At 45.5% G+C, this 114,530-nt stretch carries 119 protein-coding genes, 5 pseudogenes and 2 riboswitches (1 of these 126 running past the window's edge); of the genes and pseudogenes, 85 read left to right on the forward strand and 39 right to left on the reverse strand.

Annotated elements, in window-relative coordinates:
* Positions 1 to 154 precede the first annotated feature (154 nt).
* The 3 genes from Q3W56_RS06585 to Q3W56_RS06595 form a co-directional block, all read right to left on the reverse strand.
* The gene (locus Q3W56_RS06585) at positions 155 to 565 is read right to left on the reverse strand and encodes a regulatory YrvL family protein (RefSeq protein WP_302894906.1); all 411 of its coding nucleotides are present in this window, start codon (positions 563 to 565) and stop codon (positions 155 to 157) included.
* A gap of 60 nt (positions 566 to 625) precedes the next feature.
* Positions 626 to 1,783 (reverse strand): oxalate decarboxylase, encoded by a 1,158-nt coding sequence (gene oxdC, locus Q3W56_RS06590; RefSeq protein ID WP_302894907.1) that lies wholly within the window; start codon positions 1,781 to 1,783, stop codon positions 626 to 628.
* A 119-nt stretch (positions 1,784 to 1,902) separates the two neighbouring features.
* On the reverse strand, positions 1,903 to 2,058 hold the full coding sequence (locus Q3W56_RS06595; RefSeq protein WP_003221632.1) for a YvrJ family protein: 156 nt from the start codon (positions 2,056 to 2,058) through the stop codon (positions 1,903 to 1,905).
* Positions 2,059 to 2,259: 201 nt separating this feature from the next.
* On the opposite strand from Q3W56_RS06595, the gene sigO reads away from it, so the two are divergent.
* The 5 genes from sigO to Q3W56_RS06620 all read left to right on the forward strand — a co-directional run bounded on the left by sigO (position 2,260) and on the right by Q3W56_RS06620 (position 6,577).
* Positions 2,260 to 2,796 carry an RNA polymerase sigma factor SigO gene (gene sigO, locus Q3W56_RS06600; protein ID WP_268398495.1) on the forward strand — a complete coding sequence of 179 codons (537 nt, stop codon included), beginning with the start codon at positions 2,260 to 2,262 and terminating at the stop codon, positions 2,794 to 2,796.
* Entirely contained in the window at positions 2,793 to 3,029 is a 237-nt protein-coding gene (gene rsoA, locus Q3W56_RS06605) for a sigma-O factor regulator RsoA (RefSeq protein ID WP_268398417.1), read from the forward strand. The genes sigO and rsoA overlap by 4 nt, the downstream gene beginning before the upstream one ends.
* 148 nt (positions 3,030 to 3,177) lie before the next feature.
* A complete protein-coding gene (gene yvrH / locus Q3W56_RS06610; RefSeq protein ID WP_041521068.1) occupies positions 3,178 to 3,891 on the forward strand; it encodes a two-component system response regulator YvrH in 714 nt (237 codons plus the stop codon).
* Positions 3,888 to 5,630, forward strand: coding sequence for a two-component system sensor histidine kinase YvrG (gene yvrG, locus Q3W56_RS06615; protein ID WP_302894908.1), 1,743 nt, complete (start codon positions 3,888 to 3,890; stop codon positions 5,628 to 5,630). Before yvrH ends, yvrG begins: the two co-directional genes overlap by 4 nt.
* Before the next feature lie 68 nt (positions 5,631 to 5,698).
* The gene (locus tag Q3W56_RS06620) at positions 5,699 to 6,577 is read left to right on the forward strand and encodes an SMP-30/gluconolactonase/LRE family protein (RefSeq protein WP_302894909.1); all 879 of its coding nucleotides are present in this window, start codon (positions 5,699 to 5,701) and stop codon (positions 6,575 to 6,577) included.
* A 36-nt stretch (positions 6,578 to 6,613) separates the two neighbouring features.
* On the opposite strand, the gene Q3W56_RS06625 is transcribed toward Q3W56_RS06620, so the two are convergent.
* Complete coding sequence (locus Q3W56_RS06625; RefSeq protein WP_268398422.1) at positions 6,614 to 7,405, reverse strand: SDR family NAD(P)-dependent oxidoreductase; 792 nt, start codon at positions 7,403 to 7,405, stop codon at positions 6,614 to 6,616.
* 155 nt (positions 7,406 to 7,560) lie between these two features.
* Positions 7,561 to 7,700, forward strand: a riboswitch (cobalamin riboswitch).
* Between the two features lie 105 nt (positions 7,701 to 7,805).
* Here Q3W56_RS06625 and Q3W56_RS06630 point away from each other — a divergent pair.
* The 10 genes from Q3W56_RS06630 (at position 7,806) to pdxA (ending at position 20,267) form a co-directional block, all read left to right on the forward strand.
* Positions 7,806 to 8,762, forward strand: coding sequence for an ABC transporter substrate-binding protein (locus Q3W56_RS06630; RefSeq protein WP_302894910.1), 957 nt, complete (start codon positions 7,806 to 7,808; stop codon positions 8,760 to 8,762).
* Positions 8,725 to 9,789: a FecCD family ABC transporter permease gene (locus Q3W56_RS06635; protein WP_302894912.1), complete on the forward strand. Its 1,065-nt coding sequence runs from the start codon at positions 8,725 to 8,727 to the stop codon at positions 9,787 to 9,789. Before Q3W56_RS06630 ends, Q3W56_RS06635 begins: the two co-directional genes overlap by 38 nt.
* Positions 9,782 to 11,065 carry an ABC transporter ATP-binding protein gene (locus Q3W56_RS06640; RefSeq protein ID WP_302894913.1) on the forward strand — a complete coding sequence of 428 codons (1,284 nt, stop codon included), beginning with the start codon at positions 9,782 to 9,784 and terminating at the stop codon, positions 11,063 to 11,065. The genes Q3W56_RS06635 and Q3W56_RS06640 overlap by 8 nt, the downstream gene beginning before the upstream one ends.
* 188 nt (positions 11,066 to 11,253) lie before the next feature.
* On the forward strand, positions 11,254 to 12,156 hold the full coding sequence (dapA, locus tag Q3W56_RS06645) for a 4-hydroxy-tetrahydrodipicolinate synthase (protein ID WP_019715693.1): 903 nt from the start codon (positions 11,254 to 11,256) through the stop codon (positions 12,154 to 12,156).
* Positions 12,157 to 12,160: 4 nt separating this feature from the next.
* Positions 12,161 to 13,333 carry an iron-containing alcohol dehydrogenase gene (locus Q3W56_RS06650; RefSeq protein WP_302894914.1) on the forward strand — a complete coding sequence of 391 codons (1,173 nt, stop codon included), beginning with the start codon at positions 12,161 to 12,163 and terminating at the stop codon, positions 13,331 to 13,333.
* 68 nt (positions 13,334 to 13,401) lie between these two features.
* Positions 13,402 to 14,805, forward strand: coding sequence for a sodium:solute symporter family protein (locus Q3W56_RS06655; protein ID WP_302894915.1), 1,404 nt, complete (start codon positions 13,402 to 13,404; stop codon positions 14,803 to 14,805).
* Complete coding sequence (locus tag Q3W56_RS06660; RefSeq protein ID WP_302894916.1) at positions 14,805 to 15,983, forward strand: sialidase family protein; 1,179 nt, start codon at positions 14,805 to 14,807, stop codon at positions 15,981 to 15,983. Before Q3W56_RS06655 ends, Q3W56_RS06660 begins: the two co-directional genes overlap by 1 nt.
* 155 nt (positions 15,984 to 16,138) lie before the next feature.
* Positions 16,139 to 17,923, forward strand: a complete 1,785-nt coding sequence (locus tag Q3W56_RS06665; RefSeq protein WP_019715689.1) for a sigma-54-dependent Fis family transcriptional regulator — start codon at positions 16,139 to 16,141, stop codon at positions 17,921 to 17,923.
* Positions 17,924 to 17,943: 20 nt separating this feature from the next.
* Positions 17,944 to 19,284, forward strand: coding sequence for a four-carbon acid sugar kinase family protein (locus Q3W56_RS06670; RefSeq protein ID WP_302894917.1), 1,341 nt, complete (start codon positions 17,944 to 17,946; stop codon positions 19,282 to 19,284).
* Entirely contained in the window at positions 19,260 to 20,267 is a 1,008-nt protein-coding gene (gene pdxA, locus Q3W56_RS06675) for a 4-hydroxythreonine-4-phosphate dehydrogenase PdxA (RefSeq protein WP_302894918.1), read from the forward strand. The genes Q3W56_RS06670 and pdxA overlap by 25 nt, the downstream gene beginning before the upstream one ends.
* A gap of 242 nt (positions 20,268 to 20,509) precedes the next feature.
* Here the strand turns inward: pdxA and Q3W56_RS06680 are convergent, their stop codons facing one another.
* Positions 20,510 to 21,256 (reverse strand): SDR family NAD(P)-dependent oxidoreductase, encoded by a 747-nt coding sequence (locus tag Q3W56_RS06680; RefSeq protein WP_302894919.1) that lies wholly within the window; start codon positions 21,254 to 21,256, stop codon positions 20,510 to 20,512.
* Between the two features lie 192 nt (positions 21,257 to 21,448).
* Here Q3W56_RS06680 and Q3W56_RS06685 point away from each other — a divergent pair, with 192 nt between their 5' ends.
* The 4 genes and pseudogenes from Q3W56_RS06685 to liaR all read left to right on the forward strand — a co-directional run.
* Positions 21,449 to 22,012 carry a cob(I)yrinic acid a,c-diamide adenosyltransferase gene (locus Q3W56_RS06685; protein WP_019715685.1) on the forward strand — a complete coding sequence of 188 codons (564 nt, stop codon included), beginning with the start codon at positions 21,449 to 21,451 and terminating at the stop codon, positions 22,010 to 22,012.
* A gap of 193 nt (positions 22,013 to 22,205) precedes the next feature.
* The gene (locus tag Q3W56_RS06690; RefSeq protein WP_302894921.1) at positions 22,206 to 23,474 is read left to right on the forward strand and encodes an MFS transporter; all 1,269 of its coding nucleotides are present in this window, start codon (positions 22,206 to 22,208) and stop codon (positions 23,472 to 23,474) included.
* Between the two features lie 142 nt (positions 23,475 to 23,616).
* Positions 23,617 to 23,921, forward strand: a pseudogene (liaI, locus tag Q3W56_RS06695) (cell envelope stress-induced membrane anchor protein LiaI); the annotation flags it as partial.
* Positions 23,911 to 24,075 (forward strand): annotated as a pseudogene (liaR, locus tag Q3W56_RS06700) (two-component system response regulator LiaR); the annotation flags it as partial. The pseudogenes liaI and liaR, both read left to right, overlap by 11 nt.
* A 6-nt stretch (positions 24,076 to 24,081) precedes the next feature.
* Here liaR and gerAC read toward each other — a convergent pair.
* The 3 genes from gerAC to gerAA are packed head-to-tail and all read right to left on the reverse strand — an operon-like array spanning position 24,082 to position 27,714.
* A complete protein-coding gene (gene gerAC, locus Q3W56_RS06705; RefSeq protein WP_302894922.1) occupies positions 24,082 to 25,203 on the reverse strand; it encodes a spore germination receptor protein GerAC in 1,122 nt (373 codons plus the stop codon).
* Entirely contained in the window at positions 25,200 to 26,297 is a 1,098-nt protein-coding gene (gene gerAB / locus Q3W56_RS06710; RefSeq protein ID WP_302894923.1) for a spore germination receptor protein GerAB, read from the reverse strand. The genes gerAC and gerAB overlap by 4 nt, the downstream gene beginning before the upstream one ends.
* Complete coding sequence (gene gerAA, locus Q3W56_RS06715; RefSeq protein ID WP_302894924.1) at positions 26,266 to 27,714, reverse strand: spore germination receptor protein GerAA; 1,449 nt, start codon at positions 27,712 to 27,714, stop codon at positions 26,266 to 26,268. Before gerAA ends, gerAB begins: the two co-directional genes overlap by 32 nt.
* A 117-nt stretch (positions 27,715 to 27,831) precedes the next feature.
* On the opposite strand from gerAA, the gene Q3W56_RS06720 reads away from it, so the two are divergent.
* Both Q3W56_RS06720 and fumC read left to right on the forward strand, forming a co-directional pair.
* Positions 27,832 to 28,017, forward strand: coding sequence for a YvzF family protein (locus tag Q3W56_RS06720; RefSeq protein ID WP_268398445.1), 186 nt, complete (start codon positions 27,832 to 27,834; stop codon positions 28,015 to 28,017).
* Between the two features lie 66 nt (positions 28,018 to 28,083).
* On the forward strand, positions 28,084 to 29,472 hold the full coding sequence (gene fumC, locus Q3W56_RS06725; RefSeq protein ID WP_302894925.1) for a class II fumarate hydratase: 1,389 nt from the start codon (positions 28,084 to 28,086) through the stop codon (positions 29,470 to 29,472).
* Between the two features lie 38 nt (positions 29,473 to 29,510).
* Here fumC and Q3W56_RS06730 read toward each other — a convergent pair whose 3' ends face one another.
* The gene (locus tag Q3W56_RS06730) at positions 29,511 to 30,386 is read right to left on the reverse strand and encodes a TetR/AcrR family transcriptional regulator (protein WP_302894926.1); all 876 of its coding nucleotides are present in this window, start codon (positions 30,384 to 30,386) and stop codon (positions 29,511 to 29,513) included.
* A 168-nt stretch (positions 30,387 to 30,554) separates the two neighbouring features.
* On the opposite strand from Q3W56_RS06730, the gene spxO reads away from it, so the two are divergent.
* On the forward strand, positions 30,555 to 30,719 hold the full coding sequence (spxO, locus tag Q3W56_RS06735; protein ID WP_019715675.1) for an anti-adapter protein SpxO: 165 nt from the start codon (positions 30,555 to 30,557) through the stop codon (positions 30,717 to 30,719).
* Between the two features lie 27 nt (positions 30,720 to 30,746).
* Here the strand turns inward: spxO and cssS are convergent, their stop codons facing one another.
* Complete coding sequence (gene cssS, locus Q3W56_RS06740) at positions 30,747 to 32,102, reverse strand: two-component system sensor histidine kinase CssS (RefSeq protein ID WP_302894927.1); 1,356 nt, start codon at positions 32,100 to 32,102, stop codon at positions 30,747 to 30,749.
* A complete protein-coding gene (gene cssR / locus Q3W56_RS06745) occupies positions 32,099 to 32,776 on the reverse strand; it encodes a two-component system response regulator CssR (protein ID WP_302894928.1) in 678 nt (225 codons plus the stop codon). Before cssR ends, cssS begins: the two co-directional genes overlap by 4 nt.
* 276 nt (positions 32,777 to 33,052) lie before the next feature.
* Here cssR and Q3W56_RS06750 point away from each other — a divergent pair, with 276 nt between their 5' ends.
* Complete coding sequence (locus Q3W56_RS06750; RefSeq protein WP_302894929.1) at positions 33,053 to 34,426, forward strand: S1C family serine protease; 1,374 nt, start codon at positions 33,053 to 33,055, stop codon at positions 34,424 to 34,426.
* A 43-nt stretch (positions 34,427 to 34,469) separates the two neighbouring features.
* On the opposite strand, the gene mrgA is transcribed toward Q3W56_RS06750, so the two are convergent.
* Complete coding sequence (mrgA, locus tag Q3W56_RS06755; protein WP_302894930.1) at positions 34,470 to 34,931, reverse strand: metalloregulation DNA-binding stress protein MgrA; 462 nt, start codon at positions 34,929 to 34,931, stop codon at positions 34,470 to 34,472.
* Positions 34,932 to 35,007: 76 nt separating this feature from the next.
* A complete protein-coding gene (locus Q3W56_RS06760) occupies positions 35,008 to 35,862 on the reverse strand; it encodes an oxidoreductase (RefSeq protein WP_302894934.1) in 855 nt (284 codons plus the stop codon).
* A 132-nt stretch (positions 35,863 to 35,994) separates the two neighbouring features.
* Between Q3W56_RS06760 and Q3W56_RS06765 the strand changes: the two genes are divergently transcribed.
* From Q3W56_RS06765 to Q3W56_RS06780, 4 genes are all read left to right on the forward strand, one after another.
* Positions 35,995 to 37,788 carry a M3 family oligoendopeptidase gene (locus Q3W56_RS06765; protein ID WP_302894935.1) on the forward strand — a complete coding sequence of 598 codons (1,794 nt, stop codon included), beginning with the start codon at positions 35,995 to 35,997 and terminating at the stop codon, positions 37,786 to 37,788.
* Positions 37,789 to 37,941: 153 nt separating this feature from the next.
* A complete protein-coding gene (locus tag Q3W56_RS06770) occupies positions 37,942 to 38,379 on the forward strand; it encodes a YusW family protein (protein WP_302894936.1) in 438 nt (145 codons plus the stop codon).
* Between the two features lie 215 nt (positions 38,380 to 38,594).
* Positions 38,595 to 39,422 carry an ABC transporter ATP-binding protein gene (locus Q3W56_RS06775; protein WP_080010349.1) on the forward strand — a complete coding sequence of 276 codons (828 nt, stop codon included), beginning with the start codon at positions 38,595 to 38,597 and terminating at the stop codon, positions 39,420 to 39,422.
* Positions 39,423 to 39,448: 26 nt separating this feature from the next.
* Positions 39,449 to 39,736: a YusU family protein gene (locus Q3W56_RS06780; RefSeq protein WP_019715666.1), complete on the forward strand. Its 288-nt coding sequence runs from the start codon at positions 39,449 to 39,451 to the stop codon at positions 39,734 to 39,736.
* Between the two features lie 20 nt (positions 39,737 to 39,756).
* On the opposite strand, the gene Q3W56_RS06785 is transcribed toward Q3W56_RS06780, so the two are convergent.
* Positions 39,757 to 40,644 (reverse strand): LysR family transcriptional regulator, encoded by an 888-nt coding sequence (locus Q3W56_RS06785; protein WP_302894937.1) that lies wholly within the window; start codon positions 40,642 to 40,644, stop codon positions 39,757 to 39,759.
* A 132-nt stretch (positions 40,645 to 40,776) separates the two neighbouring features.
* On the opposite strand from Q3W56_RS06785, the gene Q3W56_RS06790 reads away from it, so the two are divergent.
* Together Q3W56_RS06790 and Q3W56_RS06795 are read left to right on the forward strand one after the other, a co-directional pair.
* On the forward strand, positions 40,777 to 41,517 hold the full coding sequence (locus Q3W56_RS06790; protein ID WP_302894939.1) for an SDR family NAD(P)-dependent oxidoreductase: 741 nt from the start codon (positions 40,777 to 40,779) through the stop codon (positions 41,515 to 41,517).
* Positions 41,518 to 41,535: 18 nt separating this feature from the next.
* Positions 41,536 to 41,919, forward strand: a complete 384-nt coding sequence (locus Q3W56_RS06795; protein ID WP_302894941.1) for a tautomerase family protein — start codon at positions 41,536 to 41,538, stop codon at positions 41,917 to 41,919.
* Positions 41,920 to 41,955: 36 nt separating this feature from the next.
* Here the strand turns inward: Q3W56_RS06795 and mdtP are convergent, their stop codons facing one another.
* The 4 genes from mdtP to Q3W56_RS06815 form a co-directional block, all read right to left on the reverse strand.
* Positions 41,956 to 43,572, reverse strand: a complete 1,617-nt coding sequence (mdtP, locus tag Q3W56_RS06800) for a multidrug efflux MFS transporter MdtP (protein ID WP_302894942.1) — start codon at positions 43,570 to 43,572, stop codon at positions 41,956 to 41,958.
* A 1-nt stretch (position 43,573) separates the two neighbouring features.
* Positions 43,574 to 44,044: a MarR family transcriptional regulator MdtR gene (mdtR, locus tag Q3W56_RS06805; protein ID WP_302894943.1), complete on the reverse strand. Its 471-nt coding sequence runs from the start codon at positions 44,042 to 44,044 to the stop codon at positions 43,574 to 43,576.
* A 156-nt stretch (positions 44,045 to 44,200) separates the two neighbouring features.
* Positions 44,201 to 44,533, reverse strand: coding sequence for a spore coat protein (locus tag Q3W56_RS06810; protein ID WP_302894946.1), 333 nt, complete (start codon positions 44,531 to 44,533; stop codon positions 44,201 to 44,203).
* Positions 44,534 to 44,545: 12 nt separating this feature from the next.
* Positions 44,546 to 44,791, reverse strand: a complete 246-nt coding sequence (locus tag Q3W56_RS06815; protein ID WP_019715660.1) for a hypothetical protein — start codon at positions 44,789 to 44,791, stop codon at positions 44,546 to 44,548.
* A 94-nt stretch (positions 44,792 to 44,885) separates the two neighbouring features.
* Here Q3W56_RS06815 and Q3W56_RS06820 point away from each other — a divergent pair, with 94 nt between their 5' ends.
* Positions 44,886 to 45,794, forward strand: a complete 909-nt coding sequence (locus Q3W56_RS06820) for a proline dehydrogenase (protein ID WP_302894949.1) — start codon at positions 44,886 to 44,888, stop codon at positions 45,792 to 45,794.
* 24 nt (positions 45,795 to 45,818) lie between these two features.
* Here Q3W56_RS06820 and Q3W56_RS06825 read toward each other — a convergent pair whose 3' ends face one another.
* Positions 45,819 to 45,965: a YuzL family protein gene (locus tag Q3W56_RS06825; protein ID WP_003222772.1), complete on the reverse strand. Its 147-nt coding sequence runs from the start codon at positions 45,963 to 45,965 to the stop codon at positions 45,819 to 45,821.
* A gap of 174 nt (positions 45,966 to 46,139) precedes the next feature.
* On the opposite strand from Q3W56_RS06825, the gene Q3W56_RS06830 reads away from it, so the two are divergent.
* From Q3W56_RS06830 to sufB, 19 genes are all read left to right on the forward strand, one after another.
* Positions 46,140 to 48,509, forward strand: coding sequence for a 3-hydroxyacyl-CoA dehydrogenase/enoyl-CoA hydratase family protein (locus Q3W56_RS06830; protein ID WP_302894952.1), 2,370 nt, complete (start codon positions 46,140 to 46,142; stop codon positions 48,507 to 48,509).
* A gap of 10 nt (positions 48,510 to 48,519) precedes the next feature.
* Positions 48,520 to 49,695 carry an acetyl-CoA C-acetyltransferase gene (locus tag Q3W56_RS06835; RefSeq protein WP_302894954.1) on the forward strand — a complete coding sequence of 392 codons (1,176 nt, stop codon included), beginning with the start codon at positions 48,520 to 48,522 and terminating at the stop codon, positions 49,693 to 49,695.
* Between the two features lie 14 nt (positions 49,696 to 49,709).
* Entirely contained in the window at positions 49,710 to 51,494 is a 1,785-nt protein-coding gene (gene fadE / locus Q3W56_RS06840) for an acyl-CoA dehydrogenase FadE (RefSeq protein ID WP_302894956.1), read from the forward strand.
* A gap of 109 nt (positions 51,495 to 51,603) precedes the next feature.
* Positions 51,604 to 51,960 carry an arsenate reductase family protein gene (locus Q3W56_RS06845; protein ID WP_302894957.1) on the forward strand — a complete coding sequence of 119 codons (357 nt, stop codon included), beginning with the start codon at positions 51,604 to 51,606 and terminating at the stop codon, positions 51,958 to 51,960.
* A 66-nt stretch (positions 51,961 to 52,026) separates the two neighbouring features.
* Positions 52,027 to 52,410 carry a glycine cleavage system protein GcvH gene (gene gcvH / locus Q3W56_RS06850; RefSeq protein ID WP_019715655.1) on the forward strand — a complete coding sequence of 128 codons (384 nt, stop codon included), beginning with the start codon at positions 52,027 to 52,029 and terminating at the stop codon, positions 52,408 to 52,410.
* A 55-nt stretch (positions 52,411 to 52,465) separates the two neighbouring features.
* On the forward strand, positions 52,466 to 52,702 hold the full coding sequence (locus Q3W56_RS06855; protein WP_019715654.1) for a YusG family protein: 237 nt from the start codon (positions 52,466 to 52,468) through the stop codon (positions 52,700 to 52,702).
* Positions 52,703 to 52,780: 78 nt separating this feature from the next.
* A complete protein-coding gene (locus Q3W56_RS06860) occupies positions 52,781 to 53,143 on the forward strand; it encodes a toprim domain-containing protein (RefSeq protein WP_368045761.1) in 363 nt (120 codons plus the stop codon).
* Position 53,144: 1 nt separating this feature from the next.
* A complete protein-coding gene (locus Q3W56_RS06865) occupies positions 53,145 to 53,465 on the forward strand; it encodes a thioredoxin family protein (RefSeq protein ID WP_003222787.1) in 321 nt (106 codons plus the stop codon).
* A 107-nt stretch (positions 53,466 to 53,572) separates the two neighbouring features.
* The gene (locus Q3W56_RS06870) at positions 53,573 to 53,917 is read left to right on the forward strand and encodes an SCP2 sterol-binding domain-containing protein (protein WP_019715653.1); all 345 of its coding nucleotides are present in this window, start codon (positions 53,573 to 53,575) and stop codon (positions 53,915 to 53,917) included.
* A 114-nt stretch (positions 53,918 to 54,031) separates the two neighbouring features.
* Positions 54,032 to 54,138: riboswitch (SAM riboswitch) on the forward strand.
* Positions 54,139 to 54,243: 105 nt separating this feature from the next.
* The gene (gene metN / locus Q3W56_RS06875; RefSeq protein WP_302894962.1) at positions 54,244 to 55,269 is read left to right on the forward strand and encodes a methionine ABC transporter ATP-binding protein MetN; all 1,026 of its coding nucleotides are present in this window, start codon (positions 54,244 to 54,246) and stop codon (positions 55,267 to 55,269) included.
* Positions 55,262 to 55,930 carry a methionine ABC transporter permease MetP gene (metP, locus tag Q3W56_RS06880; RefSeq protein ID WP_302894963.1) on the forward strand — a complete coding sequence of 223 codons (669 nt, stop codon included), beginning with the start codon at positions 55,262 to 55,264 and terminating at the stop codon, positions 55,928 to 55,930. The genes metN and metP overlap by 8 nt, the downstream gene beginning before the upstream one ends.
* Before the next feature lie 13 nt (positions 55,931 to 55,943).
* Positions 55,944 to 56,768 (forward strand): methionine ABC transporter substrate-binding lipoprotein MetQ, encoded by an 825-nt coding sequence (metQ, locus tag Q3W56_RS06885; RefSeq protein ID WP_302894964.1) that lies wholly within the window; start codon positions 55,944 to 55,946, stop codon positions 56,766 to 56,768.
* 84 nt (positions 56,769 to 56,852) lie between these two features.
* Positions 56,853 to 57,230 carry a carboxymuconolactone decarboxylase family protein gene (locus tag Q3W56_RS06890; RefSeq protein WP_019715649.1) on the forward strand — a complete coding sequence of 126 codons (378 nt, stop codon included), beginning with the start codon at positions 56,853 to 56,855 and terminating at the stop codon, positions 57,228 to 57,230.
* 192 nt (positions 57,231 to 57,422) lie between these two features.
* Positions 57,423 to 57,560, forward strand: a complete 138-nt coding sequence (locus Q3W56_RS06895) for a YuzK family famiily protein (protein ID WP_003228600.1) — start codon at positions 57,423 to 57,425, stop codon at positions 57,558 to 57,560.
* A 193-nt stretch (positions 57,561 to 57,753) separates the two neighbouring features.
* A complete protein-coding gene (gene sufC, locus Q3W56_RS06900; protein WP_019715648.1) occupies positions 57,754 to 58,539 on the forward strand; it encodes a Fe-S cluster assembly ATPase SufC in 786 nt (261 codons plus the stop codon).
* 17 nt (positions 58,540 to 58,556) lie between these two features.
* Entirely contained in the window at positions 58,557 to 59,870 is a 1,314-nt protein-coding gene (sufD, locus tag Q3W56_RS06905) for a Fe-S cluster assembly protein SufD (protein WP_019715647.1), read from the forward strand.
* Positions 59,870 to 61,090, forward strand: coding sequence for a cysteine desulfurase SufS (gene sufS, locus Q3W56_RS06910; RefSeq protein ID WP_019715646.1), 1,221 nt, complete (start codon positions 59,870 to 59,872; stop codon positions 61,088 to 61,090). Before sufD ends, sufS begins: the two co-directional genes overlap by 1 nt.
* Positions 61,080 to 61,523 carry a Fe-S cluster assembly sulfur transfer protein SufU gene (sufU, locus tag Q3W56_RS06915; RefSeq protein ID WP_302894965.1) on the forward strand — a complete coding sequence of 148 codons (444 nt, stop codon included), beginning with the start codon at positions 61,080 to 61,082 and terminating at the stop codon, positions 61,521 to 61,523. Before sufS ends, sufU begins: the two co-directional genes overlap by 11 nt.
* Before the next feature lie 20 nt (positions 61,524 to 61,543).
* Positions 61,544 to 62,941 carry a Fe-S cluster assembly protein SufB gene (sufB, locus tag Q3W56_RS06920; RefSeq protein WP_003228608.1) on the forward strand — a complete coding sequence of 466 codons (1,398 nt, stop codon included), beginning with the start codon at positions 61,544 to 61,546 and terminating at the stop codon, positions 62,939 to 62,941.
* An 85-nt stretch (positions 62,942 to 63,026) separates the two neighbouring features.
* On the opposite strand, the gene Q3W56_RS06925 is transcribed toward sufB, so the two are convergent.
* Complete coding sequence (locus Q3W56_RS06925; RefSeq protein ID WP_302894966.1) at positions 63,027 to 63,299, reverse strand: hypothetical protein; 273 nt, start codon at positions 63,297 to 63,299, stop codon at positions 63,027 to 63,029.
* The gene (locus Q3W56_RS06930) at positions 63,299 to 63,448 is read right to left on the reverse strand and encodes a spore protein (RefSeq protein ID WP_302894967.1); all 150 of its coding nucleotides are present in this window, start codon (positions 63,446 to 63,448) and stop codon (positions 63,299 to 63,301) included. Before Q3W56_RS06930 ends, Q3W56_RS06925 begins: the two co-directional genes overlap by 1 nt.
* Positions 63,449 to 63,606: 158 nt before the next feature.
* On the opposite strand from Q3W56_RS06930, the gene Q3W56_RS06935 reads away from it, so the two are divergent.
* From Q3W56_RS06935 to Q3W56_RS06965, 7 genes are all read left to right on the forward strand, one after another.
* Positions 63,607 to 64,731 (forward strand): NAD(P)/FAD-dependent oxidoreductase, encoded by a 1,125-nt coding sequence (locus Q3W56_RS06935; RefSeq protein ID WP_302894968.1) that lies wholly within the window; start codon positions 63,607 to 63,609, stop codon positions 64,729 to 64,731.
* A 95-nt stretch (positions 64,732 to 64,826) separates the two neighbouring features.
* Positions 64,827 to 65,201 carry a nucleotide excision repair endonuclease gene (locus tag Q3W56_RS06940; protein WP_019715641.1) on the forward strand — a complete coding sequence of 125 codons (375 nt, stop codon included), beginning with the start codon at positions 64,827 to 64,829 and terminating at the stop codon, positions 65,199 to 65,201.
* A 201-nt stretch (positions 65,202 to 65,402) separates the two neighbouring features.
* The gene (gene frlB / locus Q3W56_RS06945; RefSeq protein ID WP_302894969.1) at positions 65,403 to 66,389 is read left to right on the forward strand and encodes a fructosamine deglycase FrlB; all 987 of its coding nucleotides are present in this window, start codon (positions 65,403 to 65,405) and stop codon (positions 66,387 to 66,389) included.
* Positions 66,390 to 66,469: 80 nt separating this feature from the next.
* The gene (locus Q3W56_RS06950) at positions 66,470 to 67,738 is read left to right on the forward strand and encodes an ABC transporter substrate-binding protein (RefSeq protein ID WP_302894970.1); all 1,269 of its coding nucleotides are present in this window, start codon (positions 66,470 to 66,472) and stop codon (positions 67,736 to 67,738) included.
* Between the two features lie 58 nt (positions 67,739 to 67,796).
* Entirely contained in the window at positions 67,797 to 68,675 is an 879-nt protein-coding gene (locus Q3W56_RS06955; protein WP_302894971.1) for a carbohydrate ABC transporter permease, read from the forward strand.
* A gap of 3 nt (positions 68,676 to 68,678) precedes the next feature.
* Entirely contained in the window at positions 68,679 to 69,581 is a 903-nt protein-coding gene (locus Q3W56_RS06960; RefSeq protein WP_302894972.1) for a carbohydrate ABC transporter permease, read from the forward strand.
* 13 nt (positions 69,582 to 69,594) lie between these two features.
* Positions 69,595 to 70,449 carry a fructoselysine 6-kinase gene (locus Q3W56_RS06965; RefSeq protein ID WP_302894973.1) on the forward strand — a complete coding sequence of 285 codons (855 nt, stop codon included), beginning with the start codon at positions 69,595 to 69,597 and terminating at the stop codon, positions 70,447 to 70,449.
* A gap of 24 nt (positions 70,450 to 70,473) precedes the next feature.
* On the opposite strand, the gene frlR is transcribed toward Q3W56_RS06965, so the two are convergent.
* Positions 70,474 to 71,202 carry a transcriptional regulator FrlR gene (gene frlR, locus Q3W56_RS06970; protein ID WP_302894974.1) on the reverse strand — a complete coding sequence of 243 codons (729 nt, stop codon included), beginning with the start codon at positions 71,200 to 71,202 and terminating at the stop codon, positions 70,474 to 70,476.
* Between the two features lie 180 nt (positions 71,203 to 71,382).
* Here frlR and Q3W56_RS06975 point away from each other — a divergent pair, with 180 nt between their 5' ends.
* Positions 71,383 to 72,486 (forward strand): ABC transporter ATP-binding protein, encoded by a 1,104-nt coding sequence (locus tag Q3W56_RS06975; protein ID WP_302894975.1) that lies wholly within the window; start codon positions 71,383 to 71,385, stop codon positions 72,484 to 72,486.
* A gap of 32 nt (positions 72,487 to 72,518) precedes the next feature.
* On the opposite strand, the gene Q3W56_RS06980 is transcribed toward Q3W56_RS06975, so the two are convergent.
* Positions 72,519 to 73,388, reverse strand: a complete 870-nt coding sequence (locus Q3W56_RS06980; protein ID WP_302894976.1) for an endonuclease I family protein — start codon at positions 73,386 to 73,388, stop codon at positions 72,519 to 72,521.
* 229 nt (positions 73,389 to 73,617) lie between these two features.
* Between Q3W56_RS06980 and allC the strand changes: the two genes are divergently transcribed.
* The 7 genes from allC (at position 73,618) to pucE (ending at position 81,540) form a co-directional block, all read left to right on the forward strand.
* A complete protein-coding gene (allC, locus tag Q3W56_RS06985; protein ID WP_302894977.1) occupies positions 73,618 to 74,856 on the forward strand; it encodes an allantoate deiminase in 1,239 nt (412 codons plus the stop codon).
* Between the two features lie 21 nt (positions 74,857 to 74,877).
* Entirely contained in the window at positions 74,878 to 76,128 is a 1,251-nt protein-coding gene (gene pucG / locus Q3W56_RS06990) for a (S)-ureidoglycine--glyoxylate transaminase (protein ID WP_019715632.1), read from the forward strand.
* Positions 76,129 to 76,353: 225 nt separating this feature from the next.
* Positions 76,354 to 77,346: an XdhC family protein gene (locus tag Q3W56_RS06995; protein WP_302894978.1), complete on the forward strand. Its 993-nt coding sequence runs from the start codon at positions 76,354 to 76,356 to the stop codon at positions 77,344 to 77,346.
* A complete protein-coding gene (gene pucB, locus Q3W56_RS07000) occupies positions 77,343 to 77,960 on the forward strand; it encodes a xanthine dehydrogenase accessory protein PucB (protein WP_302894979.1) in 618 nt (205 codons plus the stop codon). Before Q3W56_RS06995 ends, pucB begins: the two co-directional genes overlap by 4 nt.
* Positions 77,957 to 78,790, forward strand: coding sequence for a xanthine dehydrogenase subunit C (pucC, locus tag Q3W56_RS07005; protein WP_302894980.1), 834 nt, complete (start codon positions 77,957 to 77,959; stop codon positions 78,788 to 78,790). The genes pucB and pucC overlap by 4 nt, the downstream gene beginning before the upstream one ends.
* A complete protein-coding gene (pucD, locus tag Q3W56_RS07010; protein WP_302894981.1) occupies positions 78,791 to 81,028 on the forward strand; it encodes a xanthine dehydrogenase subunit D in 2,238 nt (745 codons plus the stop codon).
* A complete protein-coding gene (pucE, locus tag Q3W56_RS07015) occupies positions 81,019 to 81,540 on the forward strand; it encodes a xanthine dehydrogenase subunit E (protein WP_302894982.1) in 522 nt (173 codons plus the stop codon). Before pucD ends, pucE begins: the two co-directional genes overlap by 10 nt.
* Before the next feature lie 484 nt (positions 81,541 to 82,024).
* On the opposite strand, the gene Q3W56_RS07020 is transcribed toward pucE, so the two are convergent.
* Positions 82,025 to 82,519 carry a serine hydrolase domain-containing protein gene (locus Q3W56_RS07020; protein WP_302894983.1) on the reverse strand — a complete coding sequence of 165 codons (495 nt, stop codon included), beginning with the start codon at positions 82,517 to 82,519 and terminating at the stop codon, positions 82,025 to 82,027.
* Positions 82,486 to 83,229, reverse strand: coding sequence for a serine hydrolase domain-containing protein (locus Q3W56_RS07025; RefSeq protein WP_302894984.1), 744 nt, complete (start codon positions 83,227 to 83,229; stop codon positions 82,486 to 82,488). Before Q3W56_RS07025 ends, Q3W56_RS07020 begins: the two co-directional genes overlap by 34 nt.
* 148 nt (positions 83,230 to 83,377) lie before the next feature.
* Here Q3W56_RS07025 and Q3W56_RS07030 point away from each other — a divergent pair, with 148 nt between their 5' ends.
* Positions 83,378 to 83,968: a TetR/AcrR family transcriptional regulator gene (locus tag Q3W56_RS07030; RefSeq protein ID WP_302894985.1), complete on the forward strand. Its 591-nt coding sequence runs from the start codon at positions 83,378 to 83,380 to the stop codon at positions 83,966 to 83,968.
* Between the two features lie 28 nt (positions 83,969 to 83,996).
* Positions 83,997 to 84,107: pseudogene (locus tag Q3W56_RS07035) on the forward strand (xanthine dehydrogenase subunit E); the annotation flags it as partial.
* 225 nt (positions 84,108 to 84,332) lie between these two features.
* Here the strand turns inward: Q3W56_RS07035 and Q3W56_RS07045 are convergent.
* The 8 genes and pseudogenes from Q3W56_RS07045 to pucR form a co-directional block, all read right to left on the reverse strand.
* A complete protein-coding gene (locus Q3W56_RS07045) occupies positions 84,333 to 84,968 on the reverse strand; it encodes a hypothetical protein (RefSeq protein WP_302894986.1) in 636 nt (211 codons plus the stop codon).
* Between the two features lie 4 nt (positions 84,969 to 84,972).
* Positions 84,973 to 85,263 carry a hypothetical protein gene (locus Q3W56_RS07050; RefSeq protein WP_302894987.1) on the reverse strand — a complete coding sequence of 97 codons (291 nt, stop codon included), beginning with the start codon at positions 85,261 to 85,263 and terminating at the stop codon, positions 84,973 to 84,975.
* On the reverse strand, positions 85,260 to 85,808 hold the full coding sequence (locus Q3W56_RS07055; protein WP_302894988.1) for an RNA polymerase sigma factor: 549 nt from the start codon (positions 85,806 to 85,808) through the stop codon (positions 85,260 to 85,262). Before Q3W56_RS07055 ends, Q3W56_RS07050 begins: the two co-directional genes overlap by 4 nt.
* 100 nt (positions 85,809 to 85,908) lie before the next feature.
* The gene (gene uraH, locus Q3W56_RS07060; protein WP_019715621.1) at positions 85,909 to 86,259 is read right to left on the reverse strand and encodes a hydroxyisourate hydrolase; all 351 of its coding nucleotides are present in this window, start codon (positions 86,257 to 86,259) and stop codon (positions 85,909 to 85,911) included.
* The gene (pucL, locus tag Q3W56_RS07065; RefSeq protein ID WP_302894989.1) at positions 86,259 to 87,743 is read right to left on the reverse strand and encodes a factor-independent urate hydroxylase; all 1,485 of its coding nucleotides are present in this window, start codon (positions 87,741 to 87,743) and stop codon (positions 86,259 to 86,261) included. The genes uraH and pucL overlap by 1 nt, the downstream gene beginning before the upstream one ends.
* A 20-nt stretch (positions 87,744 to 87,763) precedes the next feature.
* A complete protein-coding gene (gene pucK / locus Q3W56_RS07070; RefSeq protein WP_302894990.1) occupies positions 87,764 to 89,047 on the reverse strand; it encodes a uric acid permease PucK in 1,284 nt (427 codons plus the stop codon).
* Between the two features lie 5 nt (positions 89,048 to 89,052).
* A pseudogene (locus Q3W56_RS07075) lies at positions 89,053 to 90,401 on the reverse strand (nucleobase:cation symporter-2 family protein).
* A gap of 146 nt (positions 90,402 to 90,547) precedes the next feature.
* Entirely contained in the window at positions 90,548 to 92,143 is a 1,596-nt protein-coding gene (gene pucR / locus Q3W56_RS07080) for a purine catabolism transcriptional regulator PucR (protein WP_302894991.1), read from the reverse strand.
* A 174-nt stretch (positions 92,144 to 92,317) separates the two neighbouring features.
* On the opposite strand from pucR, the gene Q3W56_RS07085 reads away from it, so the two are divergent.
* Positions 92,318 to 93,643: an allantoinase gene (locus Q3W56_RS07085; protein ID WP_268398366.1), complete on the forward strand. Its 1,326-nt coding sequence runs from the start codon at positions 92,318 to 92,320 to the stop codon at positions 93,641 to 93,643.
* Between the two features lie 29 nt (positions 93,644 to 93,672).
* Here the strand turns inward: Q3W56_RS07085 and Q3W56_RS07090 are convergent, their stop codons facing one another.
* Positions 93,673 to 94,941 (reverse strand): glycosyltransferase, encoded by a 1,269-nt coding sequence (locus Q3W56_RS07090; RefSeq protein ID WP_302894992.1) that lies wholly within the window; start codon positions 94,939 to 94,941, stop codon positions 93,673 to 93,675.
* Between the two features lie 109 nt (positions 94,942 to 95,050).
* Between Q3W56_RS07090 and Q3W56_RS07095 the strand changes: the two are divergent.
* The 6 genes and pseudogenes from Q3W56_RS07095 (at position 95,051) to yunB (ending at position 99,739) form a co-directional block, all read left to right on the forward strand.
* Positions 95,051 to 95,397: pseudogene (locus Q3W56_RS07095) on the forward strand (YunG family protein).
* Between the two features lie 37 nt (positions 95,398 to 95,434).
* Positions 95,435 to 96,283, forward strand: coding sequence for a DUF72 domain-containing protein (locus Q3W56_RS07100; protein ID WP_302895045.1), 849 nt, complete (start codon positions 95,435 to 95,437; stop codon positions 96,281 to 96,283).
* Positions 96,284 to 96,300: 17 nt separating this feature from the next.
* Entirely contained in the window at positions 96,301 to 97,122 is an 822-nt protein-coding gene (locus tag Q3W56_RS07105; protein WP_302894993.1) for a sulfite exporter TauE/SafE family protein, read from the forward strand.
* Positions 97,123 to 97,141: 19 nt separating this feature from the next.
* A complete protein-coding gene (locus Q3W56_RS07110; protein WP_302894994.1) occupies positions 97,142 to 98,530 on the forward strand; it encodes a bifunctional metallophosphatase/5'-nucleotidase in 1,389 nt (462 codons plus the stop codon).
* A 64-nt stretch (positions 98,531 to 98,594) separates the two neighbouring features.
* Positions 98,595 to 98,900, forward strand: a complete 306-nt coding sequence (locus Q3W56_RS07115; RefSeq protein WP_019715611.1) for a YunC family protein — start codon at positions 98,595 to 98,597, stop codon at positions 98,898 to 98,900.
* A gap of 71 nt (positions 98,901 to 98,971) precedes the next feature.
* Positions 98,972 to 99,739 (forward strand): sporulation protein YunB, encoded by a 768-nt coding sequence (gene yunB, locus Q3W56_RS07120; protein WP_019715610.1) that lies wholly within the window; start codon positions 98,972 to 98,974, stop codon positions 99,737 to 99,739.
* A gap of 27 nt (positions 99,740 to 99,766) precedes the next feature.
* Here the strand turns inward: yunB and lytH are convergent, their stop codons facing one another.
* Positions 99,767 to 100,747, reverse strand: coding sequence for an L-Ala--D-Glu endopeptidase (gene lytH / locus Q3W56_RS07125; protein WP_268398356.1), 981 nt, complete (start codon positions 100,745 to 100,747; stop codon positions 99,767 to 99,769).
* Positions 100,748 to 100,981: 234 nt separating this feature from the next.
* Here lytH and lipA point away from each other — a divergent pair, with 234 nt between their 5' ends.
* Entirely contained in the window at positions 100,982 to 101,878 is an 897-nt protein-coding gene (lipA, locus tag Q3W56_RS07130) for a lipoyl synthase (RefSeq protein WP_302894995.1), read from the forward strand.
* 15 nt (positions 101,879 to 101,893) lie between these two features.
* Here lipA and Q3W56_RS07135 read toward each other — a convergent pair whose 3' ends face one another.
* Entirely contained in the window at positions 101,894 to 102,529 is a 636-nt protein-coding gene (locus Q3W56_RS07135; RefSeq protein ID WP_019715608.1) for a YhcN/YlaJ family sporulation lipoprotein, read from the reverse strand.
* 113 nt (positions 102,530 to 102,642) lie between these two features.
* Between Q3W56_RS07135 and Q3W56_RS07140 the strand changes: the two genes are divergently transcribed.
* From Q3W56_RS07140 to nucF, 3 genes are read left to right on the forward strand one after another with little or no spacing between them, the layout of a single operon-like run.
* Positions 102,643 to 102,918, forward strand: coding sequence for a YutD family protein (locus Q3W56_RS07140; RefSeq protein ID WP_302894996.1), 276 nt, complete (start codon positions 102,643 to 102,645; stop codon positions 102,916 to 102,918).
* A gap of 23 nt (positions 102,919 to 102,941) precedes the next feature.
* Complete coding sequence (locus Q3W56_RS07145) at positions 102,942 to 103,376, forward strand: DUF86 domain-containing protein (RefSeq protein WP_019715607.1); 435 nt, start codon at positions 102,942 to 102,944, stop codon at positions 103,374 to 103,376.
* Between the two features lie 28 nt (positions 103,377 to 103,404).
* Entirely contained in the window at positions 103,405 to 104,175 is a 771-nt protein-coding gene (nucF, locus tag Q3W56_RS07150; RefSeq protein ID WP_019715606.1) for a 5' nucleotidase NucF, read from the forward strand.
* Between the two features lie 25 nt (positions 104,176 to 104,200).
* Here the strand turns inward: nucF and Q3W56_RS07155 are convergent, their stop codons facing one another.
* On the reverse strand, positions 104,201 to 104,701 hold the full coding sequence (locus Q3W56_RS07155; protein ID WP_019715605.1) for a phosphatidylglycerophosphatase A family protein: 501 nt from the start codon (positions 104,699 to 104,701) through the stop codon (positions 104,201 to 104,203).
* Between the two features lie 152 nt (positions 104,702 to 104,853).
* Between Q3W56_RS07155 and cotNH the strand changes: the two genes are divergently transcribed.
* The 5 genes from cotNH (at position 104,854) to Q3W56_RS07180 (ending at position 111,416) form a co-directional block, all read left to right on the forward strand.
* A complete protein-coding gene (gene cotNH / locus Q3W56_RS07160) occupies positions 104,854 to 105,882 on the forward strand; it encodes a spore coat-associated protein CotNH (RefSeq protein ID WP_302895046.1) in 1,029 nt (342 codons plus the stop codon).
* Between the two features lie 167 nt (positions 105,883 to 106,049).
* Positions 106,050 to 107,351, forward strand: coding sequence for a homoserine dehydrogenase (locus tag Q3W56_RS07165; protein ID WP_019715603.1), 1,302 nt, complete (start codon positions 106,050 to 106,052; stop codon positions 107,349 to 107,351).
* Positions 107,351 to 108,409 carry a threonine synthase gene (gene thrC, locus Q3W56_RS07170; RefSeq protein ID WP_302895047.1) on the forward strand — a complete coding sequence of 353 codons (1,059 nt, stop codon included), beginning with the start codon at positions 107,351 to 107,353 and terminating at the stop codon, positions 108,407 to 108,409. The genes Q3W56_RS07165 and thrC overlap by 1 nt, the downstream gene beginning before the upstream one ends.
* Positions 108,406 to 109,335 carry a homoserine kinase gene (gene thrB, locus Q3W56_RS07175; protein ID WP_019715601.1) on the forward strand — a complete coding sequence of 310 codons (930 nt, stop codon included), beginning with the start codon at positions 108,406 to 108,408 and terminating at the stop codon, positions 109,333 to 109,335. The genes thrC and thrB overlap by 4 nt, the downstream gene beginning before the upstream one ends.
* Positions 109,336 to 109,442: 107 nt before the next feature.
* The gene (locus Q3W56_RS07180) at positions 109,443 to 111,416 is read left to right on the forward strand and encodes a S9 family peptidase (RefSeq protein ID WP_302894997.1); all 1,974 of its coding nucleotides are present in this window, start codon (positions 109,443 to 109,445) and stop codon (positions 111,414 to 111,416) included.
* 41 nt (positions 111,417 to 111,457) lie between these two features.
* On the opposite strand, the gene Q3W56_RS07185 is transcribed toward Q3W56_RS07180, so the two are convergent.
* Positions 111,458 to 111,793 (reverse strand): NifU family protein, encoded by a 336-nt coding sequence (locus Q3W56_RS07185; RefSeq protein ID WP_171017000.1) that lies wholly within the window; start codon positions 111,791 to 111,793, stop codon positions 111,458 to 111,460.
* Positions 111,794 to 111,891: 98 nt separating this feature from the next.
* Between Q3W56_RS07185 and Q3W56_RS07190 the strand changes: the two genes are divergently transcribed.
* On the forward strand, positions 111,892 to 112,218 hold the full coding sequence (locus Q3W56_RS07190) for a YuzD family protein (protein WP_302894998.1): 327 nt from the start codon (positions 111,892 to 111,894) through the stop codon (positions 112,216 to 112,218).
* 25 nt (positions 112,219 to 112,243) lie between these two features.
* Here the strand turns inward: Q3W56_RS07190 and Q3W56_RS07195 are convergent, their stop codons facing one another.
* Complete coding sequence (locus Q3W56_RS07195; RefSeq protein WP_268398348.1) at positions 112,244 to 113,311, reverse strand: NAD(P)/FAD-dependent oxidoreductase; 1,068 nt, start codon at positions 113,309 to 113,311, stop codon at positions 112,244 to 112,246.
* 262 nt (positions 113,312 to 113,573) lie between these two features.
* On the opposite strand from Q3W56_RS07195, the gene Q3W56_RS07200 reads away from it, so the two are divergent.
* Positions 113,574 to 113,810, forward strand: coding sequence for a YuzB family protein (locus Q3W56_RS07200; RefSeq protein WP_003222913.1), 237 nt, complete (start codon positions 113,574 to 113,576; stop codon positions 113,808 to 113,810).
* Between the two features lie 138 nt (positions 113,811 to 113,948).
* Positions 113,949 to 114,530, forward strand: the start of a protein-coding gene (locus Q3W56_RS07205; RefSeq protein ID WP_268398347.1) for a NupC/NupG family nucleoside CNT transporter. Its footprint extends 633 nt past the window's final position; the window shows 582 of its 1,215 coding nt (coding positions 1-582); its start codon is at positions 113,949 to 113,951; its stop codon lies off the right edge, out of view.

Raw genomic sequence — 114,530 nt, forward strand, 5'->3', positions numbered from 1 at the left:
ATACCTAGCCAAACGGAGCTAGGTATGCGGGAGCTCTTTTTCTGTTTTTGAAATCAGCTGAATATCCAAAAAAACAGCGTAAAACAAAAAAAGCTTGTAGAAAAACATCGTTTTCTCTACAAGCTGAACGCATTCATTTGGAATGCGTTCTTTTTTAGCTGGGAAGGGCCGAATTGCATTTGTCTAAAATAAGAAAAACGGCTGCGACGATCATTTCTTCTGTGGTGGACAGCCAGATGTCGCTGATCATTTCGTCTGTTGTATGAGCAGTCATCCACAAAAACAGCAGCTGTACGATGCCAGCAAGGAGAATGAATAAGCGTTTGTCTGTCTTGAAAAAAGTAAAACTATGTATCATCAGGCGTTCAAATGGTTCTAAACATAGCCCAAGGACAAGAAATAACACAGCAAAAAGCAGGACATGAGCTACTGAACGGTAGCTCGTTCCTGCTAAAGAAAACAATATAAACATGACGGCAAAATAGGTCAACATTACTGCTGGCGCGGCCAGTAAGTACTTTATAAAGAGCCGCAATAAGCGTTTGCGAGAAATTTGATGTTTCACAGGTACATCTCCTTATAAAGGCTTGCAGAGAACGATTGCTCTCTGCAAGCTGGTCTTTTTTTATTTACTGCATTTCTTTTTTACTACCGGATGCTTTTCTTTCGAAAGAATATCAGTAAAGCCTTTACCTAAATCAAGATGCTGTTGAACTAATGTTTCAGGAAGCATAGCAAGCCATTGGTTTAAAGATACATCGGCATAATGATCGTCTTTAAAGATTTCTAAAAAGACAAGCGGTTCGTCCCCGATGTTTTCAACGTAATGACCCATTGCAAATGGAACATATCCAACATCACCGGCCTGGTAGTTGAACGTTCTCGCATGGCCGTCAGATGCAAAAACAGTCATTCTTGCTTTGCCGGAGATGTAGTATTGCCACTCATGAGTATTCGGATGCCAATGCAGTTCTCTCATGGCACCGGGTTCTACCGTCACGAGCGCGGATGCGATTGTTTTAGACACTTTGAAGTTTGTTGAATCTGCAATGTATACTTTTCCTCCTTCTGATTCAATTGGTTCCTGTTCAAGAAGGCGGTAGGTAAATGGATAAGGTGCTTCACCGTTCGGCCCTTTTACAATGTCATCTTTCAAACTTCCTGGGACAGGTTTTTCAAATATATATTTCTCTTTGCCTGGCAAATTAGCAATATCCTCTTGTGTGACGCCAAAGTTCGCAGCAATGACTTCTTTAGGCGTGTGAGCAAGCCAATCTGTCAGCTGGAACGTGCTGTTTTCAGAGAATGAGCCATCGTCAAACACGAGCAGGAACTCGGCTCCCTCATCCAGCGCTTGAATGGAGTGCGGCAGGCCTGACGGGAAGTACCAAAGATCTCCTTCGCCTACATCATCAATAAAACTGCGCCCTTGTTCATCCACAATAGTGACTCTAGCACGTCCGTAAATCATATAAGCCCACTCTGCTTCTTTATGCCAATGCAGCTCGCGAATGGCACCCGGCTTTAGCCGCATATTTACGGATGCAAGGTTTTCTGAAATCGGCAGCTCCCGTACTGTCACTTCACGAGCATATCCGCCTTTTTCTAAGCGGTTATGAGTATCAGAGAACGAAAACTTCATATTGCTCACGGTACCATTATCAGTCTCCGGCGGAACAAGCATGTCCGGATTTTGGCGGTCTCTTTCAATATTGCGCGGGATTTTTACTGTTGCTCCTTCGTCTCCTCTAATTGGCTGTGGAATGTCATTTTGTTTTTTCATGAAATGTTTCCTCCTTTTATTTAAATGTGCTAGCAGAAAGAGAAGGTGAAAGGCCTTTCGTTTTCCCTTCTGTCTTGTTAAGTGAAAAAAAACAGTAAAAAGTCAACTTCGATCGAAAATTAATTTTTTGCTTTCTGATCTTTCAGCTCTGTCATCAGTTCGATAAGCTGATCAAACTTTTTTTCAAATCGAGTCAGCAGGTACATTGCAATTAACGCAGGAAACCCCAGATTGCCGATCTGTTTCACGACTTCCTCTATAAAAACCTGATCCATAGGAAAATACCTCCCTTCTTTTTTTGCAGTCATGTATGTAAGTGAAGGACATCCAAGAAAACGTAAACTGCCCTGGAGTATTTAAGACAAGCCTAGTTAGAAAGTAGTAGTTTACTTTTTTTTGCTTTCCTTCATTTAATTTAGTAGGGAGGCGGTTTGATGGACTATCAAGGTCTTTTACAGTCAAAATGTAAGGAGATAATGAAGCATCCCATCGTGAAGCATTTTTTGAGCAATCCTCAGCATTACCGTTTGTTCAAAAACGTAATGGAAAGCCCGAACGAAAAAGATGCAAAATCATTGGACGAGCAATTTAAGCAATTCTATAAGGAAATCCGCATCGTCAAGTATATGAATTCAATGATTCGGATCTTTTCTATTGATTTTGATAAGCGGGTTCGCAAAAACCAAAAACGGTATCCGCTGACGGTCGATCATCCGGAAGCAGGAGAACGACTTCCTTCCGAAACTGGAAGCGATGCGTTTGAAGCATTTTTAGATATGCAGGATGACTTGAGCCAGCATGTTCAGGATTATTACCTTTACCAAGCGATCCAGAACCTGACTGACAAACAAAAAAGCGTGCTGACGAAAGTCTATCTTCATGGTGCCACGATGCAAGAGATTGCCGATTCACTAGGAGAGTCCCGGCAAAACATCTCCAACATTCATAAAAAAGGGCTTGAGAATATCAGAAAACAGCTCGCGGCGCAAAAAAAGGGGGAGAGTAAGCTGTGAACGGCCAGTATGAACAAAAGAACCAAAAAGACGATAAATTTGACATTGAACATCTGATTGAATGCTTTTCACCTATGATTAGAAAAAAGCTCTGCAATACATCCTATCAAGAAAGAGAAGATTTAGAGCAAGAGCTGAAGATCAAAATGTTTGAAAAGGCTGATATGCTTTTGTGCCAGGACGTACCGGGGTTTTGGGAGTTTATTTTGTATATGGTAGACGAGAACTCATAACATTTATCTTTTGAAAATATGAAAAGCGGGAACTGCTACGTTCCCGTTTTCTATTTGTTCTGCCAAGACTCTTCCTATTCAAAAATGTACCAAAAATAAACGATATAATGATAAGATGAAAAAAACAGTGACAGAAAGGAACATAAAAGTGGAAAATGCGTCAATTTTAATTGTAGACGATGAGAAAGCGATTGTGGACATGATCAAACGCGTTCTCGAAAAAGAAGGTTATCGAAATTTACTGGATGCGGCAAGCGCAGAAGAAGCGATTCCGGTTGTGAAGGCCAATAAGGTTGATTTGATCGTGCTTGATGTCATGATGGGCGGAATGTCCGGTTTTGAAGCCTGCACGCTGATCAGAGAGTATTCAGACGCTCCGATTTTTTTCCTCACGGCGAGATCATCCGATGCGGATAAATTGTCCGGATTTGCGGTTGGGGCTGATGACTATATCACAAAACCATTTAATCCACTGGAATTAGCGGCGCGGATCAGGGCGCACCTCAAGCGGACTTATCAATCGAAAGAAACGAATTCAAATCAAACCTATACATATGATTATTTTACATTTTCTCCGCAAAATGCCGAGCTGATTGTAGGCGGGGAAGCCGTCGCTTGTTCAGCTCAGCTTTTGCAGCTTTTGCAGTATTTTTGTGAACACCCAAATGTGGTGCTTTCCAAAGATCAAATTTATGAAAAAGTTTGGGGCTATCCTTCTTACGGCGACAACAACACCGTTATGGTTCATATCCGCAAGCTCAGGGAAAAAATTGAGCGTGATCCAAGCAACCCGGAGTATATTGTAACCGTTCGCGGTCTCGGCTACCGTTTTATTCCGAATCCTGAAGGCAAGCGGTCATGAGATTAAGATGGAAGTTTTTGTTTCACTTTTTTGGGCAGATGCTGATTGTGATTCTGCTGCTCACAGTTATGCTTGTCGCTTCCTTTTTCTATTTAGACGCTCGATTTAGCGATGCGGAATCGAATTCTGGGCTGACAAAGGCAACCACCGACACACTTGAGGCATATCTCGATGTAAACGAAGACGGGACATGGGAAGTCGATAATTTTCTGAAGAAGTCTGTCGATAAACAGCACGGGTGGATGCAAATCATTGACTCTAATGGGAAAACCGATTATTCCTACAGCGTGCCGAAAGACGTGCCGGGCACCTATACCAAGAAAGAGCTCTTGTCTATTTATAAAACCAAAAAACTTCATAACTATAAGCTGAATTATTGGGCCATCAATATTGAAGATAAGTCGTACCTTCTATTGTCCGGCTGGAAATTAAAGAGCGAACAGCTGCTGACTTCCGTTGAAAAGCGCGAGCAAAAGATAGATTCTCTATCAGATTATCAGTCCAGCACCATCGACTATATTAAGCGGGAAAAAGGCGCCATTTACCTATTAGACAGCAATGGAAACATTCTCGACAGCATTAACAGCACAAAAAGTGAAAGAAAAACGATGAATCAGCTGGAGCTGCTTAAATACAACTCCAAACCTTGGAACTATAAACGGGAAATTTCCGTTAAGATTCTCAACAAAGACAGATGGATGGTCGCTACGGTGCCGAACCCTGTCTATGTAACCGATCAGGAGTTTAACAAATCGTTCCTGAAGGTTGTGCTAAAGGCGATGTTCCTGATTATGGGTGTTCTGTTTCTGTATATCATTTGGATGACCATTTGGTATATGTTTCGATTTGGGTTGCCGATTTTTCACACGATTAAATGGCTGGTCAATCTATCAAAAGGGAAGCTTGAGGAACCGAAAAACCGGAAAGGCCGTCCTGTCAGCAAAAACAAAAAGGGGAAAATCAAACAGCCGTACCGCTTCTTCGGTGAGATATTTGAATCAATGGATCAGCTGACTGAAACGCTGAGACGGGATAAAAGAAATAGAGAAAAAATCCAGGCGACAAGAGAAGAATGGATTGCCGGTTTATCGCATGACTTAAAAACACCGCTCAGCAGCATTTACGGCTACAGCATGATGCTTGAGTCGAAGCAGTATGACTGGTCGCCGGAAGAAGTAAAAGAAATGGGACAGGTTGTCAGAGAAAAATCTGAATACATGTCCAAGCTGATTGAAGACTTAAATTTAACGTATCGGCTGAAAAATGATGCTCTTCCAATTGAGAGAAAACTCACAAACCTGATCCCGTTTTTTAAAAATGTCATTGAGGATTTCAAGAAAAATCCGTTTTCTGAAGGATATGATATCTCCTTTGTATCCATAGAAGAGCATATTGAATTTGCGCTTGATGAAGCATGGTTCAGGCGAATATTGGAAAATCTGCTTGGTAATGCCGTAAAGCATAACGACAAAGGAACGGAAATTCAGGTCATTCTAGAACAGACAAAGAATCATATTTCCTTGAAGGTTAAGGACAATGGGAAAGGGATGGATGAAGAAACGATTACCCATTTATTTAACCGTTACTACAGAGGGACGAACACAAAAGATTCATCTGCCGGAACGGGCCTCGGGCTCGCCATTGCCAAGGAGCTTGTCCATTTGCATAACGGGACAATTCATGTAAACAGCAGAATGAACATAGGGACGGTCATTACTATCCTTTTCAAAAAACGATAAACATGTGGTTTCGACACCTTTTTGCCGGGAATAACAATATATAGACTGAAGCTAAAGAGGTGTAACACATGGATGCAGTATTGGAAGCAGACACTCGGGCAGTGCTTGGAGAAGGCCCGTTATGGGATGAAGAAAATGGCCGCTTATATTGGGTGGATATCTTAGGGAGCGAGCTCCACATCTTCGACCCTGAAGAAAAAATAAACCGATCTATCAAATTCAAGTCCTTTGTGACCGCGCTTGCGAAATATACAAAGGATGAGCTGATGATGACGATGAAGGACGGGTTTTACCTGTATCATCTTCAGGATGACAGCTTGGAAAAGATCAAACAGCCGAAGGATATGGATGAGAGCCTGCGTTTTAATGACGCGAAATGTGACCCGTACGGAAGGCTCTGGGCGGGGACAATGAGCATGGAAGGCGAACAAAAACAGGCTTCCCTGTACCGTTTGGATCCAGACGGCAGACTTATCAAAATGAAAGATCAAGTCTCCACCTCGAACGGTTTGGATTGGGATCGCGAGAGGAATTTGATGTATTACATTGACACGCCCACACAGGAAATTGTGCGCTACAGGTATGATCCTGAAAGCGGCAATGTCTCAAATCCAGAACCCGTCTATCGTTTTGATCAATCAGAAGGACTGCCGGACGGCATGACAATCGACCAAAATGGCATGTTGTGGGTGGCTCTGTTTGGGGGCAGCCGCGTGGTTCATATTGACCCGTTTCAGAAAAAAGTAAACGATTCAATCAGCGTGCCGGCTAAATATGTGACATGCTGCGCATTCGGCGGCAGAGACTTAAAAACCCTTTACATCACAACGGCAACGGAACAATTGACAGAAACAGAAAGATACGAGCAGCCTCACGCGGGAGGATTGTTTTCAGCAAAATTGGAAACAGGCGGCTATCAGCCGGTTCCATACGCTGGAGATGTATAAAAAAACGCATCCGAAATACGGATGCGTTTCTGCATATTACAGAGAACGGATAATACCGCCTTCCACGCGCTGTGCCGTGCCGTTGATGGCGGATGCGGCGTCAGATGCGAGGAATACAATCGTGTTGGCCACTTCTTCTGCTGTCGCGTATCGCTGAATAAGAGAAGTCGGCTCATTAACTTTAAAATAGTCTTTGATGAATGTATCTGTATCCTGGCCGGCTGCTTTTGCGGCACCTTCCATATAGGATGCCACGCCCTCTGTCCAAGTAGGTCCCGGAAGCACTGAGTTGACTGTCACATTCGTGCCTTTTGTCATTTCAGCCATTCCTCTAGAAAGGCTGATCAGCGCCGTTTTGGTCATGGAGTACGGAATCATGGTTGGTAGCGGTTTGACGCCTGCTTCACTTGCGATATTTAAAATGCGGCCGCTGTTTTTGGTAAGCATCTTTGGAAGGAAGTGACGGCTTGTCCGAACCGCGCTCATCACGTTCACTTCAAAATATTGATTCCACTCTTCATCTGTCACATCGGCAAAGTCTTTGACCTCGAAGAATCCAAGGTTGTTGACAAGAATATCGATATCACCGATTTCATTTACTTTTTCAATAAAAGCCGCTGCTTCATCTGCTTTTGACAAATCGGCAGCCACACCGTGCACCGTTCCGTATCCAGAAAGCTCCTCAATCGTGCGATCAACAGTCGCTTGTTTGCGTCCGTTGACAATCACTGCCGCTCCCTCTTGCAGAAAGCTTTTTGCTGCCGCTTTTCCGATGCCGGAAGTCGAGCCAGTGATTAGAACGAGTTTGTCTTTTAGCTTTAAATCCATAAGAATCATTCCTTTTTATAGATGATGGTATTAAGTATACAAGAACAAAATTAGTGTTTACGAGGATTTTGCTTCCATACATGTAACTGGGGAAAAAGTCATTCAAGGCGCATATACAAGCCTGTCAGTCATATAGTATAATTACTCCGAAAAAAGGATACGAATGTCAAATAGGTGCCGGTCCGCCAACAACAGCCGGCTTAATAGGGAAACCGGTAAAAGCCGGTGCGGTCCCGCCACTGTAATTGGCCATAGCTCCAAGAGCCAGGATACCTGCCTATTTGGTCAGCACGAAGTCTGCGAGGACAGATGATGTGTAAACAATAGGGTTTTTTGTGTTGTTTACAGCATCTTTACCATCGTAGAGATGCTTTTTTTAGTTCACTTAGGAGGAAAGGTTATGAAGAAACTAGCCGGAATATGGACTGCCCTTCTGCTGGCCGCTGTTATGATAGCAGGCTGCGGAAATGCGGCAGATCAAAAGGATTCCAAGGCAAACCAAAAGACAGAAGCATCTCAAGCGTTCCCTGTCACCATTGGTGATGCGTCAAACCAAGATGTCACAATCAAAAAGGAGCCGAAAACGATTGTTTCATTAATGCCGAGCAACACAGAAATCACGTACGCTCTCGGCCTTGGTGACAATGTGGTCGGCGTCACCACAAACGATACATATCCAAAGGAAGTCAAAAAGGTTGAAAAAGTTGGGGATATGAATATAAACGTTGAGAAAGTCATTTCTCTAAAGCCAGACCTCGTTCTTGCCTATGAGTCTTCCATGTCAGCGTCAGCCGATGCCATTAAACAACTAAAGGACGCGGGCATTACCGTGCTGACTGTCAACGATGCACAATCATTTTCCGAGGTATACAAATCAATTGAAATGATCGGTGAAGCTGCCGGGGCAGAGAAAAAAGCCGATCAGCTTGTGAAAAGAATGAAAACAGACTTGGCTGCTATAAAAGAAAAGGCCGCCGGCATATCTAAAGCCGATCAAAAGAAAGTATTTGTCGAAGTGTCTCCGGCTCCGGACATTTATACGACCGGGAAAGACACCTTTATGGATGAAATGCTTGAAGCGATCCATGCGGAAAATGCCGCTTCCGCTCAGAAAGGCTGGGCTAAGATGACCGAAGAAGCGATCGTCAAGCTGAATCCCGATGCGATCGTGACGACAAACGGTGAATCTGCTGTCAGTGAAATAAAAAAACGAAGCGGCTGGAGCGGTGTAAAAGCCATCAGACATCACGAAGTATACGACGTGGACCCTGACCTCGTGACCCGTCCGGGACCGCGATTGATTAAAGGGGTCGAAGAGCTTGCTGAACATATTTACCCTGATGTTTTTAAAAAATAAACGCTTTGTGGCATATGCCCTCAGCCTGATGTTTTTGTCGGTATCTGTTCTTTTGGGAATCTCTATCGGGTCTTTGGAGATTCCCATTCCTGCTATTATCAAGGTTTTTTTGGGAGAATCGTTTGGCATTCAAGGACTGAATCTTGATCCGATAGAGGGGAACATCATCATGAAAATTAGGCTGCCGAGGGTGATATTGGCCGCTCTTGTCGGCGCGGGGTTGGCTGCTGCGGGAGCCGGTTTTCAGGGGCTCTTGAAGAACCCGCTCGCAGATCCGTATACGCTCGGCATATCGTCAGGCGCTGCTGTCGGTGCAGTGGTCACATTGTTTTTCGGGATTGAGTTGCCGGTGATCGGAAGTTTTACACTGCCGTTTTTAAGCGTTGGAGCGGCTATTGTCGTGATTTTTTTGGTTTTGTTCTTTGCGCGGCTTGTTCACCCTTCATTGACCCTGTCTGCATTGATTTTAACAGGGATCATCTTCAGTTCGTTTTTGGGTGCGCTTACTTCTCTCATGATCGCATTGTCCGGCGATGATTTAAAACCGATCGTCCACTGGCTGCTCGGCAGCGTATCAATGAGGGGCTGGGGCTATGTTGCACTGTTTCTGCCCTTTTTTGCTGCGGGCGCTGCCGCGCTTTTGATCAGCGGCAGAGAACTGAATGTGATGACTTATGGCGAGGAAAAAGCGAGGCTGCTCGGTGTAAATGTGAAGCGGAGTAAATATGTCGTTCTGTTGGCGGGAGCTATTTTAACTGGCAGTGCGGTTGCGGTATCTGGAACCATTGGCTTTGTTGGTCTCGTCATTCCGCATTTTATCCGTCTCCTGTCTATTACGGATCACCGGCATCTTCTGCCGCTCTCGATGCTGAATGGCGCTTCGTTCCTTGTGCTGTCAGATCTTTTGTCCAGAACCATCATTGAGCCGTCGGAGCTGCCGATCGGCATTATTACCGCACTGGTAGGAGCACCAGTTTTCGGGTTTATATTGATTCGGCGTTACCGGGGAGGGCGAGTTCATGATTGATGTCATCAGAGTGTCCGGCGGCTATGGAAGAAAGGATGTCTTACAGGACATCAGCTTTGCAGTAAAACCGGGTGAATTTTTAGGAATCCTTGGTCCGAACGGCAGCGGAAAAACCACCTTGTTGAAAATGCTGTCGGGAAGCATCACGCCTCGAAGCGGCGAAGTGCTGCTTGAATGCCGTTCAGTCGGGTCGTACCAAACGAAGGAGCTCGCCCGCAAAGTAGCGGCCCTTCCTCAGAAAACGGAGCAGGCCTTTTCCTTTACGGTGGAGGAAACGGTACAGTTTGGCCGCTATGCTTATCAATCAGGTCTTTTTCGGCAGCTCACAGGGGAAGACCACGATATCGTAAAAAGGGTGATGGAGCAGACAGACATCCTCCGCTTTGCCAAAAAATCCATTCATGAGCTGAGCGGCGGAGAGCAGCAGCGGGTGTATGTGGCGCAGGCACTTGCCCAGGAACCCCGATATTTGTTGCTTGATGAACCGACAAGTTTTCTCGATTTGTCATTTCAAAAAAGTCTGCTAGATCTAATGAAACAAGAAACGGTCGCGTCAAAACTCGCAGTCATTGGGGTGTTTCATGATGTGAATATTGCGAGTTTATACTGTGATCGTTTGCTGTTATTAAAAGATGGAAAAGCAGAAGTGCTTGACCGCCCGGAAGCTGCCCTCTCTGCCGACCGTATTAAGCGGGTGTATCATACTGACATCACAGCGCTGGACCATCCACAACGTGCAAATCCGCAATTTACGATTAAGGCGAAAACCTTCCCGGAGAAAGCCGAGCCCCTCTTTCTAAAAGAACGAATTGAACAATACTTGCCGCGTGGCATCACATTTTCAGCAGACCGCCCGCTGCGCGTTCTGTCCTCTGAAGAGGGCTTTGCTTGGAGACGAAAACTTGTTTTCGACAGCGGAAACAACTCTGGATGGCCGCAAGACATGTCAACCGTTGAACAAGAAACGCTGTTTATCCAACATGATTGTAAATTGGCTGACTGTCATATTGTGTCGGAAAGCAATGATCTTTGCATCATCGGAATGAAAGATGCGAAGGGGCGTTTCATCATATGGGTGGTAGTCGGCGGCTGTTTGCACGATGGTCAATTTGTGAAGGTGATAAGCGCTACAGCAAAAGCTGCAGCTGAGCATCGTGTTTTCTGCAGTGATGTGCTCATCGCGTCCACTCACTCCGGCCGGTTACCGGATCAAAGCATTTTATTGACACAAATACAGAATCAAACAGCGGCTTGTGTGAAAGCTTTAAAAAATTAATCCGACCTGTCTTTGGACAGGTTTTTTTATTGTTTTAAAACGCATCAGATGAGGGTGAGACGTCATTTTTTTATCCTAAATACGAAAAATATGTTGCTTAATGAATCAATATAGATTTATAATTATTTTATGAAAGCGTTTTATTATATATGGTTGTTTAAAATTGCAACAGATGGGAGCGGAATCATTTGAAAGTAGAGGGAATTATTCCAGCCATACTGACACCGATTACAAAAGAACAGGATTTTCATCCGGGTGTAGCCGAAAAGCTGGTGAATCATTTAATTGATTCAGGTGTCCATGGCATCTTTGCTTTAGGGACAAATGGCGAATTTCATTTATTCTCGCAAGAGGAAAAGCTTCAAATTGCGGAAACTGTCGTGAAAGCGGTTAATAAACGTGTGCCTGTTTTTATCGGAGCAGGAGAAAACAGTACTGAGGCAACCATTTCCTTATCTAACCAAATGGCGGATATTGGAGCTGATGTTCTTTCGATCATTACGCCATACTTTGTCGCACCTTCGCAGGAGGAATTGTATCAGCATTTCCGCACGATATCTGAAAATGTCGCGCTTCCTGTCCTGCTCTATAACATTCCGTCGAGAACAGGTGTATCACTTGAGCCTGAAACCGTTGAAAGGCTGGCGGCATTGCCGAACATCATCGGCATTAAAGACAGCAGCGGCAGCTTCGACAATATTAAGGCGTATCTTGAGCGTACAAAAGACCAGTCCTTTTCCGTTCTGGCAGGAACCGATTCATTGATTTTAGACACATTGAAGGCGGGAGGAACAGGGGCTGTGGCTGCAACAGCAAATGTGCTTCCGCAGACCGTTGTTTCAATCTATGAATCTTATAAACAAGGAAACATTGAAGAGAGCGAGCAGTATCAAAAGCAGCTAGACCCGCTTCGTGCCACGTTTTCACTCGGTTCACTGCCGGCGCCGCTAAAAAAAGCAACGGAGCTTGCCGGAATCGACGTCGGACCGCCTAAACATCCGATTGCAGAGCTGTCAGGAGAGGGGTTGCAAAAAGTGAAAAAGATGCTGGAAGGCTACGGAATTGAAACAAAACTGGCAAAGGAGCAGTGAGGATATGAAGACGCTTTATCATTTTCAAACGGCCGCCCGAATTGAAGCTGGCGCACATTCACTCAATTTCCTTGGTGATCATTTGGATCAGACAAGCGGATGGAATCAGATCCGTTCGGTGTTTATTTTAACTCAGCCGTCGATCGTCTCTCTCGGTTATGCAGACCAAATTAAAGAGGTGCTGGCTGAAAAAGGCATCTCAAGTGAAATCAATACTGACATACAGCCGGAGCCGACGGAACAAAATATCGAAGAGGTTTTTCAGCTTTTTTCTGCAGGAAGCCATGACGCAATTCTAGGAATTGGAGGAGGCAGTGTGCTTGATGCGGCTAAAATCCTCTCTGTTCTGAAAACAAATAAAAAACCGATTTCCGAGTTGGTTGGCACGAATCTCGTTGAAAAGCCCGGTGTTCCGCTTGTGCTGATTCCGACAACATCTGGAACAGGGTCAGAGGTGACGCCGAATGCGATTGTGACATTCCCTGAGAAAGAATTAAAGATTGGTATGGTCAGTCCCTATCTGTTGCCATCACTTGTGATTTTAGATCCGGTTTTGACGACTGGTCTTCCAAAGGCGATCACGGCCGCAACCGGAATGGATGCTTTTACACACGCGCTCGAATCCTATATTTCCAACAAAGCAAATCCATTCAGTGACATGTTTGCGCTTGAATCTATGAGACTGATTTCCTCCAGTATTCAGGAGGCCTATCACCATGGAGATAAACTAGAAGCGAGAGAAAAAATGCTTATTGGCGCCATGTATGGCGGAATGGCTTTGACAAGCGCAGGGACAGCGGCGGTTCATGCGATGGCTTACCCGCTTGGGGGGAAATACAAAATGTCTCACGGTGTGGCCAATTCCATGTTGCTTCCGCATGTAACGGCCTTTAATGCGGATCATGTGACTGACCGCCTTTCAGATGTCGCTGGTGTAATTGGAATCGAGCAAAAATGTTCGAAGGCCAGCCAAGCAGAGCGGGTTATACAGAAGATTGAAGAGTGGACCGCCGATTTAAATATTCCGCAAAATTTAAAGGCATTCGGAGTATCAAAAGAGGATGTGCCAACGCTTGCTGAGGCGGCAGCCGACGTCAAACGGCTCATGGACAACAATCCAAAGCCGATGTCCGTTGCGGAAATTGAAGCTGTCTATTTGAAATTGCTTGAGGTGTAGGTCATTGGGATCTGTACTTGTTTTCACCATGAGCCTGTAGGAGGCTTGCAAACAAAGGGGGAGTTTGGGTGGATGTCTTAAGCGGTTCGGTCATAACATTTATTTTGGCAGTGATTGTGGTTTACATTCTTTTTACGACGTGGCTGACGATGCGCTTTCGCAGTAAATCCAGTGCGGAATTCAACAATGCCGCCAAAACACTGCCGGCCATTGTTGTCGGCATTCTGCTAATGAGTGAATTTATCGGCACCAAATCGACAATCGGGACCGCTGAATCAGCTTATACACATGGTTTGGCAGCTTCATGGTCGATTGTAACGGTCTCTATTGCGTTTTTTGTTTTTTCCTACTTCTTAGTAGGGAAATTTTATAAAACAGGCCAATATACGATTTCCGGTATTATTAGTGACAAGTTTGGCCGATCGACCAAACTTGTCGTTTCTACTATTATGATTGTGGCTCTTTTACTAGTGAATCTAGGGAACTATTTAAGCGGATCGGCGGCGATTTCGTCTATTTTAGGTCTTCCGCTCATGACGTGTGCCATCATTACAGCGATTGTCAGCACCTTTTATTTTACATTCGGAGGAATGAAGGGCGTTGCCTGGGTGACGATTCTGCATTCTCTTGTTAAATATGTGGGGGTTCTAATTACATTAGGGGTTGCACTTTATTTGACAAAAGGCTGGGAGCCGATGACGCAGCAATTGCCCAAGCATTTCTTCACATGGGACGGCAGTATCGGATGGGGGACAATCGGTGCTTGGTTTATCGGCAATATGGGGGCGATTTTTGCGACTCAGTTTATTATTCAGGCCATTACCTCATCGAAAAGTGAGAAAGAGGCAAAGAGATCGACGCTGTATGCGGCACTGCTTTGTCTGCCGCTTGCGATTGCCATTGGAGTCATCGGCGTTGCCGCACGGTATTTGTACCCGGACATTGATGCCATCTATGCATTCCCGGTATTTATGCAGCAAATGAATCCCGTGCTGAGCGCCATTGTGGCAACATCGCTTGTGGCGTCCATTTTCGTCGGCGTCTCGACTGTTGCGCTTGCCACAACAACTTTGATTATGGATGACTTTTATGTGCCTAAAGCAAAACCGACACCTGAACAGCGCATGAAAGTTACGAGATATGCATCCATTATCATCGGTTTTATACCGTTGCTCGGTGTTGCATTGGCGCCAGAATTGTTAACGCTTTCTTTCTTTACGAGGGCGCTTCGCACATCAATTGCCGTTGTGGCGGCGATGGGCTTTTATTTGCCATACTTTAATTCAAACCGGGGGGCAACCATAGGCCTGGTGCTTTCCGGAATGGCGACAACGGTCTGGTATTTGTTAGACAATCCGTTTGGCATTGATAACATGTACATTGCCATCATTGTTCCGTTTGTTGTGCTCGTATTAGACCGTCTGATCAGCTCGCCTGCGAAAAAAGAGTCAAATGTAAAGGAGGAATTGTAATGAAACAAAGTGAAGTTCCCTTGCTGATAGATGGGCGCATTAGAAAAAATGAAACAGATGAGGCCAGAAAGGATGCTTTTTTGCCGACAGACTGTCCGCAAAACCACGCAGCCAACTTGCTGGAGCTGGACAATGGTGATCTATTGTGTGTCTGGTTTGGGGGTACGCAGGAAGGCATTGCGGATATATCGATTTACATGTCAAGGCTTGCAAAAGGGAGCAGTGAGTGGACACAGGCAGAAAAGCTGTCGGATGATTCTTCCCGATCCGAACAAAACCCTGTGCTTTTCCAAGAGCCGTCCGGCCGGCTCTGGCTCATGTATACGGCACAGGTGTCCGGTAATCAGGATACAGCCATTGTCAGATACCGGACATCGGATGACAGAGGCCATACATGGAGCGGCATTGACACATTGTTTGGCGAAGCCGGCACCTTTATCCGCCAGCCGCTCGTTGTCCTGGATAACGGCGATTGGCTGCTTCCCGTCTTTTACTGCATCACCTTGGCTGATGTGAAATGGACTGGAAACCGTGACATCAGCGCGGTGAAAATTTCATCTGATAAAGGCAAGACGTGGGAGGAAGTGAAGGTGCCGGGCAGCATGGGCTGTGTTCATATGAATATTGAAAAACTGCATGACGGGACATTGCTTGCGCTGTTTAGGAGCCGTTTGGCAGACTCGATTTATGCGAGCCGCTCTATTGATAACGGCCGCACCTGGTCAGAGCCTGAGCCGACGGAGCTGCCGAACAACAACTCTTCCATTCAATTTACAGCGCTTCAAGATGGGACGCTCGCTCTCGTATACAATCATATGAATGCGAATGAAACGACCGAAAGAAGAGCATCTCTATACGATGAAATTGAGGATGAGGATGATACGAGAACAGGTGTAGACACAGAAGCCCGTCCAGCCTTCTGGGGAGCGCCGAGGGCGCCGATGACACTGGCGCTTTCACATGACGGCGGTGTCACATGGCCTGTCAAAAGAAATATTGAAGTCGGCGACGGGTATGCGATGACGAACAACTCAAAAGACAAGCTCAACCGCGAGTTTTCTTATCCATCGATCAAGCAGGGGAAAGACGGCGACCTGCATATTGCCTTTACGTATTACCGTCAGGCAATTAAATATGTACGCGTCCCGCGAATGTGGGCCTCGGCCGATCAAGAATAAAGCCGTTTGAACGGGCGCACCGCACTGGACAGAATGAATTGTATCCCCATATCGCATCATTTATAATTTAAGTTCGAGGGGCTGTCCCAATGTTTGAACGGACTCCCTCACTGTCTCATTGACCTGAGGGAGAATGAAAGAGGGGGTCCATTTTTATGAAAATTAAAGTGCTTGGCATTGCGCCATATAAAGGTTTAGGGGATTTATTGACAGAGCTCGCGAAGGAAGAACAAGATATTCAATTTCAGTTGGAGGTCGGCGATTTGCGCTCCGGCGTCGCGATTGCAGAGCAAGCGGTATCACAGGGGATCGATATCATGATGAGCCGCGGCGGTACAGCCTCGCTCATTCAAAAACACGTGCGCATCCCTGTCGTAGATATCCCTGTTTCCGGGTATGATCTGCTGCGGGCGTTGACACTCATTAAAGATTATCAAGGGAAAGCAGCCGTCGTTGGCTTTGAAAATATTACCCAAGGGGTTCGCACCATCAGCGAGCTTTTCGGAATAGAAGTTGATTTATATACGATAAAAGAAGAAATGGAAGTATGGGATCTGCTGAGGGACATTCAAGAGCAGGGGACACAAATCGTATTAGGAGATGTGATTACTGATAAAGCGGCAAAGGAGCTAGGCATGCAAAGCATGCTGATCACGTCCGGCCGTGAATCGGTTAAGGAAGCGTTTCACACTGCAAAGCAAATGTACCGGCTCTTTAAGGAGGCATCCGAGGAGCAGCGGATGTTTAGAGACATGATTGATCAGGAAGAAAAAGGGATGCTCGTCATTGATGATAACAGCCGGATCCGCTTTGTAAACAAAATGATGAAAAAATGGATGGAAGAAGGTCTTCTTGAGCCTATAGCACCCGCCGCCGCTGTCAATGAATGGTGGGAAGAACTGGCTTTTGCCGTACAGTCAATAAGAGAAGGCAAACTAAGCGGGTATTTTCAATTAGAAACAGGAGAAGTTATCTGGCATATGAAAGGTTCCCTTCTTTCAAAAGGAGAGTTGTTGATTGCCATTGAACAATCGTCGTCATCACGCGATGATCGTAACCATCCTGTATGGTCGTTTGCGGCGCCCGTCCATTCATTGCACCCATTCTCATCATTTACACAACAAAGCAGTTCTATGAGGGACACCGTTCAGCAAGCGCAGGCATTCAGCCAGACGCATAAACCTATTTTGCTGTACGGAGAGGAAGGGACGGGGAAATCAGACCTCGCCTTAGCGATTCATCAAATGAGCCCTCGGCGGCAGCATACGTTTATGACCATTCATTGCAGCAAGGTGAAAGAGACCTCATTGCTGAAAGCCCTTCCGGCTGTTCAAAACGGGACGATTTTTCTTCGGCATGTCGAGCATCTGCCGCTTGAAGTCCAGCATGATCTCGCCTTGCAATGGATGAAGCCGGATCAGCAAATACGCTGGCTCGCCTCTTCCTCTGCTGATTTATGTGAAGAAATGAAAGCAGGGCGATTTGACCCTGATTTATACAGTTGTTTACAAGGATTGACGCTTTATGTCCCGTCGTTGTCAGAGCGGGTGGAAGACATGGAGGACATGAGCAGACTGTTTATTGCTGAATTTAATTCAGCTTATGGCACACAAGTGGTCGGACTTGCGCCTGAGGTGATGGACGCGTTTCGCAATCGGACATTTAGGGAGAATGTTCGGCAGTTTAAGCGAGTACTTGAGGAACTTGCGCTGACGGTGAAAAGCGGATATATCACATTGGCTGAAGCCGCGCCGCAGCTTGATCGTTTGTCCAATGAGAAAAAGGAAGAGAGCTTAAAGGGCTATTTTGAAGGGACGCTTGAGGACATCGAACGGCGCATCATTCAGGCGGTGCTGAAAGAGGAGAATATGAACCAATCCAAAGCAGCGAAGCGATTGAATATCAACCGCACCACCTTGTGGAGAAAACTAAAAGAATAGCATGAGACCGAGGTGTCGATATGACAAACATACGATGCAAAAAAGGAGCGGACATCAGCCAAAAGATAGTGATTGTCGCCGACGATTTAACGGGAGCTAATGACACAGGCGTTCAGTTTGTTAAAGCAGGAATGAGCGCCGCTGTTCTTTTTGACCGGTCTGGTGCAAATCCAGGGGATATAAAAGAAGATGTCATGATTTTAGATACGGACACGCGCAGTGTGTCGCCGAGCGAGGCTTACAAAGAAGTCAGTTCAGCATCGCATCCGTTCGCCCGCCTTGAATCACACCTTTTTTTAAAGAAAATTGACTCCACATTAAGGGGAAACATCGGGATTGAAATCAAGGCGCTGATGGATCTGGGGCGTTTTGATGCAGCAGTCATCGCCCCTGCTTTTCCTGATGCGAGGCGGATTACTGTGGATGGCATGCATTATGTCAATGGCCGGCCTGTTCATGAAACTGAAGCAGCCGTTGATCCGAAAACACCGGTTGCCGAATCTCGGATCGCTGATTTGCTTTTCGGGCAGACGAATATACAGCCAAAAACGATAGGCACCAAACAGCTTCACAAACCTGATGAGCAAATACAACAAGACCTTAAAGCGTGGAAAACCCAAGGACATGAATGGTTTGTCTGCGATGCAGAAACAAATGAGGATCTGCGCCGCATCGTGCAAGTGTTTATGAACAGCGGGCAGTCCGTTTTATGGGTCGGCGCTGCCGGACTGGCCTGTGCACTTGCCCAGCATGTCAGAAAGAGGGCATTGCAGACAGGCAAGAGGAATGAACCGGTAATGATCGTATCTGGCAGTGCATCGAACATAACAAATAGACAGCTAGCATATGTAAGAGAGCAGCGTGACCTCCTTGACGTGCGCATCAATCCGCTGAACGTATTGAATGGATGTGAAGCATGGGAGCATAAGCGCGCGCTCGATCAAGTGGTGGTTCATCAAGGGAAAGATGTTCTGCTTTATACTGATGCAAAGCCGGAAACCGTACAGCGCATCATCGCTTTTGGGAGAAAACAAGGGCTTGACCGGCAGGCTGTAGGCGAAAAGCTCTCACGATTTCTTGGTGAAGTCACGAGTGAAATCGTCAAGTTGACAGGATTAAAACGCCTTGTGTTGACAGGAGGGGACACTGCGCGCGCGATTTGCAACGAGCTTGGCGCAGACGGCATTCAACTGCTGGGTGAAATTGAAGCGGGGATACCGCTCGGCAAGCTTCTCAACGCAGATATATATGCGGTGACAAAGGCGGGCGCATATGGTCAAACCGATTCTGTTCTAAGAGCCGTTGAGGTGCTGAGAAATGTAGAGGAGGAAGACAGATGGCAAAACCAATCATTGCGTTGACGATGGGGGATGCGGCCGGTGTCGGCCCGGAAATTATCATCAAGGCATTTGAGCAAACCAATTTGCATGAAAACGGGACATTGTTTGTCATTGGGGATTACAGCATTTTAAGCAGAGCAAAGACGTTCATTGGCTCAGATGCAGACATTGTAAAAATCGACGAACCGGAAGAGGCGGCAGATGTAAAGCCCGGTGTCATTCCTTGCCTGGACCTTCAGTTGCTAACCGAGGAACTGAGAGTGGGAGAAGTATCGGCTGAAGCGGGAAACGCAGCGTTCCGCTATCTTGAAAAGGCGATTGCCCTTGCCAACGAGAATCGGATTGACGGCATTTGCACAGCGCCTTTAAATAAAGAAGCCCTCCATAAGGCGGGGCACATGTACCCGGGCCATACCGAAATTTTAGCGGAATTGACGCAAACAAAGGACTATGCGATGATGCTGGCTGCACCGAACCTGAAGGTGGTGCATGTCACAACCCATGTCGGTCTGCTTGACGCCATTCATCTCATTGATGCGAATCGGGTATACACGACAATACAATTGGCGCATGATACACTCATTCGCGCAGGTATACCGCAGCCTAAAATCGCGGTATGCGGCATTAACCCTCACGCCGGTGAGAATGGTTTGTTTGGACATGGAGAAGAAGAAGAGAAAATTGTCCCTGCCGTTGAACGCGCGCAAAGTGAAGGTATACAGGCATTCGGCCCGCTGCCTGCTGACACGCTATTCTTTAGAGCAGTGAGAGGCGATTTTGATATGGTGGTGGCGATGTATCATGATCAGGGACACGGACCGATTAAGGTGCTCGGTCTTGAAGCCGGGGTGAACATTACAGTCGGCCTGCCAATTATCCGTACGAGTGTTGACCACGGAACAGCTTTTGATATTGCGGGAACAGGCAAAGCCGATCCCGCGAGTTTAGAAGAAGCGGTGAGACAGGCCATCATGCTGTCTGGAACGCGTAATCGGCATGCATAAAAAGAAGAGCCTTCTATCATAAACGAGCACCTCCAAATGTCAAATTTGGAGGTGCTTTTCTTTTGGCGCATTTTTAAGTGCGGATCAGAATCAAGGCGATCTTATCTGCATAAATGAAAGTGAGACTACAATCAAAAACGAATAAGACAAAACGGCATGAGTCCGATTCCATACCTGACTCATGCTTCAGCCTCATGAGAATCCTCAAGTTTAAGGGTCGTCTCATAAAATGGCACTTTTCTTTAGTTCATGTAGGTGCCGCCGTTAATATTAATCGTTTCGCCCGTCATAAAGTCAGATTTGTCAGATGCTAGGAAGGCGACAACGTTTGCGACATGCTCGGGTGAGCCGATCATTTTCAGCGGAATCCGTTCGACGACTGCTGCACGATACTCCTCGCTCCACTGCTTGCTCATATCCGTTTCTATCGGTCCCGGGCAGACAGCGTTGACATGAATGCGGTGTGCAGCAAGCTCCTTTGCCAAATGCATCGTTAAATAGTTGATGCCTGCTTTCGATGCACCATAAGCAGGAGAGGCGTTGTGATGCGGTGTTTTGCTGGTCGTTGAGCTCATGTTTACGATTTTTCCGCCACCCTGCGCGGTCATTTCTGGGATGACGGCCTGACACATGAGGAAAGTGCCGGTTAAATTCAAATCTATCACTCTTTTCCACTCTTCAAGCGACGTATCAACAGTTGTTTTGCGCAAATTAATGCCGGCATTGTTGACCAAAATATCGATCTGCCCAAACTGCTGTTTTGCCTCAGCTATGAGAAGCGAGGCTGTTTCTGGCAAACTTGCATCACCAGCAACATAAGAAGCGCACTTTCTCTCATTATTCAATTCTGCGCACATGGACTTGAGTAATTCTTCTTTTGTCCCATTGATGACGACATTTGCTCCTTTATCCGCAAGCGTCTCCGCAATGGCTCTGCCGATGCCGCGGCTTGCACCGGTGATAATGGCCGTTTTTTTGTAAAATTCCATCCCCATCCCACCTTCTTTAAATAAAGCGTTTACATTTATACTATAAAAGCTATTGTTTCTTTATTCAACAATACTTTTTTGTGATGATGATGCAAGGACTTTATGCTTCAAAATGAAACAGATGTAACAGCTCTATGCCGCTGTTAAAACAGGGTATACTATAGGGACAAGTGATAAAGGGAGGAGAACGAAATGAGACTATACACAAAAACAGGCGATAAGGGACAAACGAGCTTAGTCGGAGGCAGAACGGACAAGGACAGCCTCCGCGTCGAAAGCTACGGCACGATTGACGAGCTGAATAGCTTTGTCGGGCTTGCTTTAGCAGAGCTTTCCGGCAAGCCCGGATTTGAAGATTTGACAGCCGAGCTGCTGATGATCCAGCATGAGCTGTTTGACTGCGGAGGCGATCTGGCAATCGTCACAGAAAGAAAAGGCTATAAACTAACGGAAGAATCTGTTTCCTTTTTGGAAACGCGCATTGATGCCTACACAGCAGAAGCGCCGGAACTGAAGAAATTTATACTTCCAGGCGGATCGAAGGGTGCTTCGCTTCTCCATGCGGCGCGCACCATTGCAAGGCGGGCGGAACGCCGAGTGGTGGCGCTTATGAAATCGGAGGAGATTCATGAAACAGTGCTGCGTTATCTCAATCGACTATCCGATTATTTCTTTGCCGCCGCACGGGTTGTGAATGTGAGAAGCGGCATTGACGATGTGGAATATGAAAGAAGTGCTATTGTGTTTCGGGACTAAAACTGCAGCGGATCATAAAAAAAGAAAATGAAAGCCGGCTTGTTCTCTACATGCCGGTTTTTTGTTTTTCATTCTGTCAATCTCCCATTTTACGACAAAAAATGAACCTTATGCATTATTGACTGAAAAGTGGGAAAATGAGATATTGTAATAAAAAAAGATGTAAAAAATAGGCAGTGGGGGGCTCTGATGGATGGTGAATTTAATTGAAAGTGATAGCATCTGGAAGAGAAATTTTAATTATCTTTTTCTCTCAAGAATAGTAAAGATATCAGGCGATATGTTCGCATTTAATTCGATATTATGGTTTTTAATTTATGACGGCAAAGGTGCGATCGGCACTGCTTTATTGATTGCTGTTACTTTTTTGCCGGAAGCTGTGCTGGCCCCTGTGACGGGTCCTTTCATGAAACAAAATACGCTGAAATTTTGGATGTACTTTTCAGATTTGACAAGGGCTGCGATCGTCTTGATTATTCCTCTTTGTCATTTTGCGGGTTTCTCTCCGCTGTGGTTTGTCATGACACTTATGATTGTGCATTCTGCTACAGGGGCTGCATACAATCCCGCATCCATAACTTTAATACCCCATATCGTAAACGAACAGGGCATTCAAAAAGCAAACGCCGTGCTGCAATCCTCCGCTCAAATTGTCCGGCTCGGAGCTGTCACGTTATGCGGCGCTTTACTTACATTTATCAGCCCTTCTTATACAATGCTTATCGCACTTGTTCTCTATTTGGTTTCTGGTTTTCTCGTCCTTTTTATTAAGTATACTGCGGTTGAATCCCAATCAGATTCTGCTATCGTTACGCAGAGAGGCACATATATCGGCAGACTGAAGCGCGGCTTTACGCTTGTGAGAAGACATCAGATTTTATATCCGCTCGCCATTTATTGTATCTTCATGAATTTCGCGGCTGCCCCTTGGGAAGCGCTCTCAGCCGTTTACGTTGCGGAAGATTTAAACGGCCAGCCGATCGTTTACTCGCTTTTAAAGGCCACTACCGCCGCAGGCGCGTTTTTATTGGGGTTTGTGCTGGCGAAAGTCAAAGTAAACAGATATGGGCTGTTATTCGTAACTGCCGGCATTATTGAAGGATTCGCTTTCTTTATTACCGGTATGAACACCTTTTTGCCGCTCGTCTTTCTCGCAGCGTTTACCTTTGGCGCCGCAGTCAGTGCTGTTAATGTTCCTGAGTACACGATTATCCAGACCTCTGTGGATAGTGAGGATCAGCCGCAGGTCTACGCTGTCATACATATGATCTCTAATATTTCCATACCTGCCGGAGCTGTCATTTGCGGGTATGCTGCAAACGCTTTTGGTTCAGGAACTGTGATCGCTGTCGGAGGGGTTGTCGAAATTATTGCGGGTATTGGCATTTTACTTTTCACAAAGCTGGCTAAAGCAGAGCGGTCCGACCTGATCAAAGAAAGGGAAGCAAGTGTTCATTTATAAAGGGTTTTGACGCCATGCCTCGTGCATGGCGTTTTTTTGTGTCCATAGGTCCGGCACAAGATACGACTCCGGTCTTATATCAAAATCAATCTCTGATTCGTTTTGCGCAAATGCTTATTTGTTTAAGATGAAGAGAATCTGCATAATGATAAACAAGAAAACAATAGGCGGATTCTTATTAATTGTATTTGGGATCTCCGTCTTTTTTGGAAGCTTCGGCTTTATTATCCCGCTCGCCATAGGGAGCTTGATGACATACGCAGGAATGAAAAGGTTTGCCGCAGTAAAACGATTACAGGAATCTTCTTGGGCGGTATCGGAGCGATCATGCTCATCTGTTCACTTCCGTTTGTCGTCGGAATGGCGCTGGCAGCCGCTATGGTGTATTACGGCTGGAAGCTCATGAAAAACGGATCAGCTGACAATGGTGTGTCATCTTTTCACCCTGGCAGAAGGTAAAACAAACAAAGAAATAGGCCAGGAACTGTTTATCACCATTAAAACAGTCAAAACCCATATCACCAATATTTTATCAAAACTGAATGTCAGTGACCGGACGCAGGCCGCGGTGTACGCACACCGAAATCACCTCGTAAAATAGGCTCTTCTATTTATTTGCACCTTTCGTCCCGAAGTCTCTGACAACCACATTGACCCGGTAGTCTATTTCCGCATTGCTGAAATAATCATCATCCCATTTTCTTGCAATCTTTTTCCACTGTTGAGGATAATGAATTCTGACTTCGTTTCCCAGCCCGGTTACATCTGCCTTGATATCTTTCTGCAGCGTGCCTGTAATAAATGCTGTTACTGTTTTGTGTAATCGTTTTTCGACTGTCTTTTCAATCCCCTTGATATATGAATCCTTAAATGAATCTTCATTCGGATTCCAGTCCTCTGATAAACGCCCTTCAATATTCCGTGTGACGGTGAATTTGAATTTTCCGTCCTTGTAGTCTGTCTTGATCTTGCGATTGCTGGAGTACACTTCATAAGAAAAAAGGTTCCCATTGTGCCTCATTTCAATGACGCCTCCTTCGACAGTGCCTGTAAATAAGTTGATATTTTGAATTTCACCAGGTGTTAAATTCCGGTTCCATAATTTATCTTTGATGATAGTAGCCCCGTTTATCGCAAGTTTGCCGTTTTCCTCTCCGACATGAGGGATGAGGAATGAATCATCAGAGGTCAAATGTTCTGAGATCTCACCCAGTGTAACAGGCTCCATCATTCTGATCGTCACCGTATTATTCTCTGTCAGGTCATAAATCACATTGGATGCGGGCTCGCCTTGAACATTTATTTTAAATATATCCTTAGTTGTGCCATCGGTGACAAAGACGTACGAACTCCTCCTTGTCCCGTTGTCTCTGACAAACTGGTTAATGATCGCGTCCAATCCAATATGATCCGCAATCACGCTCTTCGAAAGCAGAATAAGACGCAAATGCTGTGAAAACGTAGGGTTATGCTTTAATGCAGATGTTCGCATCATTTGATGGACAGTTTCACCCTTTGTGATAGAAAGCTGTGTCGGGTCAGATGAAGAGCCCTCTTTGGAGCTGATACTTTTCGGGATAAGAATCTGCTGTGTCAGTTCTAAATTTTTATCATCCGGCTTGTCTAGCCCTACACCGATTACCAAGCTTAATTCCTCAATATTTTGGCTGTCCCAGCATCCGGACAGCAACAGGGTGCATATGAACATAATTAAGATCCGAGTTTTCATTTTGCTGTAATCCTCCTTTTGAGAGCGACAATGAAAAAGAGAATGAAGGGAAGCAGAAACAGGCAGACAAAAATGTACCCGAGATAATCGCTGTACATCATGACTTGATTGGCGTCATCCGGCCATAGTGAAAAATAATAGACAGCCGCGCCGATGAGCACCATGCTTTTTTTAGTGGATAATCCGAACGTCTTCTTCAGCCCGTTAGCGGCAAAATATCCGTAAATGACAAACGTTGTGAAAAATTGAATGATCCAGACGATCAGTAAAAACGACTCAAACCTTTCAATGAATATCCCTTTAAGCTCAAAGGACTGAAAGAGAGAAATTGTCGGCCAGATCAGCGTTTTCACCTCAGGTGCGGTCAAAGCCCCGACAACGATGACATACGTCAGGATATATAAAATAATCGGAATCAAAAAGCCGATAGCCGCGTATCTAAATGTATATTTCTTTTTCTTCATATGTTCAGGAAGAAACAGCATCACTTCCATTCCTAAAAAAGAGATGGAAACGACGGTAAGGGAGTTTGCAATGGGTCCAAGGCCTTCACCTAAGACGGGTCGCAAATTATTGATGTCAAAAATTTTAAAACTGATCCCAAACACAATCAGCAAAATAATAATTGTTACCGTTAAATAAAAGGGGAACAGCCGCGACATATCACTTAATCCCCCTACAATTAAATAGATGCCACAGCAGATAAACGTGAAAATAATGATCTGAATTGGGGTCTTCTCCAGCAGGAAAAACTTCACCATTTCGGCCATCGCCCGGGTTTCAAAGCTGGCCACTCCGATAAAATAGCAGCTGATCAAAAGGCCGATAATGCTTCCGATCCATTTTCCGAGCCCTTCCTGCAAATACTCAAATAGAGAAGGGTAATGATGTTTTTTCTGAATAAGCGTATTTAAATAAATGAACAAAATGAATATAACGCCTTCTAATGTGAGCGTAATCCAGCCGTCAGGGGTGTTGGCCTTAGTGGTCAGCGCTCTCGGCAATGTTAACAGACCGGCGCCGAGCATCGTATTCGCAATAATCGAAATCCCTTGGAAGGTATTAAGTTTGTTTGGAGTCTGTTTTTGGCTCATTTGGATTATTCGCCTCTTTTGGTTTGTTTTTTATTGGGAGACGGATAATGGAATCATCCGTATTTTTCAGGCTGAAGAATCCGTTTGGCGAAAAATACGGAAATCCAAAGCTCGATTGTCTCGTTAAGTGCGTATAAATAACAAGCATAAATAAAATAATCCCATACAGCCCGAGAATAGCGGCGGAAAACATCGAAATAAAACGCAGCACCCGGAAAGACAGCCCCATTCCGTATTGGGGAACGGTAAAGGATGCAAGGGCAATGACGCTGACAACGATAACCATAATCGAGCTGACGAGATTCGCCTCTACAGCCGCCTGTCCGATGACAACGCCCCCAACGAGCCCTATTGTCTGGCCGAGCGGGTTGGGGAGGCGCAGCCCGGCTTCCCTTAGCAACTCGATGGTTACTTCCATCAGCAGGGCTTCAAATATCGGCGGAAAGGGCACGTTTTCCCTGTTTGCCGATATCGTAACGGCGAGCGCGGTCGGCAGGAGTCCTTGATGGAAGGAAACGAGTGCGATATAAATCGAAGACAAAAATAAGGTAATGAAGATAGATCCAAAACGCAGCGACCGGATAAGAGATGCTGAAATCCAGCGTTCATAGTAGTCATCCGGGGACTGCATCAGGATGCCGAGAGAAACCGGTACTAGCAGCACAAATGGTGAATTGTCGACCAAAATGGCCACACGGCCGTTAAACAGGGCCGACGATACCTTATCGGGTCTTTCCGTATTTTGAATCTGCGGAAACGGCGAATATTTATTATCTTCAATGAGCTCCTCAAGTGTTCCGCTATCCTGGATATCCTCCAGCTGAACATTGTTAAGCCGCGCTTTAACTTCTTTTATGACGGACTTTTTTGCTTTGCCCTCAATGTACATAATGGCCGCCGACTTCAGCTTGTTTTTGCCGATCATGATTTTTTTTGTAATGAGTTTTGGATGGTTAGTCCTTTGCCTAATGAGAGCCATATTTGTATCGATATCCTCTACAAACGCAACTTTTGGTCCGCGCACCACTTTTTCAGTTGTCGGCTCTGCCAGGCTTCTTGTTTTTTTCTTTCCTGTCGACAAAATAAAGACTTTATCCAATCCGTTGATAAACACAGCACACTTGCCGCTGAGAATGGCCTCAGTCGTTTTTTCGGCAGTTTCAACAGGCCTTGCGTCAAGCTGGTCAAGGCGTTTTTTGACTTGGTCAAGCGTAAGGGTCTCTTCATCTTTGATTAAGGTTTTAATCGATTCTGCAACCTGTTTCTGATCATTCAGTTCACTAAAATAGAGATAGTAAAAAACAAGACCGTTGGAGAGCATTTTTTTGTTTTTCACCAAATCATCGTTTTCTTTTAATTTTGGAAGCACTAATGCTAAATTATCGTGTATATATTCCTTAAACTCTGTTTGTTCCAACGAGGTCACCTCTTATCCAAAACCTTAGTAGAGGTTATCTTTTCCTGTTAAAAAAATGATATACTGTGTTAGAGTATTTCATGGTGTAAGTTTTTTTATGAAAGCGGAGGATACGAAGTGGCACAGGTAAGGCTTGCTGGAAAACAAGAAGAAATAGAACAGCTCATTAAATCATTTGAAAAGCATTATGATGTCTCCTATACATCAAAGGAGTACGGCAGGACGAATCCGAAGTACAAATATTCAAAGGATTCCCGCGTATATTTAGAATTAAAATTAAAATCATCCAAGCTCGAAAAATAAAGAGGACTTTCTGTATCACTGGCGAATTATGATCTATTGAAGCAACCGTTATGGAGGGATACATAAATGAAATACAGAATTGAACGAGACACCATGGGAGAAGTGAAAGTTCCTGCTGATAAATTTTGGGGCGCCCAAACACAGCGAAGCAAGGAGAACTTTAAGATCGGTTCTGAAAAAATGCCGATGCGTGTTGTGAAGGCGTTTGCAATATTAAAACGAAGCACAGCTCTCGCTAATAAACGCCTTGGCAATCTGGACGCGGAAAAAGCGGAAGCGATTACAGCGGTTTGTGATGATGTGCTCAAAGGCAAATACGATGACAACTTTCCGCTTGTCGTATGGCAAACCGGAAGCGGCACACAAAGCAATATGAACATGAACGAAGTGGTAGCCAACCGAGCGACTGCTTTATTAAAAGAAAAGAACTCAGATCAAACGATTCATCCAAATGATGATGTAAACCGCAGCCAAAGCTCAAACGACACATTCCCGACTGCGATGCATGTTGCTGCTGTATTAGCTGTTTACGAACAGCTAGTGCCTGCGCTTGACCAGCTTCGCAATACATTGGATGAAAAAGCGAAAGCATACACCGACATTGTCAAAATCGGACGCACGCACCTTCAGGATGCTACGCCTCTAACGCTCGGACAAGAAATCAGCGGATGGGTTTACATGCTGGATCGTTCGAAGGAGATGATTTTGGAAGCGACAGATAAAATGCGTGCGCTTGCAATTGGTGGAACGGCTGTCGGAACGGGAATCAACGCTCACCCAGAGTTTGGAGAGCTTGTCTCAGAAGAGATCACAAAACTGACCGGCCAAACGTTCAGCAGCTCGCCGAATAAATTCCACGCGCTGACAAGCCATGATGAAATCACTTATGCGCATGGCGCATTAAAAGCGCTTGCGGCTGATTTAATGAAAATCGCAAACGATGTCAGATGGCTTGCTAGCGGACCTCGCTGCGGCATCGGGGAAATCGCCATTCCTGAAAATGAGCCGGGCAGCTCCATTATGCCTGGTAAAGTCAACCCGACACAAAGTGAAGCATTGACAATGATCGCAGCGCAAATTATGGGGAACGATGCGACAATTGGTTTTGCGGCGAGTCAGGGGAACTTTGAACTGAACGTGTTTAAGCCTGTTATCATTTACAACTTCCTGCAATCTGTGCAGCTGCTGAGTGACGGCATGAAGTCATTCCATGATAAATGTGCTGTCGGTATTGAGCCTGACAAAGAAACCATCCAGGAAAACCTGTCAAATTCATTAATGCTTGTAACGGCGCTAAACCCGCATATTGGATATGAAAACGCGGCGAAAATCGCCAAGCTAGCCCATAAAGAGGGATTGACGCTGAAAGAAGCTGCTTTGAAGCTAGAATTGCTGACAGAGGAGCAATTTAATGAAATGGTTAAGCCGGAAGATATGGTAAAACCAAAGGCATAATAGAAGAAAAAAACGGCTGCTTTTAAGCAGCCGTTCTTCTAAATATGTTGCTGTTTTAATAGATATTTAAGCTGCTCCGCATCTTTGGCGAGAGCTTCAGACTCGGTCAGGTTATGGATCATTCCTTTTATGATCGCCAGCTTCGGTGTTTTTTTCTTCATTTCTGCTTCAAGTATGTCCAAGCTCTCCGATAATTCAAGAGAGGAGTTTGTGTTTAAGCTGTTAATTTTGTCACGAAGGCTTTTCACAATCGATTCAGTCAGCGGGTCAGGCCGTCCGTGCGTAAGAGGCCCAAATAAAGAGCTTGCCTCTTCCAATGTGATGAAAGGCTTATCGTTTCGTTCAGACATGCCTTTTACCATATCATCAATTCGATTCATAATGATATCAGCTAATTGATCCGGCTTCACATTATAGCCGAGCAAAATCATGCATTCCAGGTAAATCTGGCTGATGCCCTCTATTAAAAAACAAAGCTCTGCAGTATACGGTTCCGCTTTTTTTCCGTAAATGTTCAGCAGGCTGTCGATATGAAATTGAAGTGAGGACTGGCGGATTTTTTTGGCGCATTGCTCTACTTCCTCCGTGTAAGGCAGAGAACTTTCCTTCATCTGCATGCTGATAAAATCCTTGTGTTCAAGGATGTTTTCATAGAGCACGGTCAGCTGTTTACGGTAAGCTGTTCTGGGGCTGTCTCCCTTCGTTTTAATATTTAAAATTCGGGTAAACGTTTTATCATAATAGTAGTTCAGCATAGACAGAAGAAGCGCTTCTTTCGAAGGAAAATAAATATAAAAAGCGCCTTTAGATATTTTGCATTCTTTTGCGATTTCCTGAACTGATGTTGAGTTGTATCCTTTTTGGGCAAATAGTTTTAAGGCTGTTTCAATAATTAGCTTTTCTTTTTCCTTCAATGGTTCCACCCTTTCAAAGCCCGGAGGCCTGTACAGGATATGACCATATAGTCACACCTTCTGTTATAAAATTAACCTTATTGTAACTTGTTTTTTTATCATGTATTATTTATATTATAAATTGAGATGACCGAATGGTCAAAGCTCAAGCGAAAGGGTGAATCTAGAATGAAAGAATTGGACGAAATGATCAGCCGCTTGCGAAACAGAGGAATCAAAGTGGAGAAAGTCAAATATCCGAAGCAGACCTTGTCTGAGAAAAAATGGGTTCATCAATGCAAACAGCCGCTCAAAACAAATTACAGAGATTTCAACGGCTATTCTTTCACATAAAAAATAGACTGCAAAAACATGTACAGTCTATTTTGGCACTGCTATGCGGTATGTTACACCCGTTTTGTCATTTTCAATTGAGATAGACGCCTTATGAAGAGTTAAAATTCGTTTTACGATGCTTAGACCAATGCCGAATTCGCCTTTCTTCCCTTTATTAAAAGGCTCATAAAGGCTGGAGAGCATCTCATCTTCAATATGCGGTCCGTCATTTTTAATGGTGATCACGATATTCGGATCATCTTGTTTCATGCTGATTTCTATCTTTGTCTCAGCATAGCGGATTTGATTTTCCAGAATATTTTCAAGGAGTTTGTTCCATTGCTCCGGATCGCCCGGCATCAGAATGTCTTCTTCTACATCAATTTCCCACGATAATTCTTTCCGCGCCCACTTCAGTCTTTCGATGACTTCTTCTGTTACTTCCAAGATACTGAACATGTCATGCTGCACTGATTGCTTCGCTAAATAATCCAGCTTCGTTAAATATAATAAATCCTTTATTTTTTTCTCCAGCTTAAGGGCTTCGCCTTCAATGACATCTACTGTATTTTCTAGATCTCCTTTAGGGAAAATTCCGTCTTTAATCGATTGCGTATAGCCTCTGATGACCATAACCGGCGTTTTTAGGTCGTGAGAGATATTTTGCAATAGGGTTCTTTCTGTTTCGTCCTTTTTCACAAGCTTTTGGCGCATCTCTTCGATGGTATGGCCCAATTTGCCGATCTCATCTTTCCGATCCACTATCACTGGGTCATCCCAATCCTGTTCGGAAATCCGTTTGACGTGCTTTTCAAATGACACGAGAGGCCTTGATAAATACTTTGCAAGCCAAATTGCGGGAATCCAGCTTAATAAAATGACAACAGCTATAATAAACAGAAGCTGTTTGAAGAGAGTATAGGCCAGATCGTCCCTATACGAATCAAGCGCGTAAGACAGCATCATAGCTGATTGTCCATTGACGGAAAGTCCCTTTTTAATGACAAAAAACACTTTCTCTCCATTGACGTCGGCGCTGTACCGTTTCTTTTTGGTCTCCTGTTTATCGGCGAGCTTGTACACTTTATGGATAAACGAAGACGAGAGAATGCTTACATCCCTGTCTGAAGAAGCATCTTCATTTTCAGGCAGAAGCACGTGCTGTACGGAGCGGACAGTTGTAGGCGCCGTAGCTTCCTCGCTGTAGTAGCGCCTTTCAATTGAACCCGGCAGGCGGTACTCCGTCAGAACATGCTGCTCATTTTCAATTGTCGTATACGTTTCATTGGTAAAGAAATCGCGCAGCGTGTTTGAAAATAACACGAGCAGCAAAATGGAAATCGCTAACAGGATGCCGGATATGACAACCCATATTTGAAACGCGAGCGGCTTGTTTTTCATGATGACATCATCCTGTAGCCGAACCCGTAAATCGTTTCAACCTTCAATTCTGGCATCTTTCTGCGCAGTCTCCGGACGAGATCATCGACGACCCGATCCGTTCCGAAGTAGTCATGCCCCCACACTTTTACGAGAATATCCTCACGAGAGTATGGATGTCCTTTATGATGGATAAATAAGAGCAGCAGATCAAATTCCTTCGACGTCAAATTGATGATATTGCCGTTTTCATCATAAACCTCGCGGGCGTCTTCAGCGACCCGGTAAGAGGAAACAGCGATCTCATTTTTTTGTACAGGCGGGGCTTCTTTATAGACGAGCTCAAGAAGCTTTTGCACACGTATAATCAGCTCCCGCGGCAGAAACGGCTTTGAAATGTAGTCATTGCTGCCAAGCTCTAAGCCAAGGACTCTGTCAATATCTGCATCTCGGGCGGAAATAAAAATGACCGGTACGTCAGGATCTTTCGCTTTGATTTCTTTTATTAATGTATAGCCGTCGGTATCCGGCAGCATGATATCGAGAATCCACAGGTGGGGAGACGGTGTCATTTTCTTTCTGGCGTCTTCACCTTTCGTAAAAGATGTAATGTTCCAGCCCTCATTCTCTAAATACTTCGTCAGCAGTTCATTCAGGTTGTCCTCATCTTCAACTAGATAAATGGTGTATGACAAGGCTCTTCACATCCTTTCAACGTCATTATAAACTAGTTTTAACATACGGCAGGCAATTTTCATAATTTCACATATTCTTTTCATTTTTATCCCACAATGTTTGTTTATGATATGTATAAGGGAAGAAAGGAAGAGATATAAGCGAGGAAGATGTAGGATGATCAAAGATATTCTATTTTGGTGCTTTGCTTTTCTCCTCATTATTGGGACAATTGAACTTGTACATGCGATGAATATGTAACGATAAATGAAAAACCGTTAAAGGAGTGTAAGAACATGGATTATCGACGTGATGACCAAAACGATCAATACCAAACAGGCTCTTCACATACAGAACATCAGAAAACAGAAAACCGGCAGCCGATTGAACATCCTGAACAGGAATTGCTTGATGCGCCTGTTTCGTATGGAACGGGACGGCAAGAAACGGCTTCTGCTATCGAAATGGAAAAGAAAGAAACGGCTGTGAAAAAAGAAAAGAAACGGAGAGCCGCATGGCTGAGCCCGATCTTAGGCGGAATGATCGGCGGTGGCCTGATGCTCGGCATAGCGCCTTATCTGCCGTCAGACCATGATCAGACCGAGACTGTTTCGGCAAATAAACAAGTGCAGTCAGATAATTTTACAACGGCACCGATCACGAACGCTTCAAACGTCGCTGATATGGTGGAGGATTTAGAGCCGACGATTGTCGGCATCTCCAATATCCAAACCTCGCAAAATAACACATTTGGCACGGGAGGCGGCTCAAGCTCAGAAAGTGAAAGCGGAACGGGGTCAGGCGTCATTTTCAAAAAAGACAGCAATAAAGCATATATTATTACAAACAACCATGTCGTTGAAGGCGCAAATAAATTGACTGTTACGCTTTACAACGGAGAAACGGAGACTGCCAAGCTAGTCGGCAGTGATACGATAACTGATTTGGCTGTTCTGGAAATCAGCAGCAAGAACATCAAAAAAGTGGCGAGCTTCGGTGACTCTTCACAGCTGCGCACGGGCGAAAAGGTCATCGCCATCGGAAATCCGCTCGGACAGCAGTTTTCCGGTACGGTGACACAAGGCATTATCAGCGGAATGAACCGGACAATTGATGTGGATACAACACAAGGTACGGTGGAAATGAATGTGCTGCAAACTGATGCAGCGATCAACCCGGGGAACAGCGGAGGCCCATTAATCAATGCAAGCGGCCAGGTCATCGGCATCAACAGTTTGAAGGTGAGCGAAAGCGGCGTGGAGTCACTTGGATTTGCGATCCCAAGCAATGATGTCGAACCGATCGTTGACCAGCTGCTGGAAAACGGGAAGGTAGATCGTCCGTTTTTAGGTGTGCAAATGATTGATATGTCCCAAGTTCCTGAAACGTATCAGGAAAATACACTCGGCCTGTTTGGAGATCAATTGGGCAAAGGTGTTTATGTAAAAGAAGTTCAGGCAAATTCACCGGCAGCAAAAGCTGGTATCAAATCAGAGGATGTCATTGTCAAACTAAACGGTAAAGACGTGGAAAGCAGCGCGGATATTCGTCAGATCCTATACAAAGACTTAAAAGTCGGAGATAAAACGACAATTCAAGTGCTGCGGAACGGAAAAACGAAAACCTTAAACGTGACACTGACCAAGCAGACAGAAAGCATCACAAGCTAAACGGTAATCAAAAAGCTGAACCCGAAAAGGGTTCAGCTTTTTTTTATCCTAAGTAAGCGGAAAGCATCCACACTTGTTTTTCAACTTCATCAATTAATCCGACAAACAAATCTGCTGTCGCATTGTCTTGATTTTCTTCAGCCAGTCCGATCACGAATTTAGATTCGCTGCTGATTTGTTTGTAGTCATTTACCAATGCTTGTACCATTTCTGACGCTGATGTTTCGTTTCCGCCGTCTGTGATAGACGCATGCTCAGTGTATTCCTTCAATGTGGCAACAGGCTGTCCGCCGATCGCCAGCAGGCGTTCAGCAATGATATCAAGTGTTTCAGCCGCATGGTCATACAGTTCTTCAAATTTCTCATGTAATGTAAAGAAATGCGGCCCTTTTACATACCAATGGAAACGGTGGAGCTTAGAGTATAAAAGAAACCAGTTTGATAATTGTGTGTTCATTGAATTCTCAACTAAGGTTTGATTTGTTTTTGCATTTTCAGTTTTCATAAGTTACGTCCCCCTTGTGATCTGTTGATTTAATTATAACACATACTAATTAAAAATCAATACTAAATTATAATAATTATAATTTAGATGATCTGAATAGTTTTTTCATCAGGATAGATTCCCACGCAGACCAAGGAAAAAGCGATCGGAATAACAAGGTAAGCTTGATGCCTTTTCCGATCGGGTATCGCAATTTCTTTACGTGCTGTTTTGTTGCCAATTGATAAATGAGGTCGGCAACCTCTTGGGGATCTCCGCTTTCATCTGCGTTTTTTTCAACGTAGGAAAGAATCTTCTTATAGTATTGATGATAGGCTGAATCGTCAGCAGGCATCGACATATAATTTGATAATGATGTGGACCAGATCGATGTCCTGTATGAGCCTGGCTCAATCAAAGCGGTTTGGATACCGAACGGAAGCAGCTCCACACGCAGGCTCTCAGAAAAACCCTCCAATGCATGCTTGGAAGATGCATAAGGCGACAACGCAGGGAATCCGGTTAGGCCGCTGATGCTGCTCACGTTTATAATCTTTGCTCCGCTATGCTTTCTTATGTAAGGCAGAACAGTTTTTGTCACATGAATCACTCCAAAGACATTCGTTTCAAATTGTTGCCTGAAATGTTCCATCGGCACATCCTCGACAAATCCTCCGTAAGCCGTGCCGGCGTTGTTGACAAGAAGATCAATAGGAGCGTAAGCACTAATGGCTTTTCCGAATGAGGCTATGGACTGCTCATCTGTGACGTCGAGAGCGGTAATGTGAATAGAATCAGCCACATTGTGTGCTGCGGCCAATTCCCGAAGCTGTTCAGCTTTCTCAGGCTGTCTTGTAGTGGCAATCACGAAAAATGACTTGGCGAGCTTTACGGCTGCCAGCTGACCAAAGCCTCTGGACGCTCCTGTTACGATCGCGATTTTTTTATTCATTATATACCTCCTATTTACTGCTACATCTATTGTACAATCATGAACAGAAAATGACGCCTATAAAAGAAATTTTTATACAATAATTCAGAATTGTTCTATAATAAAACGAAAGAAGGAAAGGGGTTTTGTATGATGACGCTGCAAGGGGTAGAGCAAAGATGGGATCTTGAATCATTTTTTAAGGGAGGGAGCCAATCAGAAGAATTCAAAGGATATATCGAGAAGCTGTCACAAAGTCTAAGTGCATTTCAAGACATGACTGATGCGTTTCAGGTGCCTGAATCGCCTGAAGATGGTGAAGGACTGATTGCTTTGCTTGATCTATTCGAGCGGACATCTGTCAAGCTTCAGCAGGCAGGTGCTTTTGTTGCATGCCTTCAGGCCCAGAATATCAGTGATCAAAAGGCTACTGAGCATCAGTCACTTATGAATACGCTTTCCGCAGGTTTTCAATCATCCCTCGTCACATTAGATCATAAACTGGTGGCCATTGAACAAAACGTGTGGAATGAATTGTTAACAAAACCGGGATTACGCGATGTATCGTACATATTAAATGAAAGAAGACAGAGGGTTGCCGAAAAGCTTAGCCCGGGTAAAGAAAAACTGATTGGAAACCTTGCGGTGGACGGATATCATGCTTGGAGTGACTTATACAATATGGTCGTCGGAAAAATGACGATACCGTATGAGGAAAACGGTGTGAACAAGCAATTGTCTGTCGGTCAGGCTGAAAATATGATGGGACATCAAGACCGCGCTGTCAGAAAAACAATATATGAACGTTTGCATCAAGCTTGGGAAAGCAAGCAGGATATTTTCAGCAACACGCTCAATCATTTAGCAGGGTTCCGGCTTGAAACCTATAAAGCGCGCGGCTGGGAGAATGTCCTGAAGGAGCCGCTGCAGATCAATAGGATGAAAAAAGAAACACTGGATACGATGTGGCAGGTCATCACTGAAAACAAGCAGCCGTTCGTTCAGTTTTTGAACCGGAAAGCATCCATGCTCGGCCTTGAAAAGCTTAGCTGGTACGATGTTGAGGCCCCAATTGGGTCTGATGGAAAGGCCTATTCATATGATGAAGCCGCAAATGTCATTGTCAGCCAGTTTTCAACGTTTGGCAAGAAGCTGTCCTCTTTCACTGAAAAAGCGTTTCGGGACCGCTGGATTGAAGCGGAAGACAGGAGCGGAAAAAGGAGCGGCGGTTTTTGCACGAGCTTTCCGGACAGCGGAGAATCGCGGATTTTCATGACGTTTTCGGGAAGTGCCTCAAATGTCTCAACGCTTGCACATGAGCTCGGACATGCGTTCCATCAGGAAGCGATGCTCAACGTCAGGCCGTTAAACCGGTCCTACGCCATGAACGTTGCGGAAACGGCCTCAACGTTTGCTGAGATGATCGTGGCGGATGCGGCTGTCCAGCAGGCAAAGACGAAGCAAGAAAAGCTTGTCCTTCTCGAGGATAAAGTGCAAAGAAGCGTTGCATTTTTCATGAATATCCACGCAAGGTTCCTATTCGAAACGAGGTTTTACGAAGAACGAAAGCGGGGAGTCGTCCCGGCCGGCCTTTTGAATGAGCTGATGGAGGAGGCACAAAAAGAGGCATACTGCAATTCGTTAGGAGAGTACCATCCGCTCTTTTGGGCATCAAAGCTGCACTTCCATATCACGAGAGTGCCGTTTTACAATTTCCCTTATACGTTCGGCTATCTGTTTTCTCTCGGGATTTACGCACTGGCGCTTGAAGAAAAAAACGCGTTCGAAGAGAAGTATATTGCGCTATTGCGCGATACGGCTTCTATGACCGTGGAAGATTTGGCGATGAAGCATTTGGGTGCTGACATCACGAAGCGCGATTTCTGGGAAAATGCCATCAAGCTTGCCGTGCGTGACGCGGAAGCCTTTTTGCAACTGACTGAGTAAATGAAAACCCTTGAAGTCTAGGAAGGGAGAGCATTTGTCGACACGCTGAAGCCGTGGCGTTATACGCCCCGGCTTTTTCAATTCTCCTCTGAATGAGGATTTCATTCTCTGGATATACCTAAAACAAATGGAATCCTATAGGGGGGAAACATAATGCGTTTGATCAGAGCAGCCGGGGCTGTTTGTCTCGCAGTGGTTCTGATTGCGGGCTGCCGTCTCAATCAAGATCAGCAACAGGCAGAAGGAGAAAATACAGCCGTCACCCAGCAGAAGTCTGTTCCTTACAGCAATTTCTCGCTTCGCGTGAGCTACGGAGACGGTGAGCATAATCGTTATGAAAGCATATATACAAAAAACGGAACTCAGGAAACTGCGGAAATACAGGATAAGCTCTCCGGCGTCAAACAAGAGAGAGAAGAAGCATTAGATGAGATGAAAATGATCTTGAGCGAGCTTTCCGTGACAGACCAAATGGCAGAAACAGAAGTGATCCATAGTGTGCTGGCAGCATTTAATCTGGACTCCCATTATGATCATATCAACTTGAAGCTGAAGATGCAGAATGGATCAGTCAGAGAAATTAAGAAATAACATTATGTAAAAAACCCATAAACGCCAATTATGTCCAAGCTACTAATTGAAAATGATTTTCAAAGTCATTATTTTCTGCTACAATGAGAGATAAATGACCATATCAAATGGCTGAACATCGAATCACTTGCATTGATGGCAATTGACTTAAATCGCAATATATAGAGAACGTGTAATACATAGTGCTGCTAAAAAGCCAGCAAAAAGGAGCGGTTATGGGTATGAGTGCAATTTCTACAGAAACGCTGAGCTTAGGATACGGAGATGCCGTTATTATTGATGAGTTGGATTTAACAATTCCCAAAGGTGAAATTACCGTATTTATTGGCAGCAACGGCTGCGGAAAATCGACACTTTTACGTTCATTAGCGCGTTTGATGAAGCCGAGAGGCGGTTCAGTGCTGCTGGAAGGAAGAGCGATTGCCAAGCTTCCAACGAAGGAAGTCGCAAAAGAGCTCGCAATTCTGCCGCAGGGTCCTTCGGCTCCAGAGGGGCTGACAGTACATCAGCTGGTGAAGCAAGGAAGATATCCTTATCAAAACTGGCTGAAACAATGGTCAAAAGAGGATGAGGAAGCAGTTGAGAGAGCGCTTAAAGCAACAAAGCTTGAGGACATGGCTGACCGTGCCGTCGATTCTTTGTCAGGCGGACAGCGCCAGCGGGCTTGGATCGCGATGACGCTTGCGCAGGAGACTGATATCATCCTTCTAGACGAGCCGACGACGTATTTAGACATGACGCACCAAATTGAAATACTTGATTTGTTGTTTGAGTTAAATGAAAAGGAAGAGCGGACGATCGTCATGGTTCTCCATGACTTAAACTTAGCATGCCGCTACGCGCATCATCTTGTGGCCATAAAAGAGAAACGTATTTATGCTGAAGGCCGTCCGGAAGAAGTCATCACTTGTGATCTTGTGCAACATGTTTTTTCTATGAACTGTCAGGTCACACAGGACCCGCTGTTCGGAACGCCTCTTTGCATTCCTCATGGCAGGGGCAGATGCATTGTCCAGGAAGCGGCTTTCACATCACATGGATAAATAACATCAGCGAAAGGAGCTTTCACATGAGAAAGCTCCTTGCTGTTTTTTCGAAAGGAAGATGGAGAATGGAACAAAAACTTCAGGAGCAGCTGGATGGATTGCTGGAGAAGTATACTGAGCTTCTGCTTGGTGAGACAAATAATGAGCTAAAAGAAGAAGTGAAGCAATGGATTTTGTACACGCATATCGCCAAAAGCATGCCGCCGCTCGCTAAGCATTGGAATGCGACATATCCTGACGCGAAGCAGGGCATTAAAGATATCATTCAGCATATTAAGGAATTAAATGAAGCGCATCGAAACAAACAATAGCTAAAAAAGCAGTCTGCCAATTATCGCAGACTGCTTTTTTGTGATTCTGCGGTTTTATCTGGCGCGAAGGAATTCATAAAGGTACGCAGCGCGCTGCTGATAAACGAATCTTTTCGGACAATAAATTCTGTTTTCATCTGCCTAAGAGTTTCAGGCAGCGGGTACAGCCGAATCGATCCTTCAGCCTCGTGTTTCTGTACAACCGTTCTCGGCAACAACGAGATGCCAAGACCTGCTGTAACCCCGCCGACAATCGCTTCAAGCGTACCAAACTCCATCATGACCGGTTGTGTGACACCGACAGAGCGCAGCCATTTTTCAAGTGTTTCTCGATACGAACAGCCTGTGCTGTACACGAGAATCGGCTTTGTGATGGCTTCCTCAACATCGGTCACAGAAGCAGCCGAAACAACAACTGGTTCTTCCTCAAACGCAGGATAGGATTCGAGTTCAGGATGATTACATTCGCTTCCGATAAACGCGCCATCCAATTCATACCGGAGAACTTTATCAAGGAGGAATTGTGTATGTCCTGTTGTTAAAGACAGCTGGACGTCAGGGTGTTCTTCATAGTAAGAAGCCAGAAGCTTCGGAAGCCTCACCGCGGCGGTTGTCTGAGTGGAGCCGATCATAAGCGGCCCGCTTGGCTCTATGGTAGATGAGAGCGCTTTAGACGCTTCATCCAGCAGGCCGATAATTTTATTTGCGTAGTCGAGCAGCAGTTTTCCGCTTGCAGAAAGTGTCATGCCCCGATTATGGCGCAAAAACAGAATGGTGCCCAGCTCAGCTTCCAATTGCTGAATTCTAGCCGTGACATTCGATTGCACATAGCCAAGCTGCAGGGCTGCTTTCGTAATGGAGCCTTCACGGGCTACCATTTGAAACACACGTAAATCTCCGCTTTCCATTTTGAACGCCTCTTTCGTTTGCTATCAATCTGAGTGATAACAAGTATCTTTAACAATCATTATACGTAACATCTAGCCTGGATTACAATGGAATCAGCAAGATATGTTAATCAACAGTAGGGAGTGGCGGCTATGAATGTGATGGACAAAATAGCTCTCATAACGGGGGGCGGCACAGGGATCGGACGGGCAGCCAGTATGGAATTGGCAAAACGCGGAGCAATTGTTGCGGTGAATTATTCGCGTTCGCAATCCGAAGCGGAGGAAACAGTGGAAATGATACAAAGACATGGCGGGCGAGCCTTCGCTATCCAAGCGGATGTATCAAAAAAGAACGAAGTGCAGGATATGGTTCAATCAATCGTGAAAACATATGGCACGATTGATATTTTAGTCAACAATGCCAGCGTTACACGGCATATTCCAATGGATGATCTAGAAGCTGCGACAGAAGACATCTGGGATGAGTTATACGCTGTCAATGTGAAAGGGATGTTTTTCTGCGCGCGGGCAGTAGTTCCGTTCATGAAAAAAAGCAAGGCTGGAGCGATCGTAAATGTCGGCAGCATCGCAGGGTTAACCGGGGCAGGCTCATCTATGCCTTATGCAGTGTCAAAATCGGCGGTGCACGGTTTAACGAAATCATTGGCCCACGCCTTAGCGCCCGAAATCAGAGTGAGCGGTGTAGCACCGGGAGCTGTCGCAACGAGATGGTGGGCTGGCCGGGAAGAAAAAATGAAAAGCATGATCGGCACTTTGCTGTTACAGCGTATCGCTGAACCGGAAGATGTCGCCAAATTGATCTGTTCGCTTGTTGAACAGAAATCACTCACAGGCCAAATCATCACAATTGACAGCGGACAGACGCTGTAAAGAGAGGAGATGCGGGGGATGCCATTTGTACAGATTCATTTACGGGCGGGAAGAAGTGAAGCGTGGCTTCAAAAACTAAGCAGAACCATACACCAATCGATGACCGAAGAAATTAATGTGCCGGTAGATGACTACTTTCAAGTCATCAGGCAATATGAAAATAATGAATTTTTTTACGATCCGTCTTATCTGCAGATCGAGCGCACCGATGAATTGATATACATTCATTTTACGTTGAAACAGTCAAGAACAACTGAACAGAAAAGAGCACTTTACCGCTCAATCGCGAGCCGGATTCATTCCGAGCTTGGCGTAAGACAAGAAGATGTGTTTATCATGCTGGCTGGAAATCAGGATGAGGATTGGTCTTTCGGAAATGGAAGGGCTCAGATGATTGAATAATAAAACCCCGCGGATTGATACCCGCGGGGTGCTCTGTTAATGGGAAGGTGATTCAACGGCTTGTGCCGCCTTCTCTTTTACTTGTTCTCCCGTTTTCTTGTTTGATAGTTTGATAGGTTTTAAGAACAATGTAAATACGGCTCCTACTGCAATAAAGATCAGGCCTGTATAAAACACGCTGTGAAGTGAATCCATCAACGATGTTTTTAATATCGGCATAATATGGGATGAGAAAGCCGCAGGAATTTGTTTGATTGCGTCCGGGCTGAACAGTGATTGCAACAGCCCTTGCGGATTTGTATCAATCATACCCTTTAGCTGGGCGGCAAATGAGCTTGCTTGTGCTGGAAGTGAGTCTAAGTACGGCACCAGTTTATCTGTTAATAGACTCCCTGATCTCGCATTCATTACGGCTCCAAGCATGGTAATGCCGAATGTTCCTCCGATCGAACGGAAGAATTGGCTGGAAGAGGTGACAACCCCAAGCTCCTCCTTCGAAAAGCTTTCCTGTAGAGCCAACGTCAGAATCGGCATAACCAGACCCATTCCCAGCCCAATAATCGCCATATACGATGTAGCAACAAGCTTGCTCGTATCAAGATCCAAAGTCGTTAACAGCAGGAATCCTCCGGCCATGACCAGCATGCCTGTAATGATTTGCGGTTTAATGCCGATTTTGTAAACCAGCTGGCCGCCGGCAATACTTGAAATAATCATAGAGATCATCATCGGTGTCATAATCGTGCCTGATTCAGACGCGCTTACACCGACAATTCCCTGCATAAAGAAAGGAACAAACGTAATGGCACCAAACATTCCGATACTCATAAAGAAGCCGATCAGGTTTAAAAATGTAAACGTTCTGTTTTTAAATAGATACATGGGCAGGATAGGCTCTTTCGCTTTTGATTCTACGATAATAAAGCTGACAATGCCGATCAGCGCGAGTGCGAACAAGCCAAGAATCTGCCATGAACCCCACGCATAATCTTTTCCGCCAAAGCTTAGGGCGAGAAGGAGGCTGACAACCCCGACAATCATCGTGAAAATACCAGCAATATCGAAGTTGATCGGACCAGTCTGCTGGCGGCCCTGTAATCCTCTGGCAATAAAAATAACCGCAATAATTCCAACTGGAAGGTTAATATAGAAAACCCATTTCCAGTTTAGCGAGTCTACAATCCAGCCGCCGATTTGCGGCCCAATCACTGAAGCAAGCCCGTAAATCGCGCCAAAGACCCCTTGGAATTTAGCACGCTGTTTTCCTGTGAACAAGTCACCAATGACAATCATTGCCATCGGCATCATAATGCCTCCGCCGATGCCCTGCAGTCCACGGAAAATAATCAATTCTGTCATATTGTTGGCCATTCCGCACAAAGCAGAAGCTGCCATAAAAATAATCAAGCCTGATACATAGACAATACGCCGTCCTAATAAATCGGCCAGTTTACCGGCAATCGGCACGACAGTTGTTGATGTCAACAGGTATGCAGTTGTCAGCCAGGTCATCATGCTCAAACCGCCCAGATCACCGACAATTTTCGGCATGGCCGTTCCGACAATGGTACCGTCAAGAGCTGAAAAAAACATGGCAATAATTAAGCCTGTTATTAATAACGTTCGTTTTGATTGTTTACCCTCATTACTCATTTCATCCGTTTCCTTCTTTCATGTTTTGCTTTTTGTCAGTTTCCGCTGCAGCCTTTGCGAGCTTTTCTGTAATATGCGCCGCCTGAAGCATTTCCTCCTCCGTCAAGAAGGAAAGGTACCGCGCCATAATGGCCTTTCTGCCTGCCAAAACCTCCTCGAACTTTCTGTCTCCTTCATCAGTAAGACTGAGATCAATTACTCGCCTGTCTTTTGTGTTGTGTGTTCTGGCGATGAGATTTTTTTGTTCAAGACGGTCTGCCATTAATGTCACCGCGCTTGGCTTAACCTCCATACGTTCGGCAATTTCAGTAATTTTGAGGCTGCCGTGTTTTTTTAAGCTGGCCAGCACAAACAGCTGCGCTGGGGTGACGCCTTGTTTTTCCATGCTTTCCAGCATTTCAGGCTGTATCTCTTGAAAGAGCGCCTGAAGCGATAATTGAATATCGGACATTAGCTGATCCGCACTCTTCATATTCATTTCTCCTCTGTTACATATACTGTATTTATATTTCAATGACAAAATAGTTAATGCATGTTAAATATAAATAAGTATTAATAAAAAGTCAACCAATTTTATACAAAAAAAGGATAGATGTCCCGAGGAACATCGTATCCTTTTTCTTACTATTTATTGCTGATAAGGAGACTGCTGCTGAATGGTCTGCTGGAATTTTTGGTAGGATTGCTGTAGCTTTTGGGCATCCTCCGCTTCAACAGAATACCATCCATATTGGAACATGAGATCATACAGTTTTCTTTGCGCTTTTTGTGACTCATCAAAAATGGATTGAATATCCTGATAGAGAGACTCATGGCTGAATTCATTCAAGGCTGTACAATAAGCTGCTGTCATGTATTTTTCTGTTGTCAGCAATTCATTGACGAAATCTCTGTCATTCATCTCCGAAGTTGTTGGTACAGGTGTCTGCGGGTTGCTGATTTTCTGATTTTGCTGATTCATTCTGGCGCCTCCTTATTGGATGTAGCCGGACTGCTGCTGGCCTGGCTGCAGATGCTTTAATATTCTTTGATAGTGATCATGATGCATGTGTCCGACGCGGTCGAGTTCTTGTTTTAACGAATGATCCTGGCACTGCTGCGCCATGAAATGTGCTTTTTTCATCGCGAGCAAATTCCAGTTCAGCATGTCATTTAGATACAAATGATCCTTTGTCGAAATAACGGAAGGCGGCATTTGAGATTGCTGCTGATTGTCCATTGTGATCCTCCTTTGATTTCTGTTCATTTTATAGTTTCCTTCAGGCTGGGAGTTATATACAGGTGTTTTGAAGATGAAGGCAGGAGGGAGTCGGATGTTGAGACATGTGTTTTTATTCTTATCTCAAAATAAAACACTTACCAAGTTCGCCAAAGCATACGGGACGCGGCTTGGAGCACGAAGGTTTGTCGCAGGAGATACAATTGAGTCGGCGGTTAAGGCCGTCAAAAGGCTAAACAGATCCGGTTTGTGCGCGACAATTGATTATTTAGGCGAGTATGCCGCTTCAGAAAAAGAAGCAAATCAAGTCGCAAAGGAATGCAAGAAAGCCATTCAAGCCATTGCAGAACATCAATTGGACTCAGAGCTTTCGTTAAAGCTGACCTCGATCGGGCTCGATCTTTCAGAAGAACTTGCCCTATCTCATTTGCGTGCCATTCTATCCGCTGCGAAGCAATATGGTGTTGCTGTAACTATTGATATGGAAGACTATTCTCATTATGAACAGACACTCGCTATCTACAGGCAATGCAAACAGGAATTTGAAATGCTCGGCACGGTGATTCAGGCATATCTATACCGGGCGGCAGAAGATATCAGAAATATGCGCGATTTAAAGCCGAATCTCAGACTCGTGAAAGGCGCTTATAAAGAATCTGCAGCTGTGGCGTTTCCAGACAAAAAAGGAACAGACCTTCATTTTCAAAGCCTCATAAAGCTCCAGCTGTTAAGCGGGAATTACACAGCAATCGCCACACATGACGATGACATCATTGCGTTTACGAAACAGCTCGTAGCTGAGCATCATATTCCAGCGTCACAATTTGAGTTTCAAATGCTTTACGGCATCAGGCCGGAGCTGCAGAAGGAACTCGCCAAGGAAGGATACAGAATGCGTGTGTATGTCCCATATGGAACGGACTGGTTCAGCTACTTTATGAGAAGAATTGCCGAACGGCCCGCCAATGCAGCGTTTGTGTTAAAAGGGATCTTGAAAAAGTGAAAGCAGCCGCGGGAAGCAGCTGCATTATGATTGTTCCATGTTATGTTTTTTATACTGCTGATTTTGACTTGTCCGTTTTCCGCCGCCGTAATGCTGAGTCGGACCGGCATCTCCCTTTACGCTCGCCGCGCTGACTTGCGCAGAAGACGGATTTTTTTTCTCTCGCACCATTCCCTTCACCTCCGGGCTTAAGTTGCCCGTCTTTTATAAGCTTCATACAAAAAAATAACAAATTCGCTATTGAAGTCGGACCGGAAATCTTTTAAGATGAAAGAAGAAACGAGTTTCATTTTTTTTGGTCAAAAAATGAATGACTATTCATTCAATGTTCAAGGGGGATATCTCATGCACAAACACATTCGGAAGGCAGCCGTTATAGGATCGGGGGTCATGGGTTCCGGGATTGCGGCGCATTTGGCTAACATCGGAATTCCTGTTCTGCTGCTTGATATTGTGCCGAACGATTTGACAAAGGAAGAGGAAAAAAGAGGGCTGACGAAGGACAGTCCGGAGGTGCGCAGCAGGCTGAGCCGGCAGGCGGTGAAAAAACTGCTGAAGCAAAAGCCCGCTCCCCTCACATCAGCAAAAAATACCTCCTATATCACATCAGGCAATCTGGAGGATGATGCCACAAAGCTCAAAGAAGCAGATTGGATTATTGAAGTCGTTGTCGAAAACCTTGAAGTTAAAAAGCAAATTTTCGCACTTGTGGATGAACACCGGAAGCCTGGAAGCATTGTCTCAAGCAACACCTCCGGCATATCAGTGCAGGAAATGGCAGAAGGCCGGTCGGATGATTTTAAAGCCCATTTTCTTGGAACGCACTTTTTTAATCCCGCCCGCTATTTAAAGCTGCTGGAGATCATTCCGATTAAGGAAACGGCCCCTGATATATTAAAGTTTATGACAGCCTTCGGTGAAAATGTCCTCGGCAAAGGCGTTGTTACAGCAAAGGACACACCGAACTTTATCGCAAATCGCATCGGAACATATGGGCTTCTCGTCACAGTCCAAGAAATGCTGAAAGACGGTTATCAGGTCGGGGAAGTCGATTCGATCACGGGCCCGCTCATTGGCAGACCGAAAAGCGCGACCTTCAGAACGCTTGATGTTGTCGGACTCGATACATTTGCCCACGTCGCCCAAAATGTGTATGACAAAGCGGATGGAGACGAGAAAGAAGTGTTCCGCCTGCCAGTTTTCATGAACGATATGCTGGAAAAAGGATGGATTGGAAGCAAGGCAGGCCAAGGCTTTTATAAAAAAGAAGGAAAAACGATTTATGAGCTTGATCCAGTGACGCTTACTTACGGCGAGCGGACAAAAATGAAATCACCGGCACTTGAAGCGGCAAAACAGGCAAAAGGGACAAAAGCGAAAATGAAAGCGCTTATTTATTCGGAGGACAGAGCCGGCAGATTGCTGTGGAATATCACATCGCAAACCCTGCTTTACTCAGCCGAACTGCTTGGTGAGATTGCCGATGATATTCATGCGATTGACCAAGCCATGAAGTGGGGATTCGGGTGGGAGCTGGGCCCGTTTGAAATGTGGGATGCGATCGGTCTCAGGCAGTCGGCAGAAAAGTTTAAGCAGCTTGGAGCAGATATTCCTGGCTGGATCAAAGACATGCTGGACAAAGGAAATGAAACCTTCTACATCAAAGAGAACGGAACGGTATTTTATTATGACCGCGGCGAATACAGAGCCGTGAAAGAAAACAAAAAACGGATTCATTTACAAGCGATCAAGGAAACAAACGGCGTGATTGCGAAAAACAGCGGAGCTAGCTTGATTGACATTGGAGATGATGTGGCCCTTCTGGAATTCCATTCGAAAAGCAATGCGATCGGCCTCGATATCATTCAAATGATCAACAAAGCGTTAGAAGAAACAGAGCGGAACTACAAAGGCCTTGTCATCGGCAACCAAGGAAAAAATTTCTGCGTCGGCGCAAATCTCGCCATGATCTTAATGGAAGTCCAAGATGATAATTTTCTGGAAGTGGATTTCGTGATACGTCGCTTTCAAGAGACGATGATGAACATCAAATACAGCGCGAAACCGGTTGTCGCCGCACCGTTTGGAATGACGCTCGGCGGCGGAACGGAAGTGTGCCTGCCGGCGGCGCGTATTCAAGCAGCAAGCGAAGCCTATATGGGGCTTGTGGAGTCCGGCGTCGGCCTCATCCCTGGCGGAGGAGGAAACAAAGAGCTGTACATCAACCATCTTCGCCGCGGTCTTGATCCAATGAATGCCGCAATAAAAACATTTGAAACGATTGCAATGGCGAAAGTGTCCACTTCCGCCCAAGAGGCTCGTGAGATGAACATCTTAAAAGAAACGGATCACATTAGCGTGAATCAGGAACACCTGCTGTACGATGCAAAGCAGCTGGCTGCATCTTTATACGATACCGGCTGGCGGCCGCCTGTAAAAGAAAAGGTCAAGGTGGCGGGAGAAACCGGTTATGCGGCACTCTTGCTTGGCGCTGAGCAAATGAAACTGTCCGGCTATATATCAGAGCATGATTTCAAGATCGCGAAAAAACTTGCTTATGTTATTGCCGGCGGAAAAGTGCCGTTCGGTACAGAAGTCGATGAAGCGTATTTATTAGAGATCGAGAGAGAAGCGTTTTTGAGTTTGGCAGGAGAGGCGAAATCTCAAGCGAGAATGCAGCACATGCTTGTGAAAGGTAAACCTTTACGGAATTAGGAGGGAGCTTATGAAAGAGGCAGTCATTGTATCAGGTGCAAGAACTCCGGTTGGGAAAGCAAAAAAAGGATCACTGGCCACCGTTCGTCCGGATGATTTGGGAGCGATTTGTGTAAAAGAAACACTGAAACAGGCAGGCGGCTACGAAGGCAATATTGACGATTTGATTATCGGCTGTGCAACACCTGAAGCGGAACAGGGACTAAATATGGCGAGAAATATTGGCGCGCTTGCGGGACTTCCGTATACGGTTCCGGCAATTACAGTCAATCGCTACTGCTCTTCAGGCCTTCAGTCCATCGCATATGCGGCAGAAAAAATTATGCTCGGCGCCTACGATACAGCGGTCGCCGGCGGAGCAGAATCCATGTCGCAGGTTCCCATGATGGGGCATGTGACCCGTCCGAACCTCGCATTGGCGGAAAAGGCGCCGGAATATTATATGAGCATGGGCCACACGGCCGAGCAGGTCGCGAAAAAATTCGGTGTCTCCCGCGAGGATCAGGATGCGTTTGCCGTTCGCAGCCACCAGAACGCGGCCAAAGCCCTTGCAGAGGGAAAGTTTAAAGATGAGATTGTTCCAGTTGAAGTGACCGTGACAGAAATCGGAGAAAACCATAAGCCTCAGGAAAAAACGTTTGTGTTTTCTCAGGATGAAGGTGTGCGTCCGCAAACGACGACAGACATCTTAGCGACATTGCGCCCGGCTTTTTCCATTGACGGAACGGTTACGGCGGGCAATTCCTCGCAGACGAGTGACGGAGCGGCGGCAGTTATGCTGATGGACCGGGAAAAAGCTGATGCACTGGGCTTGGCGCCGCTTGTGAAATTCCGCTCCTTTGCAGTAGGCGGTGTGCCGCCGGAAGTGATGGGCATCGGACCGGTGGAAGCCATTCCGCGTGCCTTGAAGCTTGCCGGGCTACAATTGCAGGACATCGGCTTGTTTGAACTGAACGAAGCTTTTGCATCACAGGCCATTCAAGTGATAAGGGAACTGGGAATTGATGAAGAAAAAGTGAATGTCAACGGGGGCGCAATTGCGCTTGGTCATCCGCTTGGTTGTACGGGTACAAAGCTTACACTCTCACTGATTCATGAAATGAAACGGAGAAACGAGCAATTTGGAGTCGTCACAATGTGTATCGGCGGCGGGATGGGAGCGGCCGGTGTATTTGAATTATGCTAAAGGGGGAAAAACAAATGGCAAAAAAAACGGCTGAAGTACAAAAGGGCGGCGGTTTCTTAATCGAGGATGTCACATGCGATCAAATGTATACACCGGAGGATTTCACTGACGAGCATAAAATGATCGCGAAAACAACAGAGGACTACATTGAGCAGGATGTTCTTCCTCATATAGATGCTATCGAAAACCATCAATTCGAGCATTCCGTCAGGCTGTTGAAGAAAGCAGGCGACCTTGGGCTGCTTGGCGCTGATGTGCCTGAGGAATACGGAGGGCTAGGCCTTGATAAAATCAGCTCGGCACTCATCACTGAGAAATTTTCGCTTGCGGGAAGCTTTTCACTTTCTTATGGGGCGCATGTCGGCATTGGCTCCTTACCGATCGTTTTTTTCGGATCAGAAGAACAAAAGAAAACATATTTGCCGGGACTCGCTTCAGGCGAAAAGATCGCTGCCTATGCACTGACTGAGCCTGGCTCTGGCTCTGATGCGCTTGGGGCAAAAACAACAGCCGTGCTAAATGAAGCAGGAACGCATTACGTGTTAACCGGGGAAAAACAGTGGATTACCAACTCTGCCTTTGCTGATGTATTTGTCGTTTACGCGAAAGTGGATGGCGACAAGTTCTCGGCTTTTATTGTAGAAAAAGATTTCCCTGGTGTATCCACGGGTCCGGAAGAAAAGAAAATGGGAATCAAAGGATCATCGACAAGAACGCTCATTTTAGACCAGGCTGAAGTGCCAAAAGAAAACCTGCTTGGAGAAATCGGCAAAGGGCATCATATCGCCTTTAATATTTTAAACATCGGCCGCTACAAGCTGGCGGTTGGAACAATCGGTGCATCTAAACGGGTAATCGAGCTGTCTGCGGCATACGCAAATCAGCGTCGCCAATTTAAAACCCCGATTGCTAGCTTTTCGCTGACCCAGGAAAAAATTGCGACAATGGCATCAAGGCTGTACGCGATGGAAAGCTCTGTGTACAGAACTGTTGGGCTGTTTGAAGACAATATGAGCCAGTTTACTGCCGAAGATCTTAAGGACGGCCGGCAAATTGCCAAGTCAATTGCCGAATATGCCATCGAATGCTCTCTCAATAAGGTCTTTGGCTCTGAAACGCTTGATTATATCGTAGATGAGGGCGTGCAGATTCATGGAGGCTACGGTTTTATGCAGGAGTACGAAGTAGAAAGAGCCTACAGGGATTCAAGGATCAATCGAATATTTGAAGGCACAAACGAAATCAACCGGTTAATCGTGCCAAGCACCTTTCTGAAAAAAGCGCTCAAAGGCGAACTGCCTCTATTTGAAAAAGCACAGTCGCTGCAGGAAGAACTCATGATGCTTATGCCAGAAGAGCCTGGCAGCGGCGTATTAGAGCAGGAGAAATATATCGTCAAGCAAGCCAAAAAAATCGCGCTGTTCGCTGCCGGTCTCGCTGCGCAAAAATACGGAAAAGCCATCGATCGCGAACAAGAAATCCTCGTCAACGTCGCGGATATCGTCAGCAATGTGTACGCAATGGAATCAGCCGTGCTCAGAACGGAAAAGGCCATTGCCGCGCAAGGCGCAGAAAAAGCGGCGCAAAAGGTGCTGTATACTGAAATTTTCGTTCAAGAAGCCTTTAACGAAATTGAAGCGCACGCGAAGGAATCCCTCATCGCAATGGAAGAAGGAGATTCGCTTCGCATGATGCTTTCCGCTCTGCGCAAGCTCACGCGTGTCACACCTAAAAACGTCATTCAGAAAAAACGCGAAGCGGCAGCGGGCGTTTTTGAGGCTGAAAAATATATTGTCTGATTGCCTGAGAGCTCCGCATGCGCGGAGCTTTTTTTAAAAAGCACTGTTTTAGGTTTTTAAAACAAACTGTGTTAAAATAACCTCGATTATTTTATTGAGGGGGAAGAAGATGTCGTTAACTTTTTACTGGTACCCTAAATGCGGAACGTGCCGCAAAGCAAAGAAATGGCTTGAAGAGCATGGGAAAGAAATAAACGAAATACATATTGCAGAGCAGCCTCCAACTAAAGAAGAACTCAAAGCGCTTTATGAAAAAAGCGGGCTGGATCTCAAGAAATTTTTCAACACGAGCGGCATGAAATACCGCGAGCTGAATCTCAAGGAAAAGCTGTATCACATGTCGGAGGACGAGCAGCTTGAACTGCTGGCTTCAGACGGTATGCTGATTAAACGCCCGCTTACAACAGACGGCGAAAAAGTGACAGTCGGATTTAAAGAAGACCAATTTGAAGAAAACTGGGCTTAATGTAATTTTTTTTTGAAAAGTATGTTATCTTCTTATTGTAGTGCTGTAAAAAATGGAGGGATTCAATTGAGCATACCTAAAGATTTGCGTTACTCAGGAGAACACGAGTGGGTAAAAGTTGAAGGAGAAAAAGCCAGAATCGGAATTACGCATTTTGCCCAGTCTGAGCTAGGCGACATCGTGTTTGTCGAACTTCCTGAAGTTGGCGCTGAAATCAAAGCGGACGAGCCATTCGGCAGCGTTGAATCCGTTAAAACGGTATCTGAGCTTTATGCACCGATTAACGGAACTGTTGTGGAAGTAAACGAAGATCTTGATGACAGTCCGGAATTCGTCAATGAATCTCCGTACGAAAAAGCATGGATGATCGTCGTGGAGCCGTCTGACGCTTCTGAAATTGAAAAACTGATGACACCAGAGCAGTACGAAGAGATGACACAAGAAGACTAAAACAGGATAGCTGCAAAGGCAATTGGACACGCTAACGTTATGGGAGGTGTCCAATATGGCTTTCAGCAAACAAAAGCTCGATGTCACCAATGATGTGACAGGCCGCTTTCAAAATGGCCGGCTCTCGTTATATCATGAAAATGAGATGATCGGCCAAATGATAAGCATGAATGAATATGAGCTTAAGTCCGGTTATTCCTTTGAAAATGAGAAATTTTATAAGACAGCTGATGTGGTCTCAGGAAACGACGAAAAATACGTGGATTGTGACTACGAAAACGGCTGGTGTTAATGTTGGCGGTGAATTTCACTGCCTTCTTTTACAATCTGAACGTTTCAAATTATGACGCGGCAGGTGAAGAAGATGAAGATGGATGAGCTGGAAAAGGTTATGATTGTCGAAGGGAAAACAGATAAAGAGAAAATTGAAAGCGTCCTGAATGAACCAGTGCGCATTATCTGCACCAACGGAACAATCAGCCAGCTGAAGCTTGAGGAATTGGCTGACGAGCTTTACGATAAAGACGTCTATATATTAGTTGATGCTGATGAATCAGGCGAGAAATTAAGAAAACAGCTGAAAAGAGAATTTAACGAAGCCTGCCATCTATATATCGACAGAGCCTATAAGGAAGTAGCGTCTGCGCCCAGGCACCATGTCGCCTCTGTATTGCTGCGCGCGAATTTAAATGTCCATACTATTTTTCTTGAAAGAAAATCCCGAGGTGTATAGCATGAAAGAACTCCAAGAACATGAGCTTGAGCACATTGCTGATGATGTGTATCTCCTTTATTTATATACTCCGTTTTGCGGCACCTGCCAGCTTGCAAGCAAAATGCTGACAGTGGTGAAAGAAATGCTGCCTGATGTCGCCTTCTATAAAAACAATGTCAATTACTCTCCGACATTCGCAAAAGCGTATCAAATTGAAAGCGTTCCTTGTTTTCTGCTGTTTAAAGGCGGAAAAGTGGTTGAAAGAGGATATGCTTTTCATTCTGTTTCTTATTTATATGAGCTGATTAAACAAAAATCATCTTCCGCATCCCATTTATGACATATTTCTCTGTCCAATCCAATGAAATTGTCGTTCGTTTTATAAAGGGGTTCGTGCGCCAAAAAGAGAAATGTGTATGTATGACCAACAAATAGGAGGTTGTACATATGGAGAAAGCGGAAGTTTTAGAAGATGAGTATCAGCATCTGTTTTTAAAACCCCTTTTGAACGCTTCAACATTGCTTATTACCTTCCAAGGAGAAACAGAAGCCTTAACCGTCTCAATAAACGAACAGGGAGAAATGAAAAAAATTTCTTCGCCCCAAACGTCCAACCTGACCTTTTACGGAAACCAAGCAGAAATCATTCATTTATTGCACGGAGACATTTCCCTTCAATACCTGATTCAGAGCGGAAGCCTGAAAGTGAAGGGGTCATTCAGAGCCCTGTTAAAACTAGAAGCCATTCTCTGGCTGACAAACGGATTTTTCCAGAGAATTTTAAAGAATTAAAAAATAAGAAATTATTATAATAGTAAAAGTTGACATCATTTATTTTATTGACATGTAATCATGCGCCATGCTATTCTACATTAAGAATTTCCGGACGAAAAAGACTATATATTTCTCTTATCAAGAGAGGTGGAGGGAAGTGCCCTATGAAGCCCGGCAACCATCAACGCTGTTGAAATGGTGCCAATTCACACGAAGCGGTCTGCTTTGAAAGATGAGAGGAAGGCATTTTATATAAGCCTTTCTGCTCAAGTGTGCAGAAAGGCTTTTCTTTTGCAGAAAAACCCGGAAGATTTCTTAGAATAGTGTTAAGGCAGGTGATTGCTTTGATCAATCTTCAAGATGTTTCAAAAGTTTATAAGTCGAAACACGGAGATGTCAATGCTGTCCAAAATGTCTCGCTTTCTATTAAAAAAGGTGAGATTTTTGGAATTATAGGATATAGCGGAGCTGGTAAAAGTTCCTTAATCCGTCTGCTGAACGGACTTGAGAAACCAACCTCAGGCACCGTGGAAGTGGCGGGAACGAAGATTAATGAAGTAAACGGACGCGATTTAAGAAAAGCGCGCCATGACATCAGTATGATTTTCCAGCACTTCAATTTGCTCTGGTCGCGAACTGTCAGAGATAACATCATGTTTCCTTTAGAAATTGCCGGGGTGAAAAAAAGCGAGCGGATCAAGCGTGCCAATGAACTGATTAAACTGGTAGGTTTAGAAGGAAAAGAGAGATCTTACCCGTCTCAGCTGAGCGGCGGGCAAAAGCAACGTGTCGGAATCGCCAGAGCGCTTGCCAACAATCCGAAGGTTCTCCTTTGTGATGAAGCGACATCAGCTTTAGATCCGCAAACAACAGACTCAATCTTGGATCTTTTGTCCGATATTAATGAAAGACTCGGTTTGACGATTGTGCTGATCACACACGAAATGCACGTCATCCGCAAAATCTGCAACAGAGTCGCTGTCATGGAAAACGGAAAGGTTGTGGAAGAAGGCGAAGTTCTTGATGTCTTCAAAAATCCGAAGGAAGACATGACAAAACGATTTGTTCAGCAGGTGACAGAGCCGGAAGAAACGAAAGAAACGCTTCAGCACCTTCTAGATGAAACAGCATCAGGAAAAACGGTACAGCTCACATTTGTCGGTGATTCGGCTGAACAGCCTCTGATTACAGAGATGATCAGAAACTTCAATGTTAGCGTCAATATTCTGCAAGGGAAAATCTCGCAGACGAAGGATGGCGCTTACGGTTCCCTGTTCATCCATATTGATGGAGACGAGGAAGAAGTGCAAAACGTGATCCGGTTCATTAATGACAAACAGGTAAAAGCAGAGGTGATCACGAATGTTTGAAAAATACTTCCCGAACGTTGATTTAACTGAGTTATGGAACGCGACATATGAAACACTTTATATGACGCTGATTTCTTTACTGTTTGCTTTTGTCATCGGGGTGATCCTCGGCTTGCTGCTCTTCCTGACAAGCAAAGGGAGCCTTTGGCAAAATAAAGCGGTCAACTCTGTGATTGCGGCCGTTGTCAACGTATTCAGATCGATTCCATTCCTTATTTTAATTATTTTGCTGTTAGGGTTTACGAAGTTCTTAGTCGGTACGATCTTAGGGCCAAACGCCGCATTGCCGGCGCTGGTGATCGGCTCGGCACCGTTTTACGCGCGTCTTGCAGAAATCGCATTGCGCGAGGTGGATAAAGGTGTGATTGAAGCCGCTAAATCAATGGGCGCTAAGACGTCTACGATTATTTTTAAAGTCCTGCTTCCGGAGTCTATGCCGGCTCTTATTTCTGGTATCACGGTTACGGCCATTGCTTTGATTGGCTCAACGGCAATTGCCGGAGCCATCGGTTCAGGCGGCCTTGGAAACCTTGCGTACGTAGAAGGATATCAGTCTAATAATGCTGATGTTACCTTCGTTGCCACTGTGTTTATTTTAATCATCGTCTTTATTATTCAAATCATTGGTGATGTAATCACAAATATGATAGACAAACGATAAGGGAGGATTTACATTGAAAAAGCTATTTTTTGGTGCATTACTGCTTGTATTTGCAGGGGTTATGGCTGCCTGCGGTTCAAATAACGGCGCTGAATCCGGCAAGAAAGAAATTGTGGTTGCAGCGACAAAAACACCGCACGCGGAAATTTTAAAAGAAGCTGAACCATTGTTAAAAGAAAAAGGCTACACGCTGAAAGTGAAAGTGCTTAGTGATTACAAGATGTACAACAAAGCTTTAGCTGATAAAGAAGTGGATGCGAACTTCTTCCAGCACATTCCTTACCTTGAGCAAGAAATGAAAGAAAACACTGATTACAAACTTGTGAATGCCGGAGCTGTTCACTTAGAGCCATTCGGTATTTACTCTAAAAAATACAAATCACTGAAGGACCTTCCAAACGGTGCGACAATTATCCTGACAAACAACGTCGCTGAACAAGGCCGTATGCTTGCACTGCTTGAAAACGCAGGATTAATCACACTTGATTCTAAAGTGGAAACAGTTGACGCAACATTGAAAGACATTAAGAAAAACCCGAAAAACCTTGAATTCAAGAAAGTAGCGCCTGAATTAACGGCAAAAGCATATGATAACAAAGAAGGAGACGCGGTCTTCATTAATGTAAACTATGCGATCCAAAATAAATTAAATCCTAAAAAAGACGCGATTGAAGTAGAATCCACGAAAAACAACCCATACGCTAACATCATTGCGGTAAGAAAAGGCGAAGAAGATTCTGCAAAAATCAAAGCGCTGATGGAAGTTCTTCATTCTAAAGAGATCAAAGACTTCATCGAGAAAAAATATGACGGAGCTGTGCTTCCTGTATCTGAATAAGACTGAAACCCCGGATGAGAAATCCGGGGTTTTTTTCGGGTATTTTCCTAAAAGCTGTTCATAATAAAAAGGAATGTTAAACAGATGGAGGGATTTTCTTTGAATCAAGACAGAGGAAGCATGCAGGACGCGCTAAAACAATATAAATTAGGTTTAGGCACATTTGAACAAAAAATGCCGCTGATGGGAAGAAAGTTTAACGAGTTTACTGAACAATGCTTTGCCGGCAATTCTCTGACTGAAAGAGAAAAACAGCTGATCGCCCTCGGAATCGCCATCAATGCCCAGGATGAATATTGCATGATCTATCACACAAAAGGCTGTCTTGATGAGGGAGCGACAGAAGAAAACATTCTCGAAGCCGTTAGTGTGGCAGCGGCATTTGGAGGCGGCGCGGCTCTTAGCCAAGGCGTGACAGTCGTCCAGCAGTGCATAGAGGAATTCGGAAGCACCACGCATTAAGAGAAGGAATATTCCGAAAAACCATACTCATTTGATCTAAAAGGATGCTTTCGTCTCATGTGCCGTTATTTCAAGCCATATCCTTTTTGCGGCATCACCTGCAGCGCTGATACAATAGAAGCAAATATATGAAAGGATTGATTCATTATTTGTAGCAGCCAGGATAGACTGGACCTCGATTATACGTCAGAAATGGAAAAAGCGATGCAGCTGTCTCATGGAATTGGATACGAGGAATACGGACGCCGGCTGGAAACAAGAATGAAAGTAGAGCGGCAGAGAGAGCTTGATTATGAAAAGAGCAAGCGGATTTCTGCGGGAGCTTATTGAGAAAATCAATCTTTTAAAAAAGGGTGGGAATCCACTCTTTTTCTTTTTCAATCGCTTTAATAAAGTGCTGATCTTTGTTAAACTTGATGAATGTGCGAGGCACGATAAAAAGTTGTATTTACTTTTCATTTGTTATAAAATTAGAATGAGAATAAAATGAGAATAATGATTATATATTTTTGGAGGTATAGATATGGCTGCTTCAACATTAACGATCAAAGATCTTCACGTTGAAATCGAAGGGAAAGAGATCTTAAAGGGTGTAAACCTTGAAATAAAAGGCGGAGAGTTCCACGCTGTAATGGGGCCGAACGGAACTGGTAAATCCACTTTATCAGCTGCGATTATGGGGCATCCTAAATATGAAGTAACAAAAGGCAGCATCACGCTTGACGGCAAAGATGTACTGGAGATGGAAGTGGACGAGCGGGCGCAGGCAGGTTTATTCCTTGCGATGCAGTACCCAAGTGAAATCAGCGGTGTGACAAATGCTGACTTCCTTCGCTCAGCAATCAACTCGCGCAGAGAAGAAGGCGATGAAATTTCTCTTATGAAATTCATCCGCAAAATGGACGAAAACATGGAGTTCCTTGAAATGGACCCTGAAATGGCTCAGCGCTACCTTAACGAAGGTTTCTCAGGCGGGGAGAAAAAACGCAACGAGATCCTTCAATTAATGATGATTGAACCGAAAATCGCCATCCTTGATGAAATCGACTCAGGCCTTGATATTGATGCACTGAAAGTTGTATCTAAAGGAATCAACAAAATGCGCAGCGAAAACTTCGGCTGCCTGATGATCACTCACTATCAGCGCCTGTTAAACTACATCACTCCAGATGTTGTTCACGTTATGATGCAAGGCCGCGTTGTAAAATCCGGCGGTGCAGAGCTTGCACAGCGTCTTGAAGCAGAAGGCTATGACTGGATCAAACAAGAACTTGGCATTGAAGACGAAACTGTAGACCAAGAAGCGTAAGCGTTAGGGGGATTAACATGACACTAGGTACAAAACTATCCGTAGATCAGGAGTATCTCAAAAGCTTTTCCGAAAAGCATCAAGAACCTGCCTGGCTGAAAGACCTGCGCTTACAGGCTCTTGAACAAGCTGAGGATCTGCCGATGCCGAAGCCTGATAAAACAAAAATCACAAACTGGAACTTCACGAATTTCTCGAAGCATACAGTTGATAACGAACCGCTTTCTTCATTGGAAGATTTAACTGATGAAGCAAAAGCGCTGATCGATGTTGAAAACGAAGATAAAACATTATACGTACAGCGTGACCAGACGCCGGCATATCTTTCTCTTTCTCAAGAATTGAAAGACAAAGGCGTCATCTTCACTGATATTCTGACTGCCGCACGCGAGCACAGCGACTTGGTGGAGAAATACTTTATGAAGGACGGCGTGAAGGTTGACGAGCACAAATTAACTGCACTTCACGCGGCTCTTGTTAACGGAGGAGCATTCCTTTATGTTCCGAAAAATGTTCAGGTGGAGACGCCGGTTCAGGCTGTTTATGTCCACGAAAGCAATGATACGGCTCTCTTCAACCACGTACTGATTGTGGCCGAAGACCACAGTTCTGTAACGTATGTAGAAAACTACATCAGCACTGTAAACCCGAAAGACGCTGTCTTCAATATTATCAGTGAGGTCATCACAGGTGATAATGCCAGCGTGACATACGGTGCGGTGGATAATCTGTCTAGCGGTGTGACAACATATGTTAACCGCCGCGGTGCTGCTCGCGGACGCGACAGCAAAATCGAGTGGGCACTCGGCCTGATGAACGATGGCGACACGATTTCCGAAAACACAACAAACCTCTATGGTGACGGCACATACGGCGATACGAAAACAGTTGTTGTCGGAAGAGGAGAGCAAACAGAGAACTTCACAACACAAATCATCCATTTCGGTAAAGCTTCAGAAGGATATATCTTGAAGCACGGTGTGATGAAGGATTCCGCTTCTTCTATCTTTAACGGAATCGGCAAAATCGAACATGGGGCTTCTAAAGCGAATGCGGAACAAGAATCACGTGTGCTGATGCTTAGTGAAAAAGCACGCGGAGATGCAAACCCTATTCTATTAATTGACGAAGACGATGTAACTGCAGGACATGCGGCATCTGTCGGCCGTGTGGATCCGATTCAGCTTTACTACCTGATGAGCCGCGGAATTGCGAAAGAAGAAGCAGAACGCTTAGTCATCTACGGATTCCTTGCGCCGGTAGTAAACGAACTTCCGATTGAAGGCGTTAAGAAACAATTGGTTTCTGTTATCGAAAGGAAAGTGAAGTAATGAATATCACAGATATTCGTGAACAGTTCCCGATCCTTCATCAGCAAGTGAACGGACATGATCTCGTTTATCTCGACAGCGCGGCGACTTCTCAGAAGCCGCGTGCTGTTATTGAAACATTGGATAAGTATTATAACCAATACAATTCCAATGTTCACCGGGGCGTCCATACACTTGGAACCAGAGCGACAGACGGTTATGAAGGTGCGCGTGAAAAAGTCCGCAAGTTTATTAACGCAAAGTCAATGGCTGAGATTATTTTCACAAAAGGCACAACCACATCACTGAATATGGTGGCGTTAAGCTATGCGCGCGCCAACCTGAAACCGGGTGATGAAGTGGTTATCACCTACATGGAGCATCATGCGAATATCATTCCGTGGCAGCAGGCTGTCAAAGCGACTGGCGCCACATTAAAATATATTCCGCTGCAGGAAGACGGAACGATTTCTTTAGAAGACGTTAGAGAAACGGTCACAAGCAACACAAAAATTGTTGCAGTGTCTCATGTATCTAATGTCCTTGGCACGATCAACCCGATTAAAGACATGGCGAAAATCGCTCATGACAATGGGGCTGTTATTGTGGTGGACGGTGCACAAAGCACGCCTCACATGAAAATTGACGTGCAGGATCTCGATTGCGACTTCTTTGCGCTTTCTTCCCATAAAATGTGCGGCCCTACCGGAATTGGTGTGCTGTACGGAAAGAAAGCCCTGCTGGAAAACATGGAGCCTGCCGAATTCGGCGGTGAAATGATCGACTTTGTCGGGCTTTATGAATCAACTTGGAAAGAGCTTCCTTGGAAATTCGAAGCGGGTACGCCGATTATTGCAGGAGCAATTGGTCTCGGTGCCGCAATTGATTTTCTCGAAGAAATCGGTCTTGATGAAATCTCCCGCCATGAGCACAAACTTGCAACATATGCACTTGAACGCTTCAGCCAGCTGGACGGCGTAACAGTTTATGGACCGGAAGAGCGTGCCGGACTTGTCACATTCAATCTTGATGATGTTCATCCTCACGATGTGGCAACCGTACTTGATGCGGAAGGGATCGCTGTGAGAGCCGGCCATCATTGCGCGCAGCCGTTGATGAAATGGCTGGATGTAACTGCTACTGCAAGAGCAAGCTTTTATCTGTATAATACAGAGGAAGAGATTGATAAGCTTGTGGAAGCTCTTCAAAAGACAAAGGAGTATTTTACAAATGTCTTTTAATGCAAACTTAGATACATTGTACAGACAGGTGATTATGGATCATTACAAAAACCCGCGCAACAGAGGGGTTTTGAATGACAGCATTGTCGTGGATATGAACAATCCGACATGCGGTGACCGAATCAGACTGACAATGAAGCTTGATGGAGACATCGTGGAAGATGCGAAATTTGAAGGGGAAGGCTGTTCCATTTCAATGGCATCCGCTTCGATGATGACTCAGGCGATTAAAGGGAAAGATATTGAAACAGCCCTTTCCATGTCTAAGATTTTCTCGGATATGATGCAAGGGAATGAATATGATGATTCTATAGATCTCGGGGACATCGAAGCCCTTCAAGGCGTTTCAAAATTCCCGGCTCGTATTAAATGTGCAACCCTGTCATGGAAAGCACTTGAAAAAGGAGTCGCAAAAGAAGAAGGCGGCAATTAAAAGGATTGGAGTGAAAATGGATGGCTAAAAAAATGCCTGATATTGGTGAATACAAGTATGGTTTTCACGACAAGGACGTTTCCATTTTCCGTTCAGAGCGCGGATTGACAAAAGAAATCGTAGAAGAAATTTCTCGCATGAAAGAAGAGCCTCAATGGATGCTTGATTTCCGCTTGAAATCACTTGAGCATTTCTACAACATGCCGATGCCTCAATGGGGAGGAGATTTAAACTCACTGAACTTTGACGAAATTACGTATTACGTAAAACCGTCTGAGCGTTCAGAGCGTTCTTGGGATGAAGTTCCTGAAGAAATTAAGCAAACATTCGACAAGCTCGGGATTCCTGAAGCTGAACAAAAATACCTTGCGGGTGTTTCTGCTCAGTACGAATCTGAGGTTGTATACCACAACATGAAAGAAGATCTTGAAGCGCAAGGCATCGTCTTTAAAGACACTGACAGCGCGCTGAAAGAGAATGAAGATATTTTCCGTGAGCACTGGGCAAAAGTGATCCCGCCGACTGACAACAAGTTTGCGGCGCTTAACTCAGCTGTTTGGTCCGGCGGATCTTTCATCTATGTGCCTAAAGGCGTGAAGGTTGAAACACCGCTTCAAGCTTACTTCCGTATCAACTCTGAAAACATGGGTCAGTTCGAACGTACGCTGATCATCGTTGACGAAGAAGCAAGCGTTCATTATGTTGAAGGCTGTACTGCGCCTGTTTACACAACAAACTCACTTCACAGTGCGGTTGTTGAGATCATCGTGAAAAAAGGCGGCTACTGCCGTTATACAACGATCCAAAACTGGGCGAACAACGTTTACAACCTTGTAACGAAGCGTACAGTCTGTGAAGAAAACGCAACAATGGAATGGATCGACGGCAACATCGGTTCTAAACTGACAATGAAATATCCGGCTTGTATCCTAAAAGGCGAAGGCGCGCGCGGTATGACGCTTTCTATCGCTCTTGCGGGTAAAGGCCAGCATCAGGATGCGGGTGCGAAAATGATTCACCTTGCACCAAACACATCATCCACAATCGTGTCAAAATCGATTTCAAAACAAGGCGGAAAAGTAACGTACCGCGGAATCGTCCACTTCGGACGCAAAGCGGAAGGCGCCCGTTCTAACATCGAGTGCGATACGCTCATTATGGATAACAAATCAACGTCAGACACAATTCCTTACAATGAAATCTTAAATGATAACATTTCATTGGAGCACGAAGCGAAAGTGTCTAAAGTATCTGAAGAGCAGCTCTTCTACTTGATGAGCCGCGGTATTTCCGAAGAAGAAGCAACTGAAATGATCGTAATGGGCTTCATCGAGCCATTCACAAAAGAGCTTCCAATGGAATACGCAGTTGAAATGAACCGCTTGATTAAGTTCGAGATGGAAGGGTCAATCGGTTAATTTTTCATAAAAAAGGACGTGACTGGTTTTCAGTTGCGTCCTTTTTGTATGCAAAAAAAACCGCTGGCCTAGGGGCCGCGGTTTCTTACTCCTCGATCTCCTGATTGATGATTTGTTTTAAAGATGTTTTGCTGTTATGTTCCCTGTTCATCTCCTGTAAACGAGTATAAGCTGTGTCAAATTCCTCTTTTGACATTTGTTTTGCGGCTAATGCAGAGCATAAAATGGCAAAGGCGATTGGCATTGTATCAATGTGAATATCGATATGGACCTCTGAGTTGCCGCTGTTTTCGACCATAGATCCATTGTTAGGCATCTCTTGAGTATGTCTGTTAATAGGAATAATATTTTCGTTCATTACTCATCCCCGTCTTGTGTCTGAGCCTGTGCCTGATTCTGATCTGTGTTCACGTTGACTACCACTTTCGAATTGCCGCTGTTTTGAACGCTCGCAACTGCCGCATCACGATCTTTGTTTTCTTCTCTTTCATGACGATTTTCGCTCATGGTATCATCCTTTCTCTATTGATAGTGACAGGTTATTCGATAGGAGAGTGAAGAGATTGGACGAACTTCGCGGTTTTTCCACATTAGGGCTAAAGGTCGAAGGAAAGCACTCTATTTGGTAAAATGAATAGACATTATAAAAGAAAAGGTGTTTGCATATGAAATCGTACATCATCGTCGGTGCAGGAATTCTTGGTGCGTCGACGGCTTACCATCTCGCAAAATCAGGCGCTCGCGTTACTGTCATTGATCGAAAAGAGCCGGGACAAGCGACTGATGCGGCGGCAGGGATCGTCTGTCCTTGGCTTTCGCAGCGCCGCAATCAGGATTGGTATCAGCTTGCTAAGGGAGGAGCACGGTACTATACGGATTTAATCCATCAGTTGGAAGAAGACGGAGAAACGGATACAGGATATAAGCGTGTCGGTGCCATCAGCATTCATACTGATGCGTCAAAGCTTGATAAGATGGAGGAACGGGCGTATAAGAGACGGGAGGATGCGCCGGAGATCGGCGACATTACCCGCTTGTCCGCAAGTGAAACGAAAAAGCTGTTTCCGATTTTAGCTGATGGCTATGAAGCAGTTCATATCAGCGGTGCCGCTCGTGTGAACGGAAGAGCGCTGTGCCGCTCGCTTTTAAGCGCTGCAGAGAAATACGGCGCAAAGATTATCAAAGGAAATGCGTCCCTGCTTTTTGAAAATGGAACGGTCACCGGCGTCCAAACAGACACACAGCAGTTTACGGCTGACGCGGTAATTGTGACAGCGGGGGCTTGGGCCAATGAGGTCATGAAACCTCTTGGCATTCATTTTCAAGTGTCCTTTCAGAAAGCGCAGATTATGCATTTTGAGATGACGGAAACGGATACAGGATCGTGGCCGGTTGTGATGCCGCCGAACGATCAGTACATTCTTTCGTTTGATAACGGCAGAATTATAGCTGGCGCCACACACGAAAACGATGTCGATCTTGATGATCTGCGTGTGACAGCCGGAGGACAGCACGAAGTATTGAGTAAAGCGCTAGCGTCAGCCCCGGGTCTTGCTGATGCTGCTGCTATTGAAACAAGAGTGGGCTTCAGGCCGTTTACACCTGGATTTCTGCCGGTTGTTGGCGCTGTACCGGATGTTCAAGGCCTTTTTGCCGCTAACGGTTTAGGCGCTTCGGGATTAACGATGGGGCCGTTCTTGGGTTCAGAGCTCGCAAAGCTAGTTCTCGGAAACCAGACAGAAATCGACCTTAGCCCTTACGATCTAGCCGGAGCGTTGCATAATAAGTAAAAGCATAACAAACAAATATAATAAAGCTGTTCTAGCTTTTCTTTTCTGTCTGTGTTAGCATTTACCTTTAATGATAAAGAGGACGTGAACTGATTTTGATAAAAATTGATATACCTGCACCGAATGTCACCATCACCGAACGACAGCAGTCAGCTAATGATAACGAGCCGAAAATCAAGGCGATATACGGATTCATCGACTTTCACCAGATACCAAGGGATAAAGGCGGCATCTTCATGTTTTATAACATTCATGACGAGCTTCTGTTTGTCGGTAAAGCTAGAAAGTTAAGACAAAGAATTAAGAAGCATTTTGAAGATACTGTCTCACCGATCAAACATCACAGGGACGAAGTATATAAAATTGAAGTATGTGTAGTCGAAGATCCAATGGAAAGAGAAATATACGAAACATATATCATCAATACACAGCATTCGAAGTACAATATAGACAAGGCATTTTTTAAATAAGACGTCAATCCGCGGATTGAACAGCGAGGCCAGAGCTTATGTTAAGCTCTGGCTTTTGATATGGGCATTTTCCGCAGATAGATTTTGAGTAGATTATTGAGAAATTTCAGAAAATAATGTTGACAATCCTAGCTCTGGACTTTAATATAACAATATATAATGTTATATAACGTTATATAATAAAAATGAGGAGTGAAGGATTTGAGTCAGGCCACAGCAAAAGTAAATCGTGAGGTTCAAGCTTTCTTGCAGGATTTGAAAGGGAAAACCATTGACCATGTATTCTTTGTCGCATGCGGAGGGTCTTCGGCCATTATGTATCCGAGTAAATATGTGTTTGACAGGGAGTCAAAATCAATCAACTCCGACCTTTACAGCTCCAACGAATTTATTCAGCGCAACCCTGTTCAGCTTGGTGAAAAGTCTCTTGTTATTTTGTGCTCGCATTCGGGAAATACCCCGGAAACAGTCAAAGCGGCTGCGTTTGCGAGGGGAAAGGGCGCACTTACGATTGCGATGACGTATAAACCAGAGTCTCCTTTAGCGCAGGAAGCGCAATATGTTGCCCAGTACGATTGGGGTGATGAGGCGCTTGCGATCAATACGAACTATGGCGTTCTGTATCAAATCGTTTTCGGCACCCTGCAAGTATTAGAAAACAATACAAAGTTTGAACAAGCAATTGAAGGTTTAGATCAATTGCAGGCTGTGTATGAAGAAGCCCTTAAGCAGGAAGCTGACAACGCACAGCAATTCGCAAAAGCTCATGAAAAAGAAAGCATTATCTATACAATGGCAAGCGGTGCAAACTACGGTGTCGCTTACTCCTACAGCATCTGCATTCTCATGGAAATGCAATGGATTCATTCCCACGCCATTCATGCCGGAGAATATTTTCACGGACCGTTTGAAATTATTGATGAATCCGTGCCGTTTATCATCCTGCTCGGTTTAGATGAAACAAGGCCTCTTGAAGAGCGGGCGCTTACCTTCTCTAAAAAGTATGGCAAAAAGCTCACAGTGCTTGATGCCGCATCTTACGACTTCACTGCAATTGACGATTCAGTTAAAGGCTACCTTGCTCCGCTCGTTCTCAACCGTGTGCTGAGAAGCTATGCGGACGCGCTGGCAGAGGCGAGACATCATCCTTTATCTCATAGAAGATACATGTGGAAAGTTGAGTATTGATCTGAAACTGAGGAACCATTATGCATTAGACTATAATGTTATATAACATTATAGTCTAATGTCCAGAGGAGGCCAACCCTTTGAAGAAAATGTTGTTGCTTTTGATTATTGCAGCTGTCAGTATGCTCACCATTGCGGGCTGTTCGAGCCAGAGCAGTTCAACGGACGGAAAGGTGACATTGAAATTTTTCCATAGATGGCCGAAGGAGCCGGAAAGAAGTTATTTTGAAGAGGTTGTCAAAGAATTTGAAAAAGAACATCCGGATATCGACATTCAAATTGAAGCCGTTTTGAATGACTCCTATAAAGATAAAATTAAGGTCATGCTGGGAACCACCAGCCCTCCTGACATTTACTTCTCTTGGAGTGACGAATTTGCCTTTAAATTCATCAGAGGCAATAAGGCACTTGATCTTTCGTCCTACTACAAAAACGATTCAGACTGGTCATCACAGCTCGTTCAATCGCAAGTTACACCGTTTACTTATGAAAACAAGCAATATGGCGTGCCATGGCAAATGGACGCTAAATCATTCTTCTATAATAAAGACATTTTTAAAAAGCTGAACCTTGATCCTCCGAAGACATGGGATGAATTCATCGATGTGTCAAAGAAGCTGAAAGAAAATGGCTATACACCAATCAGCTTCGGCACGAAGGCGACTTGGACAATCTCGCACTATATCGGCACGCTCAATCAGCGGATGGTCGATGAAAAAACACGAGATAAGGACTATAACGCCAAAACGGGTGAATTTTCCGATGAAGGCTATGTGAAAGCACTTGAAAAGCTGCAGGAGCTGATGCCTTACTTCAATAAACATGTAAACTCCGTCGACCACGAATATGTAAGACAGCAATTTAAGAGCGGAAAGTCGGCGATGATATATGCAGAGACAGCAGAAATCAAGCTTGTTGAACCGGTGAATCTGGGGATGTTCCCATTCCCTGAAATCAGCGGGCAAAAAGGATCTTCAGAAGCGTTAACGGGATCACCGGAAGGGTTCATGATTGCCTCACAAACAAAACATCCGAAGGAAGCGATGGAATTTTTGCAGTTTCTGACGTCGAAAAAAATGGGGGAAAAGCTCGTCAAGGATGTTGGGAAATACAGTGCGGTGCATGGAACGGCTACCAAAGAAAATTCTACAGCCATTCAGCGTGAAGCGGTTCAGCAAATTGTTGATGCCAAATCAATGGTGCCATGGTTCGATATGGATGTTGATGTTGAAATCTCAGATGCGTACTTAACGAGCGTCCAGCAAATGCTTGGCGGCGACATGACACCGGAGCAGGTGATGAAAGCTGTTCAAAAAGCAGCGAAGCAAGTAAGGGCGTCAGCTGAATAAATCAAAAGAAAAGGTGAAGCTTCGCACCTTTTCTTTTTAAAAAGGAGATGAGATATCCTTGGTCAATCAGAATAAAATAATCCCCTATTTGTTTTTGGTGCCCGCTCTCGTTTTTTTACTTTTCGTTTATATCCCGATTTTTGAGAATGTCTTCCTCAGCCTGTTTCAATGGAACTCTTTTTCTCCGGAAAAAACGTTTATCGGTTTGAAAAACTATGTTGAATTATTTCATGATCCTGTCTTCTACCAGGCACTTACCAATAATGTGCTTTACGCAGTGATCTCCATTGTATGCCAGGTATTTGGCGGTTTAATTTTGGCAGCGGTGCTTGAGGATAAGCTGGTCAGAAAATGGTCGCCGTTTTTTCGTACTGTTTTCTTTTTGCCGGTTGTCATCTCAATGACGGTGATCGCGCTTTTGTTTGATTTTATTTACAACCCTGAGACGGGGCTTTTGAATCAGTTGCTTCAGGCGGTCGGTCTTGATCAGCTGACGAGAGCCTGGCTCGGGGAGGACAGCACGGCTATGCTTTCTGTTATTTTTGTGTCTCAATGGCAGTCGGTCGGTTATATTGCCATGCTGTATATTGTGTCGATTCAAAAAATACCGGATGAACTGTATGAAGCGGCCCGTCTTGACGGCGCGGGGAAAATTCAGCAGTTTTTTCATATTACCGTTCCCCAGACGAAAGAAATGTCTTTTGTTGCGGTGGTCATGACGCTGACCGGCGCCTTTACGGTATTTAATGAACCGTACATATTGACAGGCGGGGGACCGGGAAACGCGTCAGAAGTTTTAAGCACGTTTTTATATAAAAGCGCCTTTACAAAGGATATGATGGGCTATGCCTCAGCGATTGCCACCGTTGTGTTAATCATTACGCTCGCACTGTCGCTCATGCAAATGAAGTTCTTTAAGACCGGAAAGGAGGAATAACAGATGCTGCCTCAGAAGAAAACAGATTCGTTTAGATTGGAGCCTGTGCCTGACCGGCACATTGAGATGAAAAGAAACCCCAGACGAAAATGGTACATCGGGGAAACGTCTGTGTGGGTTTTTCTGTTTCTTTATCTGATTGCGATTGCCTATCCGCTCCTATGGATGGTGATGAGCGCCTTTAAAGACTCGGACGATATTTATGAACATAGCTGGTCACTGCCGTCTTCGTGGTATCCGGAAAATTTTGTGTCCGCCTGGAATCAGGGGATTTCTTCTTATTTTATGAACAGTGTCATTGTCACGGCGCTGACGTGTGTAATCACTGTCTTTATCAGTGCATGGGCGGCGTACGGCCTTTCCCGGTTTGAGTTTAAAGGAAAAGGATTCTTTTTGGTGCTTTGTCTTGGCGGTTTGATGCTGACGCCGCAGGTCAGTCTTGTGCCGCTTTATTCTATTATTCAGTCGCTGGGCCTTTACAATACGTATTGGGCGTTAATCCTGCCGTATGCGGCTTACCGTATCCCGTTCACCATCATTTTGATCCGCTCTTATTTTCTCTCTATTTCAAAAGAATTGGAGGAGGCGGCTTATTTAGATGGGTGTACGAGTTTTGGAGTGTTTTTCAGAATTTTCTTACCAATGAGCGTGCCCATTTTGGTGACATCCGGCATTTTGACGGCTTACCATACGTGGAATGAGTTTATGTTTGCGATTATTTTCATCGATGATGAGAATTTGCGGACCATTCCAGCCGGGCTGATGCAGTTCAGAGATGCACTGCAGACAGACTGGGGCGTCCTGCTGGCGGGATTAACGATTTCAGCTGCGCCGATTATGATTCTATTTTTATTGATGCAGAAATATTTTGTCCGCGGGATTGCAAGCGGAAGTGTTAAAGGATAAAGGAGGAAGCACAATGAAATTGATTGCCATTGGAGATAACGTTGTTGATTACTATCAGGACCAAGACACGTTCTACCCGGGAGGAAATGCCTTAAACGTCGCTGTGCTTGCCAAACGGCTCGGGCACGAGGCTTCCTATATCGGAATCGTCGGCGATGACGAAGCCGCGGCTCATCTTTTGAATGTACTGAAATTGGAGAAGGTCAATGCGGATTATATCCGCCAGGCGCACGGAGAGAACGGAATGGCGATTGTCACCCTTGATGAACAGGGGGACCGTATTTTTGTCAGGTCAAATAAAGGCGGCATTCAGTCCCGGCTTCGTCTGGTATTTCAGGAGAAAGATCTGGCCTTTATCAGCGGGCATGATCTGCTGCATACCAGTGTGTACAGCAGACTTGAGAACGATCTTCCGCAGCTGTGCGGCCTGATCCCGGTCTCCTTTGATTTTTCAACCAATCGGGAGGATAACTATTTGAGCAAGGTCTGTCCTTATGTGACGTATGCGTTTTTTTCGGGAAGCGATTTGAGTGAGTCAGAGTGTGGCGAGCTTGCTGAAAAAGCTCATATGTATGGAGCGAAAATCGTTTGTATGACCCGCGGGGGCAAAGGAGCGATCTTGTCTGCGGGTGACCGAATCTATCATCAGCCGATTGTCGAAACTGATATAATAGACACACTTGGAGCGGGAGATTCATTTATAGCGGGTTTCTTGACTGCTTTTTGCGAGAAGCAGGACATCATGCATGCTTTGCGCAAAGCGGCGGAAACGGCTGCAAAAACATGCGGCGTGTACGGGGCGTTCGGCTATGGCCATCCTTTTCGCTTGGAGGATGGGGGAAGCAGTGAAAAAACGAGAATACTATAAGCAGTGTCTCGTTTTTTATGCCTGTTATGTGTAGGGGCTGTTGATGGTAAAAGTAACACGGTTTGTGTGCATCAAAAACAATGAGCAGTAGATTGGCTGGTCGTTTGATGTAAAAGCCGTTTTATCGATTTCAAACAGCGCATCCCCGATGTCGCAGTCTAAGTATTTGCTTTCCTCCTGCTGGGCATATACAACGTTTAATAGTTTCGTATTGTGAGTGGGAACGACTTGGTATTGCTGTCGCAAAATATCATGCATGGATACGCCATCGGAAATATAGGTATCAATGCCGGGAAACATATCCAGCGGATAATGTGTCACTTCAAAGGTGAGCGGCTGATCATCGTTATATAAAATCCGTTTTAATTCAACGACAGGGCTCTCGGGATTGATTTGCAGCTTTTCGGCAATGGGTTTTGCCGCCGGAATGATCTTATGGGACAGCACCTGATGCTTCGGTTTTTTGCCGGTTGATTCCATAAATTCTGAGTAGCCGTTTACTGCAATCAGCTCTCGTTTTAATTTAGGGCTTTTAACGAACGTTCCCTTTCCCTGCTGCCGGATCAGATAGCCTTCTTCAACTAAATCGAGAATGGCTTTCCTGACGGTAATGCGGCTGACATTATACTTGCTGCAAAGTTCGTTTTCAGTAGGCAGCTTGGCGGTTGGGGAATACACGCCCTTTTTGATGTCATCAGTGATGATTTGTTTTAGCTGAATGTATAAAGGTGTAGAACTTCCGTTGTTTAACAAAGGGTAGCCTCCTTTTAACCTATTAGTTATATTATAATGTATTATGACGTTATAATACAAATTTACATTTTTCATTTTAGAAATATAGCAAAAATAGGAATCGATTACTCTAAAAATAACAGAAAGACCAAGTTGTTTCCAGTGACGAAATAACAGATCAAAAGATAGGAGGAATTTCTGATGGCTGCTTTAACATTTGAACATGTCAAAAAATCATATCACTCACAATTAACGGTGAAGGACTTTGATTTAGATGTAAAGGATAAGGAGCTTTTGGTGCTGGTGGGGCCGTCAGGATGCGGAAAATCGACAACGCTGCGTATGGTGGCGGGGCTGGAAAGCATCTCTGAAGGAAACCTCCTCATCGATGGGGAACGGGTCAATGATCTCCCGCCGAAAGAACGTGATATTGCGATGGTATTCCAAAACTATGCGCTTTATCCTCATATGACGGTCTTTGATAATATGGCGTTTGGACTAAAGCTCAGAAAGATGCCGAAAGAGGAAATTGCTGAGCGGGTTCATGCGGCAGCCAGAATTCTAGAGATTGAGCATTTGCTGAAGAGAAAACCGAAGGCGCTCTCTGGCGGGCAGCGGCAAAGGGTGGCGCTTGGCAGATCAATTGTGAGGGAACCGAAGGTCTTTTTAATGGACGAGCCGCTTTCCAATCTGGATGCGAAGCTGAGAGTGACGATGCGGACAGAAATCAGCAAGCTGCACCAGCGTTTAGAGGCGACCATTATTTATGTCACGCATGACCAGACCGAAGCGATGACAATGGGCGATCGGATTGTCGTAATGAATGAAGGGGAAATCCAGCAAGTAGCGAAACCTCATGACATTTATCATCACCCGGCAAATTTGTTTGTCGCAGGCTTTATCGGCTCCCCCGGAATGAACGTTCTGAAGGGCGCCATTGAAGAGCAGCATGGCGAGCTGTTTTTTGCAAACCCTTCGATCCGGCTTCATATTCCTGAAGAAAAAGCCAAGCGGCTTAAAGAAAAGGGATATGCCGGAGAGCAGATAATTGCCGGCGTCCGGCCGGAGCATATCACACAAATGGCTGAAAATGATCAACTGTTTGATTCAGTGTTTAAAGCGAAGGTGGAAGTGAATGAAAATCTGGGATCAGAGCAAATTGTACATGTCATGACTGGGGGCGAGCGGCTCACGGTCCGTCTGGCCGGAAACACGCGAATTGCCGCAGGCGATTCGATCCAGCTGACAGTGAAAATGGATCACGTCGTCTTTTTCGATGCGGAGACAGAAGAGGCTGTGTATTAGGAAAGGTGCTCCTTTTTAGGAGCACCTTTTTCTTACGGCCAGATTTCGTCAGCCCATTCAGGGTGGTCGATAAATGGATTGCGGTTGTGCTGATATTTCTCATAAATGATTTCATTTCTTTTTCTCTCACGGTCATCAACCGGGTCCTGTCTATTCCATTCGAGGAGGACGGATTGTTTTCCATGATAAGGGGCTGAACCGTTGCCTGTTTTATCATTCAGTTCAAGATCAGGGTACCCGTCATCACCTTCGTAACGGACGGCCATGTAAAACAGCATGCGGGCGACATCACCTTTCACATCATCGCGGGGCTCCCATGAATCTCCGTCATAATAATTTCCGGGCGCTTTCGCATGTTCTGTGCCGCCGTTGTCAAAATCCAAATTCCCTCTGGCGCTGTTGACTTGAACGTCAGCTGGGCGCAAATGATGAATGTCGGTGCCAGGTCCCTTGCTTGTGCCAAAATCGCCATGAGATTTCGCCCAGACATGCTCGCGGTTCCAATCGCCGACATTGCCGCCGTTCAGGTTTTTCGACCGCGATTCATTCGTATAGAGCAGGATGACGTTATTCGGGTTTCTCGGGTCTTCATCGGTTTCTTTCAGCGCGTTCCATACTTCGCTGTAGGACAACATCGTGTGTCCGCTGATGATGCTGTGCAGGGTGCTTTTTAGCGATTCTCCTGTTTTTCCTTCAGCCCCTTCATAATAGGTATCTGTGTCAGTGTAGGGTGCGGCGGGAGCGGCTAATGAGAGAAGGCCCACGGTTCCTGAAGGGGGAGACGCTAATCGGTCATTCAGGCTCAATGCGTTGGTTTGCGGGATTGCTGATGCGGCAGGTGCAAACCATCCGGAAATCAGTAATACACAGACGAGCGGCAGAAACCTTGTTATTTTTGTCATCACTTGCCCTCCTTTTATCAGATCATGTCTATTATCTAAAAATGGAACCGAGGATAGAAGTGTCATTTTGTATATTTTTTATTAAAATTGTAAACTAGCCCCTTGGTTGCTATTGTGCAGGATAGATACTGTGACTAAAAAATAAACGTTTTTTTGGTTATTCTGTCAATGAACTATCGAGTTCCTCCTTCTATAATGAAGGCACCATAACGGCCAGAGGGGGGAGTACATGGAAAAGCAAAAGCTTTCAGTTAAAAACAGCATCACAGATTATATTGAATGGCTCGCCCAATACGGCGCATCTGCGGATGGCGGCGTAACGAGGCTTTTGTACACAAAAGAGTGGATGGACGCGCAGCTCGCAGTCAAGACGGAAATGTCTTCATTCGGCCTTGAAACAAGATTCGACGATGTCGGCAATGTTTTTGGAAGGCTTTCGGGCACCCAGTCCCCGGATGAAGTGATTGTAACCGGTTCACATATCGATACTGTCATCAATGGGGGAAAGTATGACGGCGCCTATGGCGTTCTTGCGGCAATGCTCGCGATAAAGCGGCTCAAAGAAACGTACGGACCGCCGAAAAAAACACTCGAAGCAGTCTCCTTATGTGAGGAGGAGGGCAGCCGCTTTCCGATGACCTATTGGGGATCGGGGAATATGACGGGCGTTTTTTCAGTACAGGATGCAGGAGAACCGAGAGACGAATCAGGAGTCTCCCTGCAAACTGCGATGTATGAGAACGGTTTTGGCAAAGGCATGTTTCAGTCAGCGTATAGGACAGATATCAGCACTTTTGTTGAGCTTCATATTGAACAGGGACAGACATTGGAAATGTCAGGACGCGACCTCGGCATTGTCACTAGTATTGCGGGGCAGAGGCGATATCTCGTCACGCTGGAGGGGGAATGCAATCACGCGGGAACCACCTCTATGAAATGGCGTAAGGACCCGCTTGCAGCAAGCAGCCATATTATTCACGAGCTGCTGCTGCGGGCGGAAGAGCAGCCGGATGAGCTCCGTCTGACATGCGGAAAAATAACGGCAGAGCCCAATGTAGCCAATGTCATACCGGGCCGCGTGCAGTTTTCAATCGATATTCGCCATCAGCATCAGCACGTGCTGGAGCAATTTCATGAAGATATGGCTGCTTTGATCAACGGCATTTGCCATCAAAAAGGAATTCGCGCCATGATTGATGAATATATGCGGATAGAGCCTGTGCCGATGGATGAAAGGCTGAGGGCCGCGGCTTTTGAAACAGCGGCAGAAAACGGAATCAGCTGTGAAGAAATGGTGAGCGGAGCAGGGCATGATGCACAAATGATCGGAAGGCGCTATCCGGCTTGTATGCTGTTTGTGCCAAGCCGCAGCGGCATCAGCCACTCTCCGAAGGAATATACCTCAGCCAGACAGCTTGAGATCGGTGTCCGCGCATTGACTGATTTATTATATAAATTGGCTTACTGATAAAGTAAAGGAGGAATGGCTGTGTCAGGCAGAAAAGAATTATGTACCCCGTTAAGAACGATTATGACGCCGGGCCCTGTTGAGGTTGATCCGCGTGTATTAAGAGTGATGAGTACCCCGATTGTCGGCCAATTTGATCCAGCGTTTACAGGTATCATGAATGAAACGATGGAGATGCTTCGGGAGCTGTTCCAAACGAAAAACCGCTGGGCATATCCGATTGACGGTACTTCACGCGCGGGAATCGAAGCGGTGCTGGCGAGTGTGATCGAGCCGGAAGATGATGTGCTCATTCCCATTTATGGGCGCTTCGGTTATTTGCTGACTGAAATTGCGGAGCGTTATGGGGCGAATGTTCATACGCTTGAGTGTGAATGGGGAATGGTTTTTGACCCGGATGACATCATACGGGAAATGAAAAAAGTGAAGCCGAAAATTGTGGCAATGGTACATGGGGAAACATCGACAGGGCGGATTCACCCGCTGAAAGCAATCGGCGAAGCCTGCCGCGCCCAGAATGTATTGTTCATCGTCGATGCAGTTGCGACGATTGGCGGCTGCGAGGTTAAAGTCGATGATTGGAAGATTGACGCGGCTATCGGCGGCACACAAAAGTGCTTGTCTGTTCCGTCGGGAATGGCGCCGATTACATATAATGAGCGGGTGGCGGATGTGATTGCGGCGCGTAAAAAGGTGGAACGCGGGATTGCGACACAAGCTGACAGGGCAACGCTTTCAGGAAACCGGCCGATTACAAGCAATTATTTTGATTTGAGCCAGCTTGAGGATTATTGGAGCGAAAGACGGCTCAATCATCATACAGAAGCGACGACGATGCTTTACGCCTTGCGTGAGGGTGTAAGGCTAGTGCTTGAAGAAGGTCTTGAAGCCCGTTTTGAGCGGCATCACCTCCATGAGGCCGCATTAGCAGCAGGGATTAGGGCAATGGGGCTGAAGCTGTTTGGAGATGACAGCTGCAAAATGCCTGTTGTCACTTGTGTAGAAATCCCCGGCGGCATTGACGGCGAGTCTGTTCGCCACATGCTGTTGGCGCAATTCGGCATCGAAATCGCCAGCTCATTCGGCCCGCTGGCGGGAAAGATCTGGAGAATTGGCACGATGGGCTACAGCTGCAGAAAAGAAAACGTGCTGTTCGTGCTTGCCGGGCTAGAGGCTGTGCTGCTGAGACATGGCGCAGGGATCGAAACAGGTAAAGCCCTCCAAGCAGCGCTTGATGTGTATGAAAACGCTGGCCGCCAGGCAGCGGTATAAAGAAAAGCTTGCGGAACGCCGCAAGCTTTTTTAGTGATGCGATTTCGCCTTTTCTCCAATCTGTTTTTCTTCGTTTGACTCTTTTTACAAATTCTCTTTCCCTGTGTTGCATTTTCTGACGAAGCATGAGTCATTTTTCCTTCCATCATCTATTCTTTATACAAGTTACCTATAAAACCATGCTGAACTTGTTGTTTCTTACATTTTTGAGAGGAGGATGCGGCATTGGGAAATTTGCACATGGTGTTAGATGCGCTCTTGGAAGATCAGGATGAGGCTGTGCTGGCGACAATTGTTCAAGTTGAAGGCTCTGCGTATCAAAAAGCAGGCGCTTCTATGCTCTATAAGAAAAATGGCGAACGGGTCGGATTGCTGAGCGGCGGGTGTGTGGAAGAAGATTTGCTCCATAGAATTAGTGAACTGGGCGATCAGCTGACATCAGCGCTGATTCCATATGACATGCGGGCGGAGGACGATCTTTCTTGGGGCATGGGAGCCGGATGCAACGGCATTATTCATATTCATGCGGAGCGAATCACTCAGGAAAAAAGAAGGCACTATCAAAGAGTGAGGGACTGCCTTCATTCTGGCAAAGCTGTCACAGCCGTTACGCAGCTTGGCTCCTCCCGTTATGTATTTCTGTCGGAGAACAAGCAATTTGGGAACTGGCCGGACGCGCCTCTGCAAGACATACAACGTACCGTTTCAACGCTTCATTTACCGCATAATAATCCATCAACCAACATATTTATTCAGCGAATTGAACCGAAGCCGCGTCTCATTCTGTTTGGAGCGGGGCCGGATGTTGTGCCGCTTGCCAATTTGGCGGCTGATACAGGGTTTTCTGTTATCGTGTCAGATTGGCGTCCTGCATATTGCACACCCTCTCAATTCCCAAAAGCGGATCGGCTGATCACCGCTTTACCGGAACAAATGCTCAGTGAATTTCAGTTTTACCCGCATGATGCAGCTGTTGTGGCAACCCACCATTTTCAGCACGACCAAGCAATCATCGACTTCTTATTTTCTCAACATCTTCATTATATCGGACTGTTGGGCTCGGTAAACCGTACGAAGCGGCTGCTGAACGGAAAACAGCCGCCTGCTCACTTTTACAGTCCGGTCGGGCTGAAAATCGGTGCGGAAGGCCCCGAAGAAATTGCCGTCAGCGTTGTCGCGGAAATCATTCAAACAAGAAAACGGCTGGCGGTTGTATGAGAAGACCCTATATTATCGGAGTGTTTCTTGCTGCCGGCAAAAGCAAAAGGATGGGCCAAAACAAGCTAGCTTTGCCGTTAAAGGGAGAAACCATCGGCTCGCTTTCTTTGAAAAACGCTCTTTTGTCCCGCCTTGATCACGTGCTGATCATCGAGAGGACTGAACGTGCTTCCCTTGAGTGGATGGGAGCGCTATATCATACGCCGCCTTTTCGAGAACGCTGGAGCCTGCATGTTTGTCAAGAAGCTGAAAAAGGGCAAGGGCATTCAATCAGCAGCGGGGTGAGAAAAGCAGAAAGCATGGGAGCGGAGGGCGTTGTCATATTATTAGCCGACCAGCCGCAGCTTTCCGTCAAACATCTCAATGCCCTTGTGGCAATGGCTCCTGAGTCATTTGCCGTGTCTTCGTCTTTAGGCGCGTTCGCCCCGCCAATCTATTTCTCATCGGCTTGTTTTCCTTATCTAAAGGAGTTAAAGGGAGATGAGGGGGCTCGCAGGCTCCTAAAAAGCGGACAGCTTGGAACAGGAGCCGTTTTGGAGGCAATGACAAGCTCTGAGTTGAAAGACATTGATACACCGGAGGAATACGAGATGGTGAGGAGGTTGATGATTTGAACGGACAAGTGACAAAAGCAAGGATGAATATTCAATTATGGAGGCCGTCAGTGCTGGGTGAAGCCTATTCACTTTTGGAGCAGCTTGCCCCGGATGTATGTATCGCATCGGGCAGCACGCTGCTTCAGCTTCAGTGGGACAAAGGGATTTTTCCGAAACAGCATCTCGTCAGTCTTGAAGGAATCAACGAAATGAGAGGAATCAGCGCCAGTGACACCCACTTGTCGATCGGGGCGCTAACAACGCTGAGTGAATGCAGAAAGAATCCTCTGATCAAGAGTGCGCTCGGTTGTTTCAGCGACGCTGCTTCCGCTGTCGCCGCACCAGGAATCCGAAGCAGGGCCACGATTGGCGGCAACATCGCGAGTAAAATCGGTGATTTGATTCCCCTCCTGCTTGTGCTTGATGCTGAGCTTATCGTGTATCAAAAGGAACTGATCAGGTTGCCGCTTGGCGATTGGCTCATAGATGAAGACCTTAGAACTGCTATCGTCACGCGTGTCATCATCCCGCGTACGGAGGGAGAGCGTGTGTTTTACCGCAAGCTTGGGAGGCGCCAGGCTTTTACAGGAGCGGTTGCTGTTGTAGCTGGACGTTTTTTGAAGTGCGGCGCCATACGTCTCGCCGCTGGCCATGCCGATATCACACCTGAGAGATTATTGGACAGCGAAGCGAAACGGATGGCACCAGGGTGGGACCCGCATGAGCTGTACAAAACGCTTATCCACGAGCTGCCGTTCTCCGCAGATGCTTTTATGTCATCGGCATACAGAAAAAAAGCCGCTGCCAACGTCATCATGGCAGAGCTGATGGCGGAGAGAGGGGAGTAAATGATGATCAACAAACCGTCAAGAATCAGGCCGGATGGAAGAGGAAAGGTCACAGGGGAACTAAAATATATGACCGATCTTGACTTTCCAGGCATGCTGTATGGCAAAGTGCTGAGAAGCGCTTATCCTCATGCGGAGATTGTGTCGATTTGCACCATGAAAGCTGAAGAAATGGAAGGTGTGCGGGCAGTTGTCACTCATAAAGACGTTCCCGGTGTAAACCGATTTGGCATTGTCATCCCTGATCAGCCGGTTTTATGTAAGGACAGGGTGCGGTATGTCGGAGATGCGATCGCCGCAGTTGCTGCGGAAACGGAGGAAATCGCGGAAGCGGCGCTGGAGCTGATTCATATTGAGTATAAAGAACTGGAGATCATTGATTCACCAGAAAAAGCGCTTCGTACGGACGCGCAAAAACTGCACGAGGGCGGAAATATCCTGCACCGCGCATTTTTTTCACACGGCGATGTTGAAAAAGGATTTCAAGCATCTGATACGGTTCTTGAAGAAACCTATGAGCTGCCGCGGCAGATGCATACGTATATGGAAACGGAAGGCGGCGTAGCCGTTCCTGAAGACAATGGGGGCTTTACGATGTATGCAGGTACGCAGCATGGCTATAAAGACCGTTTTCAACTTGCCCGTATTTTTGACATTTCTGAAGAAAAAATCAGGGTTGTGTCGAGTCCGATGGGCGGCTCGTTCGGCGGGAAGGATGAGCTGAATATCCAGCCGTATGCTGCGCTTTTGTCCTTGAAAAGCGGACTTCCTGTCAAAATCCATCAGACCAGAAAGGAATCTGTACGTTCTGGCATTAAACGCCATCCGATGAAGATTACGATAAAAACGGGTGCGGATCATGCGGGAAAGCTTTTGGCCCATGATGTGAAAATTGTGGCGGACACAGGCGCTTACGCTACGCTCGGACCGGCAGTTCTTGACTTTTCTGTTGAGCACGCCGCGGGGCCTTACCGTATTCCTAATATCCGGACTGAAGGGATTTCTGTGTTCACGAACAACGGGGTGGCGGGTGAATTTCGGGGCTTTGGCGGCAATCAAATCACATTTGCCCTCGAATCCCATCTTGATCGTCTCAGCGGCATGCTCGGCATCAATCCCCTGGAGCTGAGAAGAAAAAATATCAGAAAACCGCATGACTTGGGACCGCTTGAGCACCGGATTGCACCGACTGACGGAGCTGCACAGGTGTTGAATGCCATTTCTGAATCTTCCATACTCACAAGAAAACACCAAAACTCAGGGTATATACGGAGAGGCAAGGGAGCGGCAATTACGATGCACGGCGGCGGGCTGGGCTATGGCCGAATGGATTCAGCAGGAGGCCGTTTGTCCCTTTCAAGTGACGGCAAAATCACAGCTTCGTTCGGATTTGAAGAGTGCGGACAGGGGATTCTAGCCGCAATTGAACATATTGTCACCGAGGGGCTGGGCTGTGCTGCAGAAGATATTTCCATTGTCATTGGGGATACCGCAAAGGTGCCGAAGTCAGGCTCCTCCACCGCATCCCGCGGCACAAGCATGGTGTGGCACGCGATCCAGCGTTTGAAGAAGCCGTTTCTGTCTCAGTTGAAAAAACGGGCGGCAGAGTGGAACGGCTGCGAGGCGGAAAGCCTTATTTTAGGCGGCGCAGGCTTGTGTGACAAAAACACCAGAGAGCTCGTAGTGACGTATAAGGCGTTGGCTGAAAAAGGTCCTTTGGCAGAGGAAACAGCATTCGATTTTCCGACAACGCCTGATCCTGTGGTAGGCGGCCATTTTCTCTACTCATTTGGAGCGGCCGCTGTTGAGGTGGAGGTAGATCTATTAACAGGCGATGTCAAAGTGATAGATTGTGAGCACGCCATTGCGGCAGGTCCGGTTGTCAGTCCGCAGGGCTATCGAGGTCAAATTGAAGGAGGCGCTGCCATGGCGCTCGGGTATACGCTGATGGAGGAAGCCAAAATGACGGACGGCCGTTATGCGGCGGAGAATTTGGATCAATATTTAATTCCAGGATTCAAAGATGTTCCGGCAATGAAATTGACCGCGATAGAAGAGCTGATGGAAGGTGATCCGCACGGCCCGCGCGGTGTCGGAGAAATTGGGACAATCACTATCACCCCAGCGATTGTAAAGGCTGTGCACGATGCGGTCGGCTGCTGGATAAACAAACTGCCGATTTCAAGGGAAGAGCTGCTTGACGCGATAGACAGAAAGGGGATGAAGGAATGGACGTAAAAGAAGCCGGGCCGTTTCCTGTAAAACAGAAACAGTTGCGGATGACCGTGAATGGGCAGGAGTATGAGGTTGCCGCCGTTCCTACGACACGTCTGAGTGATTTGCTTAGAAAGGAATGTCAGCTGACCGGAACAAAGGTGTCCTGCGGGATCGGCCGCTGCGGAGCATGTTCTGTCCTGCTCGACGGCAAGCTTGCCAATGCATGTATGACCATGGCATACCAAGCGGACGGCCATTCCATTACAACAATCGAGGGAATCCAAAAAGAAGATCTGGATATCTGCCAAACCGCTTTCCTGGAAGAAGGCGGCTTCCAATGCGGGTACTGCACTTCTGGAATGATAATGGCAATAAAGGCACTGTTTCAGGAAAACCCTCAACCTACTGACGAAGATATAGAAGAAGGGCTGGCGGGGAATTTGTGCCGGTGTACCGGGTACGGCGGGATTCTGCGGTCTGCTTGGAGGATTAGAAAAGAATTAAACAGGGAGAAAATGAAGTCCGGCTCTTAAAGCCGGACTCATTAATCTGAGAAGTTTATTTCTAAAATTATGAGACGATCAAGAGGTTTTCCTTCATTAACTTTCTCGACTACTATACTAGACACTGTATTTTGCAAAAGCACATTATATATGACAAAAGAGAAGAGATAAAGCAGATATATTTTTTCTTATTTATCCTTATTGTACATAATTTTCAAATACTTTACGCTTAGCACTATCCAATAAATGATATACCTCATAGTCATTTCAAGTGAAGCGTGTGGGGCTTTGATTGTGAAGGGAGTCCAGTGTCGTGGATAATGTCTGGCGACAAAAATATGAGAAAATTCAATAACAATTTGAACAACATTATATCAATAATATAGGTTTCTTATTTAATTTGGAAAGTTTAAACTTATCAAAGTAGATATAGTAAGATTGATTGTTCAATGCTTGATATTTTACCTTTAAATATAACTAAAATTATCTCTGATACTTTGTGTACTTTTATTTTTTATAGACAACTATACAAAGCTTCTCTTAACGCAAGTTCTCTTGGTTCATTAGCCATTCCAAATCCATGTTTATTCATTGCATAAGCGTAACCCAATCTTTCATCTGGATCGGCAAAGCAAAACGATCCTCCTGCACCAGGATGACCAAAAGAGCTTTCACTTCTTCCGAATTTCATGCCAGAAAAATGCTTCCAAAATCCTAAAGAATAAGCTATGTTTATACAGTTCACATGGTCATAATAACCTGACTTTGGAGGAACAGCTTCTTTTTTTAATTCTTTTAATGTTTCTTTACTTAATCCAAGTATTTTTTCACCACTAACAAAAGCTCCATAAATTTTTGCCATTGCTCTAACTTGTCCTACTCCATTTCCTGAAGGAAATTCTATAGATAAAATAGGACGATGATTAAAATTTTCATTTGCTACAAATTTTTTTGGGTCTACTAAACTTGTAGCTACTAATGACCTTGGGTTAAGAAAACCAAACAGCATTTTTCTAGGTAATTTTTTATTCCCCTAAGTAACTGAATCGGGTGATTTATCCCCTCAATAGTTGTTATTCTCTTTTCAGAAATACTTGCAGGAAGTCCAATATAAAACTCCGCATTTAATGGCTCTGCTATCTCCTCTTGAAAGAAATCTTTCAAAGTTCGATGTTTTGGGTCTGTTCTTTTAATCAGTTCTCCAATCAAGGTTCCAATTGTCCAGGCATGATAGCCATGAATTTTTCCAACATCCCAGGCAGGTTTACTTGTAGCAAGGGAAACTGATAAACGAGAAGTATCTAAGTCTTCTAATACATCAATTCCTAGATTATTTAGAGGTGAAAGGCCAGCTTGGTGTGCTAGAAGTTGTCTAACAGTTATGCTCTCCTTTCCATTCTGAGCAAACTCAGGCCAATATGTACTAACCTTTTCATCGAAGTTAATATAACTCCTAGAATGTGCTAAACATAAAGCTAGCGCAGCAAATCCTTTTGTAGCAGAAAACACTTGAACAAGTGTATCTTCTTTCCATTCTTTACGCGTATGTCGGTTTCGATATCCTCCCCATAAATCAACGACCACTTCATTATTAATGTATACAGAAAAAGCAGCTCCAACTTCACCTCTCTTAGAGAAGTTTCTAATGAATTCTTCCTTTACTGATTCAAATCCCGATGCAACAAATCCACGAATAGATAAATTATCCTTTATACTCATGTCCTTTCCACCTCGTTAAGTATAAACTACCACTTTTTTTGAATAGTGTTTATGTATTTACAAACTATAAAGCATACAATAAAATAAATTTAACAGATAAATGACTAAAAGTATACAAATAGTCAAATTGAATTAGGGGAGATGAATTATGGCTAGAATTACTTCTGAACAAAGAAAACACATACATGAAGAGCTTCTTAATAAAAGTAAAGAACTTTTTACTCAATATGGATTCGCTAAAACCAGTATTGATGACATAGTTAATGCATGTGGAATTGCAAAAGGTTCTTTTTATACATATTTTTCATCAAAAGAAGAGTTGTTTTACGCAGTATTAAGAAGAGAGGAAAACATAAAAGAGAAGATTATTTCAGAAATTATGCATGAACCACTATCGGCAAAAGACCTTTTAATTCGCTTTTTTGAAATATCATTCAAAACTATAGAACAGAATCCATTTCTACAAAGTCTTTATCAAAGAGGTGAATATGAACGAATTGTGAAAAGACTTCCTAGAGATCTTATAGAAAATCATGCAAAAGAGGATTTAGACAGATCTCTGAATTTTATAAAATTCCTACAAGAAAACGGTGTAACAGAAGATGATCCTGAAGTACTTATTGGGCTTTTTCGAACAACCATACTTATTCCTTTACATCGTCAAGAAATTGGAGAACCAACTTTCTCCAAAATGATAAAAAAAATGATTGAGTGTTTATCAGAAGGACTAACAAAATAAAAATAGAAAGATGCATATTCAACTAATGAAAGGGCTGGCGGGGAATTTGTGCCGGTGTACCGGGTACGGCGGGATTCTGCGGTCTGCTTGCAGGATTAGAAACGAGTTGAGCTACGGGAAAAGAGAGTCACGTTTATAAAAGCCGGACAATATGCTAGAGAGGGTTTTTCACAGATTCAAGCGTCTGAAAAGATTAGGACGACAGCTTCTCACTTGTCCTTCCATTATATTCATATGATGAATAACCGTTTAGGGGTGTGGCCGATAGAAGAGGCTTATCTTGGAGCTTTGCTCGGTCAAATATCAAAAAACACAACCGGTATAAAATAATAAAAAAGAACTTCAGCTTAAAAGCTGAAGTTCTTTATTTTCGCTTGTTTTTATGATAAACCGAGTTGAAAGTAAACATAAACAAAAAGTAGGCGCCTGCCAGACTAAAAAAAACGACAGGGTATTGAAGCAGCAGAAGGCCTCCGCCAATAAACAGAATCGTTGCTGCTGAATTGATGACCCAATATAAAGAGAATTTGTTTTTATTTTGATGTTCTTTTGTCTGGGTAATAGTTATGTCCTCCTTATTAACATTCTGAATAGCGTATTTATAGATATGGATTAATTGTACAAGCCGTCCTAACAGTAAAATTGAGGAAACGGCGATCCAGGTGAGAGAGTTAACCAAAAAAGCGAGCTGAAGTGTGTCTTGGAAAGGGGTTCCGCCCGTTTCGAATCTTACAATCAATAACACACCTGCACCAATCAGGAACAGGATCCCCAAAAAAAGGACAAACACATTATAGCTGTCAAACCGATTCCATTCTCCTAAAAATCTGCAATGTTTTGCAATCAGCGCATATTTCTGTTTGGGGCTCTTCGGAAGTGAGTTCATTCCAATTGAGTTTACAATCTGCCGATTAAACGCAGACCCCATTACTCCGCCCAGTGTGCCGACAGTAAGAGCCGCCGCGCCGCTTATTAGTCCTATCACAGTGCCGCTTGTCATATGATCACCTTCCTAAAAATAAGAAAAAAAGTATTTGCGCTGCTATGCTCCCGGATAAAATCGGCAAAATCGTAATCACTTGAGCAACAGAACGGATTGAGAAAAGGTCTGGAAGCTGCCAGCTAGGGTAAGCAAGCCAATGGCTCAAACGGTCAAACCAAGTCATCGGTGGAGGAGGTGATGTTGCTATATGTTCTGGAAGAGGCACGCGGTTCATGTCCAGCAATTCATTCAGCTCGGGCATGTGTTCTTGTAATCCTTCAATCATTCTTTTTACTTCATCATGCTCTTTCATGAGTCATTCAGCTCCTTTTCAATGGATTTGTTCAGCTTCTTTAGTGAATAATGAAGCTTTGATTTGACTGTTCCTTCCGGTATGTTGAGAATGTGAGAAATTTCTTTGCCTGTAAACCCCTGATAATAGGCAAGAATCAGAATTGATCGCTCTTTGTCAGGCAGCTGTCCTAAATACTGTTGAATCAATATTTTATTTTGTATATTTTGCTCAATGGTTCTCTGGTTTTCTTCTGAATAATCGTCCAATTCCATCTGCTGCCATTTAAATTTTGAATGCTTTCGGTAATAATCAATACATAGTCTGTGAGCGATTTGATGGAGCCAGGTACGAAAGCTTGCTTTTTCGCTTTTGTAGCTGTGGCATTTTACATACACCCGGATAAAAGTTTCCTGCAGAAGATCTTCAGCCGCCTGTTTTTGGCGGATGTACAAAAATATAAATTGATATGTTTTTTGAGCGTGACGGGTATATAAACTGTTGTAGGCCTCAATATCCTTTTGTTTTACTTTCTCCATTAATTCTTCATCTGAAAGAATGTCCATACCCCACCTCGAAACTTGGTTTCGTTACTATATACGGCTGATCGCTAAAATGAGTTCAAAAAAATAAAAATGCCCGGCCTTGAAGGCCGGGCTTGACATGTTAACTCCCTCGATACACCTGATAACCAAATGGCGACAGCAAAAGCGGGATGTGATAATTCGCATCTGAATCTGCTAGATGAAAACGGACGGTAACTATGGTTAAAAACGGCTGGTCGGCCGTATTCACATTTTTACTGGCAAAATAGTCTCCTGCATGAAAGTCTATCACATACTCTCCAGACACCAGCTCTTCACCAGCCAGCAGCGGAGCATCGACTCGGCCGTCATCGTTGGTGAAGGCCTCTTTAACAAGGATGACCTCTTCGCCCAGCCGCTTCAAGTCAATTTTTACGTTCGCCGCGGGTTTGCCGCAGGTTAAATCTAAGATATGGGTTGTCAGCTTTCCCATCAGGCCTTCAGGCTCCCTAATGCTTCAGCGGCTTTCTGTTTTTCTTTCTCAGCGTCTTCTTTTGTCACGGTAAAGCGCTGGAAACCGAATGGCGGGCGCGGTTCGGTGTAGACTTTTCCTTTCGACCCTGGGATCTCTTCAACGACCGTGTCCCATGTGTGATTTTGGGATTGGAAGCTGACATCCGTGAGCTGCGGGAATCTCATTAGTATTCTGCAGCCGATATGATAGATTAAATTTTGGATTGAAGGGGTTTCGAGCTCGTGAAAAACGGTGCTCGCCAGGTCGCGAACTTGTTCGGCCGCAACATAGCGGGCGGGATCCGTGGCACGTGCGTCATCTGTATTTTCATACTGCCAGCTGATGTTTAAATAGACAAATAGAGGACGGTTGCCGTCTTCCGGGAGAGTTGTAAATTCGTCTCGAATAAAGCCGACGAAGGAGTTGCCGCTCACCTTGACGAGCTGAAGATCCATGATTTCGCTGTACTGCTCTGTGATCGTTAAAGTATCCCCGGTTCGTTCTGCTTTCAGCACAGACCGAGCGCGTTCATTGCGTGATCTTCTAAAGACGAGGTGGCTTGTGCCGAGTTCTTGCTCCTCGTATGCAGGCATCGCCTCAAACGGAATGTCTTCGCCTGTCAAAGTGATCGTGTCCATATGAGAATAGGTATCTAAAAATCGGTGAGCCATATAGTGTAAGAATCCCTCGGTTGTCGTCCCTTCATAGGAAGCGAGATGGCGCTGAATAAAGTTTTTCATTGAGTCTGTAGCCACGACGAGTGTATTATCTCCGTCTATAAATGATGGCAGAAAGGCATCTCCGCTAATTTCGCATGTCACATCAATTCCGACGACAGTATTGTCTCTCCCTGTAAAAGAAGACTCTGGAATTTCCCGTACACCTGTGAGCGGCTTTAAACACGTTCGGTATGCAAATACATTTCCTTTGCCATAAGACATAGTTCTGTTCATTTGCGTCTCTCCTTTTTCAGTTATGATGTCCGCCAGCCGAAAGCGGGCGATGCGGTAAATTTCTTTAAGGGCCTGCTGGAACTCCGTTTCTCGTTCGTTCTCAAGCCTTTCCAGCAGGGCTTGGTGAATGTCCTGTTTCGTTTTTCCCTTTACAGCTAAAATAAAAGGAAAGCCGAAGCGTTCATAGTAGCATTCATTCAGCTTGAGAAACTCCTCGTATTCCTCTTGTTCAAGTTTACTGAGCCCCGCGTTTTGCTGCTCTCTTACCGAGGTAACACTCATTGTTTTCTTTGTTCCGAGCCGGGGGTGCTTATTGATTAAATTAAGCTGTGTCTGGCGGTCCGCGGCTTTTACAATGCCGGTCATTTTGTGGTGAAGATCAGATAGGGAAGAAAATGGCCGCAATGCCGCGGCTTTCTCCGCAATCCATGAAGAGTGTTCAAAAATAGATCCAAGCGTGTCTGTCAGTGTTTGTATGTCCATTTGGTTCAGGTCATCCATTGTGAACATTGGCATCTTCCTTTACGTTTTTATTTCACACTATTTTGCTGATTGGTTTGAAAAAAAGCGTGCAGTGCAATTGCCGACAAACTGCCGATTACAATTCCGCTTCCAGCCAAAACTGAGGCCGCGCCCGGAAGAGATGAAAACAACGCGGGAACGGTTGTGGCGCCAAGCCCTAAGCTGACGGAAGAGGCGATGATCAGAAGGTTGCCTTGCGTATCGAAATCGACAATAGAAAGCATTTTGATCCCGTAAGAAATGACCATGCCGAACATGACAATCATCGCGCCGCCGAGAACTGGGGGTGGAATCACTGTTGTCAATGCCGCGGCTTTTGGGACCAGTCCAATCCCCATCAGCATGATTCCTGTGATGACAATGACGTTGACACTTTTCATTTTTGAAAGCTGAACGATACCGACATTTTGCGAGAAGGCTGTATAGGGAAACGCGTTAAATAAGCCGCCAAGCACAATCGCAAGCCCTTCCGCCCGGTAGCCTTTTTCCAGATCTTTCTCCGACAGCCTGCGGTTTGTGATATCGGCGAGAGCAAAGTAAACGCCTGTCGATTCAACCAGGCTGACAATGGCAACGAGAAGCATCGTGACAACAGCTGGCAGCTCAAAAGTTGGCGGGCCGAAATAAAACAGAGACGGAACATGAAGCCAGGACGCCTCCACGACGTCAGAAAAATCGACTTTTCCCATAAAGAATGCGGCCGCTGTTCCTGCGATAAGGCCGAGCAAAATCGCTATGGAGCGGATAAAGCCGTTAAAGAAGAAAAACAGCAATAAGATAAAAGCTGTGACGCCAAAGCCGAGGAGCACGTTGTCAAGTGAACCGAAGTCTTTGCTTCCTTCACCGCCTGCCAGGTTATTCATTGCCGTCGGAATCAAGCTGATGCCGATGATCATGACAACTGAACCGGTCACGACAGGCGGGAAAAAACGGACAAGTTTTCCGAAGAAGCCCGCGGCTAAGACGACAATCAGTCCTGCGGCGATAATGGCGCCATATATGGCTGAGACACCGTATGTGCTGCCGATGGAAATCATCGGTCCGACCGCGGTAAACGTACATCCGAGCACAACGGGGAGGCCGATTCCGAAATACTGGTTTTTATAGAGCTGCAAAAGAGTCGCCGCCCCGCACATGAACAAATCAATCGCAATTAGGTACGTCAGCTGCCCCGCATTCAGCCCAATCGCCGCTCCGACAATCAGCGGAACGAGAATCGCTCCCGCATACATGGCAAGCATGTGCTGAAGTCCTAGCATCATCAGTTGAAAGGCATTGTGCTGTTCCTTCATCTTTTTTACACCTCTTTTTCTAATGCGAGTGTATGGTCTAATACCGGAAGTTCAGTTTTCTGTGCTGTTTTTTCTTTTTTGCCGCGCAAGCTGAAAAATACATTCAAAAAAATGGCGGTCAGGCTTCCTGTGATAGTGCCGTCACTGACCAGAATCCGGATTGGAGCGGGGAATTCAGCGAAAATACCGGGCACCGTGCTGGCGCCGATGCCGAGTGCGATTGAGCATGCGATGGTCAGCAGGTGATATTGATTTTTGAGATCCGCTGTGCTGAGCATTTTGACGTTGACGCAATCACCATGCCGAACATGACGACGGTCGCGCCGCCAAGCACAGCCGCAGGAACGGCAGAAGCAAGGGCTGCAATCTTCGGAATCAGTCCGAGACAGACAAGGATACAGCCTGCGGTAACGACGATATTTCTCGTTTTTACCTTTGTCAGCTGCAATAAGCCGGCGTTTTGCGCAAAGGTATTATAGGGGAAGGCGTTGAGCAGTCCGCCGATAAGAATGGCGATTCCTTCCGCTCGGTAGCCTTTGACTAGGTCTTTTTCGGTTAAAGATTTGTCACATATCTTTCCGATAGCGTAGAAGACGCCGGTTGATTCCACAATAATGACGATTCCGACGATCAGCATCGTTAAGATTGGGCCGATTTCAAATGAAGGGGCTCCGAAATAAAACGGCTTCGGGATTTGAAAGAGTGGGGCTTCAGCGACTGCAGAAAAGCTGACTTTGCCCATGATGGCTGCTGCCGCTGTTCCGGCAGCGATTCCAATCAGAACGGACAGCGTTCGGGCGAATCCTTTGAGAAAACGGTTGAGGATTAAAATCAGGACAAGGACGCCGACAGAGAGAAGAAGGTTTTCGAGCGAACCGTATTCGGGGTTGGCGCTGCCGTTTATTTTTTCGCCGCCAGCCATATTTTTCACACCTGTCGGAACAAGTGAAAGGCCGATTAAGGTTACAACGGTACCTGTTACGACAGGAGGAAATAACTTGGTCAGCTTGCCGAAAAAACGCGCAAACAGAAAGATAAACAACCCTGTAGCGATGATTGAACCGTAAATGGCGTGAACGCCGTAGTTCGCGCCGATTGCAACCATCGGGGTGACGGCTACGAATGAACTGCCGAGCATGACGGGTAGCCCGATGCCGATGTATGCTCCGCGCAAGGTTTGCAAAAGCGTCGCGACGCCGCATGTTAACAGGTCAATCGCCAACAGGTAAGACAGCTGTTCAGATGTTACATTCAGCGCCCTGCCGACAAGCAGGGGCACCAAAATCGCACCTGCATACATGGCCAGCACATGCTGAAGGCCAAGAGTAAACACCGCAAACGATTGTTGTTTCATCAGAGTCCCTCCTTCTGTATGTGAACTTTAGTAACATGATAGCGTCCCGATTGCCAGGTGTCATTAGATACTGTAGCCGAAAAAGACAGGTGTTATTGCTGAAAGTGACGAAAAACAATTCGGTTTGTAAGAGAATGTGACAAACATTAGCTGATTAGCCGCTGCATCCGTAAGGCAAGCCGCAAACGCATTGTCGTCTCAGGATCTTTTAAGCTTTTGCCCAGCAGCTCTTCACATTTCTCAAGGCGGTAGATGACCGTATTGCGATGAACGTACAGACGCTTGGCCGTCTCGGAAATTTGGCAGTGTGTCTCTAAATACACGGACAGCGTATGAAGCAGACTTTGATCCTCCTGCTGTTTTTCAGCGAGGCTTTGAAGCGTGGAGTTATAAAATTTCTTCAAATCCTCAACCGGGAGAAGGCGGAGAAGCTCAGGCACATCTTTTGCGTGATACACCTGAATAAACGCTGTGCTTCTTGACAAATGCCCTGATTGCAGAGCGTCTGAAGCTTCAGTGAACGCGCCGGGAACGTCAATGAGCTTTTGGCATATATTGCTGATGCCAAAAGACACAGTCCGTTTAAACTGGGCTCTGACCTGTGTTTGAAACTGCTCTAAAAAGCTGATCACCGAGGCATGCATTTCACTCCAGCTGTCTGTCGCCTCGATTAGAATAATGCCGACATTTCCTTTAATAAAGAGGTGAGGCGGAAACGGGAAGGTTGATAATTCACCTTCAAGAAATTCGAATACGCCGTCAGAGGCGAGCTGATTTTCTGTAAAGCTGATCGATTGGTCATTTCGATCGAGTTTTCCCGCAATGCACATGTATTTTTGATCCCAGCGCAGCTTAAATTCCTTTGCCCGGTTTTTGATTTCGTCGTCTGACGTAAATGAGCGCTCAATAAAATTGTTGAAAAACTCATTGCGCGCCCGCCGGCCGAATTGCTTCAGCGCATTTTCCTTCAGCAGTTCAAAGGAAATCACGTTGGCCGCTTGCTCAATGGTGAGAATCAACCCTTTATCGCTAGCCTGCACCATGTCCGGTATGAGCAGGTAGCCGCAGTTTTTTTCGTGATTATAAATAGGAAGAACAGAATACGTTTTCCGATCCGAGAACGTAGAGAAACAAGTGAAAAACGGTCCGGATACGGTACTCAGGGTGCCTTTCAGTTTTTCGGTCTCAAATGACATCTGATGGGATGCGGACAGCATTTTGGCATGTTGGTCAAGCAGCAGTACGGGAAGCTGAAGGAGGTCTGACACCTTTTTAAGGAGAGATTGCAGCCCCTTGCCGCTCATAATGTGGTTTGTGAATTTTTTGTGCGCGTAAATGGCTTGCTGCAGCTCGTTAGAACGCATATCGAGAATGTGGCTGAGTGTTGCATTCACAATATCGCCGAGGCGGATATGCTCTGGAAGCTCAATAATTGGTAACGCGTATGAATTGGCCAGCTCGATAATTTCTTTCGGGATATCCTCCAAGTAGCGCTTTGTTTTAATGCCGAGGCCCGCACAGCCGCGTTTTGCCATTTGCCGAATCAGCTCAGATAACTGGTGCGGGTGATCCTTCAGGTGATACGCGGTGGTGACGAGCAATTCATTCTTATGCAGAAAGTCTGCGATATCAGGAGCGTCCATCATATTGACATGCTGAACCTCTCTTTCTCCTCCTGCTTTTCCGGCGATTAAATTGGCATTTTCATAGGCCGGTATTTTCATCACATCAAAAATATTCATAATGCATTCTCCTTTTCTATCAAAACATTGGTTAAGGTGAATAATTTTCAATAGGATTTCTAGCGGTTTTGCTAATGTAATACGATCATAGTAGCAGTAAACTGTTAAAATAGAATAGATTGTGTTACATAAACTGACATGAAAAATCGTCAACCTTACATAGGGGGGATCAATATGGCTTACGATATGGTGATAAAAGGTGCAAAGGCAGTTACGCCAGATGGCGTTAAAGAAGCTGATATTGCAGTTCAAAATGGTGTTATTACCAAGATTGGTTCAGATATTGAAGCGAGCGGTGCTACAATGATCCAGGCAGACGGCCAATATGTATTTCCAGGTGCGATAGACTGCCATGTTCATTTCAATGAACCGGGCAGAGAGGACTGGGAAGGGTTTGAAACAGGTTCGAGAATGATGGCAGCAGGCGGCTGCACCACCTATTTTGATATGCCGCTCAATTGCATCCCATCAACCGTGACGGCAGAACATCTTCTCGCAAAAGCCGAAGTCGGCAGACAAAAATCAGCCGTGGATTTTGCACTATGGGGAGGGCTTGTGCCCGGTCATATTGATGACATCCGCCCAATGGCTGAGGCGGGCGCGATCGGGTTTAAAGCGTTTTTATCAAAATCAGGCACAGACGAGTTCCGCTCTGTTGATGAACGCACCTTGCTCAAAGGCATGACAGAAATCGCGGCTGCAGGAAAAATCCTTGCTCTTCACGCGGAGAGCGACGCAATCACAAGTTATTTGCAGATGGTGTTGGCCAATAAAGGAGAAGTGGATGCGGATGCGTACGCAGCCTCCCGCCCGGAGGAAGCCGAAGCTGAAGCGGTGTATCGCACGATTCAGTATGCGAAGGTGACAGGCTGTCCAGTTCATTTTGTCCATATCAGCACGGCGAAAGCGGTCCGGCTGATTAGAGAGGCGAAACGTGAAGGGCTTGATGTGTCGGTCGAAACATGCCCGCATTATGTCTTGTTCAGCCATGACGATTTACGGGAAAAGGGCTCTGTCGCAAAATGTGCGCCGCCGCTCCGTTCTCAGCAATCAAAGGAGGCGCTGATCGAGGCGCTCAGTGCGGGGCATATTGACATGGTCTCCTCAGACCACTCTCCTTGCCATCCTTCTCTGAAGCGGGAGGATAATATGTTCTTGTCGTGGGGCGGAATCAGTGGCGGGCAGTTTACTTTATTGGCCATGCTTCAACTGGCGCTTGAGCGGGACATTCCATTTGAAACCATCGCTGAATGGACAGCGTCGGCACCTGCGAAACGATTCGGCCTTCAGCAAAAAGGGCGGCTTGAAGCGGGGTGTGATGCGGATTTTGTGCTTGTCACTATGGAGCCGTACACTGTCACAAGAGAAACGATGTTTGCAAAGCATAAACAGAGCATCTATGAAGGACATACTTTTCCCTGCCGCATTTCGGCAACATACAGTAAAGGCCGGTCTGTGTACAGGGAAGGGGAGATAGTCAGCGGAATTGACGGAGCGTAGGTCGTTCCATTGTAAAAAACCCGGCAAATTTATTTTGCCGGGTTTTTCTCCGCTAGTTTTTCTTCAATAAAATCCGCAGTATGCCTTACTCCATCTTCTTTACCAATAAGAGAGGCGGCTTCAGATGCTCGTTGAAAATATGCGCTGTTTGATATCAGTTCATTGATTCTGGAAACGAAGGCTGCAACAGTCATATTTCTTTCTTTCAAAGGGGCAGCAGCCACTCCAATATCTCTCATTTTTCCTGCCCAAAAAGACTGCTCCCCAGAGAACGGGCATATCACCATAGGTTTGCCGGCTTTCAGTGCGGCGGCCGTAGTTCCAGCCCCTCCATGATGAATGACAGCTCGTGATTGAGGAAAAATCCAACTGTGAGGTATGGAGCCGGCTGTAAAAATATGAGGTGAATCTATCGTCTGTTTGATTCCGCTCCAGCCCGTCAGCAAAATGGCACGCTGTCCGGTTTCTTTGAATGCTAGCTGAAGCATGTTTAGTATGTGATCCGGGTTTCGTAATGGCATACTGCTAAAGCTAACGGTAAAAGGTGGCGGCCCCGCTTCTAAAAAATGAGACAGCTCAGGTGGAGGGGACCAGTCATCTTCGGCTAAAAACCAGAATCCTTTCATTGAAACACGGCCTTTCCATTGTTGGTCAAAGGGAATGATGGAAGGGCTGCACCCATACAGAATAGGAATTTGCTTTCCGTTCAATGCGGAATCATCCTTAAAAACAGAACGTTTATCGGGCAGGCCGAGTGTCTCATGTCTCCACTTATTAATCAGTGAAAAAAACGCCGCGGTCAATAACCGATTGATTTTAAAACTGGCTTTGTTAAGCGTTCCACTCCGCATGGCGAATGGCAAGACAGGATTAGTAAAATGGCGGGTGGGAGCTATAACAGGGACCGGATGAGCGATAAAGGCAGGAATGTGCAGGGCCTCGGCAAGATCGTATCCGCCAAATACTTTTGGATGATAAATGATTGCATCGGCATCTATAGAGGCGCTCCATATATCATCTAACATGTGTTCCATCATCGGATAAATGACGGTTTTCATCTGGCTGACAATGGATAGCGGATTCCCTTTCAGCATGTTCTTTCCTTCTTCTGATTGCGTCAAATGTGTGTAATCTGTTCTGATGGCTGAAAAGGAAAGCCTGTTTTTTTCGGCTAGATCTTTGAACGAGCCTTCAGTGCAAATCGTCACATGATGTCCGCGAACGGATAATTCTTTTCCTAATGCGATAAAAGGCTGTACATCGCCCCTCGTCCCGATCGTAAGCAGGTTGATTTTCATGATTCGCCTCCAGAATGTCATTCATTACCACTAATTTACCATACATAAGCACCTATCAGTTTTTAAAATGCAATCAACGTGGTATCTTTTTTTAAAGGAGGCGGGGGTAATGGAACATGTCACATACATACTAAATCAATCATGGTCGCGCCATACGAGCTCTAAATGGACAGAAGAATGCCCAGCATGCGGCCAATGCGGTGTGACGGCTTTAGTGAGACAGGATCAATTCGGCGGCACCATTTTAAAACAAAAGTTGGTGAGAGCTGGCATTTTTATAACAGCATCAATGGCGTGGTATATGACTTTACGAGTGAACAGTTTCAGGCGCCTATTGAATATCAGCATATTCCTTCCTCAAGAGAAGAGGCGTTTTTAGATACGAATGTGGAACAATATCAGCATCTTCGTTCAGCGTTTTCCCGCCATATGAACAGCATTTCCGAGGAAACCTGAAAACACGTATGATAAACTGGGAGAGAGGTGAATGATTGTGATTTATATCGGACTGACGGGATGGGGGGATCATGACAGCATCTATCCGCCGAAAACGGCTGGCCAGAAAAAATTGCAGGCCTATTCCTCCCATTTTCCGATCGTGGAATTAGACGCGAGCTTTTACGCGATTCAGCCGGCGCGAAATAATGAAAAATGGGTGAAGGAGACGCCGGAAACCTTCCAATTTATCGTGAAAGCGTATCAGGGCATGACAGGGCATCAGCGCGGCGAAATTCCCTTTGACTCAAAAGAGGAGATGTTTGACGCGTTTAAGTTGTCTTTAACCCCATATTTACATAGCAATAAGCTTGCCATGGTGCTGTTTCAATTTCCGCCGTGGTTTGACTGCAAGAAGGAGAATGTCGCCTATTTGAGGTGGTGCAAGCACCAAATGGAAGATATTCCTTGTGCGCTTGAATTCAGAAACCGATCCTGGTTCTCGCCGCCGTTTTATGAGCAGACGCTTTCATTTATGAAAGCGGAAGGCTGGATTCACAGTGTCTGTGATGAACCGCAAATCGGAGAAGGCAGCGTCCCGACTGTGTTGCGCGCGACCGATGAAAGCAAAACGCTCGTCAGGTTTCACGGACGCAACAAGCAGGGCTGGATGAAGCCTGACGGCGGGAAAAACTGGCGGGAGGTCAGGTACTTATACCGCTACAATCAACGGGAGTTGGCAGATTGGAAAAAGCACCTGAATGAATTGCAGCAGCAATGTAAGGATGTTTTTGTCCTGTTTAACAATAATTCCGGCGGAGACGCCGCGGATAATGGCAAGCAGATGCTTGAACTGCTTGATATCGAGTACAGCGGACTTGCGCCGAGACAGCTCGATTTATTTTAGAAAAGAGGTTTTGATTGATGTCGTTTGTGATTTTGGTCGTACTGGGATTAATCGCAGGTACGGTTGGAAGTCTGATTGGGCTTGGCGGCGGAATTGTGATCGTGCCGTCTCTGATGTTTCTAAGCACAGTGACGCCGCTGTTTCAGGATGTAACACCGCAGGTCGCAATCGGTACTTCGCTTTTGGTCATTATTTTTACGGGTCTTTCTTCAACTTTGGCTTATATTAAATATAAAACTGTTGATTATAAGAGCGGACTCATTTTCTTTATCGGTTCAGGTCCCGGAAGCATTATCGGGGCTTACGTGTCAAAGCTGTTCAATTCAAACTCGTTTTCCATATGGTTTGGCATTTTTATGATTCTTATTTCATTATCCTTAATGCTGAAAGCGAAAGTCTGGCCGGTCAACAAAGCTCATAAAGGGATTATTCGGACAGTTCAGGATGATGCCGGTGAGCCTTATACGTACTCATTTCAGGCCCCTATTGGCATTGCGATTGCCTTTGTTGTCGGCTTTTTAGGGGGGCTTTTCGGAATAGGCGGCGGATCGCTCATGGTTCCGGCGATGATGCTATTATTCCTGTTCCCGCCGAAGGTTGCGGTGGCAACGTCCATGTTTATTATTTTCCTGTCCTCTATGACAGGGTCTGTTTCACATGTTATTTCCGGGCACGTCAATTGGCTGTATGCACTCGCGCTTGTGCCCGGAGCTTGGTTCGGCGGAAAACTTGGCGCCGCCATCAATAGGAATATGCAGACGAAAACGATCGTCATGATCATGCGGATCGTATTGATTTTGATCGGGTGCCAGCTCATTTATGAAGGCATATTCAGCTGAACGATTAGGGAGAGATAATATGAAGGAGAAACTCCGCTTATATCATACAAATGATTTGCACAGCCATTTTGAAAACTGGCCGAAAATTGTAGATTATATCGAGCAGAAAAGAAAAGAGCATCAATCAGTCAGCGAAGAGACGCTCGTTTTTGATATTGGCGATCATCTAGATCGTTTTCAATTCGTGACTGAGGCGACTTTCGGAAAAGCGAATGTCGATCTCTTAAACCGTCTTCACATTGATGGAGCGGTGATCGGCAATAACGAAGGGATTACGCTTCCGCATGAAGAGCTCGCAGCCTTATATGATCATGCGGAATTTCCCGTTATCGTCTCTAATCTGTATGACAAAAACGGAAGCCGTCCGTCCTGGGCGGTTCCTTACCATATCAAAACATTGAAAAACGGTATGTCCATTGCTTTCTTAGGCGTAACTGTGCCGTATTATCCCGTTTATGACAAGCTGGGATGGAAAGTAACCGATGCTTTTGAAAGCGTAAAAGAAACCATTCAGGAAGTAAAATCGCAGGCTGATATCATCGTTCTGCTGTCCCATTTAGGCATTCTAGATGATCAGGCAATGGCTGAAGCGGTACCTGAGATTGATGTGATCCTAGAATCACACACCCATCATTTGCTTGAAGATGGACAAGTGGTAAACGGCGTATTGCTTGCCAGCGCCGAGAAATACGGGCATTATGTCGGCTGTGTAGAAATCATGGTGGACAGCGTAAAGCGAAGCATTATCAGCAAAACAGCATCTGTGCTTAACATGGCGGAATGGACAGGAGAATCAGCAGAAACTAAAGCGTTTCTCAATGAAAAAGAACGTGAAGCCGAGGAGAAGTTATCCGATGCTGTTGCGGAGCTTGCGCAAGATGCCGAGGTGAAGTGGTTTGAAGAATCAGAGCTGCCTTTGCTTTTGGCGTACGCGTTAAAGGAATGGTGCGGGACGGACATCAGTATGGTGAATTCCGGTGTTATTCTCGGTCCGCTGAAAGCGGGTCCTGTGACGAAGCTGGATCTGCACCGCATCTGCCCTCATCCGATCAACCCGGTGGCTGTCCGCCTGACGGGAGAAGAACTGAAAGAGACCATTGTCCATGCTGCTTCAGAACAAATGGAGCAGCTTCGGATTAAAGGGCTCGGCTTCCGTGGAGAAGTAATGGGAAAAATGGTGTACGCGGGTGTTGCTGTAGAAACGAAACGGCTGGATGACGGAGCCACGCATGTTACACGGATCACGCTGAACGGGGAAGAGATAGAAAAACGTAAACAATACTCTGTTGCGGTGCTTGACATGTTTACCCTCGGCAGACTGTTTCCGGTCATCCGTGACGCCGCAGAAAAAGAATATTTTATGCCGGAGTTTTTGCGGGATCTGCTTGCTTGGAAGCTCGCGCAATAAGCAAGTCAGCCCACAACAAGCTGTGCCCTTCATCATAAAGTGATGAATGAAGGGAGTGGTTGACGTGGTAAATCTGACACCAATCATGATAGAAGGACAGCCTTTTACAGCTGTGACAGTGACGCTACCAAAAACGAATTTTATGGCTGTCACAAATGAGCACGGATACATTATGTGCGGCGCGCTTGATGTGGCGCTGCTGAATGAAAAATTAAAGGAGCGGGGCATTGTGGCGGGGCGCGCAGTTGGTGTACGCACCATTGACCAGCTGTTAGACGCACCTTTAGAATCCGTTACGTACGCCGCGGAAGATCTCGGCATTCATGCAGGCATGAGCGGAAGAGCAGCGCTTTTAAAAATGGTGAAATAAAATTATTTGGCCCGGCTATTACTATGTCCCCTCTTACAAGCATACATTGTGATATGTAAGGGGGGATTTTCTTGCCAAGATATCGCGGCCCTTTTCGCAAGAGAGGACCTTTGCCTTTCCGGTACGTGATGCTTCTGTCAGTTGTCTTTTTTATCCTGTCAACAACAGTCAGCCTTTGGATGATCAATGGCTCGATCAAACCTGTTTTAATGGATATCGGCGAGATGGAAACGAAGCGTATAGCGACAGAGGTGATCCAGGATTCGATTGAGGATTATATGTCTGACAGTGAAAATATGAAAGATATGTTTCAAATGAATTCTGATGAAAACGGAAATTTAACGACAATCGATTTTAATACACAGGTTGTAAATAGTGTAAAAACAAAAGTGACAAAGCAGCTTCAAGCTCATCTAAAAGAGATGGAAACCCACTCCGGACACAGCGGCGCTAGTGAAAATATTATGATCAACATTCCGCTGGGACAGGTAACCGGCAACAGCCTCCTCGGAAACCTCGGACCGAAAATCCCAGTCCGGTTCAATTTAATCGGTGATGCTTTTACAGATGTCAAAACCAAAATCAAGCCGTATGGCATAAATAATGCACTTATTGATATCAGCATCTTTGTCGAAATCAAGGTGAAGGTCATCATTCCGTTTGCAAGCAAAACCGCTGTCGTCACAAATAATGTTCCTGTATCGATAAAAGCAGTGCAGGGCGAAGTGCCGCAGTTTTATAACGGAAGCGGCGGGTCAGGTGTCACGCCCTCTGTCCAGCTCCCAAGCAGCAAAGAAGAGGAAAGTGACGAATCGAAAAAAGAAAAAAGCAGCAAATAAGCCGCCTGTCGAAGAGGCGGCTTTTTGTTATTTCTTTTTTTTGTATTCATACCGCTCCCACGCTCGCAAATGCGGGTACGGATCAAACGACCATTCGGTTTTTCCGTTATCTTTGTACATGCCGTAGTGAAGATGCGGCGGAAACTTCCCAGCTGTTCCCGGCGGGCCGTATCCTGAGCTGCCGACTGATCCGATTACTTGGCCGGGCTCAACGATTTGTCCTGTTTTAATCCCTTTTGCAAACCCATTGAGATGGGCAAAATAATGATACGTATTGTTAATGTCTCTGATGCCGATTCTCCATCCTCCGAAGCGGTTCCATCCCTTCATTTCAACTACGCCGTAACAGGTGGATTTGACAGGAAGGCCATAATGGGCAAAGATATCCGTGCCTTCATGAATTCGTCTCCCTCCGAAGCCGCGGGCATCTCCCCACGTGCTGCGATAGCTGTAATCGGTTCTGATCGGAAGCGGAAACGCATGCTCCCTTAGATCAATATGGCCGTAAGCTTTAAACAGCTTCATGAATTCAGATATGATCCCGACTGTTTGATCACGTCGGTAATAATTCCAAAGTCCGATACGGATGTTATCCTCATCTGTGCCATATGACAGCAAGTATTGGCTGAATGTATACAAAATATCTTCATCATTGCTGACCTCGGCTTTTCCGTCCCCGTCACCATCCATTCCGATACCGTCAAACACTTTAATGCTTAACGGCGCATCGTCTTTCGGGTTCGGGTTTTCAGGCCCGCTCCAGATATCATCCGGTATATAGATGCTGATAATTCCCGCTTTGTCAGGCAGATCTTTTCGGTTGCTCCGCACATTTTCTTCGTACTGGTCTACTGCGGCGAGCGCATACCAAGGAATCTGCGTTACAGCCTCGACTTTATGATATAATTCCATCCGTTTCGACAGCACAGGATCTGAATGCTTTTTTCCAGACGCAGAAGGCTCAAACGCAAACAAAAGGAGAAGAAGAGCGGATAACAAAACTTTCACAAAATAATCTCCTTTCATATTGAATACACATAGTTTGCGGCAAGCTGGCTTAAAAATGTCAGTAATCATCTTCCCTTGTCGAGAAATTTTTCCTATGTTAAAGTGTCTAAAGAAAAGACTTTCTTTAGTTAGAAAAACATTATTTTTGTTGCAGAAATAAAATCTGCACCTTTCTCGTTTTCAGAATGTTTCGTGTCAGAAATTGAGTATATTGGATATTGGAGATGATGGGAATTGGCAAAGAAAGACGAACACCTCAGAAAGCCCGAATGGCTCAAAATTAAATTAAATACCAATGAAAATTATACAGGGCTCAAAAAGCTTATGCGTGAAAACAACCTGCATACCGTATGTGAGGAAGCAAAATGTCCGAATATTCATGAATGCTGGGCGGTCAGACGTACAGCGACATTTATGATTTTAGGTTCTGTTTGTACAAGAGCATGCCGTTTCTGTGCTGTCAAAACAGGCCTTCCGACTGAGCTTGATCTGCAAGAGCCGGAACGTGTAGCGGATTCTGTCGCACTTATGAATCTGAAACACGCGGTCATTACGGCTGTTGCGCGTGACGACCAGAAAGACGGCGGGGCAGGCATTTTCGCGGAAACTGTCCGTGCGATCCGTAGAAAAAGCCCGTTCACAACTATTGAGGTGCTGCCGTCTGATATGGGCGGAAATTACGATAACCTGAAAACCTTGATGGATACACGCCCTGACATCCTGAATCACAATATCGAAACGGTTCGCCGCCTGACGCCAAGAGTCCGCGCGCGTGCGACGTACGACCGTTCGTTGGAATTTTTGCGCCGTGCGAAAGAAATGCAGCCTGACATTCCGACAAAATCAAGCATCATGATCGGACTCGGCGAAACGAAGGAAGAAATTATTGAAGTTATGGACGACCTCTTGGCAAACAACGTGGATATTATGGCAATCGGCCAATATCTGCAGCCGACGAAGAAACACTTGAAAGTCCAAAAATACTATCACCCTGATGAATTTGCAGAATTAAAGAAAATCGCGATGCAAAAAGGCTTCAGCCACTGCGAAGCCGGCCCGCTTGTCCGTTCTTCTTACCATGCGGATGAGCAAGTGAATGAAGCATCTAAAAAGCGCCAAGCACAAGCATAATGCCAAAACGCCAGATTATCTGGCGTTTTTGTCATTCCTATCGGCTTTCATGTCCTGACGGGTTTCTCCGTTGGCATTTTCATTCTCTGAAACGGGGCTCCCTTGCGGGGAGGTTTTCATTTCTTGAATCGTCCCCGACATGATTTCTCTGTTATCCCTTGAACCGGAGCCGAGATTGCTGTAGTTTTCGATTGACTGCATATGGTTTGGATTATCCGATATATACACATGATAGTATCGCGGTATTACTGAAGCCGCTGTTTTTTTTACCTGATCGGCGGTTAGCTCGCGGTTTTTAGAGTCGGTTTTGTATACGACAAGCGCTTCTTGATCGGTCACTAATGTTGCAGCATCTTGAATATGGGGGAGCTGAACCGTTAAACTTGATATAATGTGAGCAATTTCTTCCCGGTTCATTACCGGCGTTTCTTGCTGTTCGCCGTCTAGTTGATCTTTTTGATAGCGGACATAGCCAAATTGTTCGTTCTCGTCATGCCGGTTAAAAGCCTCGTTGCGGTCAGACACATGAATGGGTCTGGTTTGATTTTGCTCCTGATTTCGGACATTCTGCCCGGCATTGTCCAGTCCTGCGCCTCCGCACCCGGATAAAAGCGCGGTTAACAGGAAGAGGCTGACAGCAGTTCGTTTCATTTGTAAATCCCTCCTCATGTGTAGGGTAGCCAAATCGCATGATTTATTCATTAGCAATTGATGGGGACGGGGCAATGAATTATGATAGGAATGAGTGAAAAAGAGGTGAGATCATGATTCTTATTCAAAATGCCGAGTTTGAATTGATGCACAATTTCAAAGACGGCTTCAATGAAGAGGCTTTTAAAGCCCGCTACTCCGATATTTTAAATAAATACGATTATATTATGGGAGACTGGGGATACGGTCAGCTCAGGCTCAAGGGCTTCTTTGACGACCAGAATCAAAAGGCAACCTTCGAAACGAAAATCAGCACATTAGATGAATACATTTACGAATACTGCAATTTCGGCTGTGCGTATTTTGTCTTGAAACGGATCAGAAAATAAACATACACAAAGGGGATGCTGTCATGTATTTTGTTGACAGAAACAAGATCGAGCAAACACTCAGGTTCTATGAGCATCAGCTGGCGTTTTTTAACTCACAAACAGACTGGCAGTCTGAAATCGGGGGACTGGCGCTACAGCGTATAGGCCATCTGTTAATCGAATGCATTCTGGATACAGGAAATGACATGATTGACGGTTTTATTATGCGGGACCCGGGCAGCTATGATGACATCATGGACATACTTGTTGATGAAAAGGTTGTCACGGAACAAGAGGGAATTGAGCTCAAGAAATTGATTGCCTACCGCAAAACATTGGTTCAGCAGTACCTGCTCGCTGACAGCGCCGAGCTTTACAGGCTGATCACGGCACATCAAACAGCTCTGCAAGACTTCCCGCAACGGATCAGAAGCTACTTGGAAACAGAGCTTGGCCCTGTTTCTGCGTTTAAATAACAACTGGAAAGCCACAGGAGTGTTGGAAATGAAAACATATAAAGGGTATTTAATTGATTTAGACGGAACAATGTACAATGGCACGGAAAAAATCGAGGAAGCGTGTGAATTTGTCAGAACGCTGAAAGATCGCGGCGTCCCTTATCTTTTTGTGACAAACAACTCTTCACGCACACCGAAGCAAGTGGCGGACAAGCTCGTGTCTTTTGATATTCCGGCAACAGAAGAGCAGGTCTTCACAACCAGCATGGCGACTGCCCAGCATATTGCCCAGCAGAAAACAGACGCGTCTGTGTATGTGATCGGGGAAGAAGGAATCCGCCAGGCGATTGAAGAAAACGGCCTGACGGTTGGCGGGGAAAACGCGGATTTTGTCGTTGTTGGTATTGACCGTTCCATTACATATGAAAAATTTGCTGTCGGCTGCCTGGCCATCAGAAATGGTGCACGCTTTATATCTACTAACGGAGATATTGCGATCCCGACTGAAAGAGGCCTTCTGCCTGGAAACGGTTCCCTAACATCTGTATTAACTGTATCTACAGGCGTACAGCCGGTATTTATCGGCAAGCCGGAATCAATTATTATGGAGCAGGCTATGCGCGTTCTTGGCACGGATGTGTCGGAAACACTCATGGTAGGCGACAACTACGCGACGGACATTATGGCCGGGATTAACGCCGGCATGGATACGCTGCTCGTTCACACAGGCGTAACGAAAAGAGAGCATATGACAGACGATATGGAAAAACCGACTCATGCCATTGACTCTCTGACCGAATGGATTCCATACATTTAAAAAAGGGCGCCCGAAAAGGGTGCCCTTATTCTGTATGCCGCGCGCGGTGTGCGAGTCTGCTTGAGGCCGCGGCGGAAATCGCACCGACGATGTCATCTAAAAAGGTATGGCATTCGCCGGTTGATTTATCATTTAAATGTTTCAGGATACCGGGTTTTTCTTTGTCGATGTAACCATAGTTCGTAAACCCGATCGATCCGTAAATGTTCACGATGGAAAATGCCAGAACTTCATCTACCCCATATAGGCTTTCATCTGTTTCTAGAATTGATTGCAGCGGTTCAGACAGTTTTTTCTGCTCAGCAAGAACATCCAATTCAATGCCCGTTAAAATCGCGTTTTGCACCTCGCGTTTTGCGAGAACGCGATTGACGTTCAACGTGCATTCATCAATGGTTAAATCCGGATGATATTTTTTCTGCAGAAAAAAGACAAGCTCGGCAATGTCTGATACCTCAACGCCGCGCTCCTTCATTCGTGCTCTTGCTTTTGCTTCCATCTGATTGATTTGTTCGTTTTCTGACATCAGCTTCACCCAATCTTTTTTACTAGTTTATACAAAATGTTTAAGATGTTTACGACTTTTTCTTGCGCCTTCGCCGGATTAAAATATGTATTCATAATTCCGAACGTGTATGACTACGATGTGATGAGCCCTAATTCAACAGGCAGGTGATCATTGTGAAAGGTACAATAAAAGAAAAATACGGGATTCACGTCAGGCAGCTTTCCATGTACCAGCACACGTATCAATGCTTTCAGACGCCGAATTCATTCTTCCTGATTGTCCCCGTTTCCCAATTCTCAGATACAGAACTGACAGAGCTTTATTACATGAGTCAGTATTTACAAGAACAAAGTGACCCATACGTTACGGTTTTTATCTTTACAAAAGAAGGTAAGCTGACATTTGAACAGGAGGGGAAAACATACGCTCTTCTGAAGGCAGCACCCCCTTTTTCAAATCGGGCGTTCTCCGTTGGACAGGAGCTGGCGGAATTTCACCGAAAAGGCAGAGGGTACCCGTATGAAGTGAAGGCAGCCGGAAGAATCGGCCAGTGGAAGGATCTGTGGGGAAAACGCATTGATCAGCTGGAGGTGTTTTGGCAGCGAAAGGTTCATACTCCGCCTCACGAGCCATTCGACAAAAAAATGATCGAATCATTTCCATATTATTTGGGACTGTCAGAAAACGCGATACAATATTTAGTGGACACTGAGCTGGATGACAAGCCCCAAGCCGCTGATTCAGGAACGATATGCCATCAGCGGATGGAAAGGCATACATGGTCACCCGATTCCATGATCAGAATTCCGGCGGATTGGGTATTTGACCATGCCTCACGTGACTTGGCTGAATATATGAGGCATACGTTTTTACATCACAGACAAGATTTTCATCAGCAAGGCTTTCACTTTTTGCAGGAATACGAGCAAGTTACGCCGCTGTCTCCATTTTCAAAACGTCTTTTATATAGCCGCCTGCTCTTTCCCCTTCATTATTTTGAAATCGTGGAGAGCTACTACATGTCACCAGAATCAGAAAAGCATTATTATGAAGAGCAGTTTGACTTTATTCTTAGTGACTGCGAACGCTATGAGCAATTTCTCCATACAGCGCAGGAATTCATGAATATGCGGGCGCAGAAACCGTTTGTTCCCCGCGTGAACTGGCTCGTTAAAGGCGGAAAAATAATTAGAAAATAAAGAATCTTGTCATATCAACATGTTAAACGTTTACATTCACAAAATTCAACCAACTGATGTCTTGTCAAAACAGAAGTGTGCTTATATAATGTTTGTAACTTATATGTCTGCGTTGAGTTAACAATTGTCTTTTTAGAGAGGACAATCAAAAGAAAGGTGGAGTTTTTTTGAAAGCAATTCGTGTGGGGCTTTTAGGTTTAGGTACCGTCGGAAGCGGTGTCGTTAAAATTATTCAAGACCATCAGGATAAGCTGATGCATCAGGTCGGCTGTCCGATTACGATAAAAAAAGTGCTTGTAAAAGATATAGAGAAAAAGAGAGAAGTAGATTTGCCGAAGGAAGTGCTCACCACAGAAGTGTATGATGTCATCGATGATCCAGATGTTGATGTCGTCATCGAGGTGATCGGCGGAGTTGAACAAACAAAACAATATTTGGTCGACGCGCTGAGATCGAAAAAGCATGTTGTCACAGCAAACAAGGATTTAATGGCTGTGTACGGCTCCGAGCTGCTTGCTGAAGCGAAGGAAAATGGCTGCGACATCTACTTTGAAGCCAGTGTTGCCGGCGGAATTCCGATTCTGCGCACGTTAGAGGAAGGCCTCTCATCAGACCGGATTACAAAAATGATGGGCATCGTGAACGGAACAACGAACTTTATCTTAACAAAGATGATCAAAGAAAAAAGCCCTTACGAGGAAGTGCTCAAGGAAGCGCAGGATCTCGGCTTTGCCGAAGCTGATCCGACTTCAGACGTGGAAGGGCTTGATGCCGCAAGGAAAATGGCGATATTGGCGCGTCTCGGTTTCTCGATGAATGTCGATCTGGAAGACGTCAAAGTAAAGGGAATCTCCCAAATTACAGACGAGGACATCAGCTTCAGCAAACGCCTAGGCTACACGATGAAGCTGATCGGGATTGCTCAGCGTGACGGCAGCAAAATTGAAGTCAGCGTACAGCCGACACTGCTTCCTGACCATCACCCGCTTTCTGCTGTGCATAATGAGTTTAACGCCGTTTATGTATACGGAGAGGCTGTTGGTGAAACGATGTTCTACGGGCCTGGAGCTGGGAGCATGCCTACTGCGACATCCGTTGTTTCTGACCTTGTTGCGGTCATGAAAAACATGCGCCTCGGCGTAACCGGCAACAGTTTTGTCGGGCCGCAATACGAGAAAAACATGAAGTCGCCGTCTGATATTTACGCACAGCAATTCTTAAGAATTCACGTCAAAGATCAGGTCGGTTCATTCTCGAAAATTACGTCTGTGTTCTCAGAGCGGGGCGTGAGCTTCGAAAAGATTCTTCAGCTGCCGATTAAAGGCCATGATGAGTTAGCAGAAATCGTAATTGTCACACACCATACATCAGAAGCTGATTTCAGTGATATCCTGCAAAACCTAAATGATTTGGAAGTCGTTCAAGAAGTCAAAAGCACATATCGTGTAGAAGGGAACGGTTGGAGTTAATGTGGAAAGGACTTATCCATCAATATAAAGAATTTTTACCTGTAACAGATCAAACACCGGCGCTTACTTTACATGAAGGAAACACACCTCTTATCCACCTGCCGAAGCTGTCTGAGCAGCTCGGAATTGAGCTTCATGTCAAAACAGAAGGTGTCAATCCTACGGGATCATTTAAAGACCGCGGAATGGTCATGGCTGTGGCGAAAGCAAAAGAAGAAGGCAACGATACGATTATGTGCGCATCAACAGGAAACACTTCCGCTGCTGCGGCTGCATATGCAGCCCGTGCCAACATGAAATGTATCGTCATCATTCCGAACGGAAAAATTGCCTTTGGAAAACTTGCTCAGGCTGTCATGTATGGAGCTGAGATTATTGCAATTGACGGAAACTTTGACGATGCGCTTAAAATTGTCCGTTCCATCTGTGAGAAATCACCGATTGCTCTTGTCAACTCCGTCAACCCTTACCGCCTTGAAGGTCAAAAAACAGCTGCCTTTGAAGTGTGCGAGCAGCTGGGCGAAGCACCGGATGTTTTAGCGATCCCAGTCGGAAACGCAGGCAATATCTCAGCGTATTGGAAGGGCTTTAAGGAATATCATGAGAAAAACGGCACAAGACTCCCGGAAATGCGCGGTTTTGAAGCGGAAGGCTCAGCGGCAATCGTTCGCAATGAAGTAATTGAAAATCCGGAAACAATAGCAACAGCCATTCGTATCGGAAACCCGGCAAGCTGGGACAAAGCTGTAAAGGCAGCTGAGGAATCCAACGGGAAAATTGACGAAGTCACTGATGATGAAATCCTTCATGCGTATCAGCTGATCGCCCGTGAAGAAGGCGTGTTTGCAGAACCGGGATCCTGCGCTTCCATCGCTGGCGTTCTGAAACAGGTAAAATCCGGAGACATTCCGAAAGGCAGCAAGGTCGTCGCTGTGTTAACAGGAAACGGGCTGAAAGATCCGAATACAGCGGTCGATATTTCAGAAATCAAGCCGGTCACATTGCCGACAAATGAAGACAGCATCCTTGAATATATAAAAGGAGCGGCCCGTGTATGAACGAAGCCGACATGCTGTTCACTGTCACTGTTCCCGGAAGCACGGCTAACCTAGGCCCTGGCTTCGATTCAGTTGGAATGGCGCTCAGCAGATATTTGAAGCTGACCGTCTTTGAAAGCGACAAGTGGTCTTTTGAAGCTGAAACAGAAACAGTCGCCGGAATTCCGGCGGGTACTGATAATCTGATCTATCAAGTGGCAAAACGGACAGCAGATTTATACGGTAAAGAGATGCCGCCTGTCCATGTGAAAGTGTGGAGCGACATTCCGCTCGCACGCGGCCTTGGCAGCAGCGCCGCGGCGATTGTAGCGGCCGTTGAACTGGCTGATGAATTATGTGGCTTAAAGCTCTCTGAAGCGGACAAGCTGCATGTAGCCAGCCTTGAAGAAGGACACCCGGATAATGCGGGCGCTTCTCTCGTTGGCGGACTTGTCATTGGCTTGCATGAAGATGACGAGACACAAATGATCCGCGTCCCGGATGCTGACATTGATGTGGTCGTTGTCATTCCTTTTTACGAAGTGCTGACAAGAGACGCAAGAGACGTGCTGCCGAAAGAGTTTCCGTATGCGGACGCTGTAAAAGCAAGTGCAGTCAGCAATATACTCATTGCTGCCATCATGTCCAAGGATTGGCCGCTCGTCGGTAAAATCATGAAGAAGGATATGTTCCATCAGCCGTACCGGGCAATGCTTGTACCTGAGTTGTCAAAAGTAGAACACGTCGCCGAGATGAAGGGCGCGTACGGAACGGCTCTCAGCGGGGCAGGCCCAACGATTCTCGTGATGACTGAAAAAGGAAAGGGAGAAGAGCTCAAAGAACAACTCGCGCTTCATTTCCCTCATTGTGAAGTCGACGCTTTGACAGTTCCGAAAGAGGGAAGTATAGTAGAACGAAATCCTTTATATCAAGTAAAAAGTGTATAGATTACGCCAAGCGTCCCTCAGCATCAGCGGAGGGCGCTTTTTTTCTGCTGGAGATAAAGGAGTTTTTATTTAGAAAAACGAAATAGTGTAAAAAGGAGGAGATGAACATGAAAAAGCTGATAACCGCAGAAGACATCACAGCGATTGTCTCTGTAACCGATCCTCAATATGCCCCAGATGGCAGCCGTGCCGCATATGTCCAGTCACAAGTGAATCAAGAGAAAGATTCGTATACATCAAATATATGGGTCTATGAAACGAAAAGTGGCGGGTCTGTTCCTTGGACACATGGAGAAAAGCGGTGCACGGACCCAAGATGGTCTCCGGACGGGCGCACGCTTGCCTTTATTTCTGATCGTGAAGGCGATACAGCACAGTTGTATATCATGAGTGCTGAAGGCGGGGAAGCCAGAAAACTGACTGATATCCCGTATGGCGTGTCAGAGCCAATATGGTCCCCGGATGGCGAATCGGTGCTTGTCATTGTCAGTTTGGGAGAGGGAGAAAGTATTAATGATCGAGAGAAAACGGAGCCGGACAGCTTTGAACCTGTTGAAGTTCAAGGTCTAGCCTATAAACGGGACGGCAAAGGACTGACGAGAGGCGCGTATGCCCAGCTTGTGCTTGTCAGCGTGAAGTCTGGAGAAGTAAAGCAGCTGACATATCAAAAAGCCGATCATGGTGATCCTGCTTTTTCACCTGATGGCAAATGGCTTGTTTTCTCAGCTGATTTGACTGAGACGGACGATGCCAGCCAGCCGCACGATGTCTGTATGATGTCGCTGGAGTCTGGAGATCTCAAGCAGATTACGTCTCATCGCGGCTCATTCGGACCAAGCTCATTTTCACCGGACGGAAGATATCTTGCTTTGCTTGGACATGAAAGGGAATATCAGAATGCAACGTTCGAAAAGTCGTGGCTCTATGATATTGAACAAGACAACCTTACATGTCTGACTGAAATGCTTGACGTTCACTTATCGGACGCGCTCATTGGAGATTCACTGATCGGAGGTGCCGAACAGCGCCCGCTTTGGACGAAAGACAGCCAAGGGTTTTATGTCATCGGCACAGATCAAGGCAGTACGGGAATCTATTATATTTCAATTGAAGGCCTTGTGTATCCGATTCGCCTCGAAAAAGAGTACATCAATAGTTTTTCCATTTCACCTGACGAACAACACTTTATTGCCAGTGTGACAAAGCCGGACAGACCGAGCGAGCTTTACAGCCTCCCGCTTGGGCAGGAGGAGAAACGGCTGACTGGTGCGAATGACAAGTTTGTCGAGGAGCATGCGATTTCAATACCTGAAGAGATTCAATATGTCACAGAGGACGGTATGACGGTGAACGGCTGGCTGATGAAGCCTGCACAGGCGGAAGAGGAGACATCATATCCACTTATTCTTAACATACACGGCGGTCCGCACATGATGTACGGGCATACATATTTTCATGAATTTCAAGTGCTGGCGGCGAAAGGGTATGCAGTGGTTTATGTCAATCCGAGAGGAAGCCACGGCTACGGGCAGGAATTTGTGAATGCCGTCAGAGGAAATTATGGAGGAAAGGATTATGAGGATGTGATGCAGGCTGTGGATGAGGCTATTAAACGAGATCCGCAGATCGATCCTGAACGGCTCGGGGTTACAGGAGGGAGCTATGGAGGCTTTATGACCAACTGGATTGTTGGACAGACGAACCGCTTTAAAGCCGCCGTTACCCAGCGCTCGATTTCAAACTGGATCAGCTTTCATGGCGTCAGTGATATTGGCTATTTCTTCACAGACTGGCAGCTTGAGCATGACATGTTTGCGGACACAGAAAAGCTCTGGGACCGTTCCCCTTTAAAATACGCAGCAAACGTGGAGACACCGCTTTTGATTTTGCATGGCGAGCGAGATGACCGGTGCCCGATTGAGCAGGCGGAGCAGCTATTTATCGCTTTGAAAAAAATAGGCAAGGAAACCATGCTCGTCCGTTTTCCGAAAGCGTCGCACAATTTGTCACGCAGCGGACACCCGGGACAGCGGATTAAGCGCTTGAATTATATCAGCACATGGTTTGATCAATATCTCTAATAAAAAAGCCAGGCTGATTAAATATCAGCCTGGCTGCTTGATTAAAAGACTTGTTCTACTTCAACGACACCCGGCACTTCTTCAAGAAGAGCGCGTTCAATTCCGGCTTTTAGCGTAATTGTTGAACTTGGGCAGCTGCCGCATGCGCCTAGAAGACGAAGCTTAACGATACCTTCATCTACGTCTACAAGCTCACAGTCGCCGCCGTCACGAAGTAAAAACGGACGAAGTTTGTCCAGTACTTCCTGCACCTGTTCTTTCATTTCAACTTCAGTCATGACATTCGCTCCTTTCGTCATCATAAAACCATTATATTCAGTGTAACAATAAAAATCTATTGTTTGGTTTGCAAAGTTGCTTTCCCTATTATAGCACATTAAGACTTGAACACAAAAACGGTTTTTTTCTATAAAACCGCCTTTTGGCTCTGTATACTGAAAGAAAGGACATACATGGGAGAAGGAGGCGTTTACCAGTGACAAAACCTGTCGTGCTGAGCGTGTATGGGGCAGAAACCGTTTGTGCAAGCTGTGTTAATATGCCGACGGCCAAGGATACATACGAGTGGCTTGAGGCTGCGCTGAAAAGAAAATATCCAAATCAGCCCTTTGCGATGCAATATATCGACATTTATGAGCCGCCTGACAATGAACATGTGAAAGAGCTTGCGGAAAAAATCAAAAATGACGAGTATTTTTATCCGCTTGTGCTCGTAGAAGACAAAATTGTCGGTGAAGGGAATCCGAAGTTAAAAGACGTTTATGAGGAAATGGAGAAGTATGGGTATACAGAGAACCGCTGACAAGATCAGCGGTTTTTCTCTATCATTAACCGTTATGGTGTTTGTACATCCACAGCAAGCCCGATTTCAACATGCGCGGAACACGGCCGATCAGCGGGCGGTCAGCAACAAGGCCGAAGCCGGCTTTTTTTCCGAGTGAACCGAGGACACCTTTCAGCTTAAACTGCGGCATTGATTCAGGAAGAGCTTCTCCATTCCAGCGTTTTTGCAAGATTTGGACAATCTGCTCTGCTTGAGCCTCTGCCAGCTGGGCACTCGGTGCATGAGGGAGGCTGGCGCAATCACCGACAACATACAGGTGTTCATCACCTGGAAGATTGTGATGAGGTGTTAATACGATACGCCCTTGTGCATCCTTTTCCACATCCAAGTCTCTGACGACTTTGTTCGGCTGTATACCGGCTGTCCACACGATGGCGTCTGCAGAGATTGGTTCATCGTGGTTGTACACAATGTTTTCTTCAACTTTTGTGATATTTGCCCTGTTAATAATGCGGACTCCGTGCTCTTCGAACCAATTTTGCACATATTTGCTCAAACGCTCGGGAAAGCTTGATAAAATGAGATTACCGCGGTCGAACAGAATGATGTTCAGGTCATCACGGCTTTCTCTCAGTTCACTCGCAAGCTCTACGCCGCTTAAGCCCGCTCCGACAATGGCGACAGTGGCATTAGCGCTCAGGTTATTCAGCTTTTGGTAAGTTTCGCGGGACTGATCGATGGTTTGAATGCTGTAGGTGAATTCAGGCGCTCCCGGCACGTTGTGATATTTATCTTCACAGCCGAGCCCGATTACAGCGTCATCGTAAGAGATCGGTTCACGATCTTGGAACAGCACTTGTTTTTGTGCAATATCAATTGATGAGATATCACCATATTGGACATTCAGGCGAGGGTGCTCTGGGAATGACACCCTAATATGATGGTCAGAAATTGTGCCTGCGGCAAGAGCATAATATTCTGTTTTCAAGCAGTGATAAGGATTTCTGTCAATTAACGTGATTGAAACATCATCAGGCAGCTGGTTTGGCAATAAGCGATGAAGTACACGCATGTTCCCGTAACCTCCGCCGATCAAGACCAATTTTTTCATTTGAATTCCCCTTTAATCCGAAGAGTATGATAGACACATTGAAGAAAATACGAACTATGTAAAATAACATCTAGAATTATATCGAATTTGATCTAAAATCACAATAATAGTTTGAAAATAACCTACAAATTAGCCTGAAAGCGCAAATTAGTAAAACGTTATTTGAGAAATAATATGTTACGATAATAAATTTTGAACAATCCGTTGTCTTTGACGAATGATGAAAAATTCGCGATAATGGACATATGTGAGGTGAAACCGCATGAATCCAATGATTGAATTTTGTGTCAGCAATCTGGCTCACGGCTCTCAGGAAGCCCGGGCGATTTTGGAGAAGGATCCAAATCTGGATGTCCTTGAATACGGCTGCTTAAGCTACTGCGGGACATGCATGGAGTCACTTTTCGCTCTTGTAAATGGAGAAGTCGTCATGGGTGAAACGCCTGCTGAGCTTGTTGAGAATATATATACCTTTATTGAAGAAAATCCTATGTTTTAACAGAAAAGGGCCTGGGACAGGCCCTTTTTTATTTTGTCGTCCAAAAGAACTAAAAAATGTGTAGACATCAAAAAATATTATTGTTATCGTATAAAAGATATTTTTTTAAATAAAATTTTAAGAGGTGTAGGTGTATTCATGAGTGTTCTGTGGGGACTGCTCGGCGCAGTTGCGATCATTGCTATCGCGTTTTTATTTTCAGAAAAGAAAAGCAATATTAAGATAAGAACCGTCATCGTTGGTTTATGCACACAGATGGCGTTTGGATACATCGTGTTGAAATGGGAAGCGGGACGCGCTGTTTTTTTATGGTTTTCAAGCCGTGTACAGCTTCTGATTGATTATGCGAATGAAGGCATTAGCTTTATTTTTGGACCGCTTCTGAAAGTCGGCGACAGCCCGGCATTTGCATTAAGTGTACTGCCTGTTATCATTTTCTTCTCAGCACTGATTGCAGTTTTATATCATTTGAAAATCATGCAGCTCATTTTTCGTGTCATTGGCGGGGGATTATCAAAGCTTCTTGGGACAAGCCAAACGGAATCTCTTGCGGCTGCTGCTAATATTTTTGTAGGACAATCAGAATCTCCATTAGTGATCAAACCCCTGATAGCCGGGCTGACGCGCTCTGAATTATTCACGATTATGACGAGCGGTCTATCGGCTGTTGCCGGTTCAACCTTGTTTGGGTACGCGCTTCTCGGCATTCCGATTGAATAT

Source organism: Bacillus sp. C28GYM-DRY-1, assembly GCF_030519405.1.
Classification (GTDB): domain Bacteria; phylum Bacillota; class Bacilli; order Bacillales; family Bacillaceae; genus Bacillus; species Bacillus spizizenii_A.

Bases quoted from the DNA above. Each gene is read 5' to 3' on its own strand.
- oxdC (WP_302894907.1), bottom strand. From the start codon at position 1,783: ATGAAAAAACAAAATGACATTCCACAGCCAATTAGAGGAGACGAAGGA.
- Q3W56_RS06595 (WP_003221632.1), bottom strand. From the start codon at position 2,058: ATGGATCAGGTTTTTATAGAGGAAGTCGTGAAACAGATCGGCAATCTG.
- sigO (WP_268398495.1), top strand. From the start codon at position 2,260: ATGAAGCATCCCATCGTGAAGCATTTTTTGAGCAATCCTCAGCATTAC.
- yvrG (WP_302894908.1), top strand. From the start codon at position 3,888: ATGAGATTAAGATGGAAGTTTTTGTTTCACTTTTTTGGGCAGATGCTG.
- Q3W56_RS06620 (WP_302894909.1), top strand. From the start codon at position 5,699: ATGGATGCAGTATTGGAAGCAGACACTCGGGCAGTGCTTGGAGAAGGC.
- Q3W56_RS06625 (WP_268398422.1), bottom strand. From the start codon at position 7,405: ATGGATTTAAAGCTAAAAGACAAACTCGTTCTAATCACTGGCTCGACT.
- Q3W56_RS06630 (WP_302894910.1), top strand. From the start codon at position 7,806: ATGAAGAAACTAGCCGGAATATGGACTGCCCTTCTGCTGGCCGCTGTT.
- Q3W56_RS06640 (WP_302894913.1), top strand. From the start codon at position 9,782: ATGATTGATGTCATCAGAGTGTCCGGCGGCTATGGAAGAAAGGATGTC.
- Q3W56_RS06650 (WP_302894914.1), top strand. From the start codon at position 12,161: ATGAAGACGCTTTATCATTTTCAAACGGCCGCCCGAATTGAAGCTGGC.
- Q3W56_RS06660 (WP_302894916.1), top strand. From the start codon at position 14,805: ATGAAACAAAGTGAAGTTCCCTTGCTGATAGATGGGCGCATTAGAAAA.
- Q3W56_RS06665 (WP_019715689.1), top strand. From the start codon at position 16,139: ATGAAAATTAAAGTGCTTGGCATTGCGCCATATAAAGGTTTAGGGGAT.
- Q3W56_RS06670 (WP_302894917.1), top strand. From the start codon at position 17,944: ATGACAAACATACGATGCAAAAAAGGAGCGGACATCAGCCAAAAGATA.
- pdxA (WP_302894918.1), top strand. From the start codon at position 19,260: ATGGCAAAACCAATCATTGCGTTGACGATGGGGGATGCGGCCGGTGTC.
- Q3W56_RS06680 (WP_302894919.1), bottom strand. From the start codon at position 21,256: ATGGAATTTTACAAAAAAACGGCCATTATCACCGGTGCAAGCCGCGGC.
- Q3W56_RS06685 (WP_019715685.1), top strand. From the start codon at position 21,449: ATGAGACTATACACAAAAACAGGCGATAAGGGACAAACGAGCTTAGTC.
- Q3W56_RS06690 (WP_302894921.1), top strand. From the start codon at position 22,206: ATGGTGAATTTAATTGAAAGTGATAGCATCTGGAAGAGAAATTTTAAT.
- gerAC (WP_302894922.1), bottom strand. From the start codon at position 25,203: ATGAAAACTCGGATCTTAATTATGTTCATATGCACCCTGTTGCTGTCC.
- gerAB (WP_302894923.1), bottom strand. From the start codon at position 26,297: ATGAGCCAAAAACAGACTCCAAACAAACTTAATACCTTCCAAGGGATT.
- fumC (WP_302894925.1), top strand. From the start codon at position 28,084: ATGAAATACAGAATTGAACGAGACACCATGGGAGAAGTGAAAGTTCCT.
- spxO (WP_019715675.1), top strand. From the start codon at position 30,555: ATGAAAGAATTGGACGAAATGATCAGCCGCTTGCGAAACAGAGGAATC.
- cssS (WP_302894927.1), bottom strand. From the start codon at position 32,102: ATGAAAAACAAGCCGCTCGCGTTTCAAATATGGGTTGTCATATCCGGC.
- Q3W56_RS06750 (WP_302894929.1), top strand. From the start codon at position 33,053: ATGGATTATCGACGTGATGACCAAAACGATCAATACCAAACAGGCTCT.
- mrgA (WP_302894930.1), bottom strand. From the start codon at position 34,931: ATGAAAACTGAAAATGCAAAAACAAATCAAACCTTAGTTGAGAATTCA.
- Q3W56_RS06760 (WP_302894934.1), bottom strand. From the start codon at position 35,862: ATGAATAAAAAAATCGCGATCGTAACAGGAGCGTCCAGAGGCTTTGGT.
- Q3W56_RS06765 (WP_302894935.1), top strand. From the start codon at position 35,995: ATGACGCTGCAAGGGGTAGAGCAAAGATGGGATCTTGAATCATTTTTT.
- Q3W56_RS06770 (WP_302894936.1), top strand. From the start codon at position 37,942: ATGCGTTTGATCAGAGCAGCCGGGGCTGTTTGTCTCGCAGTGGTTCTG.
- Q3W56_RS06775 (WP_080010349.1), top strand. From the start codon at position 38,595: ATGGGTATGAGTGCAATTTCTACAGAAACGCTGAGCTTAGGATACGGA.
- Q3W56_RS06780 (WP_019715666.1), top strand. From the start codon at position 39,449: ATGAGAAAGCTCCTTGCTGTTTTTTCGAAAGGAAGATGGAGAATGGAA.
- Q3W56_RS06785 (WP_302894937.1), bottom strand. From the start codon at position 40,644: ATGGAAAGCGGAGATTTACGTGTGTTTCAAATGGTAGCCCGTGAAGGC.
- Q3W56_RS06790 (WP_302894939.1), top strand. From the start codon at position 40,777: ATGAATGTGATGGACAAAATAGCTCTCATAACGGGGGGCGGCACAGGG.
- Q3W56_RS06795 (WP_302894941.1), top strand. From the start codon at position 41,536: ATGCCATTTGTACAGATTCATTTACGGGCGGGAAGAAGTGAAGCGTGG.
- mdtP (WP_302894942.1), bottom strand. From the start codon at position 43,572: ATGAGTAATGAGGGTAAACAATCAAAACGAACGTTATTAATAACAGGC.
- mdtR (WP_302894943.1), bottom strand. From the start codon at position 44,044: ATGAAGAGTGCGGATCAGCTAATGTCCGATATTCAATTATCGCTTCAG.
- Q3W56_RS06810 (WP_302894946.1), bottom strand. From the start codon at position 44,533: ATGAATCAGCAAAATCAGAAAATCAGCAACCCGCAGACACCTGTACCA.
- Q3W56_RS06815 (WP_019715660.1), bottom strand. From the start codon at position 44,791: ATGGACAATCAGCAGCAATCTCAAATGCCGCCTTCCGTTATTTCGACA.
- Q3W56_RS06820 (WP_302894949.1), top strand. From the start codon at position 44,886: ATGTTGAGACATGTGTTTTTATTCTTATCTCAAAATAAAACACTTACC.
- Q3W56_RS06825 (WP_003222772.1), bottom strand. From the start codon at position 45,965: ATGGTGCGAGAGAAAAAAAATCCGTCTTCTGCGCAAGTCAGCGCGGCG.
- Q3W56_RS06830 (WP_302894952.1), top strand. From the start codon at position 46,140: ATGCACAAACACATTCGGAAGGCAGCCGTTATAGGATCGGGGGTCATG.
- Q3W56_RS06835 (WP_302894954.1), top strand. From the start codon at position 48,520: ATGAAAGAGGCAGTCATTGTATCAGGTGCAAGAACTCCGGTTGGGAAA.
- fadE (WP_302894956.1), top strand. From the start codon at position 49,710: ATGGCAAAAAAAACGGCTGAAGTACAAAAGGGCGGCGGTTTCTTAATC.
- Q3W56_RS06845 (WP_302894957.1), top strand. From the start codon at position 51,604: ATGTCGTTAACTTTTTACTGGTACCCTAAATGCGGAACGTGCCGCAAA.
- Q3W56_RS06855 (WP_019715654.1), top strand. From the start codon at position 52,466: ATGGCTTTCAGCAAACAAAAGCTCGATGTCACCAATGATGTGACAGGC.
- Q3W56_RS06860 (WP_368045761.1), top strand. From the start codon at position 52,781: ATGGATGAGCTGGAAAAGGTTATGATTGTCGAAGGGAAAACAGATAAA.
- Q3W56_RS06865 (WP_003222787.1), top strand. From the start codon at position 53,145: ATGAAAGAACTCCAAGAACATGAGCTTGAGCACATTGCTGATGATGTG.
- Q3W56_RS06870 (WP_019715653.1), top strand. From the start codon at position 53,573: ATGGAGAAAGCGGAAGTTTTAGAAGATGAGTATCAGCATCTGTTTTTA.
- metP (WP_302894963.1), top strand. From the start codon at position 55,262: ATGTTTGAAAAATACTTCCCGAACGTTGATTTAACTGAGTTATGGAAC.
- Q3W56_RS06890 (WP_019715649.1), top strand. From the start codon at position 56,853: ATGGAGGGATTTTCTTTGAATCAAGACAGAGGAAGCATGCAGGACGCG.
- Q3W56_RS06895 (WP_003228600.1), top strand. From the start codon at position 57,423: ATGGAAAAAGCGATGCAGCTGTCTCATGGAATTGGATACGAGGAATAC.
- sufC (WP_019715648.1), top strand. From the start codon at position 57,754: ATGGCTGCTTCAACATTAACGATCAAAGATCTTCACGTTGAAATCGAA.
- sufD (WP_019715647.1), top strand. From the start codon at position 58,557: ATGACACTAGGTACAAAACTATCCGTAGATCAGGAGTATCTCAAAAGC.
- sufS (WP_019715646.1), top strand. From the start codon at position 59,870: ATGAATATCACAGATATTCGTGAACAGTTCCCGATCCTTCATCAGCAA.
- sufU (WP_302894965.1), top strand. From the start codon at position 61,080: ATGTCTTTTAATGCAAACTTAGATACATTGTACAGACAGGTGATTATG.
- sufB (WP_003228608.1), top strand. From the start codon at position 61,544: ATGGCTAAAAAAATGCCTGATATTGGTGAATACAAGTATGGTTTTCAC.
- Q3W56_RS06925 (WP_302894966.1), bottom strand. From the start codon at position 63,299: ATGAACGAAAATATTATTCCTATTAACAGACATACTCAAGAGATGCCT.
- Q3W56_RS06930 (WP_302894967.1), bottom strand. From the start codon at position 63,448: ATGAGCGAAAATCGTCATGAAAGAGAAGAAAACAAAGATCGTGATGCG.
- Q3W56_RS06935 (WP_302894968.1), top strand. From the start codon at position 63,607: ATGAAATCGTACATCATCGTCGGTGCAGGAATTCTTGGTGCGTCGACG.
- Q3W56_RS06960 (WP_302894972.1), top strand. From the start codon at position 68,679: ATGCTGCCTCAGAAGAAAACAGATTCGTTTAGATTGGAGCCTGTGCCT.
- Q3W56_RS06965 (WP_302894973.1), top strand. From the start codon at position 69,595: ATGAAATTGATTGCCATTGGAGATAACGTTGTTGATTACTATCAGGAC.
- Q3W56_RS06975 (WP_302894975.1), top strand. From the start codon at position 71,383: ATGGCTGCTTTAACATTTGAACATGTCAAAAAATCATATCACTCACAA.
- Q3W56_RS06980 (WP_302894976.1), bottom strand. From the start codon at position 73,388: ATGACAAAAATAACAAGGTTTCTGCCGCTCGTCTGTGTATTACTGATT.
- allC (WP_302894977.1), top strand. From the start codon at position 73,618: ATGGAAAAGCAAAAGCTTTCAGTTAAAAACAGCATCACAGATTATATT.
- pucB (WP_302894979.1), top strand. From the start codon at position 77,343: ATGAGAAGACCCTATATTATCGGAGTGTTTCTTGCTGCCGGCAAAAGC.
- pucD (WP_302894981.1), top strand. From the start codon at position 78,791: ATGATGATCAACAAACCGTCAAGAATCAGGCCGGATGGAAGAGGAAAG.
- pucE (WP_302894982.1), top strand. From the start codon at position 81,019: ATGGACGTAAAAGAAGCCGGGCCGTTTCCTGTAAAACAGAAACAGTTG.
- Q3W56_RS07020 (WP_302894983.1), bottom strand. From the start codon at position 82,519: ATGCTGTTTGGTTTTCTTAACCCAAGGTCATTAGTAGCTACAAGTTTA.
- Q3W56_RS07025 (WP_302894984.1), bottom strand. From the start codon at position 83,229: ATGAGTATAAAGGATAATTTATCTATTCGTGGATTTGTTGCATCGGGA.
- Q3W56_RS07030 (WP_302894985.1), top strand. From the start codon at position 83,378: ATGGCTAGAATTACTTCTGAACAAAGAAAACACATACATGAAGAGCTT.
- Q3W56_RS07045 (WP_302894986.1), bottom strand. From the start codon at position 84,968: ATGACAAGCGGCACTGTGATAGGACTAATAAGCGGCGCGGCGGCTCTT.
- Q3W56_RS07050 (WP_302894987.1), bottom strand. From the start codon at position 85,263: ATGAAAGAGCATGATGAAGTAAAAAGAATGATTGAAGGATTACAAGAA.
- Q3W56_RS07055 (WP_302894988.1), bottom strand. From the start codon at position 85,808: ATGGACATTCTTTCAGATGAAGAATTAATGGAGAAAGTAAAACAAAAG.
- uraH (WP_019715621.1), bottom strand. From the start codon at position 86,259: ATGGGAAAGCTGACAACCCATATCTTAGATTTAACCTGCGGCAAACCC.
- pucL (WP_302894989.1), bottom strand. From the start codon at position 87,743: ATGTTCACAATGGATGACCTGAACCAAATGGACATACAAACACTGACA.
- pucK (WP_302894990.1), bottom strand. From the start codon at position 89,047: ATGAAGGAACAGCACAATGCCTTTCAACTGATGATGCTAGGACTTCAG.
- pucR (WP_302894991.1), bottom strand. From the start codon at position 92,143: ATGAATATTTTTGATGTGATGAAAATACCGGCCTATGAAAATGCCAAT.
- Q3W56_RS07085 (WP_268398366.1), top strand. From the start codon at position 92,318: ATGGCTTACGATATGGTGATAAAAGGTGCAAAGGCAGTTACGCCAGAT.
- Q3W56_RS07090 (WP_302894992.1), bottom strand. From the start codon at position 94,941: ATGAAAATCAACCTGCTTACGATCGGGACGAGGGGCGATGTACAGCCT.
- Q3W56_RS07105 (WP_302894993.1), top strand. From the start codon at position 96,301: ATGTCGTTTGTGATTTTGGTCGTACTGGGATTAATCGCAGGTACGGTT.
- Q3W56_RS07110 (WP_302894994.1), top strand. From the start codon at position 97,142: ATGAAGGAGAAACTCCGCTTATATCATACAAATGATTTGCACAGCCAT.
- Q3W56_RS07135 (WP_019715608.1), bottom strand. From the start codon at position 102,529: ATGAAACGAACTGCTGTCAGCCTCTTCCTGTTAACCGCGCTTTTATCC.
- Q3W56_RS07140 (WP_302894996.1), top strand. From the start codon at position 102,643: ATGATTCTTATTCAAAATGCCGAGTTTGAATTGATGCACAATTTCAAA.
- Q3W56_RS07145 (WP_019715607.1), top strand. From the start codon at position 102,942: ATGTATTTTGTTGACAGAAACAAGATCGAGCAAACACTCAGGTTCTAT.
- nucF (WP_019715606.1), top strand. From the start codon at position 103,405: ATGAAAACATATAAAGGGTATTTAATTGATTTAGACGGAACAATGTAC.
- Q3W56_RS07155 (WP_019715605.1), bottom strand. From the start codon at position 104,701: ATGTCAGAAAACGAACAAATCAATCAGATGGAAGCAAAAGCAAGAGCA.
- thrC (WP_302895047.1), top strand. From the start codon at position 107,351: ATGTGGAAAGGACTTATCCATCAATATAAAGAATTTTTACCTGTAACA.
- thrB (WP_019715601.1), top strand. From the start codon at position 108,406: ATGAACGAAGCCGACATGCTGTTCACTGTCACTGTTCCCGGAAGCACG.
- Q3W56_RS07180 (WP_302894997.1), top strand. From the start codon at position 109,443: ATGAAAAAGCTGATAACCGCAGAAGACATCACAGCGATTGTCTCTGTA.
- Q3W56_RS07185 (WP_171017000.1), bottom strand. From the start codon at position 111,793: ATGTGCTATAATAGGGAAAGCAACTTTGCAAACCAAACAATAGATTTT.
- Q3W56_RS07195 (WP_268398348.1), bottom strand. From the start codon at position 113,311: ATGAAAAAATTGGTCTTGATCGGCGGAGGTTACGGGAACATGCGTGTA.
- Q3W56_RS07200 (WP_003222913.1), top strand. From the start codon at position 113,574: ATGAATCCAATGATTGAATTTTGTGTCAGCAATCTGGCTCACGGCTCT.